Genomic DNA, 110,823 nt, shown 5'->3' with positions numbered 1-110,823 from the left:
AGTCACAAGCACTGCTCACGCACATCGAACTTGCCCACTGCCGCTTGCTACCACGCACACAGCTTCAGCCCATGCTCAGGATCCAGCTCGCACGGGACGCCACCATGGCACAGACCGCCGCCACCGCTGTTGAGACGAGTCAGCGGCATGGCCATACCGTTGTACTCATCACGGGAGCCGAACATGCACGTCGCGACAGAGGGCTTACGACACACTTGCCAGACAGTCTGAGCCCGCAGACGCACGTGGTGCTGATGCAGTCAGGCCCGGAAGAAATACCCCCTGCACTTGCCGACACTTTCTGGCGCACACCAGCACTCGACCGTGAAGACCCTTGCGTGGAGATGCGACGGACCTTTGGCAAACCTCGCTGAGAGAATGCTTCCGCCTAGCGGGAGACCGAAGCGTAGATCACCAGCGCGATGATGGCTGCCAGCACGGCCAGCGCCACCTTGACCCAGCTGATCGGGTGCTCCCCGGCCACTTTCCCCGTCACACCGTTGACGACCACCTGATAGTCCTTGCGGCCATAGTCGTAGCCCACCAGCCAGATGGGCAGCAAGATGTGCTTGAAGGTCTGCCCGCTAAAGCTGTCATCCATGCGCAATCCTCTCTGCAAGGGGTTGCCAATGTCTTGCGAGCACAGCTGCCGCAAGCCTTCTCGCATGCGTTGGCGCCCGCGCTCGGCCGACGCCACAAGATCGAGCTGATAACGCTCCACGGTCCATCCACTGAGGTATCCGGCGTCGTAGCTCTTGAGCTTGTCCGTGGTCGGAAACGGCTCGACAGCCTGTACCAGACGCGGATGCACGCCACGCGAGCCACAGACCAGCGTGTCGTCGAAGAAGTGCTCCACGTATCCGCTGACCGGGTACCAGCGTACGCGGCGCTTGCCCTCACTGTCCTGGTAGGGTTCCCCCGCTTCTGCGGTGTAGCTCGCACTCGCCTGGGCGTCGAACGTCCAGTAGGGAAGGTAGACCCCTTTGAGCGTATCGGTGAGAGCACGCTTGCTCAGATTGTTGGGTGCCCACCACCGCGAGCCATACCACTGACGAACCAGGTCGCGCGCACGGGACTCGGACACATCAAACGGAAGCAAGGCCTGTGGCCGAATGATGTCGTCCGTCTCTTCAAAAGGCACGAGCGCGCTCGAGCCACAGAAATCGCAACGGCTGCCTTGTTGCTCGGCACTGAAAACACTGATGGCATCACAGTGCTGGCACTTGACGGCACGCCGCTCTGCTTCCCAGCCGCGCGCGCTCGAAGGCACCTCACGCAAGGCGGTGACGAGATCATGCTCGACAATTTCACCTTCCTCGACGAGCTCATAGGGCGACTCGGTGCCGCAGTACGCGCAGATCAGGGCTTTCTTGGCCGGGTTCCAGTGCGCCTCGCCACCACAGGCAGGGCAGGACAGCTTTTCCTTGGCCGCCAGTTCCTCTTCACGCATGTGCGATCGACTCAGCCCGCCAGAAACTCATCCACAGACTTGCGGGGAACGCGCCACTGAGACCCGATCTTCTTGCCTTTGAGGTTGCCATTCTCCAGCTCGACCAGCACATCGGCCGGGGATACGCTGAGCATTTCCGCCACCTGCTCAGGCGTCAGCACGGTCACTGCCGCGGCGGCTTGTGCTCCTCCAGCGACGGCAGCGCCGCCCATGGCGCCCGGAACGAAGCCCGGCATGCCCGGCACGGCAGCACCGCCGCCTCCGCCCAGCCCCTGCAGCATGGATTGCCCCATCGCCAGGCCTGTGGCCAGCTCCGCACCCATGCCGGCCACCCCGGCCTTGCCGTCGGCCAGGGCGTTGCCCATGTTGTATTTGACGTAATCGTTGAGATTGCCGATCGCAGTCATGGCGCCGCGCTTGTCGATGGCCTCTTCCACCTCTTTGGGCACCGAGACGTTCTCGACAACGAATGCCGTCATCTCGATACCGTACTTCTCACGCATGACCAGGTTCACGGGCTCGAGCAGCGCATCGCCCAGCTCTGAGTACCGAGTGGCCACATCCAGGACTGGCACCTTGGCCGACGCCAGTGTGTCGCTGAATACGCTGACAATCCGCGAGCGCATGACATCATGGAACTCGTCCAGGCGGAAATGGTGGTCGGTCCCTGCCACCTCCCTCAGGAACAGGGCCGGATCAACGATCTTGAAGTCGAAAGTGCCGAACGCCCGGATACGCACAGCGCCAAAATCGGCGTCGCGCATCATCACCGGGTTGGACGTGCCCCACTTGTTGCCCGTGAAGGTGCGGGTGATGACGTAGTAAACGTCTGCCTTGAAGGGCGACTCGAACTTGTATTTCCAGCCCAGCAAATCGCTGAGAATGGGAATGTTCTCCGTGGTGAGCGTGTGCTTTCCGGGCTGAAGCGTGTCGGCATACTTGCCCAGATACACAAACTGCGCCACCTGGCTCTCACGAACAATCAGCTGGGCGCCGTTCTTGATTTCCTTGTCGTCGTCCGGCCAGCGGTAGGACAGCGTATCCCGAGAGTCATCGAGCCACTCGATGATGTCGATCCACTGCTTGTTGATGAAATCCATCAGTGCCATCGTTTCCTCCTCATTGGCGTTGTGTTGGTGGTTTCAGGCGGGCATTGCGCTCAGGCTTGCGCCTTGATGGCATCCGCCAGCACATTGACCATGGTATCAATGTGCGATGACTCCACGATGTAGGGCGGCGCAAATACCAGGTTGTCGCCTGCACTGCGGACCAGCACACCACGCTGGAACGCATGCAGAAATGCGTCGTAAGCCCTTTTGCCTGGCGCTCCTGGCGCAGATGCCAGCTCCACCGCCGCGGCCAAACCGTAACTTCGGATGCTGACCACATTGGGCAGCCCCTTGCAGGCCGAATGCACGGCATCCCCCAGCTGCTGGCCCATCTGACCGGCGCGTTCGAACAAGTTCTCCGACTGCAGCAGGTCAATCGTGGCGGACGCTGCGGCGCAAGCCACAGGGTGGCCTGAATAGGTATAGCCATGGAAGAACTCGATGGCATGGTCGGGTGCGCTGCCGTGCGCGCCCATCATGTCGTCGTAGATGTGCTGCCGGCAAATCACCCCGCCCATCGGAATGACGCCATTGGTCACGCACTTGGCAAAATTCAGCATATCGGGCACGACGCCGTAGTGGTCGGCGGCGAAAGGCGTTCCCAGGCGTCCAAAGCCCGTGATGACCTCGTCAAAAATCAGCAGTATGCCGTGCTTGTCGCAGATCTCGCGCAAGCGCTGCAGGTAGCCTTTGGGGGGGATGTACCAGCCTGCACTGCCGGCGATGGGCTCGACGATGATGGCCGCCACATTGCTCGGATCGTGCAGCGGCAGAATGCGCTGCTCGAGCTCCAGCAGCGGATCTTCCGCCCACACAGGCTGCTGGTTGTTGATGTAGGCGTGATTGACCGGGTCGTGGATGAATCGCAGGTGATCCACTCGCGGCAGCAGGGACGTACCGTAGACCTTGCGGTTGGCCGGGATACCACCGACGCTCATGCCGCCGAAATTCACACCGTGATAGCCGCGCTCACGGCCGATGAAGATGTTTCGGTGGCCCTCGCCACGGGCTCGATGGTAGGCCAGCGCCACCTTCAACGATGTATCGGCTGCTTCGCTGCCCGAGTTGCAGAACAGCACCTTGTTGAGGTCGCCAGGGGCCAGCGCAGCAATCTTCTCCGCAGCCACAAAGGCCTGATCGTTGCTGATATTGAAGGCTGTGGCGTAGTCCAGCGTATCGACCTGGCGCTTGATGGCGTCATTGATGGGCGCACGGTTGTGCCCTGCCCCCACGCACCAGAGGCTGGAAATACCATCGATGACCTGACGGCCATCATGGGTGGTGAACATCATGCCGTCGGCCTTGACGAAGACCCGGGGGTCTTTGCCGAACGTGCGGTTGGGGGTGAATGGCAACCACTGGTTGTCCATGCGCAGGTCGTTGAATGCCATGGGGTTCTCCGGCAAGTATGGCGATGAAACTCGACACCATTGTGGCACCGGCGCCAAGCCTGTGGAACCGTTCCGGGCAAAGCCGGGCAGTTCCTGCGAAAATGCCGGAGTCATGAAAAACAGTTACGTTCTCACCCTCTCCTGCCCGGACCGCCGCGGCATCGTCCATGCTGTCTCCGGCTTCTTGCTGGACAGAGGAGGCAATATTGAAGAAGCGGCCCAGTTCAACGACCACGACACCGGCCTGTTCTTCATGCGGGTGCAGTTCACTTGCCCGGACCTGGCGCCCCAGGACCTCCGCGACCAGCTCAACGCTTTCGCCAGCGGCTTTGAGATGAGGTGGAGCCTCAACCCCCTGGCCGAGCCCATGAAGACAGTGATTTTCGTGAGCAAGGAAGGCCACTGCCTCAATGATCTGCTGTTCCGCTGGAAAAGCGGGCTTCTGCGCCTGGATGTGCGGGCTATCGTGAGCAACCACCGGGACTTCTACCAGTTGGCGGCCAGCTACAACATCCCGTTCCACCACATCCCGGTCACGGCGGCCACCAAAGAGCAGGCCGAAGCCAGGCAGCTCGACATCATTGAGCAGGAAGGCGCCGAACTGGTGGTCCTGGCCCGGTACATGCAGATCCTGAGTGACAACATGTGCCAGAAGCTGGCCGGTCGCGCCATCAACATTCACCACAGCTTCCTGCCCAGTTTCAAGGGGGCCAAGCCGTACTACCAGGCCCATGACCGCGGCGTCAAACTCATCGGCGCCACCGCCCACTACGTGACGGCAGACCTGGATGAGGGCCCGATCATCGAGCAGGACGTGGCCCGGGTGGATCACACTTACGAAGTCGAAGACCTCACGGCAACCGGCCGCGACACCGAGAGCCAGGTACTGGCGCGCGCAGTGAAATGGCACAGCGACCACCGCGTGCTGCTCAACGGCCACAAGACGGTTGTTTTCCAGTGAGCACACGCATCCCGCCCATCCAGTGCCTGCTGACGTTTGAAGCACTGGCGCGCCTGCGCAGCGTGACGCAGGCAAGCGAGGAATTGTGTGTCACACCCAGCGCGGTCAGTCACCGCATCCGGCAGCTGGAGCAATTGCTGGGTGTCAAACTGTTTGGCCGGGCCGATTTTTCGCTCACCACGGAAGGCAGCGAATACCTGGCCAATGTGCGTGAAGGCCTGTCTACCCTGCAGCGTTTCCCTGGTGCTGGCACCAGCCCCGGGCGCCGCAAGCTCAAGCTGGCCGTCACGCCTACGTTTTCCCGTTCCATTCTGCTGCCCAAACTGCGACAGTTCTGCGACGCCTACCCCGAGATTGACCTGACCCTGCAGGTCAGCATTCCTTTGCTGGACGTGGTGGCGGAAGACGCCGACCTGACCATTCGCTACGGCACTGGGCGGTATGCCGATGTGGAGCACATCTGTCTGCTCAAGGACGAAGTCACGCCCTTGGCCTCTCCCGCCTTTGCCCGGGAACATGGCCCGTTCCAGAGCGTGAATGACCTCGAAGGGGTACCGCTGCTGCGCAGCCCCCTGGAGCCCTGGAGAACCTGGTTTGCCGCCCACGACCTCGATTGGCCCGAACCCACCGACGGATCACAGTTCAACGATGTCGGTCTCATGTGCGACGCGGCGTCTGCCGGCATGGGCGTGGGACTGCTGCGCCTGAAGCTGGCAGCCCCATGGCTGGAGAGCGGAACCCTCGTTCCCCTGTTTGATCGGCATGTCCCCAGCCCTCATGCGCACTACCTGTGCTGGCGTACCGGCACCATGGACCGCTGGGAGTGTGCCGCCTTCGCCGAGTGGCTGAAGAAGACGGTGTCCTGAAGCCCCCGGCAGCCAGGCACCGGCAGGGCAGCCAGGCCTAAGCCGGGCTACCTGCGAAAAGAACCAGGACGGCCAAGAAGGCCTGAAAGCTCACTCCACCGTCAGACGCTGGCCCGGCTTGTTGACCTTCTTGGGCAGCGTCAGGACGAGCACGCCGTTTTCATACCGGGCCCTGGCAGCCTCATTGTCAATCTCCACGGGCAACTGGAAGCTGCGCGCAACAGAGCCGTAGTAGCGTTCGCTGCGGAGCACCTTCTCGCCTTTCGTTTCGGTATCGGTCTGCCTGACTTCGGCACTCAGTGACACGACGTTCCCGTCAATGTTGACGTGTATGTCCTCTTTGCTCACCCCAGGCACTTCAGCCATGACGGTGTAGTTGGCATCAGTCTCCTTGACGTCGATTTTCATTTGCGATGGCGCAGGCAGTGGGTCGCCATGCAGAGGCTTGACGAAAAAGCCAGGGGCCACGTCCTTGAAAAAGTCATCGAGCAGACCTGAACGGGTCATCAGTGTGTGCGTGTTCATGTTTCACAACTCCTTGCTGCAGAACAAATACGAGGAAAAAATGGCATTGGTCAGACCCCTCCAGTGGGTCACCCTGCCTTGATCTCGCAATTGATGTTTGGCCGCTTGGTTTTCAAGAGCCCGTCTCCACTCGACGGCTGGTTTAGAGCGCAAACCCCAATCAGCGGAAGGTTTGACCAGTTTCAAGGCGTGCTGAAAGAACTTTCACCCCCGACAGAACATCTGCCTCTAAACTGCCAGATCCGTGCTCGACCTTTACCGAACCTGCACCAGCATGTCAGCCTCAGCCACTCAAGCCCCCTCCACTGTCCAACGCCAGGCCCGCCAGTCACAGGTGGCCCGCCGTTTGCTCGAAGTCCTTCCAGCCCATGCGGTGCTGTGGCACCAGGAAGACACGACGCCCTATGAGTGTGACGGACTGACGGCGTATCGGGAGCGCCCCATGGTGGTCGCACTGCCCGAGAATGAGGAGCAGGTCGCTGCGGTGCTCAAGGCTTGCCATGCGCTGGAGGTTCCGGTCGTGGCACGCGGTGCAGGCACTGGCCTGTCCGGCGGCGCACTGCCTCACCCTGAAGGGGTGACCCTCTCGCTGGCCAAGTTCAACCAGATCATCCGGATCGACCCGGTGGCCCGCACGGCCGTGGTTCAGGCGGGGGTGCGCAACCTGGCCATCAGCGAGGCCGCAGCCCCATACGGTCTGTACTACGCACCAGACCCCAGCAGCCAGATCGCTTGCACGATTGGAGGCAATGTGGCTGAGAACTCCGGCGGTGTTCACTGCCTGAAGTACGGGCTCACGATTCACAACGTGCTGGAGGTCCGGGGTTTCACCATCGAGGGCGAACCCATCACCTTTGGCGGTGAAGCACTGGATGCGCCAGGATTGGATTTGTTGCCCCTGGTCATCGGCTCGGAAGGCATGCTGGCCGTCACCACCGAAGTCACCGTGAAGCTGGTGCCCAAACCTCAGCTCGCCCGCTGCATCATGGCCAGTTTCCCGGATGTGGAAAGCGCCGGCGAGGCTGTCGCAGAAGTCATTGCCGCTGGCATCATCCCGGCCGGCCTGGAAATGATGGACAAGCCCATGACAGCCGCCGTGGAAGACTTCGTCCACGCAGGTTATGACCTCGAGGCAGCTGCCATTCTTTTGTGCGAGAGCGACGGCACCCCCGAAGAGGTGGCGGAAGAAATCGAGCGCATGAGCGAAGTCCTGCGCCGCGCAGGTGCCAATGCCATTGCGGTCAGTCAGGACGAGGCCGAGCGCTTGCGATTTTGGAGCGGCCGCAAGAACGCCTTTCCGGCGTCTGGCCGCATCAGCCCCGACTACATGTGCATGGACTCCACCATTCCGCGCAAACGACTGGCCGACATTCTCCGGGCCATCGAGGAAATGGAGGGCAAATACGGGCTTCGATGTGCCAACGTCTTCCATGCAGGAGATGGCAATTTGCACCCGTTGATCCTGTTTGATGCCAACGATCCGGACCAATTGCACCGTGCAGAGTTGTTTGGAGCCGACATTCTGGAAACCAGCGTCGCGATGGGCGGGACCGTCACTGGCGAGCATGGCGTTGGCGTGGAAAAGCTCAACAGCATGTGTGTGCAGTTTTCCCCCGAGGAAAATGCCCTCATGCGTGAAATCAAACACGCGTTTGATGCTAAAGAGTTACTCAATCCTGGCAAGGTCGTGCCCACTTTGCAACGCTGCGCCGAGTACGGAAAAATGCTGGTCCGTGGCGGGCGAATACCTTTTCCTGAATTGAGCCGTTTCTGACTGTCAATTCTCACAGGTCACTTTTTGTGAGCTCAGGTAAAGTCGGATGCGATGAGTGCCTACTCGCGTAGACTTCCGCGCCTGCCTGACGGATACACCGAAGGAGAAGCCGCGACGAGCCGGGAAGCACAGTTGCTTGAACGAATCGAGCAACTTGAAGCGGACAACCGGCGTCTGCGGCAGGACGTTCCCGCCGAAGCGAAGGTGCGCGCGCTGCCCATTGCTCAGCCACCCATGCAGCCGGTGTCGAGCGAGTCCACGAGCCACTTCAACCCGGTCGACGACGCGGCTTACCGTGAGCTGTTCTCGGCCATGTCGGCCGTGTTCCCCATTGGGGTCTTCCGGGTCAATCGCCGCTGTGCGATCACGCACGTGGACGACAGCCTGTGTCAGATATTTGGCTTAAATGCCGAGGACTTTCACGACTGGGCATGGCAGGAACAGGTGCATCCGGCCGATATAGACCGGATTCGCTCAGTTTGGTCCCCAGATGCAGAACCCTTGCAGGATCGGCTGGAAGTGGAGTTCCGCATGCGAAAGGCCGGTGGGGAAACTGCCCACCTCCTCGCCAGAACCATTCCCACACGCGATGAAACAGGCGATCTGATCGGCCATCTCGGATTTGTTCAGGACCTCAGCCGTTTGCGGACACTCGAGCATGACGCCCGCATCAAAGAAGAGCTCAACCGGCAGATCATCGCCAACAGCCCCGACGCCACACAGGTCATCGACCTGCAAGGCCATGTGCTCGAAATCACTGCGCAGGCATGCCACCTGATGGGCCTGCAGGATCCCGAAGCGATCCGGCATTCGGACTGGCGACAGTGGTGGGATGAAGACGGGCAGCGACTCGCCCGCAACGCCGTCGAGCAAGGCGCGCTCGGGGTCACCTCCCGGTTTGTCGCACGTTGCGACCGCTGTGAACGGCAACAAGGCTGGTGGGACACAGTGGTGTCACCCATCACGGATGCGATCGGCACTGTTCAGATGTTGCTGGTGGTCAGCCGTGACATCACCGAACAGCACCGGCAGGAGCAGGAAATACAGCGCCTGAACACCCGGCTGGAGACTCGGGTCAGCGAACGGACGAAAGCACTGCATCAAGCCCTGCAGGAGCGGGAAGCGCTGTACAACCAGGCGCCGTGCGGGTATCACTCGATCGATGCGACCGGCCTGATCGTTTCCGCCAACGAAACTGCACTGCAATGGCTTGGCCGAAGCCGGGAAGAAGTGGTGGGCAAGAAGTACAGCTTTGACTTTGTCCCCCCAGCCATGCGCGAAACCACCAAACGTCGCCTGCAGAAGCTGATCGACGGCAACGAAGTCGAACCGTTCGAATACAAGATCACCCGCAAGGACGGGTCTCCGTTCTGGATCCACATGTCGACCTCGGCCGTTTTCGACGAGGCAGGCCAGTTCATCCAGAGCAATTCGACCATGGTCGACATCACCCAGCGAAAGCTGGCCGAAAAGGCACTGCTCGAGCATCAGCGGTTCCTGCGTACCATCACCGACCATGTCCCCGGCCTGCTGTCCTATTTCGATACGGACCAGCGCGTCAAGTTTGCCAACGCCGAGTACGAACGAATGTTCAGCCTGACCCCCGAGGAAATGCTGGGCAAGCCGATCGGAGAGCTCATGCCGCACGACGTCTGGCTCTCGGTCAAACCACATCTTGAAGCGGCTTTGCAGGGACGCGAGCAGCGATTCGAGCAATGGCGAACACGTCCTGACGGCAAACGCATCTATGTCAGTGCCCGTTACCTGCCCGACATGGAAGATGGCGAAATCCGGGGCGTGTATGCACAGGTCCTCGACATCACGGCGCAAAAGGAAGTCGAGCAGCGCGTAGCCAACCTCAACGAAGAGCTGGAACAGCGCATCCAGGACCGATCGGCCGAACTGCTCGCCAGCGAGCAGCGCTTCCGCCTCATGGTCGACAACCTGCGCGATTACGCCGTTTACTTCCTGGACACCGAAGGGCAGATCTACGACTGGACGGACAGTGCCCAGCGCATGATGGGCTACACCGCGGTAGACGTGCTGGGGCGACACGTGCGGATGCTCTTCCCCGAAGATGACATGGAAGAAGGCCAGCCAACGCCGGAGCAGATGCTGCGGCATGCCGCCGCCCGTGGGCAGCACGAGGCGCAGGGCTGGCATGCTCGCAAGGACGGCTCCCGCTACTGGGCGCAGTCGGTCCTGATTGCACTGCGCAGTGACGATGGAGAGCTGCAGGGCTTTGCCGGCATCAGTCGCGACATGAGCGACAGCAAGCGCATCTCCGAGCTGATGTACAACCTCAACGTGGAGTTGGAGAACCGCGTCAACGAACGCACAGAACAACTCCAGGAGGCCAACAAGGACCTGGAGTCATTCTCCTATTCGGTGTCCCACGATCTTCGATCTCCCCTGCGCCACATCTCCAGCTTTGTCAGCCTGCTCGAAGAGCACCTCTCCAGCAGGATGGACGACACGACTGAGAAGTACCTGAGCACCATCGCCGGCTCATCGCGTCACATGAGTCAGCTCATCGATGGCCTGCTGGCGTTTTCCCGCATGGGCAGGGCAGCCCTCAATGCCGCCCCGGTGGAATTCGACATGCTGGTCGAGGCGGTGGTTGCCCAGGTCGGCCACGAAACAGGCAACCGAAAAGTCGAGTGGGTCATCGCCAAGGACCTGCCTATCGTTCCGTGCGACGCCATCCTGATGCGCGAGGTCTGGACAAACCTGTTGGGGAATGCCTACAAGTACAGCCGGAAAAACGAAACAGCGCGTATCGAAGTGGGCTGGCGCACGGAAGGCCCCAATGGGTACACTTTCTATGTACGTGACAACGGCGTCGGATTCGATACAAAATATGCAGACAAGCTGTTCGGTGTGTTCCAGCGGCTCCACCGGGCCTCAGATTTTGAGGGAACCGGAATCGGTCTGGCGTTGACCAAACGAATTGTTCAGCGCCACGGTGGGCAGATCTGGGCTGAAAGCCGGGTGGGAGAAGGCAGCACTTTCTATTTTTCCATGCCGTTCCACACGCCCGAAGGCTCCGATATGGCTCCGCCGAGCAACCTAGCACCCATGGATAAATGAACTCAAACGCAGCACCCATTCTCCTGGTTGAAGACAACCCTGACGACGCAGAGCTGACCCGGCTGGCACTGGCCCGTCATGGCTTGCAGGACCGTGTGGTGCACGTGTCCGACGGGATGCAGGCGCTTGACTACCTCTACCGGCGCGACCGATTCGCCGACCGCCCGCCAGCCAATCCTTCACTGGTCCTGCTGGACCTGAAGATGCCTTTGCTTGACGGCATCGGTGTACTGCGCGAAGTCAAAAGCACGGATCACCTGCGAAGCATCCCGATCGTGGTGCTGACCTCCTCCACGGAGCCAAGCGACCTGCAACGAGCTTACGAAGCAGGGACCAACGCCTACATTGCCAAGCCGACCGAGTTTGCCGAGTTCCTCAGCGCCATGAAGCACGTGTGCGAGTTCTGGGTCAACATCAATCAAACGGCTCCGCAGTCGGCAGGTGCGGGCATGCGATCGACCACTTTTGGCGAGCTCAACTGAACGCGACAGGGTTCACCAGGTATCCACAAAACGGCCGCTCCTCTCGAGCGGCTTTGTTTTGGCCGTTTGCAATCCGCGGGCCAGCCACGCGCGGGTGTCGGCAGGATCAATCACGGCATCGATCTCCAGCAAGGAGGCCATCTGGATGGCCGCACCTCGCTCGTACTGTTTGGCTACCAGCGCGTTGAACAAGGCATCACGCTCCGGCCCTTGCGCCACCGCTTCCAGCTCCTTGCGATAGCCCAGGCGGACCGCACCTTCCAGCCCCATGCCACCAAACTCCCCTGTGGGCCATGCCACGGTGAATACCGGCGCATGGAAACTGCCCGCCGCCATGCCCATGGCGCCCAGGCCATAGCCTTTGCGCAGCACAACGGAGAAGAATGGCACCCGCAGTTTTGCCGCTGCGACGAACAGGCGGCTGACGTGGCGCACCTGAGCCTGCGCCTCAATGTCGGGCCCGACCATGAAGCCAGGGGTGTCGATGAGACTGAGCATGGGAATGCCATGCACGTTGCACAGCTGCATGAAACGGGCGGCTTTGTCGGCAGCATCGGCATCGATCGCTCCGCCGAGGTGCTGCGGGTTGTTGGCCATCACCCCGACTGGGCGCCCGTCCACCCGGACCAAAGCGGTGTGGATGCCCGCGCCAAAGCCGGTGCGAAGATGCAGCACACTGCCCTTGTCAGCAAGACCTTCGATCACGGTTCTCACGTCGTACGCACGCACCCTGTTCTCGGGCACGGACTGTCGAAGAGCCGTCTGATCCGGAGCGATCCAGTCCTTCACACGCCCCTGGAAGAAGGAGAGGTAGTGCCGCGCTGCCTGCACAGCCTCCGCTTCGTCCTTGACCAGGATGTCGATCACGCCGTTGCCGTGCTGCACACCGGACGGTCCGATGGCCTCTGGCGGGTACACGCCCAGCCCCCCTCCTTCGATCATGGCCGGTCCACCCATGCCGATGTTGCTGTCTTCGGTGGCGATGATGACGTCGCTGCACCCGAGCAGAGCAGCATTGCCGGCAAAGCACCGCCCTGCGGCAATACCCACCACCGGCACCTGACCGGACAGAGACGCATAGGCCGCAAAGGTATGCAGGTGCAGCCCGGCCACGATGGACATGTCGGTATCCCCTGGCCGGCCGCCACCGCCTTCGGCAAACAGCACGACAGGCAACTGATTGTCCAGCGCCACACCCAGCACTCGGTCGGTCTTCTGGTGGTTGCGCAAGCCTTGCGTGCCCGCCAACACGGTGGCATCGTAAGCCATGACGGCCGTACCGGTCTGATCGGGACCGAAGATGTGCGCATTGACGGTACCGATCCCGGTAACCATGCCATCGGCTGGCGTATTGGCAATCAGGTCTTCCTCACTGCGGCGGGAGCGTTGGGCAGCCACGGCCAGCGCACCGTACTCGATGAAGCTGCCGTCATCGCACAGGTCGGCAATGTTCTCACGCGCGGTGCGCATGCCTTTGTCATGCCGCTTGGCCACGGCTTGCGGGCGCGCTGCATCGAGTGTGAACTGCGTGCGCTCATGCCAGCGCTGCCAGTCGGCGCGAGATGACGCACCGCTCGCAGGACCTGACTCGCCAACCAACGCACTGGCTTCGTCCGTTGCGTTGGCCGCAGTAGGGGTGGGCGCAGCAACGCCTTCGCCAGACACAACAGCCGCGAGGGACAGAAGAGCCTGTCCCTCCTCCGCCGTTTCACCGGCCTCGAAAAAACACTCTTGCACACGACCGCCTTGCGGCGCCCGTATCTCGTGCTCCATCTTCATGGCCTCGAGAATCACCAGCAGATCGCCTTGCGCAACCGTATCACCGGGCTGGACCTGCCACTCCATTACATTCGCCTGCATGGGCGCGCACACTTGTTGGTTCATACCACCATTCTTGCCCCGCCTCCCATGGGGCAAGGTCAAGCCGGCGACAGACGGCAATCCTTGCGCTTGGCTGCACGGCTGAACGCGTCATCAGATCCACATTCCCTCCGGCCGCCGCCGTGTTGACCGTGACCGTCTGCTCGGCACAGAAGCGCAACAGGTAGTGCGGGCCACCGGCTTTCGGCCCTGTACCGCTCATGCCTTCACCGCCGAAGGGCTGGTTGCCCACCACGGCGCCGATCATGTTGCGGTTGACGTACACGTTGCCAATCCGGGCCGCGGCGGCCATCGCCGCCGCACGGCTGTCGATGCGGGTCTGGATGCCCAACGTCAAGCCATATCCCAGGGCATTGATCTGGTCGATGAGGGACAGCGGATCACCCGACCAGCGCACCACCTGCAACACCGGGCCGAAGATCTCCTCTTTTACCGACGAAACGGATGAAACCTCCACCACCTGCGGCGGCACTTCACAAGCCACCGGTGAGGTGGCCGTTTCGGTCCAGTGTTTCACCGCACGGCCACGCAAGTCGGTCAACTGTGATTGCACCCGGTCAAAGGCCTCCTGGTCGATCAGACGGGTGACGTCCGTGTCCCAGTGCTCGGCAGCCCCGAGCTTGAGTTCTTTGGCGGCCCCCGTGATCATGGTGATCACTGCATCGGCCACCGACTCGTGGACACACAACAGGCGCAGTGCCGAACAACGCTGCCCCGCACTGCGGAACGCGCTTTGCACCACGGCATCGCACACCTGCTCGGGCAAGGCCGTGCTGTCGACGACCATGGCGTTGATGCCACCGGTTTCGGCGATCAGCGGCAGGATCGGCCCGTGGCGCTGCGCCAGCGAGAGGTTGATCCGCTTGGCCACCGGCGTCGAACCTGTGAACACCACGCCGGCGATGCCTTCACTGCCCACCAGTTGTGCCCCTACGGTTTCGCCGGCACCATGCAGAAGCTGCAGCACGTCGCCCGGCACGCCGGCTTCGTGCAGCAGTTGCACCATGGCTTTGGCCACGCCTGGCGTCTGTTCGGCGGGCTTGGCGAGCACCGTGTTGCCGGTGACCAGCGCCGCTGCGATCTGCCCGGTGAAGATGGCCAGCGGGAAGTTCCACGGGCTGATGCACACCCACGCTCCGCGCCCCTTCGTGCGCAACTGGTTGCGCTCGCCGGTCACGCCGTCCCCACCTGCCGGCAGGGTCTGCACCGCCATCAGCGTTTGGGCCTGCGCCGCGTAGTAGCGCAGGAAGTCGATGGCCTCTCGCACCTCCGAAATGGCGTCCGACCAGTTGCGGTGCGCTTCCTTGACGATCAGGGCTGAAAACCGCGGCAGCGAAGCCTGGAGCCCGCCGGCCGCCGCCCTCAGAATGGCGGCCCTGTCCTCGACGGATCGGGCATCCCAGGAGACGAATGCCTGGCGGGCACGGTCCACGGCCGACACCACTTCGTCGGGGGTGGCTTCGGTCACGACCGGCAGCAAGGCGCTGCCCCAGGCCGCCATCAGCAGACGGCGCGTGTCCGACTCGGCCACATCGAGCCCCTGGCTGTTGGGGAAGCCGGGGCCGTACAGCGCGGCCACGGCCGGCAATGCAGCGGTGGGCGTGACGTGCAGCGGAGATGCCAGCACTTCATTCACCGGCACATCCGGATCCGCCAGCTGGTGAACAAAGGAGCTGTTGGCGCCGTTTTCGAGCAGGCGCCGCACAAGATAGGCCAGCAGGTCGCGGTGCGCGCCCACTGGCGCGTAAATGCGGCAATGCAGATCATCGGCGCCCAGCACCTCGCGGTACACGCCCTCGCCCATGCCGTGCAGGCGCTGCAACTCGAACAGCGGAGCATCAGCGGTATGCCCCAGCTGTGTCAGCGAAGCGGTCAGCTGCAGCAAGGCGGCGATCGTGCCGGCGTTGTGGGTGGCAAACTGCGGGTAGATGACGTCGGTGGCGGCAATCATCGCCCGCGCACAGGCCAGGTAGCTGATGTCGGTATGGTGTTTGTGGGTGAACACCGGGTAGTGGGGCAGGCCAAGCTCCTGCGCCCGCTTGATCTCGGCGTCCCAGTAGGCCCCCTTCACCAGACGGCACATCAGGCGGACCTGGTGGCGGCGTGCCATGGCGATCACCAACTGGATGAGCTCCAGAGACCGCGTCTGATACGCCTGGAGCGCCAGCCCCAGGCCCTGCCACTGCGGGAACTGTTCGGCCACTTTGGACAGCAGGGCATCGAACAGCACCAGCGACAATTCCAGACGGTCCACCTCTTCCGCGTCGATGGTGAGATTGAGGCCAGCCGTGGCCGCGGCCTCGCACAGCGGCCAGAGCCGGGGCAGCAACTCCTCCATCACGCGCTCGTGGTGACCGTGTTCATAGCGCGGATGCAAGGCGCTGAGCTTGATGGAAATGCCGTCCTGCAAACCCGGGTGACGCGTGGGGTCCGACTGCGCGGCAATGGCTTCGATGGCCTGGGCGTAGCTTTGAAGGTAGCGCAGGGCATCGGCATCCGTGCGGGCACCTTCGCCCAGCATGTCAAAGCTGAAGTGCAGGTGCGGCTGCTTCTTGCGTGCCGAGGCTGCCTCGCCCAGAGCGGCGCCAATAGACTCGCCCAGCACGAACTGACGACCCAGCAATTGCACAGTCCGCACCGTCGCGGCCACCACCGTTCTGCCTCCCAGCCGCTTGACCAGTGAACCGCCTTCCAGCCATTGGCGCGAATAGGACACGACGGAGGCCGAGAGCCGGCCGAGCGGGGAATGGTCAGCCGGATCGAACGGGGCACTGCCGAGCTGGTCGGCTGTCAGAGCCAGAGCGGTCTCACCGTCTGGCACCCTGAGCAGCGCTTCGGCCAGCCGCATGAGAGCACGCCCCTCGGCCCGGGAAATGGGGTATTCCTGGAGCAGTCGCTCCATGGCCCAGAAAGACGGGGGGTGCTCTCGCACGGCCGTCACCCATTGGCCCGAGTGGGCCTGGACTTTGGCCCAGTCAATGGCGGGGGAAACTTGGTCCAGACAGGCCTGAACGATAGAGGCTTCGGGTCGGTACGGGCTTGGCAGCCGGTCGGTCATGTCTCGCATCACGCTTGCCCTCACATGGTCAATATGGGTAGCATCACGGAAATCAGTTTGAATTTTTCTCTATAGATTTGGATTGTTTCAGTGAAATCATCCGATTCCGACCTGAAAAGCCTGGACCGAACCGACTTGAAGATTCTTCAAGCCCTGCAAGACGATGGCCGAATTTCCAACCTCAAGCTGGCAGAGAGGGTTGCTCTGTCCCCGACCGCCGTGCTGGCCCGAACCCAGCGCCTGCAAAGAGAGGGCTACATCCTCGGCTACGAAGCCCGGTTGAACCCGTTGAAGCTGGGCAGAGGCATGCTGGTGTTCGTGGAGGTGCTGCTTGATCGCACCACCGCCAACGTGTTTGACGAGTTCAAGGCGGCCGTGCAGACCCACGAGGAAATTCAGGAATGCCACATGGTGGCCGGCGGTTTTGACTACCTGCTCAAGACACGCACTGCCGACATGGAGAGCTACCGCGCCTTTGCCGGCCGCGTGTTGTGGGAGTTGCCTGGCGTGCGCCAAACCCACACCTACGCGGTCATGGAAGAGGTGAAGCACAGCACCCATATCCCTCTTTGAGGGGGGCGCGCAACCGACCACCCGAATGGGGGGTACCCAGGCCGAACCTTTGGGTCACAATCGACACCAACAAGATCGACATCCTGATCGACCTATTTTTCGCACGACGACTTCGAAGAGAGAGAAAGAGAGAACACGACATGCGCATCAAGTCAATTGCCATCACCGCCGCCGCTTTCCTGGCGATCTCAGCCCAGGCCCAGGCACTCAAGCCCGGCCTGTGGGAGACGGAAGCCACCATGGGCGGAGACCCCAAACTCGAAGCGCAAATGAAGAAGATGCAGGAGCAGCTGGCTTCCATGCCGCCTGCTCAGCGCAAGATGATGGAGCAGATGCTCGCCAGCCAGGGCGTGAGCATCGGTGGAGGCGGTGCCATCAAGGTCAAGATCTGCATCACACCGGAACAGGCCAAGAAGCAGGATGTGCCCATGCCGACCAAGGGTGATTGCACGACCGAGATCAAATCCAAGACCAAGACATCGATGAAGATGCACTTTGAGTGCACCAATCCTGCCAGCAGCGGTGATGCCGAGTACAGTTTTCCCAATGACAAGTCCTACAAGGGCGTGATCACCACCACCCAGCAGCTCGAGGGCCAGGCGCGCAACACGCGCATCGACTCCAGCGGGCAGTGGCTGGGAGAAAGCTGCGAAGGCGTGGCAGCGTTCAAGATGCCCGCCCAGAAGTAAGAAGCTGGGGCAAAACCCCGATTGGTCGCAGACAGCTGACGCCCAGCCCTACGGGGCGTCAGTTTTTGCGTGGGCGATGGCCAAACACCGCCCGCCCCACTCGGACCATGGTGGAGCCCGCCGCGATGGCAGCCTCCAGGTCATCGCTCATGCCCATGGACAGGGTATCCAGTCCGTAGCCCCGATCATTGAGGCTATCAAACAACACTTTTGTCCGCAGAAACAGATTGCGCTGCCCCTCAAAATCGGGGGCCGGTTCCGGGATGCTCATCAACCCCCTCAAGCTCAGTCGTGGCATGGCGTGCACGGCTTCGGCCAACTCAAAAACTTCATTGGGGCTGGCGCCAGACTTGTTGTTTCCCCCGTCAATATTGACCTGCAAGCACACCTGCAGCGGTGGCAGATTCTCGGGTCGTTGATCGCTCAGCCGCTGTGCAATCTTGATACGGTCAACAGACTGAACCCATTGGAAATGCGCGGCTACCAGACGGGTCTTGTTGCTCTGCACAGGACCAATGCAATGCCACTCGACACCAGCATCGTGTCCTGCTGACCGGACCATGTCCTCCAGCGCCAGAACCTTCTCGACCCCTTCCTGAATGTAGTTCTCGCCAAAGGCCTTCTGACCCGCCTGAACCGCCTCAAGAACGGCATCAACATCGAAGGTCTTGGAGACAGCCAAAAGTGTGACGGCGTTCACATCCCGACCAGCGCGATCACATGCGGCCGCAATTCGGGCGCGGACATGCTGGAGATTGGCTTCAATCGTGGTCATAATCAGTCTGGAGTATCAACCCAACAACGGGATCCGACCGAATGGACATTACCCAACTGCTGGCTTTCAGCGTCAAGAACAAGGCCTCTGACCTGCACCTGTCGGCTGGCTTGCCGCCCATGATACGTGTGCATGGTGACGTGCGCCGGATCAACGTCGAACCGCTGGACCACAAGCAGGTCCACAGCATGGTGTACGACATCATGAACGACGCACAGCGCAAGCACTATGAAGAGTTTCTGGAGGTCGATTTCTCGTTTGAAATCGAGGGATTGTCGCGTTTTCGCGTCAATGCATTCAACCAGAATCGGGGCGCTGGCGCCGTCTTCCGGACCATTCCCAGCAAGATCCTGACCCTGGAGCAACTCAACTGCCCTCGCATCTTTGGCGATCTCTCCCTGCGCCCGCGCGGCCTGGTACTCGTGACCGGCCCGACCGGCTCCGGCAAGTCCACCACGCTGGCAGCGATGATCAACCACCTCAATGAGTCCGAGTACGGACACATCCTGACCGTGGAAGATCCGGTGGAATTCGTGCACGACTCCAAAAAGTGTCTGGTCAACCAGCGTGAAGTTGGTCCTCACACACTGTCTTTTGCAAACGCACTGCGGGCAGCGCTCCGTGAAGATCCGGATGCCATTCTGGTCGGCGAGATGCGCGACCTGGAAACGATCCGCCTGGCCATGACAGCGGCCGAGACGGGTCACCTGGTGTTCGGCACACTGCACACATCCAGTGCCGCCAAGACCATTGACCGGATCATCGACGTGTTCCCGGCGGAAGAAAAGGACATGGTCCGCGCCATGTTGTCCGAATCGCTGGTGGCCGTGATTTCGCAAACGCTGTGCAAGGTCAAGGACGGCAGCGGCCGCGTGGCGGCACACGAGATCATGATCGGCACCAGTGCCATCCGCAACCTGATCCGTGAAGCCAAAGTGGCGCAGATGTATTCGGCCATCCAGACCGGTAGCAATTTCGGCATGCAGACCCTGGATCAGAACCTGTCTGACCTGGTCAAGCGCAATGTGATCAGCCCGGCCGAAGCACGCGCCAAGGCCAAGATTCCGGAGAACTTCCCGGGATGAAAACATTGGCCCCCACGCTCCACCGCTTCGCGGGTCGCTGCCCCCCTAGGGGGCTGACTCGCCTTGGGGCGGCCCTGCGGCGAGTCGGTTTGGCCCCCACGCTCCACCGCTTCGCGGGTCGCTGCCCCCCTAGGGGGCTGACTCGCCTTGGGGCGGCCCTGCGGCGAGTCGGTTTGGCCCCCACGCTCCGCCGCTTCGCATGTGCCCGCGCCTTGCAGGCCGCGCCACGGCCAGAGGCCATGGCTCTTCGGTCTGTCCAAGCCTGCGCAGGCAGGCTTGGAGCCGCAGACCTCAGCCCCCCGAGGGGGCTGGCCTTGCTTGGGGCGGCCCCCACGCTCCGCCGCAGCTACTGACAACAAGGGATTGAAAACATGGAACGCGATCAGGCTTCGAAATTCATCAATGACCTGCTCAAGCTGATGCTGAGCCGCAACGGCAGTGACTTGTTCATCACCGCCGAGTTTCCGCCAGCCATCAAGGTCGATGGCAAGGTGGTCAAGGTATCGCCACAGCCGCTGTCTGCCACGCACACACTGGCGCTGGCACGGGCCATCATGAATGACAAGCAGGCCGCCGAGTTCGAGCGCTCCAAGGAGTGCAATTTCGCCATCTCTCCCGGTGGCATCGGTCGCTTCCGTGTCAGTGCGTTTGTTCAGCAAGGCTCCATCGGGATGGTGCTGCGTACCATTCCGGCCACCCTGCCATCGGTAGATGCACTGGGCCTGCCGCAAGTGCTCAAGGACATCGTCATGAGCAAGCGCGGCCTCTGCATCCTGGTGGGCGCCACAGGCTCAGGCAAGTCGACCACGCTCGCGGCCATGGTGGACTGGCGCAACCAGAACACCCAGGGTCACATCATCACGATTGAAGACCCAGTGGAATTCGTGCACCCGCACAAAAATTGCGTGGTCACTCAGCGCGAAGTGGGTCTGGACACGGACAGCTGGGAAGCGGCTCTGAAGAACACGCTTCGCCAGGCCCCGGACGTGATTCTGATGGGCGAGATCCGTGATCGCGAAACCATGGACCATGCCGTGGCCTTCGCCGAAACCGGTCACTTGTGTCTGGCCACGTTGCACGCCAACAGTGCCAACCAGGCTCTGGACCGGATCATCAACTTTTTCCCGGAAGAGCGTCGCGCACAGTTGCTGATGGACTTGTCGCTCAACCTGAAGGCACTCGTTTCGCAGCGCCTGGTACCCAAGCAGGATAACAAAGGTCGCTACGCCGCTGTGGAAGTGATGCTCAACTCGCCGCTGATCGCAGATCTGATCTTCAAGGGCGAAGTCTCCGAGATCAAGGAGATCATGAAGAAGAGCACCAACCTGGGCATGCAGACCTTCGACCAGGCACTGTTCAACGCTTTCGAGGACAACATCATCTCCCTCGAAGACGCATTGCGAAACGCCGACTCCCTCAACGACTTGCGCCTGCAGATCAAACTCAACAGTCAGCGCGCCAAGACGCGTGACCTGGCAGCCGGCACAGAACACCTCACCATCGTCTGATGTCTGCGGCCGGCCAGGCCCTGAAACGCACGCATCCCGTACAAATGAATTTCCTCACCCGAAAGGCCCGGACCGCCGCGGCCATGGCCCTGCTTTGGGCGGCCACCGCAGTGGCAGCTGCCCCATTGCCATCGACCACCAGCGTAGCCGGCACCAAGCTCAGTCTCAACGGCGAAGGCACCCGCTACAAGGCCATCTTTCAGGTCTATGACCTTGGCTTGTACTTGCCCAAGCCGGCCAGAACATCGGCTGAGCTGCTCAGAATCGATGGCCCCATGAAGCTGGCCTTCGTGGCCAAACGCGACCTGCCCGGCACAGACCTGGGCGTGGCGTTCATGAAGGGGCTGGCGGCCAACAACGAGAAGGCGTTGGTGAGCAAGCACCTGACATCCACCAACCGGTTGATCGAAGTGTTTTCAGGCCGCGCCAAGCTCGTCGAAGACGACACCTTTGCAATGGAGTACTTGCCCGGCAAAGGCACACAGTTCTATATTGCCGGTGAGCCTCAGGGCGCGCCCATTGGTGACCTGGAGTTCTTTCGCATGGTGCTCAATATCTGGGTAGGCCCTTCGCCCGCCGACTTCCGGCTCAAGGAAAAGCTGCTCAGCGGAAACGGCGCTGCGCCAGCATCCCCGGAACCTCAACAACAACCCAAGGCGATTTACTGATGAGTGATATCCCGGTCGCACCACACAAGGTGGCATTCCTGGGTCTGGGCGTCATGGGGTACCCCATGGCAGGCCATCTGGCCAAGGCAGGCCATCAGGTCGTTGTCTACAACCGTACCGCAGCCAAGGCCGAGCAATGGTGCACCCAGCATGGTGGCACCATGGCGGCCACACCAGGAGACGCGGCAAAAGACGCCGACATCGTGTTTGCCTGCGTCGGCAATGACGACGACCTGCGGTCAATCACCTTGGGTGAGGCAGGTGCGTTTGCCGGCATGAAGCCTGGCGCCATCTTTGTCGACCACACCACCGCTTCCGCCAACGTGGCACGCGAGCTGTACGCCAAAGCACGAGAGCTCGACCTGCATTTCGTGGACGCCCCCGTCTCTGGCGGGCAGGCGGGTGCAGAAAACGGTGTGCTCACGGTGATGTGTGGTGGCGACGAAGCCCCGTTCGACAGTGCCAGGCCGGTGGCCATGGCGTTCGCTCGCGCCTTTACCCGCATGGGTGAGACAGGGGCCGGACAATTGACCAAGATGGTCAACCAGATCTGCATCGGTGGCTTGCTCCAGGGCCTGTCAGAGGCGATCGCCTTTGGTCAGAAGGCTGGGCTGGACATGGAGCGGGTGCTCGATGTGATCGGCAAAGGGGCGGCACAGAGCTGGCAGATGGACAATCGCGGCAAGACCATGGCGAAAGATGAGTTCGACTTTGGTTTCGCGGTGGACTGGATGCGAAAAGACCTGGGCCTGGTGCTCGAAGAAGCCAAACGCAATGGCGCCCGCCTGCCCGTCACGGCACTGGTTGACCAGTTCTACGCCGACGTCCAGGCATTGGGAGGCCGCCGACAGGACACCTCCAGCCTGATTCGCCGGCTACGTTGACCGCACTGGCGACGCTTCAAGCTCCCCCACCCCCCGAAAAAAAAGCCTGCCGTGGATTCATGGCAGGCTTTCCTGAATCGGCAGCGCGTGCTGCGATCAACGCGCGTGCGAAGGTGGCTCTGGCGGCTCCTTGGCCTGCAGCTTGAGCGCGGTTTCATTGTTCACGATTTCGAACAGACGGACAACGCGCTGCACGCCCTGAACATTGCGCGTCACCTCGGTCGCCCGCTCAGCTTCCGCATTCGTGACCAGGCCCATCAGGTAGACCGTGCTGCGCTCTGTCACCACCTTGAACGCAGCGGCATTGATATCGCGGGCATCCACAATCGCTGCCTTGACCTTGCCGGTGAGCAGCGCGTCGTTGGCCCGCTCCTTGAAGGCTGGCGTGCTCATGACCGCCAGCTCGTTGAAAATCCGGCGCACATTGGGTACACCCGCCACGACAGCCTCGACTTTCTCCTTGTCTCGCTGGCTGGCCACCTCACCGACAAGCAGCACGTGCCGGTTGTAGCTGACCACGTCCACACGCGCCCGCGTGCCCACTTCATCGCGAATGGCGTTGCCTGCACGAAGCTCAATGCCCTGATCGTCCAGCTGGGCCCCGGAGGTGCGCCGATCGGTGGCCACCAAAGCAGCGGTGGTGGCCGCGCCACCCACCACCAAAGGGGTGCAGGCCGTCATCACGGCTCCCGCGGCCGCGGCCCCCAGTGCCAGTGCGCCAAGGCGCTGAACAGTACGCAGACGAATCATGTCGAGCTCTCCACTTCGTTGGTCAAATCATCTTCGGGCAGGCCCATGAGCTGGGCATCAACGCCGTCACAAATGCAATGCAGCACCATATGGTGCACTTCCTGGATTCTGGGTGAGGCATCGTGCGGTACGCACACATGCACGTCGGTGTCACGCAACACGCTGGCCAGCTGCCCGCCTTTGGCGCCTGTGAGCGCAATGACCGTCATCTCACGCTCGTGGGCCGCCTCCACCGCCGATATGACGTTGGCGGAGTTGCCACTGGTCGACAGTACCAGCAGGGCATCTTCCGCATGGCCCAGCGCGCGCACCTGGCGGGCAAAGACACTGCGAGAGTCCCAATCGGTTGAGACAGCCGTCATGACAGCACCGTCCGCGGTCAGGGCCAGCGCAGCCAGCTCGGGCCTGTCGCGCTCGTACCGGCCAACAAAACTGGCAGCAAAGTGCTGGGCCGACGCCGCAGAAGCACCGTTGCCACAGGCCAGCACCTTGCCGCCACCCGTCACGCAGGCCAGAATGGCCGCAATGGCAGCCTCAACGGTCGGCGCCAGACTCTGTGCGCACTGGTATTTCAGATCGGCGCTGTCTATGAATTGTTGTTGGATGCGTTGCAAGAGCATGGTTCCGATCATAGCCGCGCTGCGGCGGCTTCAAAACGTTGCAGGTGCTTCAAAAGCCCCTTGTATCCATTGTGGCACCTGTTCACTGTCGCGGCCGATCAGTACCACATCAAACCGACATGCAGGTTCAGACCCCAGCTGCCATAAAAAGTGCCGCGCGGCCAGAACAATGCGTTTCTGTTTGTGAACCGTGATGCTGCCACCCGCGCCGCCATGGGCAAGACCGGCTCGCTGGCGCACCTCCACAAACACCAGGGTGCCATCTGCCTCACGCATAATGAGATCCACCTCGCCACCACCGCGTCCGGGCGTGCGAAAGTTCCGGCTGACCAGTTCAAGACCTTTGCGCTGCAAATGCGCCAACGCCTGGTCCTCCGCCGCATCGCCACGTGCCTTCGTGGTCTTGCCCGATAACGGGGCAGACTGGGCTGCCCCCTGTTTATGAAGTTTCCACATTGACTGTCCGATCCCTCTCCCTGTCGGAAGCCGCCCGTGACGCGGCCGCCCACCAGCATTATCCGCAGTCGACGCTGTACATGGTGGCCACGCCGATCGGCAATCTGGCCGATATCAGCCTGAGGGCAGTGCACGTCCTCCATCTGGTGGACGTGGTGGCCTGCGAAGACACACGACATACCGGCGCCCTGCTCCAGAGCCTGGGCCTGCACAAGCCATTGCTGGCTTTGCACGAACACAACGAACTGGAGGCGTCAGCCAGTGTCGTGGCACGCTTGCAAGCCGGCGAACGGGTTGCCTACGTCAGCGACGCCGGTACTCCAGGCGTGAGCGATCCTGGCGCGCGGCTGGTGGAAACGGCTCAAGCAGCTGGACTGAGGTGCATTCCAGTGCCCGGAGCAAGTGCCGTGACTGCCCTGCTCAGCGTCTCTGGCCTGGTCTCGAGCGACCCGCGCCAGCCGGCCGGCCGATTTGTATTTATGGGTTTTCTGCCGGCCAAAGGGGCCGAGCGCAAGCGGGAGATTCAGGCCCTGGCGGCGGAGCCCCGGACCATCGTGCTGCTTGAGGCGCCACACAGAATGGCAGCACTGACCAAGGAGCTGGCGGAGTCTCTGGGTGAGCGAGTGATCACTGTGGGCCGCGAACTGACCAAGCAGTTCGAGGAAATCGAGCCCATTCAGGCAGCGAATTTGCCTCAGTGGCTGACCGCCAATGCGCAGCGAAGCCGCGGCGAATACGCCTTGGTGATTCACCCGGCAGAAGGCAGCGCGGATGAAGACGACCAAGAAGCCACCGTCAGTGCAAGCGCCGGCAGAACCCTGTCACTATTGCTGGAGCAGTTGCCACTGAAGTCGGCGGTGAAGCTGTGTGCCGAGATCACTGGCGAGTCGAAAAACGCTTTGTATGACGCAGCGCTGGCCCTCAAGGCTCAGGACTGAGGCTCTCCAGTGAGCGAAGACAGCCGGCGAGTCGGCTCGTTCAGCGCAGCGGCGTCTCACGATCCTTGCGAACGGCAGACTCTTCCACTTCAATGACCTCGACATCGACCACATCGGCGTTCTGTCCGGACGCAGGATCGCGTCCGTTGGCTGCACCACCCTGACCCCACTGCCCCTGTCCGAAACGCTGCGAACGCGCCTTGAACTGCTCGAACATCATGACGGGTGCAGGCTTTTTTCCGGCCAGGAGCGACCACAGCGACACGGCCACCACCACGATCAGGGCTGCGGCCAGAAAGCTCAGGACGAAAATCCCGGAAGCCACCACCAACACCAGTCGCAAGACACCGCGAAACAGGGAGTTGAGGACTTCGGAGAAACTGGACATGGCAATCGTGGACATGGAATTCCTGGGAATGTGGGCATTCGAACAGGAAAAAGATGGGGTCAGCATGGCTTTTTGCAAGAGCCAGCGGCCGCAAACGCACCCGGCACCATGTTTTTGGCGCGGACCTCCATGTTAACCGCCGCTTGCTGATATGCTGCATCACAGCATGCGAATCCGGATTTTCTGTTCATGAAGCACATCTACCGCTACTTTTTCCGGGGCTTGATCTCCTTCTTGCCCCTGGCGCTGACCGTCTATGTGCTGGTCATGTTTGTTTCCTGGATCGAAGGCCTGACCATGCGTCTGGTGCAGCCGATCGTCGGTGAGTATTACCTGCCCGGTCTGGGCATCGCCCTGGGCGCCATCGGCATTCTGGCGCTGGGCTACCTTGTCTCGCAGCCGTTCACCGCCAGGCTGGTATCGCTGGTGGAGCTGCCGTTTACCAACTTGCCGCTGGTCAAGAGCATCTATTCCTCCCTCAAGAACTTTGCCGACTATTTCGCGCCGCACGAAGACAACGTCCAGCAGGTGGTCAAGCTGCAGATCCCCGGCCAGGAATTGCATATGGTCGGCCTCGTGACACGCCAGAACCTCAAGGGGCTGCCGGGCGTCCTGGGCGAGAGTGACAACGTGGCGGTGTATCTGCCCATGGGTTACATGATTGGCGGCTATACGGTTTTCGTCCCGCGGACCTGGGTCACGCCGGTGAAGATGCCAGTCGAAGAGGCGATGCGCATGGCCCTCATTGCCTTCATGTCAGCCGGGCCAGCTGTCGACCGCAAGCGAGCGGAATCGCCCGCGCCCCCCTCAGCCGACGCGGCGGCCCCGTCCACACCGGAAGGCCGCGACGGCTGACACAGATTTGACGCACAGCCGCCCGACACTTGGACACCATGAGTACCCGACATCTCGACCTGCTCTTCTCCCCTCAGTCCATTGTCGTGCTGGGCGCCTCTGCCCGTCATGGCAGCGTCGGCGGCACCGTCTGGCGCAACCTGTCTGGCGGTCTTTTTCAGGGAAGGCTTTACCCGGTCAACCCCAAGCACACCTCGCTCAGCGGGCTCAAGTGCTATGCCAACGTCGACAAGCTGCCTGAGGCGCCTGACCTTGCCGTTATCTGCACGCCACCGAAAACCGTTCCCGGCCTGATCGCCGACTTGGGCAAGCGAGGCACCAAGGCTGCCATTGTGGTCAGTGCAGGCCTGGACAAGCAGCAAAAACAGGCCATGCTGGACGAGGCCCGCCAGCACACCTTGCGCATCCTCGGCCCCAACTGCATTGGCATGCTGGCTCCGCATCACGGGGTGAACGCCAGCTTTGCCCACATCGGCGCCAAGCCGGGTTCGCTGGCTTTTGTGTCCCAGTCGGGTGCGCTGGTGACCGCCATGCTGGACTGGGCAGCATCCCGGGGCATAGGTTTTTCGCACTTTGTTTCCCTGGGGGAACGGGCAGATGTCGACTTCGGAGACATGCTCGACTATCTGGCCCATGACCCCAAGACGCGGGCGGTGCTCCTGTACATCGAGAGCATTGAAGAGTCGCGCAAGTTCATGTCAGCCGCCAGAGCGGCAGCTCGCAACAAGCCGGTCATCGTGGTCAAGGCCGGACGGTCCGCTGCGGGCCAGCATGCAGCGGCATCGCATACCGGCGCCCTCGCGGGCGCCGACGACGTGTTCGATGCCGCCATTGCCCGCGCAGGCATGTTGCGGGTGGACACCTTGCACGACCTGTTTCTCGCCGCTGAGACGCTCTCGCGATTCCGGGATGGCCCATCCGACGGGTTGCTGGTGCTGACCAATGGCGGCGGTGCGGGTGTCATGGCGGCAGACGCCGCCTCTGCGGCCGGCGTGCCTTTGCCCGATCTTGACGACGACCTGCTCAAGCAACTGGACGCCGTGCTGCCACCGAACTGGTCGCGCGCCAACCCGATCGACATCATTGGCGATGCGCCTGCCCAACGCTATTGCGATGCCATGGCGGCCTTGCAGTCGAGCACCGAGCATGCCGTGCTGTTCATCCATGCCCCCACGGCCATTGTCCCCAGCCCGGACATTGCGCGGGCGCTGTTGCCAGCGGTGGCGTCTCCCGAGCCTTCAACAGATGCCGGTCCATGGCGGCCGATACCGGACAACAAGAGCACGCCATCAGCGCCCCCCATCGCAAGCGACATACCCACACAGCGCGGCCCCATGGGCGGCAGGGTACTCGGGTGCTGGCTGGGTGACCGTGCCGTCCAGTCCGCCCGCGAACTGTTTCGCGCCGGCGGTGTCGCAGACTTCGACACGCCAGAAGAAGCGGTGCGCGCCTTTGCGTTCCTGCGCACCTACAGGCTGCACCAGGAAGAGCTGCTCCAAACCCCCGCTACCCAGCACGCGACCAAGCCCGTCGACAAAGACCGGATCCGGTCGCTGATACAGGGCGCACTCAAGGACAAGCGGCGCTGGCTGACCGAGGCCGAAGCCAAGCAGTTGCTGGAAGCGGCCGGCTTGCCTGTGGTCCCCACCCGGGTGGTGGGCACAGATGCCGAAGAAGCTGTGAACGCCGCCGAGGCGATGCACTACCCCGTCGCCCTGAAGATCCTCTCCCCGGAGATCACACACAAATCCGACGTCGGTGGCGTGAAGCTGCACATCGGCAACGCACAGGAACTGGAGCAAGCCTGCAAGGCCATGCTCGAGCGCGTGAAGCAGGAGCGACCGGATGCCACCATCGAAGGATTCACCGTCCAGCCCATGGTGCAGATGAAGCATGCGCACGAGCTGATCGTTGGCACCAGCGTCGACCCGGTGTTTGGCCCTGTGATTCTGTTTGGCGCGGGTGGCACCGCCGTGGAGGTGCTGGCGGACAGAGCTCTGGCATTGCCACCGCTCAACCATGTGCTGGCACGTGCGCAGATTGAGCGGACCCGCATCGCCAAACTGCTCAAGGGCTACCGCGACGAGCCTGCCGCCGACATGGCCGGCATCGAGCAAGTACTGGTGAGCATTTCCCAGCTGATGGCTGACGTGCCGGAAGTGGCCGAGCTCGACATCAATCCGCTGCTGGTCAACCATGAAGGCGTGGTGGCGCTCGATGCGCGCGTTCGGGTCAGCGCCGACTGCCCGGGCGGAGCTGGACACTTCGCCATCAAGCCTTATCCGCAGTCGCTTGTGGAGGCCTGGGAGCACAATGGCGCGACCTATGTGCTGCGCCCCATCCGGCCTGAGGATGAGGCACAACATCGCGTATTTCTGGAGCAAATGGACCCGGAAGACATCCGGATGCGAATCTTCTACAGTCGCCGCACCATCGAACACACTGAGCTGGCGCAACTCACACAGATCGACTACGCCCGCGAGATGGCGTTTGTTCTGACGCGGCCCACCGCGGACGGCAAGGCCGAAGAGACGCTCGGCGCAGTGCGCGCCAGGGTCGACGCGGACAACCACACTGCCGAGTTTGGCGTGCTGGTGCGCTCCGACCTGAAAGGCCAGGGCTTTGGGCACAAGCTGATGCAAAAGCTCATCGAATATCTGCGCGGGCAAGGAACACAGGAGCTGGCCGGCACGGTGTTGCGGGAGAACCGGGGCATGCTGGCGTTGGCGCGTTCACTCGGCTTTGCCATCAGCTCCCCGTCCAGCGGACAGTCCTCCGAGCACGAAGACGCGCGCGAGGTCGTCTTGCGCCTGCAGGCCGACTGAGCCGCCGCACATCTGCATGCAGATGCAATAGCCCCCGATCCGGAGGGCTCTCTTCGCCAACGAGGGCGTGACTTTCGACGACGCCAGATAAGCTAGGGTCATGGATTCACTCACCCAGATCGCCCTGGGCTCCGCTGTCAGCGTGGCCGTGATGGGCCGGCGTACCGCCGTGTGGAAGGCCGCACTGTGGGGTGCCATTGGCGGCACCTTGCCCGACCTTGACGCATTCATCGACCATGGCAGCCCGCTGCTGAACATGGTGCGCCACCGGGCCGAGACACATTCGCTCTTCTATCTGACGCTGTTCGCACCGTTGCTGGCTGCGCTGGTCGCATGGTGGCACGGCGAGCGAGTCCTCTTCAAACGATGGTGGCTGGCTTTGTGGCTGGTGCTCGTGACTCACCCGTTGCTGGACAACATGACGGTCTACGGCACTCAGTTGTTGCAGCCGTTCACTGCCCACCCCTACGGACTGGACAGCATGTTCATCATCGATCCTCTCTATACGGTTCCGCTTCTCATTGGCGTTGTCGTGGCCATGCGTGGCAGAGGAGATGCTCGCGGGCTGAGGTGGAATGCAGGCGGGCTGATGATCAGCACAAGCTACCTGGCCTGGAGCCTGACGGCGCAAGCCCATGTGCGGGAGGTGGCCCTGGCCTCCATGCAGGAGCAGGGCATCGGGGCCGACAAGGTTCTGGTGACGCCCGCGCCCTTCAATACCGTGCTGTGGCGGGTGGTGGCTGTATCGCCCACCCACTATTTCGAAGGCTACCATTCGCTGATCGACAAGGACCGCACCATGCGGTGGACCAGCCACGAGCGAGGTGCAGCACTCATCGACCGCTACGCCTCACACACGCCTGCCAGCCATCTGGCCAACTTCTCCAAGGGCTTCTACAAGATGTCGACCAGCGCGGAAACCGGCAACGTATTGATCACGGACTTGCGCATGGGCGTCGAGCCGTCCTATACCTTCACCTTTGACCTGGGATCACCATCGCAGGTGTTGCTGTCCGATGCCCCTCGTCATGTCGGCCAGCGAGGCAATGTGGGGCTGGCACTTCAGTGGGTGTGGAAGCGCGCGCTGACCGAGACCAGAGAGCCCTTGTCGATCGTGCTTGAGCGTGGCGCCTTGTGAGCTTGGCCTTGCATGACACTCAACCGCAACATAAGACACGCTGATGAAGCCCTTGTGACAGCTCTGCAAGCGTTGCGAACAGCGCAAACGTGAGCAGGTGTCACAGACCTTTCAAACACGAACGCTCCAATAGCGACTGACGTGGTGGCAACGACAAGTCTCGCCACGCATTCATCAGTCAAGTTTGGAGTTATTCAATGAACAAGCACGCGATGGCCGCAGCCGCTCTGGCGCTGATCGGCTCGATGGCTCATGCCGAGTCTTCCGTCACCCTCTACGGCCGAATCGATCTCGGCGTAGGCAACCTCAAGGAGCTCGGTGAGTCCGGCTCCACACAGATGTTCAACGGTGGCGATGCCGGCCTGACCACTTCGCGCATCGGCTTCAAGGGCTCGGAAGATCTTGGCGGCGGCACCAAAGCCATCTTCAAGCTGGAGCAGCGCATCAATGCTACCGATGGCTCCCTGCAAAGCCCCTCATTCAAAGGCGCTGCTTGGGTCGGCGTCAAGGGCGGCTTCGGTCAAGTGATCGCCGGTCGCATGAGCACCCAGCTCGACGATGTGCGCGCCGTTGGCAACAGCCAGATCGTGTTCGATTCTGCTTTCACGCCCGGCAGCAACGGTGTGTACAAATCCGGTGGCGACTACAGCAGCCGCTTCAACAACCAGCTGCAGTACCAGTCGCCATCCATGGGCGGCTTCTATGCTGGCCTGGGCTATGCGTTCGAGCAGACCACTGGTGAAGACGACAAGATGAACAGCCTGATCGTGGGCTACGAGAACGGCCCGCTGCACGTCGCTCTGGCCCGCCAGGACGAGAAGGGCAAGGACACCGACTACATCAGCCTCTCCGGCGCCTATGACTTCGGCGCTGCAGCCATCTCTGGCGGCTACAACCGCCGCAATGGCCCTGACGCCTCCGGCAAGGACAACGAGTTCACCATCGGTGCGACGGTCCCCATGGGCAACTTCAAGTTCTCAGCCGGTTATGCCGCGAGCAAGACCACCATCGGCGGCTCTACTGCCGGCAAGGCTTCCGGTTTCGCACTGGGCACCACTTACTCCCTGTCCAAGCGCACCCGTGTCTACGCCGGTTTCCGCAAGCACAACGTCAAGGATGCCGGCGGCAACAAGACGGCCGATACCCGCCTGTTTGCCATGGGCGTGCGTCACGATTTCTGACGCTTGGCTCCGAAAGGAGCACCAAGGTTGAGATTGGGCCGGGTCTTGTCTCCCCCGGCCTCATGCAGAGTTCGTGCACCCCTCACCGGGTGCACTTTTTTTTTGCGCCTCGGGCCCTGCTGCTGCTCTGGCGTTCAGACAATCACGTGATCAGGATGGCAACGCCAATGATGACAACACCCATGGCGAGGTTGAAGACCACCCAGCGCCGGATGGCGCCGAGCGCGTTTGCCCCGTCTGGCCAGTTGCCATCGTTGACGCTGCGGGACAGCTGCCTGAACAGCACAAAGCGCACATGGATGAACACCAGCATCATGAGCAGACCCAGCGCCGTCATGATGCTCCAGTCCATGGGCATGGGAAAGTCGAAACCCACGCTGCGGGAAGCGGAGAATGCCCAGTGCATCATGCCCATGCCTGAGGCCAGCACCACCACAACAGCCGGCACCATGGTGTTGAGAAACCGTCGCAGCGCTGCGTGCAGCAGGCGAATCCGCTCAGGCGGCTCGAGCTGCATCGTCGCCGGACGCAGAAAGAAATGAACAAAGGCCATGCCCCCGATCCACAGAACGATCGCGAGCACGTGAGACAGCTTCATCAGGGAGTAGACCATCGCACCAGTCTACTCCTGCGGCCAGCTCTCAATGACTGGGGGCGCGCCTCAGTATGCCGAAAGCGTCATCCCTCTGGACATGGCCAGCTCCATCATGCGACGTGAAGTCCGCGCCTGAAGCAATGCCGGCAGCGGCGAGAACCCGGTGCCATGGATCATCTTGTCGCCCTGGGTGAAAGCCCAGTAGAAAAACTGCAAGGCATCGCGACTGCGCAGTGCACCTTCGCCCAGGCGGTCAAACAGTACAAAGGTGACCAGGCTGATGGGCCAGCTCAACGGGCCGGGCATGTCCAGCGTAGAGGCCGTGTCGTCGCCTTGCCTGTGAACATCGCTGGCCTGGACAGCTGCCTGCACGGCATTCTCGCTCGGCACCACCCAGGCGCCGCTGCGGTTGTGCAAGGAGGCAAACTGCAGTTCGTCGCGTCGGACCCGATCCAGCCCGGTAAAGCTCAGGCCACCTTGCGTTTGCGCGAGCAGCTTGACGACGCCAGAGCTACCGGCGGCTGCAAGTACTTCTCCCGGCCATCTGGGCAATTTGCTCACACCGGCCTCCCGGGCAAAAGCGGGACTCGAGAGGGCCAGGTATTGCGCGAACGCATGTGTGGACCCCGACTTGTCTGACCGCACCACGCGGCGTACCGCGAGAGCGGGCAATCGCAACCCAGGGTTGAGTGCAGCGATGCGGCGATCGTTCCATTGGGTGACGCGCCCCATGAACAGATCGGCCAGCAGCTCGCCCGTCAGCTTCAGATCGCCCGCCTTGACTCCCGGCAGGTTGAACACCGGCACCACGGCACCGGCCATGGTGGGAATCTGCAGCAAACCATGCTTGTCGAGGTCAGCCGTCGACAAGGGCACATCCGTGCCGCCAAAGAGCACTTTCCGGTGACTGATCTTGTCAACGCCGTCGCCCGATCCTGTCGGGTCATATTCGACGCTTACAGGTCGCGAGCTGCCATAGGCCTCCGCCCATTTTTCATACACACGTGCAGGAAACGTGGCACCGGCACCCACAACCTTCTTCGACTGCGCCCACACGGGTAGCACACTGCCCGCCATGCCGCACAAAAGTACACGACGCGACATTGACACGACTACTTTGGAATTCATCATTTCTCACTTCACAAACGGCACAGGGTCCCCGCAGGGACCCTGTGCAAGTACAAAGACGGCGCCGACTATAGATGAAGCAAATCACATCCCTGTGACAAACCTGTATGAAGCTGCAAAGGAAAAAAATGCCACGGGCACCTCGAGGCGACAAGGCTGTGCTTCAGGCGTCGCTCAGCACGCCATTGGTCCGGCTCTGCAAGCGATACGGCGGCAGCCCCTTGAGCATGCGACGGCCGTACGACTGGCGCAGCAGGCGTGGGTCGTAACAGACCACAACCGCTTCGTCGTCTTCGGCCCGCAGGGCGCGCCCGGTCCACTGCAGCAAGCGCGCGCCAGTGGCCGGCACCACCAGCTCGGAGAACGCATCACGGCCCTGCGCCTTGAGCCAGTCGGAGCGGGCCTGCCCCACCGGGTCGCTGGGCGAGGCAAACGGCAGCTTGGTGATGAACACCCACTCGCACAAGGCACCGGGAAGATCCAGCCCCTCGCCGAATGACTGCATGCCGAACAGGATGGACGCATCACCACGCGCGATGGCGTTGCCGTGCCGGGTCAGCAGCTGTGTGCGGGATGCTTCGCCCTGCACCATGACGCGATCGCGCAAATCACGGAACTCACCGCGCTCGAGCAAGTCTGTCGCACGACGCATCTGGGCCTTGGATGTGAACAGCACCAGGGCACCTCGTTCCACTTCGCGCAAGTCGTCCATCAGCATGGCCAGCATTTCGCTGGTGTAACTCTCCACGTCTCGAGGATCGGCCTGCGTCTGCACCACCACGAGCCGCCCTTGCTCTGCATGTCTGAACGGGCTTTGCACTTCCCTGGTCGATACTGCGTCGTCGTATGCCAGACCGGTTTCGTGCAGAAAGTGATCGAAATTGCCGCATGTCATGAGTGACGCAGACGTGGCCACCGCTGCCTTCACCTGTGGCCACAAGTGGTTGCGCAGCAAGCTTCCAGGCTGCAGCGGACACGCATGCGCCGTCAGGGTCACCATGCCGTTGCGCACACCTGCTTCAAACCACTTGGCCAGTGGCATCTGTGCCTTGTCCTGCGGTCCGGGTGGTGGCAACAGCCATAGCTGGGAAGTGGCCTGCACGTGCTGCAATCGCGGCGCCAAGGCGCCGAGACGGCTGTAGAGCTGCGCGCATCGAGGCCCTTGCGAAGGATCTTCACGCGCGGTCGTGCGCAACTCTGCCGCCAGCGACTCGAACACCTTGAGCAGTGCACTGGATCGGCTCTGTACGGATTCGAGCACGGTTTCCCACTCACCCCCTTCGGGCAGATGACCGCCTTCCAGCCGGTCGGTCAGGGTCGGCGTGACGCCACCACCGTCGTCCGAGAGGGCGCGGGCTCGACCGCGCGCCACGGTGTCTGCCCACCCGCTCTGTGATGTCACGCGTCCCATGCCCAGTCGCGCCCAGTCACCAAGAGCGGCCTTGAGCTCACGCGAGAGCGCTGGCACCTCCACGCCGGTGGAGACCATCATGGCACCGGCGACTTCTTCGACCGCACGTGGCAACTTGTCGAGCCAGGCCGAGTGCATGAGATCGACCGACTCCGTGAACTGACCTTGCGCCACCTGCCCCAGATGATGCGCCTCGTCGAGCACCAGGTAACAATCCTTGGGCGCAGGCAACGCGTGCAAGCCCAGCGTCGACAGCAAGAGGTCGTGATTGACCACAATCACCTGCGCCTGTGCCAGACGCTGCCGCGCGCGATAGTAACTGCAACTGTTGTAGCTCGGGCAATGCTTGGCGGTGCAGGTGTGGCGCTCGGCCGCCACCGCAGACCACAGACCGGCCTCCGGCGGATCGTCCAGCCGGTCGCGGTCGCCATCCCATCGGCCGTCATCAAGCATCGTCGCCCACTCGTTGTACTGGCTGGCGCGTTCGTGCCAGGTCTCGGCACTGGTGGCGTTGGCTGCGCCCCCTTGCCCGGATTCACTCTCGTCGAGCCCAAAGAGATCTGTCGCGCCTTGCTCATCTCCACCGGCCAGCTGGTCCAGCTTGAGTCTGCACACATAGCGACCCCGCCCCTTGGCCAGGGCATAGGCAAAAGGTTGCGGCAGCACGGATGCAAGGGCAGGCAAGTCCTTGCTCATGAGCTGCTCCTGCAGCGCCACCGTGGCGGTCGAGATCATGACGCGCTTCTGCTGGGCCAGTGCCAGCGGAATCACGGTGGCAGCATACGCAGCAGATTTGCCCACGCCCGTTCCGGCCTGCACCACAGCAATAGCGCGGCTTGTGTCCTCCGTTGATACACCGGCAGCGGCTCCGCCGTCGCCCCCCTCTGCTTCTGCCCAAGCAACGGAGCTGAGGGTTCTGGCGATGTGCTCGGCCATCTCGTGCTGCCCCTGGCGAAGGCGAAACCCGGGCAGGCGCTTGACCACATGCTCAAACGAGCCCAGGGCCAGCGCCTCGCGCGCGATGGCGCCGGAAGCGGCTGATCCGCTGCCGTCTGCGCCAGATTCATCAGTTTGTAGTCCGTCCGCTTGGGGATGCTCAGCATTCATGTTGACAACATTGTCGCCGACAGCCGGGTTTGGCCTGCTGCTTGCATACACAATTGAAGGGCCACCAGCATTCAGCCCCCCGTTGAGACCATCAGTCCACACCACGGAGATCAACCATGGCCACCAGCAAGAATCCACACTCCCGTACCCGCCGCACAACCGGCTCGCGCAGAAGTGACAAGCACCAGCTGGACCTGGCGCTGCAAGGCGGCGGCTCGCATGGCGCCTTTACCTGGGGCGTGCTCGAACGCCTGCTCGATGAAGAATGGCTGGAGATAGCCGGCATCAGCGGCACCAGCGCCGGCGCCATGAATGCGGTCACCATGGCCGCAGGGCTGATGGAAGACGGCCGGGACGGAGCCAAACGAAAGCTGGAGCAATTCTGGACCAGTGTGGCCACCAAGTCCCCGTTTGACATGTCCACCATGTCCCACCCGGCCTGGGAAGCTGCCTTGCCCTGGTGGAATGCATGGATGACACCTCTGCAGCAGTACATGAGCTTCGTGGGGTCACACCTGTCGCCCTACCAGTTCAACCCTCTCAATCTCAACCCCTTGCGCAAGATCCTCGAAGACACGGTCAATTTTGAATGGGTCCGGTCCTGCGACAAATCCAGCCTGTACATCGCAGCCACCCACGTCACCACGGGCGAGCTCAAAGTCTTCAAGCAGTCCGAACTCACCGTGGACATGGTGCTGGCCTCCGCCTGCCTGCCCATGCTCTTCCAGGCGGTGGAGGTCGAGGGCCAGGCGTACTGGGATGGTGGCTACGCCGGCAATCCGACGCTGTTGCCTCTGGTGGCCAAGACCCGGGCAGACGACTTGCTCCTGGTACAGATCAACCCCACCGAACGTATCGAGCTCCCGACCAAGGCGATGGACATCATGGACAGGACCGACGAGGTGACCTTCAATACGTCTTTGCTCAAGGAGCTCAAGGCACTGGCGCTGGTCAAAACCCTGATCGGGCATTCCGGATGTCCCAAGGGGCGCAGCGACGAAGCCGAGTTCTATCAGCGGGTCGACCGCTTGCGCCTGCACCGACTCACCGGCGATGAAGCACTGACCCACCTGGGGGCATCCACCAAGCTCAAGACCGACTGGCCGTTCATTTCAGGCCTTCGTCAAGCCGGCCGGGAGGCGGCAACCCACTGGCTGGAGGCCCACGCCAAGGATCTTGGCAAGCGATCCAGCTACGCCTTGCCCGACGTCATGGCCGCCATCCGGGAAGCATGACCAGGCCCAAGCATGGCCATGACCGATCTGTCAGCAAAGACAGGCTTCAATACCGGTAGGATGCGCGGACCATGAAGATTTTTGATGCTCAAGCCACCCGCGACGCCCTGCCATTTGACCGGCTGATCCAGCAGCTGCGTGAACGCTTTATCGCCGGGTGTGAGGTGCCGCCCAGGCAAGTCCTCGAACTGCCAGCCGCGAACGGGCCCGGAGAAGGCAGCAAACTGACATCGCTGATCATGCCGGCCTGGACCACCGGTCAGTACTATGGCGTGAAAATTGTGAACATCGCGCCCGGCAATTCAGCTCTGGGCTTGCCCGGGCTGCACAGCCAGTACCTCTTGTTCGATGCCAGGACAGGCGCTCCGCTGGCGCAGCTCGATGGCGATGAAATCACCGCCCGGCGCACCGCTGCTGCCTCTGCGCTGGCTGCGTCCTATCTGGCGCGCAAGGACAGTCAGCATTTGCTGGTCGTGGGCGCTGGCAAGGTAGCCCGCCTGCTTCCCCAGGCATACGAAGCGGCTGTGCCCAGCGTGGCACGGGTGAGCATATGGAGCCGGCGGCACGAGGCCGCCAGTGCCATGGCCAGGGACTGGTCAGAGCAGGCAGGCATCAACGCGCTGGCGACTGCAGACCTGGAGAAAGCCTGTGGCGAAGCGGACATCGTCTCCTGCGCCACCATGGCTTCCTCGCCTCTGGTGCGCGGGCACTGGCTGGCCGCAGGAAGTCACCTGGACTTGATTGGTGGCTTCACGCCAGCCATGCGAGAAGCCGACGATGCATGTTTTGAACATGCCCGCGTCTTCGTAGACACAGAGGAAGCACTGCAAAAAAGCGGCGACCTTCTGAGCCCGATGTCGAGAGACATTTTCTCAGCCGACGATGTGCGCGGTACGCTCACCACGCTGTGCAAGGGGGTGGCGGTGGGTCGCCGCTCAGTGCAGGACCGCACCGTTTTCAAGTCGGTCGGGACCGCCCTGGAAGACCTGGCCGCGGCAACGCTGGTGTACGAATCCGCCACCTGATTTGCAGCCCGGCGCCCCTGCTCAGGCCGCTTTGGCGGGGTCCTCCGTCAATTTGGACAGCTGCGCTGCCAGATCCAGCAGACGCATCTTGCTGCTGTAGTAGCGATCCAGGCGCCACTCTTTGAGTATGTCCACTGCCAGCTCGAAGTTCCTGAAGTTCAGGCTGTAGAGCTTGGGCACAGCTATCTGCCCCTCGGTTTCCAGTGCCATCACCAGTTCGGACAGGGCTTTGGCGTCCGCGTCCTTCGGGTGGCTTTCGATGTATTTCCTCGCAGCTTTGATCGCGATCATGATGGATGTCAATTCTCTGTTTCAAGACGAGCAGAAGGGCAAAACGCCTCCCCACACACTTGTGGTCATGTACCTAGCATAACCAGCCAGTGTGCCTCCATTCATGACAAGCCGATGACCAAACAATGACAGGCGGCGAACTGCCGCCCGCTCAGCCGATTGCTTGTTGTCTACGTCAACTGCGAAGCGTGGTGCCGCAAGTGGTCGTCCACGAAAGTCGTGATGAAGTAATAGCCATGATCGTAGCCTTCGTGGCGACGCAGATTCAACGGTTGGCCCACTTTGCTGCAAGCCGCCTCGAAGGCATCCGGGTACAACTGCTCGGCCAGGAACTGGTCAGCCATGCCCTGGTCAATCAGAATGCCGCCAGGATACGGCGCCGCGCTTTGCTTGGCCATCAGCTCCGTGGCGTCGTGCGCCGCCCAGGCATCTTTGTTGTCCATGCCCAGATAGCCAGTGAAGGCCTTGTGTCCCCACGGGCACTGGCTGGGGGCGCAAATGGGCGCAAAAGCGGAGACGCTCTGGAAGCGACCGGGGTTGCGCAGCGCCAAGGTAAGCGCACCGTGCCCGCCCATGGAGTGGCCGGTGATTCCGAGCTTGTCGGCTTTGAGGTTGAACTCGGCCACGACGCCGGGCACCAGCTCCTTGATCAGGTAGCTCTCCATGCACCAGTGTCCCGCCCAGGGGTGCTCCGTGGCATCCAGGTAGAACCCGGCACCCACGCCAAAGTCCCAATGATGGTCTTCGCCTTCGATACCCGTATGGCGCGGGCTCGTGTCTGGCATCAGCAATGCCAAACCCAGCTCGGACGCCAGACGCTGCATGCCCGCCTTCATGGTGCCGGTTTCTTCGGTGCAGGTCAAACCTGCCAGATAGGTCAGCAACGAGACCTGCTGGCCAGCGACGGCTTGTGGCGGCAGGTACAGAGCGAACCGCATCGGCAAACCGATTTCATCGGACATGTGCTTGTAGAAGCGTTGCACGCCGTTGTAGCAGCCGTGTTCGGAGAGGAGTTCGAGACGATTGAGGTTGTTTTCTTCAGACATGAAATGGTTGTTCTTTCATTGATCGAATGAAACGAGGTTCTGAGGGAGCTTACTGCGCTCGGCATCGACTTTCCAGTTCAGCCGAGTGGGCGCAAACTTCCTTGTTGCTCTTGGAACTTTTTCTCTTTCCATCTTTCCTTTTCTCCCCCCCTATCCCCCCCGCCCCTTTCCACCCCCGCCGGGGCGATAGATAGAAGCACCCCCGCCGCGCTTTGCGCGTCCCCCTCAAGGGGGCGGCGCGATGCGGACCGGGAAACCCGGACCCGCCGCACCCTCGGATTGACCGCGCCGCCTCACTCAAGGCGACTCTCGGCAAACGTCTTTGCCGTGGGGGCCTCGCCTGCTCATGGTGCGCCCACGGCAGGCAACTGGCATTGCCGCTGCGCGGCTCGCCGGTGGACTGCGAGCGAGACACTTCGAGCCAACGAGGCTGGCACGCGCGAGGCACGCGCCCATCTGACAAGCCGCAAAGCGGCAAAGTCAGCTGGGCGCCGTGCGCGCGAAGATCAAGCCCGAGGTACCTACGACAGTCTCAGAGAAATCGCTGTACCCCAGGCCACGTCGGCGACGCCCCGAGCCGTAGAAGCCCAGCCAGAAACCAGAAGCCAAATGAGAACTCCCCCTTTCCGCCCGGCGGGGAGGAAAGGGGGTTGGGGGGATAGGGGGGAAAGAAAAGGAAGACCGATTGAAGGAGGGTTAAGTCGAGAAGTGATTCTGGATAGAAGAAAGAGCCTGTTCGCTCAAAGAACAAACAGACCCTTCCGTCGCCCCCGAAGGGGCAACCCCAACATCAAAACTCGATCACCGACCGAATCGACTCACCCTTCTTCATCAAGTCAAACCCTTCATTGATGTCCTCAAGCTTGAGCTTGTGGGTAATCAGGTCATCAATGTTGATCTTGCCGTCCATGTACCAGTCGACAATCTTGGGCACGTCGGTTCGGCCGCGTGCGCCGCCAAAAGCCGAGCCTTCCCACTTGCGGCCGGTCACCAGCTGGAATGGGCGGGTGCTGATTTCTGCACCGGCTTCGGCCACGCCAATGATGATGCTACGGCCCCACCCCTTGTGGGTGCACTCCAGTGCCTGGCGCATCACGTTCGTGTTGCCAATGCATTCAAAGCTGAAGTCCGCGCCCCCATCGGTCAGCTGAACAATCGCGTCAACAATGTTCTCGTGGTCTTTGGGGTTGAGGAAGTGGGTCATGCCGAACTTGCGGGCCATGGCCTCGCGCTCGGGGTTCAGGTCGATGCCGATGATCTTGTCGGCCCCCACCATCTTGGCGCCCTGGATCACGTTCAAGCCAATACCGCCCAGGCCGAACACCACCACATTGGCGCCGGCTTCCACCTTGGCGGTGAACACGACGGCACCGATACCGGTGGTCACGCCGCAGCCGATGTAGCAAACCTTGTCAAAAGGCGCGTCCTCGCGGATCTTGGCCAGTGCAATTTCGGGCACCACGGTGTAGTTGCTGAAGGTGCTGGTGCCCATGTAGTGAAGAATGGGCTTGCCGTCCAGACTGAAGCGGCTGGACTTGTCAGGCATCAGGCCCTGGCCCTGTGTGCCACGGATGAGCTGACACAGGTTGGTTTTGCGGCTCAGGCAGAACTTGCACTGGCGGCATTCGGGCGTATAGAGCGGAATGACGTGGTCGCCCTTCTTCAGGCTGGTCACGCCAGGGCCGACATCCACCACCACGCCAGCGCCCTCATGGCCCAGGATGGCCGGGAACAGGCCTTCAGGGTCGGCACCCGAGAGGGTGTAGTAGTCGGTGTGGCAAATGCCGGTGGCTTTGATCTCCACCAGAACTTCACCCAGTTTGGGTCCGTCCAGGTCGACGGTTTCGATGGTCAGGGGGTCCCCTGCCTTCCAGGCAACGGCTGCGCGGGTCTTCATCCAGAGTTCTCCTCATTGCGGAATTTTTGGCGGCGGCCCCTGCAGTCGTTGCATGGAAGAAGGAGCCGACGGCAGCACAACAGGTCAGTCATGTGCCCCTTGATCATAAGCCGATCGTGCTACTTGTCTGTCAACCAGCTTGCATCAATACCGCAAACGTATGGACGCGCCGGTCCAAAAGGTATTGGACGGTATGACTGGCCGATTTCTAGAATGAATTTGATCCTCTGGTAACCCCTGAGGAAGTACCGCCTTCCGCACACACTGGAACACAAGACCAAGAAAGCCATGGAGACCAAGCTGCACTTCATTGACGGCCAATTCGTGCCGTCTGCCGACGGCGCCACCTTCGAAAAGCGCTCGCCGCTCGACAACCAGCCGCTCTACAACATCGCCAAAGGTGGCAAAGCCGAGATCGAGCGCGCCACCCGGGCCGCGCGCGAGGCGCTGCGTGGCGAGTGGGGCAAGATGCCTCAGGCCAAGCGTTCCGAGATGCTGCATGCCGTGGCTGACGCCATCACCCGCCGCTTTGACGAATTCGTCGCTGCCGAGGAAGCCGATACCGGTCAGCCGCGCCACGTGATCTCCCACGCCTTTGTGCCACGCGGCGCTGCGAACTTCAAGGTGTTTGCCGACGTGGTCAAGAACGTGCCCACCGAGAGCTTCCGCATGGACACGCTGGACAGCCGTGGCGCCGTCAACTACGCTGTGCGCAAGCCCAAGGGCGTGATCGGCGTCATCAGCCCCTGGAACGCCCCCTTCCTGCTCATGACATGGAAAGTGGCGCCGGCCCTGGCCTGCGGCAACACCGTCGTGGTCAAGCCGTCGGAAGAGACGCCTGCCACCGCCATGCTGCTGGGCGAGATCATGAACGAAGTGGGCATTCCACCTGGCGTATACAACGTGGTCAACGGCTTCGGCCCCGATTCCGCTGGCGAATACCTCACCCGCGATGACAACGTCGACGCCATCACCTTCACCGGCGAAACCGGCACTGGTGCGGCCATCATGAAAGCCGCTGCCGACGGCATCCGCGACGTGTCTTTCGAGCTCGGCGGCAAGAACGCCGGCATCGTGTTTGCCGACGCCACCTTTGACGACGCCGTGGAAGGCATCTTCCGTTCGGCTTTCATGAACACCGGACAGGTCTGCCTGGGCACCGAGCGCGTTTACGTGGAGCGCCCCATCTTCGACAAGTTCGTTGAAGCGCTCAAGGCCAAGTGCGAAGCCGTGAAGTACGGCCGCCCCGGCGATGCAGGCGCCAACTACGGCCCGCTGATCAGCCAGGAGCACAAGACCAAGGTCATGTCTTACTACCAAAAGGCTGTCGAGGAAGGTGCCACTGTCGTCACCGGTGGCGGTGTACCCGAGATGGAAGCCGCACTCAAGGACGGCGCCTGGGTGCAACCCACCATCTGGACCAACCTGCCCGAGACCGCAACGGTGGTGCGCGAGGAAATTTTTGGCCCTTGCTGCCACATCCGCCCCTTCGACGAAGAAGACGAAGTGATCACGCTGGCCAACGCCAACCGCTATGGCTTGTCCACCACGGTGTGGACCAACGACCTGGCCCGCGCTCACCGCGTGGCGGACGAGATTGAGGTGGGCATCACCTGGATCAACAGCTGGTTCCTGCGTGACCTGCGCACCGCTTTTGGTGGCTCCAAGCAGTCGGGCATTGGCCGTGAAGGTGGCGTGCACTCGCTGGAGTTCTACAGCGAACTGCGCAACGTTTGCATCAAGCTCTGATTGCTCAGATTCATCAAGGGTCAGAAAAACATGCAAGCCAACACCATCAGCCAGGTCGGCGACTCGCTGTACCAGGCTTGGCGCTCGCGCAGCGTCATGCCGGCCCTGCGCGAGACCTACACGGACATCACCGTCGAAGACGCTTACGCCATCCAGAAGCGCTTCATTGACAACCGCGTGCAGGCAGGCGAGTCGATCATTGGCAAGAAGATCGGCGTGACCAGCAAACCGGTGCAGGACTTTCTGGGCGTGTTCGAGCCGGACTTCGGCCAGCTCACCTCCAGCATGCTCTGCACCGAAAAAGACGGCGTGAACCTCAACGAGCTGATCCAGCCCAAGGCCGAGGCCGAACTGGCCTTTGTGCTGGAGCGGGACCTGGAAGGCCCGGGCATCACCGCCGCCGACGTGATCCGCGCGACGGCCTACGTCAGCCCCTGCTTCGAGATCGTGGATTCGCGCATCAAGGACTGGAACATCAAGATCCAGGACACCGTGGCCGACAACGCCTCCTGCGGCGTGTTCCTCCTGGGCGAAGCGAAGGGCGACCCGCGCAAGATCGACATCACGATGGCGGGCATGGTGCTGCACAAGAACGGCGACCAGCTGGCCACCAGCATGGGCGCTGCTGTGCAGGCATCCCCCATCAATGCCGTGGTCTGGCTGGCCAACACTTTGGGCCGCCTGGGGCTGCCGTTCCGCGCCGGCGAAATCATCTTGTCGGGCTCGCAGTCTCAACTCGTGCCCGTGGTGGACGGCGATGTGCTGCGCTGCGAAGTGGGTGGTCTGGGTGTTTGCGAAACCCGTTTCCATGGAAGGAGCGCGGCATGAGCGACTCAAACGCCATCACCCTGACCCCTGCCAACATCGCCGAATTGTGCGAGCGCGTCGATCATGCCCAGCGCACCGCCACCGCCATGCCCAAGCTCACGGACGATTTTCCGTCCATGACGCTGGCCGACGGCTATGCCGTGCAGCAGGCCCTTCGCCACAAGCACCTGGCCACAGGCGCACGCCAGGCCGGCTGGAAAGCGGGCCTCACGTCCAAGGCCAAGATGGAGCAAATGGGGGTGCATGTGCCATCCATCGGTTTCCTGATGGCCGACATGAGCCGCCCCGAAGGCTCCACCGTGCGCACCGATGATCTGGTACACCCACGCGTGGAATGCGAGGTGGCCTTTGTCACCAAGGCCGATCTGTCCGGCAGCGATGTGACGCGTGAAGATGTGCTGGCTGCCACGCACTTCGTGATGCCCGCCATCGAAATCATCGACTCGCGTTTCTCCGGCTTCAAGTTCGACCTGCCCAGCGTCGTGGCAGACAACTGCTCTTCCGCCCGCTACGTGCTCGGCGGTCGCCCGCGCTACGCCGAAGACATCGACCTGAGCACGCTCGGCGTCGTCATGGAGAAGAACGGTCAGCCCATCGCCATGGGCGCATCAGCGGCCGTCATGGGCCACCCGGCGGAAGCCGTGGCCTTGCTTGTCAAGGTGCTCGACGAGCTGGGCGAGAAGCTGCCCGCCGGCAGCCTTGTGCTCAGCGGTGGCATCACCGAAGCGATTGCCGTTCAGGACGGTGACCATGTCATCGCCCGCTATCAGGAGCTGGGCACTGTCGCCGTCAACTTCGGCAACTGAGGCCGATCCACCCCATCACTGCTGAACACACCCTATGCCCATTATCGAAATGCACCTGATGACCGGCAGGCCCAGCGAGAAGAAGCGCAAGGCCATGGCCGCCGTGGCCAGGGCGGCCGCTGATGCTCTGGAATGCCCGCTGGAGACCGTGCGCATCCTCATCACCGAACACCAGCCCGACGAGTTTTCCGTCGCAGGCGTCTCCATGGCCGAGAAAAAGGAACAGGCAGTGGCTGAAGGCGCCGCTGTCGCTCAACAGGACATCATCAAATGACCACCCCCAAGAAAATCAAATGCGCGCTGATCGGTTCCGGCAACATCGGCACCGACCTCATCTACAAGATCCAACGAAGCCCCGTGCTCGAGCCCGTCTGGATGGTCGGCATCGACCCTGAATCCGAAGGTCTCAAGCGCGCCCGCGACATGGGCCTGAAGACCACCGCCGAAGGCGTCGACGGCCTGCTGCCTCACGTCAAGGAAGACGGCATCCAGATCGCGTTCGACGCCACCAGCGCCTACGTCCACGCTGAGAACAGCCGCAAGCTCAACGAGCTGGGCGTGCTGATGATCGACCTCACGCCTGCCGCCATCGGCCCCCTGTGCGTGCCTCCGGTCAATCTGCAAGCTTACGCGGACGCGCTTTCGCAGGGCCGCTCCCTAGAAAGCGCAGCCCCCTCGGGGGGCAGCGCACCTCGCGAAGCGGGGGAGCGTGGGGGCGACATGTCTCAGATGAATGTGAACATGATCTCCTGTGCTGGCCAAGCGACGATTCCAATCGTCAATGCCGTGACGCGCGTGCAAGCTGTCGGCTACGCCGAAATCGTGGCCAGCCTGGCATCCAAGTCCATTGGCCCAGGCACCCGTGCCAACCTGGACGAGTTCACCTTCACCACGTCCAACGCCATTGAGAAGGTCGGTGGCGCCCGCAAAGGCAAGGCGCTCGCCATCATCAACCCGGCCGAGCCACCCATGATCATGCGCAACACCATCCAGTGCCTGTGCGACGACGAGCCCGATCAGGACAAGATCACCGACTCCATCCTCGACATGATCGAGCAGGTGCAGAAATACGTGCCGGGCTACAAGCTGGTCAACGGCCCGCTGTTCGACGGCAAGCGCGTGGCGGTGTTCATGGAAGTTGCCGGTCTCGGCGACTACCTGCCTACCTACGCCGGCAACCTCGACATCATGACCGCGGCAGCTTGCCGCACCGCTGAAATGTTCGCCCAGGAAATCCTGGACGGCAAGATCACCCTCAAACCGACGGCCCTGGCCGCCGCCACCGCCTGAGCGGCCAGAGACCAGGAGAGACACCATGACAGTTGAACTCAAGGGACGCAAAGTCCTGCTGCACGACATGTGCCTGCGCGATGGCATGCACGCCAAGCGCGAACAGATTTCCGTTGAACAGATGGTCAAAGTGGCCACAGCCCTCGACGACACCGGCATTCCGCTCATTCAGGTCACGCACGGCGCGGGCATGGGTGGCAACTCGCTGCAGCACGGCTTTGCCATGGCCAGCAACGAGGAGTACCTGGAAGCCGTCTGCCCCAAGATGAAGCAAGCCAAGATTTCCGTGCTGCTGATTCCCGGTCTGGGTACCATGCGCGAGCTGGAGTCGGCCTACAAGTGTGGCGCCCGCAGCGTCCACGTGGCCACACACTGCACTGAGGCCGACACCTCGCCACAGCACATCGCCTTCGCGCGCAAGCTGGGCATGGACACCACCGGTTTCCTGATGATGTCGCACCTCAATGACCCCAAGGGCCTGGCCGAACAAGGCAAGCTCATGGAGAGCTACGGTGCGCAAACCGTCTACATCACCGACTCCGCCGGCTACATGCTGCCCGAGGACGTGAAGCAACGCGTGGCCGCACTGCGCGACGTGCTCAAGCCCGAAACCGAAATCGGTTTCCATGGCCACCACAACCTCGGCCTGGGCATCTGGAACTCCATCGCCGCCATCGAAGCTGGCGCCACCCGCATCGACGGCTCCGTCGCTGGCCTGGGTGCTGGAGCGGGCAACACGCCACTGGAAGCATTCCTGGCCGTGGCCGAACGCCTGGGCATCGACACCGGCGTGGACCTGTTCAAGCTGATGGACGTGGCTGAAGACGTGATCGTGCCCATGATGGACCACATGGTCCGCGTCGACCGCGACTCCCTCACCCTGGGCTTCGCCGGCGTCTACTCCACCTTCCTGCTGCACGCCAAACGCGCTGCTGACCGTTTCGGCGTGCCAGCACGCGACATCCTGGTCGAGCTGGGCCGCAAGAAAATGATCGGTGGTCAGGAAGACATGATTGAAGACACGGCCATGACCATGGCCAAGGCGCGCGGCCTGCTCAAGGACGTGACCCGCAGCGGCGGCAAAAGCACCGCAAAGGAAAAGCAAGCGGCATGAGCAACAGAGGTTCGGGCGACAAAGACATCGCCATCATCGTCGGCAGCACCGGCGCCATGGGACAGGTCATCACCCAGCGCCTGGCCGATGCTGGCCTGCAAGTGGTGGCCATTGCGCGCAGCGCCGATTCGCTCAGCGAGCTGGTCAAACAGGTACCGGGCATCCGCGCCTGCGCAGCCGACATTTCCAACGACTCGTCCATCGCCGCCATCCAGAGCGTGCTGGGCGAACTCGGCGGCAAGGTCCGCATGGTGGTTCAAGGCGCTGGCGTGGCCACGGCCGGTGGCGTGCTCGACGCCCCCACCGAAGCCATCTCGGATGCAGTGAACATCAAGGTGGGTGGTTTCCTGCGTTTGATCCGTGCGGCGGACAAGCAACTGGTCAAAGGTTCACGCCTGGTGGCCATCGGCGGCCACTATGGTTTTGAGCCCAGCGCCTACGCCGCCACCGCCGGCGTGGCCAACGCAGCCCTGGCCAACGTGGTGCGTCAGCTCTCATGGGCCTATGGCGACCGCGGCGTGACCGCCCACCTGGTGGCACCCGGCCCGGCAGACACCGAGCGCTTGCGCCGGGTCGCCACCGCACGCGGCGAGCGCGACGGCATCAGCACCGAAGCCGTGCTCGACCAGATGAAGGCTGAATCCGCTATCGGCGCCTTCACCACGGTGGAGCAAATCGCCTGGGGCATTGCCATGCTGCTGGACCCGAACGCCGACGCGCTCGCCGGCAGCACCTTGTTCATGGACGCAGGCCGCCGCAAAGGGATTCCGTAAGGCCTGGAGCAATATGAAACGTGGCGCCCTGGCGCCACGTTTGCATTGCGAACAAGAAGCAAAACAAGAACGAAGAAAACAACAACGCTGGAGACAAGCCACCATGCCCGTTCTGGAAATTCACCTGATTGAAGACCAGCAAAGTGACGCACAGGTCGAGTCACTCTTGCTGGCGGCCAGCCAGGCCTACGCCGACGTGCTGGAAAGCCCGGTCGAGCGCGTTCGCGTGTACGTGACAATGCATGCTGCTGGGCACACCGCAGTGGGCGGTAAGCTGGTCAGTCAGGGCGGACCTTCGGCCCCCTACTTCCATTTCCTGGTACTCGAAGGCCGCCCCATCGAGCAGTCGCAAAAGCTCATCACCGTCTTCACCGACCTGATCGAGAAGCATTTGGGCGCGGAACGCAAACTCATCCGCGGCGGTTGTTGGCCGATCCCCCCACACCACTGGGGGATTGCCGGCACACCGGCCAGCGCCATGCGCTCTGCCGAGATCGACGCTCGCGCACAGGCCGCCGCAGCAGCATCCGCCACGCCCCCCGTGACAAATCAGGGCGCATGATGGCCGATGGGCCGTGCATTTATGCTCGAACCATTCACCGCATGCAGAGCTTCCCCCATAGCGCAAAGTCCTGAGTCCACGTAGGCTCCGAGGCTCCGACCACACCTGATGCCATGACGCTTGAAGCCAAACCCGCCCTGCCGCCCGGCGACATCGAGCCGGCCAACGAGCTCGTCTCGAGCTTGCGCTTTGATGCCAAGGAAGGCCGCATCTGGCTCAACGACCAGCGCATGGTGTTGATCCACAACTCGGCCATGGGCGTGTTCCGCCAAGAACTGATCGAAACACTGGGCGCCGACAAGGCACGCGGTTTGATCACCCGCATGGGTTACAACTGCGGTGCGCACGATGCCGATATCGCGCACCGGTTTCAAGGCATCGAAAAAGCTGAGGAAGGCGTGTTCATCGGTCCGCAATTGCACATGCTCGAAGGCGTGGCGCGTGTGGAGGCCGTGCACCTTGAGCTGGATGTGGAAGCGGGCCACTTCCTGGGTGAATTCAACTGGCACGGATCGGCTGAAGCCGAAGCCCACACCCGCTTCTATGGTGTCGGTACCGACCCCGCCTGCTGGCAGCAAGTGGGCTATGCCAGCGGCTTCGTCAGCCGCTTCATGGGCAAGCCGGTGGTTTTTCGCGAGGTGCAGTGCTGCGCCCAGGGTGCACCGCATTGCGTCATTGTCGGCAAGCCTGCCGACGCCTGGGACGATGACGAAGAAGCCGGCGCCGACATGCTGCACCTGCGGGCAGACGCCCTGAGCAGCGGGGTGAGCGCCCGAACGGGCGATGCGGGCCCAGCAGGCACATCGCTGTTGGGCGACACGGAAGTGGTGGGCGTGAGCGCAGGCTTCAACGCGGTTTGCCACATGGTGCGCCGCGCAGCACAAACACATGCCACGGTTTTGTTCCTCGGCGAAAGCGGCGTCGGCAAAGAAGTGCTGGCGCAGGCTTTGCACCGCATCAGCCCTCGCGCTTCACAGCCTTTTGTCGCCATCAACTGCGCCGCCATTCCGGAAGACCTGATCGAGTCCGAACTCTTCGGCGTGGAAAAAGGTGGCTTCACAGGCGCCCAAAGCAGCCGTGCTGGCCGCTTCGAGCGGGCCAATGGTGGCACGCTGTTTTTGGACGAGATCGGCATTCTGGGTTGGACCGCGCAAGGCAAACTGCTGCGCGCATTGCAAGAGCGCGAGATTGAACGCGTGGGCAGCACGGCCACCACGCAAGTGGATGTGCGCGTCATTGCCGCCACCAACCTCGACCTGAAGAAAGAAGTGGAAGCCGGCCGCTTTCGCGAAGACCTTTACTTCCGGCTGAACGTGTTGCCAGTCCGGGTGCCCCCGCTGCGCGAACGCCGCGAAGACATCCCCGTCTTCATGAACCATTTCCTGCGCAAGTTCAACCAGCGCGACGGCCGTTCGGTCACCGGATTCACTGCGCGCGCCATCGACGCCATGCTGGCCTACGAATGGCCAGGCAACATCCGCGAACTGGAAAACCTGGTGGAACGCGGTGTGGTGTTGGCCAGCGACGGCGGTGCCATCGACATCACCCACTTGTTCCTGGGCGATGAGCGCCTGGACGGAGAATGGCTGGCCCTGCGTCACGATGGCAAGCTGGGCAGTTGCCATGCGGCGGAAGTGAGCGGTGATGGCCGCGATGGTGATGCTTCCGCGAGCAATGGCCAGTCAACAAACGCCACCCTCAATTCCCCACTGGGCGAGCGGGTTCAGGCCCTGCTCAATGGACAGCCTTTGAGTGACGACGACGAACAATACCAACAAGCCGCACTCTCTCTCGATCAACTCGAAGCCGAGCTCGTGCGCAGCGCCGTCCGCATGACCGACGGTAACCAGTCGGCCGCTGCCCGCCTACTGGGCATCACGCGCTCGCAACTGATTTATCGACTCAAAGGTCTGAACGGCAAGGCATGACGTCGCGCACAGGGTAAGGCGGGAAGGACTGCCCTACAGCCGTTCCACAATCGTCACGTTGGCCATGCCACCACCTTCGCACATGGTCTGGAGTCCGTAGCGGCCTCCGCGCTGTTGCAGCACATGAATCAAGGTGGTCATCAGTTTGGTGCCGGATGCCCCCAATGGATGACCCAACGCAATGGCGCCGCCATTGACATTGAGCCTTTCGGGATCTGCTCCCAGTGCCTTCAGCCAAGCCAGTGGTACCGGCGCAAACGCCTCGTTCACTTCATAAGCGTCGATATCTTCCAGCCGCATGCCCGCCTTCTTCAGCGCAGCCTGCGTGGCCGGAATCGGAGCCTCCAGCATGATCACCGGGTCGTGGCCGATCACTGAGAGGTGGTGCACTCTTACCAGCGGCGTCAGTCCAAAAGTCTTCAGTGCCTGCTCGCTCACCACCATGACGCCGGTAGCGCCGTCTGCAATCTGGCTGGCATTGGCAGCCGTGACCACGCCGCCTTCTTTCAGCAGCTTGACACTGCCAATCGACTCCAGCGTGGCATCGAAGCGGATGCCTTCGTCCACCGTGTGAAGATCCCCGCTGGTCACACCGTCGGCGCCACGGACTTCGAGCGCGAGAATTTCGTCGGCAAACCGCCCTGCTTGCGTTGCAGCGATCGCCCGCTGATGGCTTTGCAAGGCGTAGCGGTCAAGATCGTCTTTGCTCAGACCATATTTTTCCGCCATCATTTCCGCGCCGGTGAACTGGCTGAACACCACGTCAGGGTATTGCTGCGCCATGCCCGGGCTCATGTAGACCCCCATGTCCGCTTTGCGCGCCAGCTCGCTCGGCGAGAACATCGGCACACGTGACATGCTCTCCACACCGCACGCGATCACACAATCGGCGGTGCCCGACATCACAGCCTGGGCGGCAAAATGTAGCGCTTGCTGAGACGACCCGCACTGCCGGTCGATTGAACTGGCCGGCACAGATTCCGGAAGGCTGGATGCCAGCACGGCGTTGCGTGCGACGTTGAACGACTGTTCACCCACCTGGCTGACGCAGCCCATGAGCACATCGTCCACCGCAGCCGGATCGATGCCGGTTTCGTCCACCAAGGCGTCGAGTACGGCTGCGGCCATGTCCACCGGGTGCCAACCAGACAAACGGCCATTGCGCCGGCCCGCGGCCGTGCGCTTGGCCGCAACGATGAAAGCTTCTCCTGCCATGGTGTGTCTCCTTCTGAGCTTGGCCCCGCGCCCGCGCCTGCGTTCGAGCAAAGGTGCCAAACATCCATGTTACCCACACTGCGTCAGAAACGGCGACAAGTTTCGCCGACGAGCGAAGGTACGCAGCGCGAAGAGCGAGCCGTCAGGCCGAGACCGCCACAGCCCACCTCAGGCCGCAAGGCAAGTCAGGAGGCCCAAACAAAAAGTGCAACACACGCCGCAGGCCTTTGCCGGTGGATTTTGAAGACGCATGCAGCAGCAGTGGCTTCATCACCAGCACCCCGCCTTTGGGCACCGTGCACACTACGTGCCCAACGCTCCGCCGAACCACAATGGCCTCATTGGGCGATAGAACGCCCCGGGCGTGACTTCCCGGCACCACACGCAGCGGACCATCCATTTCGCCACAGTCGTCCAGGTGCAGCCGAATCGCCACCAACTGGTTCAGCACCGACACTGGTGCCTGCACAAAGTACTGCCCACCCTTGACCGACCATCCCGACAGAGCCGGGTGTTCCACCCGTTCAGCAACCGGGATGCTCAAGTCCTGGTGAACGGGCACCAACCAGTTCTGGTTAGCCGACTTCTCGAAGTAAGTGCATTGCACGGCAACGGAGGAGGCCGCCAGCGTGGGCGAAACTGCTGAATGCGCTCGCAGACTGCGCGATAGCGCTGCACACCATGGTTCCATCAACAAGTCACGGCAACCGGGTCGGGCGCCTTCTTGCCCTTGGGCGGGCAGCAATGGCAGCATGTCCTCGCATGCCTGTACCGGCAGAACAGATTCCACAAGCTTGAAACCCTGCGCAGCGAAGGACGAGAACGATGGGTCGATCATGAATCGTAGTGGTGCAAGCTTGGCGACACGGGCGCTTGCAATAGGTTGAACAAGCGATCAAGATGTGCGGCCTAGTCTATGCCCTTTCTTGAAGCCTTCACCCCCACCCAGCTCGCGACTCTGGCCTCGGCCTATTTCATTGCCGCCTTGGTCAAAGGCATCACGGGCGTGGGCTACTCGTCGACTTGCCTGCCCATTCTCACGCTGGCCTTCGGCCTGAAAGACGCATTGCCGATGGTGTTGATTCCCTCCATGGCCTCCAACGTGGTAGTGATGGCCAGTACCGGGGGCTTTGTGGACAGTGCCCGGCGATTCTGGCCCATGCTGGCTTCAGCCGCGGTCTTCGTGTTCGTTGGCTTGTGGACGTTATCGGCCATGCAGGGCGAAACCGCCGCTGCGGTCTTGGGGGTGGTGCTGGTTCTGTATGTCGGCTTTGCGCTTTCATCTTCCCGGGCACGCCTGCACTTCAGGGAAAGCCACTCTCGGCGGTTTGAGCCCTTGGTGGGTGCTGCCACCGGTTTCATCAATGGGTTGACGGGGTCCCAGGTGATGCCCGTGGTGCCCTACCTGCTCTCCATCAATGACCTGCCGCGCGAGCGATTTGTCCAGGCAAGCAACCAGTCTTTCACTTTGTCGAGCGTCATGATGTTCATCGGACTGGGCACGCACGGCATGGTGTCGGTGCCCGTGGTCGTGGCCTCCGTGCTGGGTCTGGTCTTGGTGACCCTTGGCGTTCGCATCGGGCAGCGCATCAGCCGCTTCCTGGCACCGCAGGCATTTCGCACGGCAGTGCTGCTGGTCCTGGCCACCCTCGGCCTGGGGCTGGTGGTTCGCGCCATCATCTGAGCGCCACGGGGCTCAGCAACGGCGAAGCTCCGCAGGCGTCTCGCCCACATGCTGCGCGAACAGGCGCGAGAAGCTGGGAACTTTGGTGCAGCCCACAGATTCCAGCTTACGCCAAGGGCAGATTCGTGCTCAAGGCGCGGCAAGCTTGATCATGCATCCGAACCACCTGCGCCACATCGACATGAATCGATTCCTTGCCGTAAGTGCCGAGGAAGCGGCAGGCAGCGTAGGCTTTTGCCTTCTCTTCGTATTCCTCTACCCAGGCCTTCCGACGCGCGAGCTTCTCTGTATCCGTGACCGGCCAGGTGGCGCGGCGCGGAACAATGTGGCGCTCCATACCGATTCGCCAAGGCTTCGGACTCAAACGCGCCCGGAAGCAACGCTGGTTCCGGCACATGCGCACATACAGTTCGTCTGCCCCCAGGGACGAGAAGAAACCCTGAACCTCGCCCTCGTCTGGAGCAAAGGTTCGGTGCGTCACCAGCATCCGCAAGCCCTTGGGCGTTCGGTAAGCGCGAACGCCCCATGACGGGTGGAGAGACAGAAAGGAACTGAGCTGGGTCAATGCCATGTCTTCGGGCGTGCGCCCTGCACCCCCCATCAGCCCCTTCAACACCCGGGCGAGTGGTTTGGCCGCAAAGGCAGAAACGAAGATCAAGACCAAAGCCGCCAGAGCCCCCCTGAGAGCGATGCTCACCAACACGGACAGCACGACGAGAACAGCAAACACGGCCCAAGAAAACCAGCTTGGTGGATCTTCGTTCAGGTCCACATCGGCAAACAACACGCTGGGTGTATTCAGGCAGTGGGCGCCGTAGCTGTTCCGGGTGATGACCACTTCATCGACCTCACCCTCACGGCCGAACCGGGACAACACCTCTTCCCGAATCGGCAGACCATCGGCTCCGTTGTAGGCCACCCGTCGCTCGAATCGCTCCAAGGGCTCACCCGCCAGAATTTCCTGGAACGCTTGTTCCACGCGCTGCTCCGCCATGGCTTGCGCATCGGCCTGCGACGCATTGGACCAGCCAAAACGCAGCACGGTGACCTGCGTGTCTTCCCTGCCCCCGCGCGGTTTGTGTCGGGTGGCTTCAGCCCAGAAACTGGGTACCAGCATGGTGTTCCTCCTGATTTGAATTGTTTTCTGCTCTCAGCCGTTGGTCCCCATCGCCAACGAGGGCATTCTATCGATCCATGCCAGCGACCGATTCACTCAGCCTGCGTGCTTTTTCTTCAGCCGGTACTCCACCGCTCCCCGGCGCATTTGCAACATGCGGGCCGTGGCAGAGATGTTGCCGCCGCAGCGCTTGACCGCACGGTCAAACACCCACTGCTCAATGGTGTCGAAAGACACGCCTTCGTCCAGCAAATAGTCGAGCATGTCGTCCGGCACTCGAGAAAGGCCTTTGGGCTTGGTGGCTGCAGCTTCCTTTCTTGAAGGAATAGCTGCTTTGGGCGCAGACGGCGATGTGAAGCGCGCAAGCGCGCCGTCACGGTCGACACCCATCAAGTCGCCGCTGGCCTGCTCTCCATCGGTGAACAGGTGGTGCACATCCATGGACTCTTCACCCGCACCGCTGAGAATGATGCCGCGTTCAATGATGTTTTCCAGCTCACGCACGTTGCCCGGCCAGTCGTAGTCTTCCAGTGCGCTGATCGCTTGCGGAGTGATGTCGAGGACATTGCCGTTCGCATGGAGCGCGTTGCCTGACCGTTTGCCTTGCAGGCGCTGAGCACTTTGTTCTGCGAAATGTGCGATGAGCTCGGGCAGGTCACTGCGTCGCTCACGCAGCGGCGGAATGTGCACGGGAAACACATTGAGGCGGTAGAACAAGTCCTCGCGGAACTGCCCTGCCTCCACCGCCTCGCGCAAGTCGACATTGGCAGCCGCCACAATGCGAACATCCACTGGCAAAGGCTTGGTGCCCCCCACGCGCTCCACTTCTCGCTCCTGAAGGACGCGCAGCAACTTGCTTTGTGCGGACAAGCTGAGGCTGGCTACCTCGTCCAGAAACAAGGTGCCGCCGTGCGCGCGCTCAAACCGGCCAGGCCGGGTTTTGTCTGCACCGGTGAATGCACCACGCTCCACGCCAAACAGTTCGGATTCCACCAGTTCGTTCGGGATGGCGGCGCAGTTCACGGCCACCCACGGCCCTTCGGCGCGTCCACTGAGCTGGTGGAGCACCCGGGCAAAGCGCTCTTTGCCCACGCCGCTCTCCCCTTTGAACAAGACAGTGCAATCGGTAGCGCCCACCTTCTCCACCTGGCGACACACTTGTGTCAAAGCAGCGGAGCGTCCGACCACACCGGCGGCCTCAAAACGTTTGGCCAGTGCATCGTCACGAGCATGACCGCTGGCCAACGCAGCACCCGAATGCGCTGACCAGAGTTTGCGTTCACCCCCTGACGCAGCGCCGCCTGCGCCACGTTCCAATGCATCGAGTTGCGCCCACTCACTGGCAGGCCGTCCGATGACACGGCAACAGGCATGGCCCATGCCCACGCATTCCACCTCGCGCCAAAGCACGGAAGTGTCCGACACGGCGCGGGAAAAACCATCGGCGTAGCCAGTCATCGACCAGCACACCGGCCGATCGGCCACCCCACAGTGCGCCAGATGGGCCTGCGCCTCCCAGCTCTCGCGCCACAGGTAGTCGCCCCAGAACTCGCCGCTGTCCTCGTCCGAATGCATGGCCTGCACCGGCTGGTTGAGCACAAAGCCCTCCATCTCCCGCAAACGGGGGCCAAGGACCAAGGCCGCCTCCAGAACTTTGTCGACTTTCTTCCCCACCAGATGCCGCACTCGCAGGCCGTCTTCATATCCCTGCTGATCGCCCCATCGAGAGAGCAGCGATTTGGCGGCATCCCAACCCAGCGACTCCAGCATGTCAGCGCGCAAGCGGGCAAACGAGTTGGCATGCACAAGCAGCATTCGCTGATCGAACAGCTGGATATGACCTTGGTCTGGCGAGAAGTGCAAATGCGAGGCCAGGCTGTCGGTGAGTGCCCGGATGTCGGCGGCTTGGCTCATGCGTGTTTGTCTCCGTTCAGGTGCCCAAAAATGGAAATGCGCCAGGCCATGCCGGTTTCCGCAAATGCGGAAACCCCTGCCGGACATCTCTTCCGCAAATCATGAAACGGATCTTTGACGCGGACCATCCCGACTTTCGAGCATGTCTGGAAATCCACAGTGCTGACGCCCACTTGCACGCGTGTGCAATGCAACACAAACCACCGGTCACGCCATGGCACACCGGTTGCAAAGAGAAGCAGGTCCGGTGAGCACTGATTGAACACCGGCCAGCCACAACACACAGGAGACAAGAGAAATGACGAAGAACCCCACCACTGGCGCACAGCCCATTACCTTTCACCCCAGTGGCAACGCTGTCGGCAAACCAGGCACCCCCTACCTGACGAACTGCTGGTATGCGGCAGCCCTCTCACGCGAAGTGCAAGGCGAAGACATGCTGGCGCGACAGCTGCTGGACACCTCCGTGCTGCTCTACCGCAAAGCCGACGGCGAACCCGTGGCCCTGCACGACCGGTGCCCTCATCGCTTCGTGCCGTTGAGCAAAGGCAAGCGCGATGGCGACGACGTGGTTTGCGCCTACCACGCCTTGCGCTTCGACTGCACCGGCCAATGCACGCACAACCCTCACGGCAAGCAAGTGATTCCGGCTGCAGCCAAAGTACGGAGCTTCCCCCTTCTGGAAAAGTGGGGCTTCATCTGGATCTGGATGGGCAACGAACCCGCAGACGCGTCCAAGCTGCCAGACTTTGGCGAGCTGGACAACGGCCCGGCCAGCGGTATCGGTCACACCTACATGCCCATGAAGGCCAACTTCGAGCTCATCATCGACAACGTGATGGATCTGTCTCACGTCGATCATGTCCACGGCGAGATCATCTCCACCCGCGGCCAGCTCACGCCACAAATTCCGCCCGTCAAGGAAGAGAACAAAACCGTGAACGTGCGCTGGGAATGGGCGCAGACGCCGCCCATGGGCATCTTCGCGCCCTTCATGCAAAAGCCGGAAGAATCGGCGCGCCACTTTGTGAGCGTGACCTGGTACGCCCCGGCCACCATCCAGCTGACCATTGGCGCGACCCAGGACGACAGTGCAGGCCTGACCCTCGACCAGACCGTGGGCCAGTACGACCTGCACACCTGCACCCCGGCCAATGCCAACGAGACCCACTACTGGTTTGCCACCCGCCGCAACCACAACGTGGACGACGAAGGCTTCAACCAGTTCAAGATTGACGCCATGCACAACGCTTTCGTTGATGAGGACGGCCCCATCATCGAAGCCGTGCAGCGCGAGATGAACACCAGCGATTTCTTCTCGCTCAACCCCGTGCTCATCACCAGTGATGCGGCGCCCGTGCGCGTGCGCAGGCTGCTCAAGCAGATGATCGAGAAGGAAGCAGAAAAGCTCGCTTCAGGAGGCTGAACGGTCTCGGGGCCTTCCAGCCCAAGGCCGACTGATAAATGCTGCATCGCAAAGCCTGGCTGCAGCATTTTCAACACCATGCGCACCTTTGCCCGGCAGGGGTGCGCATTTTTCCACATGGCACTGCCGCCATTCGCCATGCCATGGGTCCCCAGCCCGAGAAGAACAGCATCCAGGTGTTCAAAGCGTCGGGGTTTTCCCTCGAAAACGCAGACATGGCACGCCCCTCGCAATTCATCCAGCGAGGCCGCCGCATTGCAGAAGTTTCAACAACGACAGGCGGCCCACTGGAGACAACGCTGTGACCGTGCATGAATTGCCAGGCGCCAAGCCCGATCCCGACCAGGTGTATTGGGTGCGCGTCACCCACCGTCGACCCGACGGTTTTGTTGAGTTCGACTTTGCCATCGGTGACCCCGAGCTGTCGGTCGACCTCATCCTGCCCACGCCTGCTTTCGTTGAGTTCTGCCGCACGTACGGCGTTCGGCACCTGAGCGAAGAGCAAGGCCGCGCGCTCGACTATGAGCAAGCGAAATGGCGCTACGGGCAGCCCGGCATCGTCGAGTAGACCCGACCCAGCACCACACAGCGCAACCCCCGGTTCCCCACAAAACACCCCCGTTTCACAACAGAGGAGACACGCCACCATGACGGTCGATATTCGTGTGCAGAGCGTCAAGCCCGTGCGCAACACATTCCAGCACATCGCTGAGCGCTTTGGCGACAAGCCCGCCTCCCGCTACCAGGAGGGCACCTACCACCTCCAGGCCGAGGTGAACTACCACTACAAGCCGCTGTGGGATCCGGACGGCGACCTGTATGACCAGAGCCGCACTGCCATCAAGATGAAGGACTGGTACGCTGCCAAGGATCCGCGCCAGTACTACTACGGCAGCTACACCATCGCCCGCGCCAAGCAGCAGGAAGCCGCTGACCGCCAGATGGAAATGGCCGACAAACGCGGCCTGCTGGCCGACCTCCCTCAGGAAGACCGCGAGCTGCTGGTTCGCCTGCTGCTGCCCATGCGCCACTATGAGTGGGGCGGCAACACCAACATGAGCATGGTCGCTGCCTACGGGTGGGGCACCGCCGTGACCCAGGCCGCGGCCATGGGCATGATGGACCGCCTGGGCATGGCCCAGCACTTCTCACGCATCGGCCTCATGCTCGACGGCAACACCGGCGCCTCGCTGGTTCAGGCCAAGAAGCACTGGGTGGAAGACGAGGTGTGGCAGCCGCTGCGCCGTGAAACCGAGAACAGCTTTGTCGTGCGCGACTGGTTCGAGACGCTGGTGGCACAAGCCCTGGTCGCCGACAGCCTGGTCTACCCACTGCTGCTCGACCTGTTCGAGAAGCACTACGCCAAGCGCCAGGGCCACGCACTGGCCACCGTACTGGACTTCCCGCTGCGCTGGAACGAAGAGTTCACCCGCTGGGTCGATGCCGTCATCAAGACATGCGCTGCAGAGAGCGAAGAAAACCGGGCTCAGATCGAAGCCTGGGCCAACAAGTGGATCGCAGCATATAGCGAAGCGCTCAAACCACTGGCCACGCTGGCCATGGGCGAGGCCGACGGCGCTGCGGCGCTGGAGCAGGTCAAGGCCGCGCTGCAGCAACGCCTGGTCAAGGCCAAGGTCGTCAAGGCCTGAGCCCATCCCACGCATTCGCCACCCGCGACACACAAGACATCGATACGGAGTTCATTCATGAGCCAGACCACCGCAACCGACGTGAAACGTCAACCGGTCTTCATCGCCTTCCAGGCCAACAACGACACCCGCCCCATCATCGACGCCATCCAGGCTGACAACCCTGAGGCAGAAGTCGACGAGATGCCCGGCATGGTCAAAATCAACGCCCCCGGCCGTTTGGTCGTCAAGCGCGAAACCATTGAAGAAGAAGTGGGCCGCGAGTTCGACATGCGCGAACTGCACATCAACCTGATCTCGCTTTCAGGTGAAGTGGACGAAGGCCTCGACGAATTCATTCTGGAGTGGAAGACCGCCTGAGCGCTTCCTCCAACGAAACCCATACGGAGACATTCACTATGAACGCCCCAACCAATGCCGCCAACCTGGCGCCTGCTGCCAAGAAGCTCAGCCTCAAGGAAAACTACGCGATGCTCACGCGTGACCTGGGCTGGGAGCCAAGCTACCAGTCGTCCGAGGACATCTTCCGCAACGTCAATTTCGAAGGCATCAAAATCCACGACTGGGACAAGTGGGAAGACCCCTTCCGCCTGACCATGGACGCGTACTGGAAATACCAGGGTGAAAAAGAGCGCAAGCTCTACGCCATCCTCGACGCCTTCCAGCAGAACAACGCGCAATTCAACGTCACCGACGTGCGCTACATCCAGGCGCTCAAGCTGTTCATCAACGCCGTCGTCGGCATGGAGTACGCCTCACACCGCGGCTTCAACATCATTGGCCGCGAGTTTCCGGGCACCGCCGCGCGCATCGCCGCGCAAATGCAGGCGATTGACGAGCTGCGCCACGCCCAGACGCAGACCCACGCTCTCTCGCACTACAACAAGTACTTCACCGGGATGAGCAACTTCCCGTACCAGTACGACCGCACCTGGTACCTGTCCATCCCCAAGTCCTTCTTCGAAGACGCCGTCTCTGCCGGCCCATTCGAGTTTGTCGTGGGCATCTGCTTCGCCTTCGAATACGTGCTGACCAACCTGGTGTTCATGCCATGGATGTCCGGCGCGGCCTACAACGGCGACATGGGCACCGTGAGCTTCGGCTTCTCCGCACAGAGTGACGAAGCTCGCCACATGACACTGGGCATCGAGGTGATCAAGTTCCTGCTGGAGCAAGACCCTGCCAACGTGCCCATCGTTCAAGGCTGGATCGACAAGTGGTTCTGGCGCGGCTACCGCCTGCTGTCGCTGGTGGCGGCCATGATGGACTACATGCTGCCCAAGCGCGTGATGAGCTGGGCCGAAGCCTGGGAGATCTACTACGAGCAAAACGGCGGCGCCCTCTTTGCCGATCTGGCGCGTTACGGCATCCGCCCACCCAAGCACGCCGACGTCACCGTCAAGGAAAAGCACCACGTTGGTCACCAGCTGTGGAGCACCTTCTACCAGTTCCGTCATGCCGCCGGTTTCCCCGTGTGGCTGCCGAAGGAAGAAGAGATGGAATGGCTCTCTGCCAAGTACCCCGAGACCTTCGACACGTACTACCGTCCCCGCTTCGAGATGTGGGCCGAGATGGAGAAGAACGGCACGCCGTTTGCCAACCCCACCCTGCCGCAACTGTGCCAGACCTGCCAGTGGCCGCTGCTCTTCACTGAAGCCGACGACCCGACGCAGATTTGCCACCGCGAATCCGACTACCTGGGCAACAAGTTCCACTTCTGCTCGGACGGCTGCAAGGACATCTTCGACAAAGAGCCAGAAAAGTACGTGCACGCCCACTTGCCGGTGCACCAGATCTACCAGGGCAGCTACTTCCTGCCGGACGTGAACCCGACCTCGCCAGACTTCAACCCGTTGGTGGAAGCACTGCGCTACATGGGCATCACCTTCGGCGTGGACGGTGGCGACTTCGACACCCACACCGACGCCAAGAACTGGACCGAATGGACCAAGAGACCCGCCAACTTCAACGCCCAGCCAGCGCCTGCCGCTGCCGCTGACGAAGAAGCCAAGCGCGCCTGACCCCGTTCAGTTCACGACTTGAAGTCAAAAGGAAAACACACATGAGCACACAAGCGATTCGCCCTGGCTACCACGGCGACATGAAAGACACGCAGGACAAGTTCAACGGCAACCAGATCATCAACATCAGCTGGGACAAGCACTTGATGTATGCCACGCCGATGTGCATTCCTGTGCCTATTGCCATGCCGTTTGGCGCACTGGTGGAGCAAGTGCTGCCAGGCCTGTTCGGGCAGCACCCGCAGTTCGGCCAGATCGACTGGACCCAGACCAAATGGTTGCGCTCGGACGAGCCGTTCGAGCCTGCCATGGACAAAAGCCTGGAAGAAAACGGCCTGGGCCACAAAGCCTTCATCCGTTTCCAGACGCCTGACCAACCCGGCCTGGCCGGCGCAGGCATCTGAAGCCAACCCCTCAGCCAGCTCATTGAGCTGAGCTGATCTTCAGCGGCGGCGGTCTCAGCCGGGCCCGTCGCCGCTTTTCGTTTCAAGTCAGAAGAACAAGAATCCAGAGAAGAAGCCGCAGCACAAGACCGACAACAACGACCAGAGCGGCCATCGAACCTCACTTTCTCATTCCAGATTTTTCGCACGCCATGAGCTACACCCTCACCATCGAACCCATCGCCCAAACCCTTGAAGTCGAAGACGACCAGACCATTCTGGATGCCTGCCTGCGCGCCGGCATCTGGCTGCCACACGCGTGCTGCCATGGTTTGTGTGCCACCTGCAAGGTGCGGGTGACCGATGGCGAGATCGAGCACGGCGATGCCTCCCCCTTCGCGCTGATGGACTTCGAGCGCGAAGAAGGCAAGACGCTGGCGTGTTGCGCCACCTTGCAAAGCGATGTCACCATCGAGGCCGACATCGATGACGAACCGGACGCCATCGTCATCCCCGTGAGCGACTTCAAGGCCGAGGTCATCAGCATCGATGAAGTTTCACCCACGGTCAAAATCTTCCGCCTCAAGCTCGACCGCGCCATGACCTTCCAGGCCGGCCAGTATGTGAACGTCGAGATTCCCTCTCTGGGCGAACGCCGCGCATTCTCCATTGCCAACCCGCCGTCACGCCCCGACGAAGTCGAGTTGCAGATCCGCATGGTGCCCGGTGGCGCCGGCACCACCTACCTGCACCAGCAACTGGCAGTGGGTGACACGCTGGACCTTGCGGGCCCCTATGGCCGCTTCTTTGTCCGCAAATCGGCGCATCAGAACAACGGCGGGTTACCCATGATCTTCATGGCGGGCGGATCGGGCTTGTCCAGCCCCCTCGCCATGATCGAGGACCTGCTGGGTGAAGGCTGCACCTTGCCCATCACACTCGTCTACGGCCAGCGCAATCAGGCCGAGCTGTACTGTCACGACCGGCTGACCGAGCTGGCAACCCAGCACCCGAACCTGCGCTATGTGCCTGCGCTGTCAAACGAGCCCGAAGGCAGCGGCTGGAGCGGCGCGCGCGGCTTCGTGCACGACGTGGCCAAGGAACTGTTCGACAACGACTTCAGTGGCCACAAAGCCTATTTGTGTGGGCCGCCCGCCATGATCGACGCCTGCTTGTCGACCCTGATGCAAGGGCGCTTGTTCGAGCGCGACATCTACACCGAGAAGTTCCTCTCGGCTGCTGATGCGCAACGCACCCGAAGCCCTTTGTTCCGCTCGGTGTGACGCGACTGCTGCCTCAGCGCTCAGGGCACCTGGCCCTGGAGACAAGCCACTCAGGCGCTGGGTGGCTGTTTGGCAGCATGCCGCGCGCGGTACTCGCGCACCACTTCCAGAAACGAGTGCAGCAGCGGCGAACGATCGGAAGCGCGGTAGAAGCAGCTCAGATCCACGCCCGTGCCGTCGGCCAGCGGGCGGTAGGTGGTGCCCTCAATGGCCACCGTCTTCGCCGCCGACGCCGGTATCAAGGTGATGCCAAAGCCGCGCGCCACCAGCACCGCACCGGTGATGGCATCGCCCACTTCCTGGCTCACCTGCGCCTCGAAGCCGTGCTTGTTGCACATCTCGATGACGCGGTCTGCAAAGTTGGGGCGCCCCACATTCGGGAACAACACCAGGGGCTCGCCCGCCAGCGCCTTGACCGGCACCGATTCCAGGCGCGTCAGGCGGTGATGCTTGGGCAGCACCACAAACAAGGGCTCGGTCACCACCAGCTCGCGCCCGATGTCTGGCGCGGGCTGCAAGATGCGGTTGAAGGCCACCGTGATACGGCGCTGACGCAAGGCTTCGAGCTGCTCGCTCTTGTTCATGGTGTGCAGCACCACGCTCACACCCGGCAGACGCTCCCGGAACGTCTGCAACAGGCTCGGGATCACTTCATAGACGGCCGATCCGAATATCCCCACATCCAGCCGGCCCAGCTTGCCTTCGCCTGCACGCTGCACACGGTCGACCGCCGCCTCGACCAGCATGCGGATGTTGTTGGAGTCTTCGCGAAACATCTCGCCGGCTTGCGTCAGTTCCACGCCGCGAGCGGAGCGGTGAAACAGCTTTACACCCAGCTCTTCTTCCAGCGCCTTGATGTTGCGCGTGAGTGGCGGCTGGGAAATGTGCAGGCGCTCGGCAGCTCGCGAGATGTTGAGCTCCTCGGCGACTGCCAGAAAATATTTGAGTTGACGCAAGTCCATGCTTGTTGCAGCCCCGGGCGTACCGCCCAAAGCCATGTATGCGGGTTGATTCAATGCCCCTGCAGTGGCTGGGCCCGGCGACCAACGATGCCGCCGCCGGCACCATGCCGCACCGGGTTTCATGATGCCACAGCGAACGCCTCTCAAAGGCCGATAGACACAGCGTCCCCGAGGACATCTCCATGACTGCCATACCTAGCTTTGCCGCGCTGGCTGCCAAGGGCAGCACTTCTTCCAGAATCCATCAGATCCATATCGACGACACGCAGGAAGTCTACCCCTGCAGCGAGAAAGACAATGCACTCAATGCGCTCGCTCGCAGTGGCCGAAAAGGTATTCCCGTTGGGTGCCGTGGTGGTGGCTGTGGTGTGTGCAAGGTCGCTGTGCTCGCAGGGAGTTTCCGGTCCCGTGTGATGAGCCGCAGCCATGTCTCGGCAGACGAGGAAGCCAACGGCGTCGTGCTCGCCTGCTGTATCCAACCCACCAGCGATCTCACGCTCAGCGTCATCGGCAAGCTGCGCAAGGCAGTCACCCGCCCACGCAGCTGAACCAACCACTTCACCGCCCCGGCTGCGCACCACCTTCGACGCACCTTCGAACCCATCAAGAAGAAAAGAAGGGCAAGAGAAAAAGAAAAGGCCCCGCACCACCAGAGTAGAGGAGAACGGGGCCATAAGAGCCGGCTCGACAGGCAGTCATCGCCACCGCCTGTCTGAAAAACGTTGTTTGTATTCTGTGTGTTTCCTTGTGCTGGGCGTGCGACTGATCAGGTCACCACGGCCAGGAAGGTGTCGTGCAGCTTGCGGGCTGCCACGTCGAGGCCACCGCCTTCGCCCAGGCCTTCCCAGGTCCAACCGATCGGCGGCTGGTCAGGGTAGGCATAGTTGCCACCGGCAAAGGTCTCAAAACGGTTGCCCGACGGGTCCCACGCGTAAATCGTACCTCCGCGGGTGATGCCGTGGCGGGTGGGGCCAATGTCAACCTTCACGTCGTTGGCAGCCATGATGTCGGCAGCGCGGAAGACACGCTCGAGCGACTCCATGAGGAATGACACGTGGTGAAACTTGTTGGGCTCGGGGTGAATCACGAACGCAATGTCGTGGGCCTTGTTCGAACAGGCCAGCCACAGTGCGCCTTTGACATCTGTCTCGGGCAAGTTCACGTATTCGGCCAGGTGAAAGCCCAGAACGTTGGTGAACAGGTCGAGCACCTTGTCGACGTCCGGCCCATACAGCAGGGCATGGTCGAAGCTGCGGGGCGCAATACCGGTATCCATCTGCTTGCTGTAGTGCGAAGGGTCCATCTCGCCGCGGTCGACGCCGACAAAAGTCTTCTCGGCGTACAGCTCGATGGAGTGGCCGCTCGGGATCACGAAGCGAACGCGCTCGCCTGTCTCCAGCAGGTCACCCGCTGGAATCCGCTCCGTCTTGAGGCCCCAGTTCTGAACATCCTTCTCCAGCTTGTCCAGGGTCGCAGTGCTGTCCACCTTGAAGCCAAAGAAGTCCATGCCTGCACTGTCTGCCTTGCTCAGGATGATGCTGTGGTGGTCGCGTTCGTCCCAGCAGCGCAGATACACGCGGCCCTGGGCGTCGCGCCCCATTTCCTGCAGACCCATCACATCACGGTAGTGCTTGACGCCCTCGTCAAGGTCCATCACCCGGATCTGGATGTGTCCGGGGCGCAGTACGCCTGTCAATGCCATTTTGTTTGTCTCCTGATCGAATTGGAAAGCGGTTGAACTCAGTGGGTATCAGTTGCAATGCCGACATCGGGTGTCTGCACACCGGTATCCATCGCACAGGCCAAACGATAGTCAAGCCCCAGACATGAATCCAATACTATCCCTGTCGCACACCCATACCGCAGCGGTATGCAATCAGACCCCAACCCCGCCAAACCCCAGCAAACATGCGGTTTTCGTGATGCATGACCCCGTCAACCCTCAGCCGAGTGCAAAGGCCTTCCCCGGGGTTTCCCCTTAGGCAGAGCCGCCATCTTTCGCGGGTTTGCTGCCAGACGAGTCGGCCACCCCAGCCATCAGCGTACGGGCATCCGGAGCATGCTCGGCAATGCCATCCATGGGCTTGCGCACGAACTGACACGTTCGAATCCGCTTTACCTTGAGGGCCAGCCGCAAGGCTCCACCGGAGAAGGAGCGACAAGAAGCCAACCTGTGATCGGCGAGAAGGTGTGACCGTCAACTGCGTTATATTGGCCGCAAGCTTACTGGCTCTGCCAGCCAACAACCCACGAGTCCACTCCACATGCCTGACGCCAAGATTCTCTCGCTGCCTCGCCTCTTGCTTGCCCTGAGCGCCGCCTCAGTGCTTGCTGCCTGCGTCCACACGCCGCTGCACCCGGGCGAGCCGCGTGCCAACAAGCCGGCAGAGTATGACGGCCGGGTGATGCCGGTGACCGACCCTGTCAGCGGGCAGGCAGTGCATGAGCTGGTGCTGGACCAGCCGGTGCCGCTTGATGACCAGAGCACTTGTGGCGCCAAGACCGTCAAGCGCATGGTGGTGGATGCGCATGCGCTGGACGCGCTGGATGGTCAGCATGTTCGCGTGCGCGCCACGGCATTCTGCAAGGTCAACGGAGTCGCCGACTACCGGCTGCGCAATATCTCGGTGATCCGCTCACGCCCTTGACGGACCGAGCTTCATGCATCTGCTGCTGCGTAGCCCTGGCTGCGCTTCACAGTGTGTGCTTCATGTGTGTTTCCTCCCTTGACCGCGCGCAAAGCTTGCGCGGCGGCTTCGCCTGTGTGTGACATGTTGTTCTGTATGGAGCAAGGCATCCGGCCGGCACTGCGTGGTGCCAGCTTCTGTCCCTGACCTCACTCCTCGCAAGACCATTGTGCCGCGACCATCCACTGCCCATGCGGCTCACCGCCGCAGCGCATCCTCAAAACGGAGTGCTCTATCCATGCCGCACGGCTGCTCATGCGCAATGGATTGCCGCTTCAGCCTCAGGCTCAGGCTCAGCTGGCGGCAATGGTCGGGTCGGCCTTGAGCTTGCGGTAGAGCGTCGCTCGGCTGATGCCAAGCACGCGCGCAGCCGCTGTGACGTTGCCATTGCAGCACGCCAGTGCTTCGCCAATGGCTCGACGTTCGGTCATTTCCAGGCTCGCGCTTGCGCTCTTGCCTTCAGCACCACCATGTACAAACCCTTGCCCGGGTCTGACCTGGTCTGAAGCGGCAGGACCAGCGATGCCATCGGTTCTGAAGTCGTCAATGCTGAGCCGGGCCTCGTCGGGTGTGAGCGCAAAGGCGAGCTGCAAGGCATGTTGCAACTGTCTCACGTTGCCCGGCCATGGCAGCTGCCGCAACTGCGCTCGCAGCGGCAGGCCGATTCGGCGCGCGTCGTGTTTGAGCCTGGCGCACAGCTGTTCCAGCACCGCATCGAAATCGCTCCGGTCCTTCAGGCAGGGCACTCGCAGCTGGCAACCGGACAGGCGGAAATAGAGGTCTTCGCGAAAGGCGCCTTCGGCAACCAGTTGCCGAAGATCACGGTGGGTGGCACACAGGAAGCGCACTTCCACCTGTGTGGAACGGCTGGCCCCGACGGGCAATACTTCCCCGCTGTCGAGCACGCGCAGCAGGGCCACCTGCAATGACAAGGGCATGTCGCCAATCTCGTCGAGCAAGACCGTTCCTCCGTTGGCGGCCACGATCTTTCCAGCGCTCCCGCCCTTGGCCGCACCGGTGTAGGCCCCCTCGACATGACCAAAGAGTTCGGAAGCGATCAGCTCTGGCGATATGGCGCCGCAGTTGATGGCCTGAAATGGTGCGCCCGAACGGGAGCTGCCGTCATGCAATGCGCGAGCCGCGACCTCCTTGCCCACGCCGGTCGCGCCTGTGACCATGATCGGCAAGCCCGCTTCAAACGCACGTGAGGCAATCAGAAAGTCTCGCCGGTACACGGCATCATCTGGCAACGATGGCGAAGCTGTGGCGGACATTGGGCTTTTTCCGGGAGCGACATGCTGGACGGAAACCGGTCGAACATGCAATGAGGATGCAGCCATCAGCCGGCCGGTGGCGACATCAAGCGATTGCACCGGCAGGCGAATGCCGCCGTGCAAGGCCAGTGCAGCAGCCTCTACACCCGCCTGCGTGGCCCGCGACGCCCAGGCATCAAAACGACCTTCAAACAAATCCTCGAATGCAAACCGCCCACCGATGGCGGGCAGATCGATCAGGCGCCGCGCGCCAACGCTGGCCGCCAGCACCTGGCCGTCGCGGTCGAACGCCAGCATGGCGCCCTCTTCGCCCACCAGGTTGACATGCAGAAACGCAGGCATGGCGTGAAAGAGGCGCGCCTCAATGCGCGCGGCGCAGTTGCGAACCAGGCCCATGACGCCTGGCATGACGTGTGGCACATCGCGCGTGACGTCTACTGTTCCAACGAGTTTTCCTTGAGGGTCGAACACAGGTGCGGCGCAGCAATGCAGCAGCTGGTTGTCGCTGAGGTAGTGCTCGGCCCCCAGCACCTTGGCCGCCCGCCCTTCAGCGATCGCCATGGCCATGGCACTTGTGCCTATCGCAGCTTCAGACGCATCAATGCCTGGACGGAAGGCTTTGCGCATGTGGTCGCTTCGCTGCTTGAGGTCACCCGCGACAGCCAGCACCTGTCCGCGTGCGTCGGTGAGCAGCACGGCGTAGCCTGCACTGGAGACTGCTGCGGCCAGCGCATCCAGCTCAGCCTTGGCTGCCTGCATCAGGCCCTGCTCACGCTCGAGCAGCAGCGAGAGGTGGCTACGCTCCACCGGATCAAACGCGGCGCGTTCTTGTGGCTCAAGACCTGCGCGCTGGCAGCGCTCCCAGGAGCGGATGAGGGTTTGATCCAGATCCGCCGGGTGCTCGCCTTCATCGAAATAGCGCTGACGCGCTTGCCAGATGCGCTCCGGCCAATAGCGGGAATCGGTAGTGGTGTGGTCAGGGTGGCCCATGAAGCGCGTCTCATGCCGTCTCAGATTGAGACGCCTGTGTCTCGTGTTGATGTATTCGTCTCAGCCAGAGATGACGATTCCATCGCGAATATGCAATTTAGTTCATGAGCCCCCTCGTTCTATCAGTAGTAACCCCGAACAAACACCACCATCCGGAAGTTGCGTGCATGTTTGGCATGCGGGTTGCACTGAGACCGTTCGAGACTCGGCAAATTCGGATGGCAACTCCGGCGCACACAGGTGCAGGCGACCAGATTCACAACGCTTGATATGCCGGGTCGCACCCACGAAGACAGGAGACAACACGCAAATGGCCACCTACGACCCCACCTCTCTTGACCGTGCGCTCGGCGTCATCGGACGCATGCAGCGACGCGACTTTTTGGCCTTCACAGGCGCAGCGGCTGCCACACTGGGCGCAGGCGCAGCAGCGGCAGGCTCAACGATTGCTGTACCCCAGCTCAAATCCATCAACGAAGCCGAGACCCGCATCTTCCTGCGCGTGGCCGAAGTGGTGCTGCCCGTGGAAGGCACACCGCTGACGCCCTGGAAGCCGGCCGAGCTGCTGGGCACGCTCGACGGCGCCTTGCTCGGCACCATGGAGCCGCACATTCTCGCTGGCCTCAAGGGTGGCCTGGCTTACTTCAATGACGGGCCCAAAGCGCAACACGGCAAGACGTTTATCGAACTCGATGACGCGACTGCCGCCGCGTTTCTCGATGCCTGGGGCAACTCGGACCAACCGCCGCACCGCGGTTTGTCCATGGGTTTGAAGAAGCTGGTGCAGCTCTCGTACTGGGCCAACCCTGCCTCCTGGGCCCCTACCGGCTACGACGGACCCATCTCCAAGAAGAACGGGCTGGTGTCGTTGGGCAATGCGCCCTTGCCGACGCGTTGAAGCCAGGCGTTCGACGCCACAGCTCTTCAGCCGTCAGTTCAAAGAACCGAGATCCGAGAACCCCCACGATTCCGATGCCCAAAGCCATGTGCTGAGAAAGCCGGAATGGAGACAAGCGAATGACCAAGAATCACACCCCTATCAAAGTGAAAGTGGCCAAGCAAGGCCTGGCCGTGACGCAAGCGGCCGACATCCAGCAGGACAAGCTCCACCTCAAGGCCGATGCCGTGGTGATCGGCTCGGGCGCAGGCGGCGCCATCGCGGCCTACGAGTTGGCCAAGGCTGGCAAGAAAGTCATCGTGCTTGAGGCCGGACCTTATGTGCCTTCCGAGAAATTTCCGGAAATGCTGGCGGTGGCCATGGGCATGATGTACCAGGACCATGGTGGCCAGGCCAACACCACCGGCGACATCACCGTGCTGCAAGGCGCTTGCGTCGGTGGCTCCACCGTTGTCAACGCAGCCCTGTGCTTCCGCACGCCGGATTACTACCTCAAGCTCTGGGCCAAAGAGTTTGGTCTGAGCAACCTCACCCCGCAGGTGATGACCCCCATCTTTGAAAAGGTGGAGCGCAATCTGCACATCCGTACCGTCAAACCCAACGAAACCAGCCCGGGTGCCGAGCTGATTGGCGAGGGCATGCAGAAGCTGGACTTCCCGCTGGGAAAGGCCAAGCGCAACATCAAGGACTGCGCCATCACGGGGTTCTGCTTTGCCGGCTGCGTTTCAGACCGCAAGCAATCCATGCTGGTGACCTACCTGCCATGGGCGGTGGCCCACGGCGCGACCATCCACTCCGACACCCGCGTGACGCAGGTGCTGTCAAAAGACGGCAAGGCCACCGGCGTGAAGGCGGAAGTCATCGACCCGGCCACCGGCGCCAAGAAGGCCGACATGCAGATCGACGCACCCACCGTGGTGATGGCGGCCGGCCCGATTCAAACGCCATTGCTACTGCTCAAAAGCGGCCTGGCCAACAGCAGCGGGCAAGTCGGCAAGAACTTCGCTTGCCACCCCAGCCTGTCGGTGACAGCCGAGTTCCCACATGAGGTCAATGACTTCCACGGCGCCACGCACTCCTTGTACATGGACCGCGACACACTGCCAGAGAACGGCGGCTACATCCTGCTCAACGCCATTCAGGAGCCGGTGGAAGCCAGCTTCCAGGCCGAGCCTGGCACCGGCAAGGCCTACATGGCCTACATGAGCGGCTACAAGAACACCATCCGTCTGATCAGCCTGATCCACGACAAGAACGTGGGCGAGGTGCGCTGGAAGGATGGCCACAAGGAGATCAACTACACCGTGGACGATGAAGACTTCGAGTCCATGAAGAAGGGCTTGATCTCCACCGCCAAAATCCTGTTTGCGGCGGGCGCCAAGCGTCTGTACCTGCCCACCTCCAACATCTCGTCCATCGACAGCGTGGATGATGTGGAGAAGGTGATCAACGCGCTGAAGAACGAGCCGGCCCGCTACAAATACACCTCCTTCCACCCGCAAGGCACCTGTCGCATGGGTCGCGACCCGAAGACCACCGTGGTCAACCCCTATGGCGAAACCCACGACGTGAAGAACCTGTACGTGGTGGACGCCAGCTTGCTGCCCACCTCCATTGGCTACAACCCTTCTGAAACCGTGTATGCGTTGGCCCACTATGTGAGCGAGCAGATGCTGAAGAAAAAACGCTGAAATTAGGCCTTCTGATGTCTTTCTGACCGACGTACGCAAAGGGTGGGCCTCATTGCTCACCCTTTCTTTTGACATCACGCCGGTTCGAGTTTCCCCGCTCCTCCTGCCAGACCTCGTCAACGCACGCCAAGACCAAGAACTCCTGACTGGCGGGCCGGTCGGTATGCGTGCCGAAGGCCCAAGTTTCTGCGCGAACTGCCGATAACGAGGCAGTCCGGAGAGCACCGTCTCGGTGCTTTCCTCCGCTTTTCTCAAGCACCCAGCCAGGTGCTCCGCGCAATGAACAAGGTCTACCGGTCAGTCTGGAATGAGGCGGTCGGCACGTATGTGGCCGCGGCCGAAACCGCCACAACGGGACCGCGCAGTACCAAATCAAGCCAAACAAGGACGAGGCAGCCAGAACGGTTATCCCAAGCTCCGTTCGCGCTGGAGCCACGCATTGTCTTTGATGCCGCCATGGGCGGCACCGTGGCAGAAGCCCAGTCGTTGAACGACGCACCTGTGGACGAAACGCCGGAGACGCCTGATGCATTGGGCGGCGTGTTCGGCTTGGAGGACAAGCCCGCTTCGGAAAGCCTCGGACCGCTATCGGGAGCACCTGATGGCGCCATGGGCTTTGCCGAAGGCACCCCCACCAGCGCAGCTGACGATACGTCAGTTTTCATGCCTATGCCTGATGCAGACGGCGTGGGCGGGTTCATCGATGATGCGGACACGTCCATCGCCAGCACCGAGCGGGTCGAGGTGGTATTCATTGATGGCAGCGTGAGTGACATCGAGCCCTACCTGCAAGACACCCGCCTGGAAGTCCACATCCTCGACGAAAGCGGCAATGGCGTGACCCAGATGGCCAGTCTGCTCGAAGGGCGCTCAGACATCGACGCCATTCACATCGTCAGCCACGGCGCCATTGGCCAGGTGGCGCTGGGAAACGCCGTGCTCAATATGCGCACTGTGTCCGGCGAGTACGCAGATGAGCTGGCTGCCATCGGCTCTGCATTGAGTGCATCAGGCGACATCCTCCTCTACGGCTGCGATGTGGCGGCCGATGCCAACGGTGTCTCCATGGTCGACGCGCTGGCACAGGCCACCGGTGCCGACGTCGCCGCCTCCGACGACAGCACAGGCATCACGGGAGACTGGGCGCTGGAGTACCGTTCTGGCACTGCCGTAGACACTGCAGCCATCGACGCCACCGGATGGAACGGAACATTGGTCGCGGGAGACTTTGACAACGATGGCGTCATTGACTCCGCCGATATCGATGACGACAACGACGGCATCATCGATGCCAACGAAGGCGCCATCCCCGAGATCACCATGGTCACGCCCACTGAGGCCGAAGCCAACCTGCTCGAGACTTCACCCTACACGCACACGTTCGCAGTAGATCCGGCAGGCCCCGCCACGCTACCCGCTGGCGGCATATCGGTCACGGTACTGGCCGGTGATGTTGTTGGCGGCGACCAGTGGCGGGTGTTCCAGCCACCCCAGGCCAACATGGACGTCAATTTCTACGGCGCGGACGTTTCCATTCCCACACTCTATCTTGACGTGATTGGCTCCATACCCCGGGACATCAATGTCGACTGGGGCGCCACCGCAGAAAGCCTCGACACCGGCGGCTACGAATACCACTACATCATCGGCGTGGCTGGTCTGGCGACCGAATACGGTGGCACCGCCTTTACCACCATCACTTCCAGCGAAGTGCTCACGGTACTGGACAATGCAGACGTGTTCGGCTCAGGCACATACTCGTTGCTCGATGGCGTGGAGTCCAACACCGTTGGCCAGACCGGTACGGTCATCAGCACCAACCTCGACACCACGGGCAACGGCTACACCTTCTACGAGATTCCGCGCACAGCATCCGACGTGGTGCTCAGCTATACCGGCAATGACCCGCATGGTTTCATTTTTGGGGTGGTCGCAGTCCCTGTGGGAACGACGCAGGACATTGATGCCGACAACGACGGCATCACCGACAATGTGGAAGCTCAGGGCACCGCCAGCTACATCGCACCCTCTGGCATCGACAGCGACGGCAACGGCCTTGATGACGCCTACGAAAGCAGTCCTGGCGCTGGCGAAGGCCTGACGCCCGTCGACACGGATGGCGATGGCACGGCCGACTTTCTCGATGCCGACAGCGACAACGATGGCATGGGTGATGTGGCCGAGCGAGGTGACGGCCAAGCCACTTCCATCATCAGCACCACCGACACCGACGGCGATGGACTGCTCGACATCTTTGAGGGCAGCAACGTCAACGACGGCCCTGTCCCCAACGATGAAAACGTCATTGGCGGCAATTTCAATCTGGCCGGTGTGCCCGCGCTGAATCCTGACGGTTCCAACGCATCACCGCCCACGGTGGACTTGCAGTTCCGGGACGTGAACGACGCACCGGTGGCGGTAGACGACACCGCCGCCGCCACGGAAGACACGCCATTCACATCCAGCGTCGAGCTTGACGCCAATGACACCGATGCCGACGGCGACTCGCTCACCGTGGTCGCTGGCACCTTCGCTACCACACAAGGCGGCAGCATCACCATCGCTTCAGATGGCAGCTACACCTACACACCCCCCACCAATTTCAATGGCACGGACACCGTCAGCTATACCGTCACCGACGGGATCGCATCCGACACCGGCACCTTGACGCTCAACGTCGCTGCCGTCAATGACGCTCCGGTGGCGGTGGACGACACTGTTGCCACCACGGAAGATACGCCATTCATATCCAGCGTCGAGCTTGACGCCAACGACACCGACGTCGACGGCGACACGCTCACCGTGGTCGCTGGCACCTTCGCCACCACACAAGGCGGCAGCGTCACCATCGCTTCAGATGGCAGCTACACCTACATACCCCCCACCAATTTCAATGGCACGGACGCCGTCAGCTTTACCGTCACTGACGGGATCGCGTCCGACACCGGCACCTTGACGCTCAACGTCGCTGCCGTCAATGACGCCCCGGTGGCGGTGGACGACACCGCCGCCACCACGGAAGACACATTGTTCACTTCCACGGTCGACCTTGACGCCAACGACACCGACGTCGACGGCGACACGCTCACCGTGGTCGCGGGCACCTTCGCGACCACACAAGGCGGCAGCATCACCATCGCCTCCGACGGCAGCTACACCTACACGCCGCCCAGCAATTTCAACGGCACGGACACCGTCAGCTATACCGTCACCGACGGGATCGCGTCCGACACCGGCACCTTGACGCTCAACGTCGCTGCCGTCAATGACGCCCCGGTGGCGGTGGACGACACTGTTGCCACCACGGAAGATACGCCATTCATATCCAGCGTCGAGCTTGACGCCAACGACACCGACATCGATGGCGACACGCTCACCGTGGTCGCGGGCACCTTCGCGACCACACAAGGCGGCAGCATCACCATCGCCACCGACGGCAGCTACTCCTACACACCGCCACCCGATTTCAATGGGGTGGACTCGGTGGACTATGTGGTCACCGATGGCAGCGCGTCCGATACCGGCACCCTGACCATCAACGTTGCCGCGGCCAATGACGCCCCCATCGCAGTGAACGACACTGCCACCACCAACGAGGATGTACCGCTGAGCTCCAGCGTGCCTCTGGTGTCCAACGACGTGGATGTCGATGGCGACGCGCTCACCGCCGTGGCGGGCACGTTCGCCACCACACAGGGTGGCACCATTGTCATCGCCAGCAACGGCCACTTCACCTACACGCCCGCCGCCAACTTCAACGGCACCGACACGGTGGACTACTTCGTCACCGACGGCAACGCATCCGACACCGGCACGCTCACCATCACAGTTGGCGCTGTCAACGATGCCCCCGTCGCGACAGACGACACCATCAGCGTCGTCGAAGACCAAGTGTTCACCTCCACCGTCGACCTGGACGCCAACGACACCGATGCAGACGGCGACCTACTCACTGTGGTGGCAGGCACCTTCGCCACGGCACAAGGGGGCAGCATCACCATTGCTTCCGACGGCAGCTACACCTACACGCCGCCGACCAACTTCAACGGCACCGACTCGGTCAGCTACACCGTCACCGATGGCACCGACAGCGACACCGGCACCCTGACCATCAGCGTCGGTCCGGCCAATGATCCACCCAATGCGCTGGACGACACCGCCGCCACCGACGAAGACACGCCGCTGAGCTCCACCATCTCCCTCCTGGCCAACGACACTGACGTTGACGGCGATGGTCTCACTGCCGTGGCAGGCACCTTCGCCACCGCACAAGGCGGCAGCATCACCATCACCAACGACGGGCACTACACCTACACACCGCCACCGGATTTCAACGGTATCGATACCGTCGACTACACCGTCACCGACAGCGCTGCGTCAGACACCGGAACACTCACCATCACGGTTGGTGCCGTCAACGATGCGCCTGTCGCGGTCAACGACACTGCCACCACCAGCGAAGACGCGCCATTGACCTCCACCATGAATTTGGTCTCCAACGACACCGATGTTGATGGTGACCTGCTCACCGCTGTGGCCGGCACCTTCACCACCGCGCAAGGCGGCAGCATCACCATTGCGTCGGACGGCAGCTACACCTACACACCGCCCACCGACTTCAACGGCACCGACACCGTCAGCTACACCGTTACCGACGGGGCAGCGTCCGACACCGGCACGCTCAGCATCACCGTCACACCTGTCAATGACGCCCCCGTCGCCGTGGACGACAGCGCCAACGCGCACGAAAACACACGCCTCTCTGGCAGCGTGTCCCTCCTGGCCAATGACACCGACCTCGACGGCGACACACTCACTGCAGTGACGGGTACATTCGCCACCACACAGGGCGGCCGAATAACCATTGCCGCTGACGGCAGCTACACATACACACCGCCGGCCAACTTCAGTGGCACCGACACGGTGGACTACACCGTCACCGACGGCATGGCTTCCGACATTGGCACGCTCACCGTCCGCGTTGCCGCGGCGCCGCCACCACCGCCAGCACCCGCGCCCTCACCGGCACCTGTCGAAGCGCCAGCCCCGGCGCCGGCACCCGTAGAAGCACCACCGCCACAGGCAGCAGAAGGCAGCGTGACGCCGGCCGAGACGCTCGCGTACGACAGCTTCCCCACCAGCACATACAACACCCCACCCGAGTTGCATGTGCTGCGCGCAGTAGGCAGTGCTTCGGCAGAAAGCCAGCTCTGGACGTCCGGTCTCACGCCGGGCGCCATTGGCACCCTCCTGCTGGCAGAAGCCATGGCCCAGGCACCGGATGATCTGCTGCTCTCCGAGTCACAGACCATGCCGATCTTCGGCACAGCCCCCGTCATGTCCACGGGCGGCGCACTCACCATGCACCCGGTCGTGCACGTTCAACATGCTGTCAGGCACGAGCCCGTCACCAGCGAGCACGGTATCTATGTGCAGAAAGCCGTTCGTTCGTCTCAAATGCACGCTGTACTTCAGCAGAGCGTGGCTACGCATCTCGCGCTGAGCGATGGTCTGACCGGCCCGGACGACACCTCCAGCGCCCCCACCGCGCCCCCAGTCCGCAGCATCCTGGGCATTGGCGGGGAAGGCACGCCCATGAAGGTCGAGCCGCTGCAAGAGAGACCAGCGCGGTCGCCTGCCCCCGAGCGCGTCATGGAGCCAGAGAGTCACCTGGACTCCAGGCCTTCAGACAGCAAGCCCCCTGCTGATCCGGCAGAGGTAGAGGCACCCTCGCCCGCCAGTCCTGAAGGCGGACCCGGCTTCCGGGCACCCACCATGCCGATTGATCCTGCCGAACTGGTTCGCGCCGCACCGGGGTTCAAGGCTCAATTGGCGGCAGCCGTCGCCTGGCGAAGTGGCACCACAGGCCAATGATGCGCCTGCGCTTGCGACTACCGCACCCCCAGCTCCATGCTCCAGTTGGTCCGGCCGCCGCTTTGCATTCGACATGCCACGCCCAGATCCTGAAAACGCGGCGTCATGATGGCCTTGCAATGGCCTGAGCTCGAGAGCCAGCCGCTCATCACCTGATTCACCGAACCATAGCCAGCGGCAATGTTCTCGGCAATGGCGCTGTAGCGATAACCTGCGTCGATCGCGCGAGAGCCCACGCTGCTGCCGTCGGTTCCCGTGTGCGAAAACCAGTTGTTCGCGGCCATGTCAGAGGCATGGCGTATCGCCGCATTCTCCAGCGCCTTGCTCCAGGAGACCGCCCCCGTTGCGGCCATGGCGGTACTGCCGCATGAGCGCGCTGAAGCACGGGCAGCATTCACGGCAGCCAGCATTTCAGCCTGCATGGCGCCACCGCAAGCAACAACGCTTGGAGCCGGAGCAGGTGGCGGCACCGGAGAAGGCGAAGGTGAAGGAGAAGGTGCTGCAGGCGCAGCCGGGCTTGATGCCGCCGGTGTCGCGCCCGTGGCGGGCGCTGGCGTCGAAGACGTGCCAGCAGTCGCTCCACCTGACGCGGCAGGGGCATCGCTGGCGCCCTGTTCTTGAACACCGGTCGAGGAAGCCTGCGGATCGCTCACGCTGTCATCGTCGGCACCGCCTCCACCTCCACACGCACTCAGAGCCAGCACCGCGACGATGCTCACCAGGCCGGGGCGCCATGGGCGCATCTCACGACGCTGGAGAGCCAGACCATCCGGCGTTCTGCTGTATTCGGGGTTCATCATGTTGTTCGCCTTTCGCTCCCACCTCAGACAAGGCAAAAAGACAAGGCCCGGCCACAGTTGAACAACTGAACAATTGAACAAGAAAAATCAACCGTTGGCAGGCGAGGCCTGTATGCAGCTCCCCGGCTGCAGCGGGTCTGTTCGCCCGCTTGGAAGGAAGTTCCGGCTTTCACACACAGCGGAGGGCTACACCCGACCGCCTTCATCCGTCTACCAGTATCTTTTTGCCTGCGCAGCATAGTCCGAGCCAGGCCTGGACGGGCGTTGCAGCCGCTCGGCGGCGGTGCTGGAGGGCTCGAATGCAGCCCAGGTCCCCCGGAGCCAGCTCAGGCCCAAAGCAAGACAGCGAAATGCGTGGAGAAGTCGATGCTCAGCGCGCCTTCATCGAGGCAACGGCCTGACCTGACAAGAAGGCTGGCCCGCAACGGCTGGCGTGACACGCAACAGGTGCCACCATGCGAAAAATCTGGCGCGGCTGGCGGGGATCGAACCCACGACCCTTGGCTTCGGAGGCCAATACTCTATCCACTGAGCTACAGCCGCGCAGACCACAGATTCTAGCAGGCGTAGGCCCAACTGCCCCTACGCGATATAATCTCAGGCTGTTCGCCGCTGCCAGCCAGCGGTCAAATTCCAACGGTTTCAAACGCGAGAACACACACCATGAGCGCCCACGACTCTCATACCGGCCCTGTCAAAACCCCTGCCCAGCTGGCCTGGCTGTCGTTTTTCTCCTTCGTGATTCCGGTGTTTGTCATCATCGGACTGGTGAACTTTGTCGTCCGCAGCGACAAGCCTGCGGTCGATACCGTGGACGCCGAGCTGGCCAAGGCCGAGCGCATCCAGAAAGTGGGCTCGGTGCGCCTCTACGACCCGGCCAACCCGCCTGCCGACGAGCCGGCTGCCGCCGCACCTGTGGTCGCTGCTGCTGCGCCAGCGGCTCAGACAGCTGAAGGCCTGTACAACAGCGCATGTGCCGCCTGCCACGCGGCTGGCGTTGCCGGCGCACCCAAGTTCGGTGACGCAGCAGCCTGGAGCGCACGCATTGCCACGGGCATCGACACCTTGGTCGCCAGCGTTGTCAATGGCAAGGGCGCCATGCCGCCCAAAGGTGGCTCTGCTGCCTCTGAAGAAGAGATCAAGGCTACCGTCCAGTACATGGTCGACGCTGCCAAATAAGCCAGAGAAGCACAAGCACAAAGGCCAGAACAATCTGGCCGCTTCTCCCGCGAGGCATCCGCAAAATGCCACGCCCGCAAAGAAAAAGCCGGTCACAACTGACCGGCTTTTTCTTTGGCGGTGACCAGGTCCCAAGCCTGGAGTGTGCCTACTGACCGCTACTGCAGGCGGTAGGCCGCATGGCAGGCCACGCATGTTTGCGTGAGCCTGGCAAACGAAGCGAGGCTGGGTTTCCAGTCCCCTGTTGCGCCCGTGTTGCGCAGCTCAACGGCCAGCTGGCTGGCCGATCGGTGCATGGCCGTTCCCGCCGCGCGCATGCCCTCTGGCATGAAGCCCGCCAGGTCGTGAGCACCATGCGCCTCCAGCGACGACATGCCCAGGCGTTGCTCGGCAATGCGGGCAGCCAGATCAAGGTCTTCTTTGGACATGGCTGCCTGGATGTCACCCATGGCTTTCAGGTGATCACGCATGTTGCTCAAGGTATGCGCGCGCATGGGTGCCGGAAACGCCACCAGCTCTCGCCCGTCCTGCATGTCGGCATGGCCTGCTCCATGCCCGGGCACATGTCCGTGGTGCGAGGCGTCGTGTTGTGCCAGCGCGGAAGCGATGAAAGCCGATGAGCCGATCAGCGCCACAAGAAGCGAAACAGGTTTCATGTCAGAACCTCGGAGCCCTTTTGCCCATGTCGCACGGTTTGTGCAGGTGATCAGCCGTGCGCCACGGCAGCCTGGCGAGCTGCGGGGCTGCGCACATACTGTCCACGCTCGACCAGGGCAGCGACCGTGGTCTCTTCAGGCTTCCACCGCCCAGACTCCACCGCTTCTGCAGCCTGATGCATGTCAGCCGTGTGCACGACCCCCATGCCCAGATCGGTTTCCAGATACAGGCGGCCTCTCTCATCAAGCCAGCAGGCACCCACTTTCCCTGCCGGTTTGCCGGTGTGGGACGTGATCTCGCCATTGAGCTGAATACGCCACACCCAGGGCGTGACCTCCAGCTCGACGTACACCCTTTGGGGCCCGTTCTGGAAGAACCATTGCCCCTGTTCGTCGCTTTCATAGTTCCGACCGATGAAATCGATCAGCTTGTCATGGCGCAGCAGCGATCCCTTGGCCGCCGGGCTGGTCGCCGGCTCTCCCCGCAGCACAGCAAACGGTCCTGCCGCCTGTGCCTTGTCGTCCCGCATGTACCACTGGCCTCGGCCGTCCAGCCCCAGCCAACCATAACAATCGGGGACGTTGGGCCACTTGGCCAGCGCTGCTTTGACGATGTCATCCATCCGCTCGGTTTCTCCTGGTTTGTCCTCTCAGACCTGTCGATGGTTTCTTCAGGCTACCCGCGCGCGCACCCTGCGTGCGCCAGCAGCCACTGTCCTACAGCCTCCGGCATGCTCCGGACATGTCCCGGCACTCCCCATGGCGGCAAGCTGCCCGGGAAGCCCACATGGCCCCCTCGCCGAGGTTGCCACAAGCTGACGTGTTTGCCCACCTCGCCTTCCCGGGGAAGGCTGGCAGCAGGCACAAACGGATCATTGCGGGCGTTCAGTGCCAGCGCCGGTATCCGGATATCGGCCAGCACCGGCTTCGCCGACGCACGGCTCCAATAGTCTTCCGTGTTTTCAAAGCCGTGCAAAGGGGCTGTGAAAACATTGTCGAACGCATACAAATCCTTGGCAGACAGCAGGGCATCACGGTCAAACAGGCCGGGGTGCTGCGCCCATTTGTCCAGCGCCTTGGGCACCATGGTGTTGAGAAACATGCGCGTGTAGACCAGCCGATTGAAACCCTGGCCGATGGCATGTCCACCGGACGCAAGATCAAGCGGTGAGCAGATGGCGGCAACGGCTTTTACCCGGGTCGCCGCTGCTTCTCCCATTTCGCCCGCCCAGCGCAGCAGGGCATTGCCGCCCAGCGACACACCGGCCGCCACCATCGTGCGATGTGGATGCTGGCGGCGAAAACGCGTCAGAATCCAGTCGACTTCCGCGAAGTCTCCGGAATGGTAGGCCCGAGGCGCGACATTGAGCTCACCCGAACACCCACGAAAGTGAGGCACGGCCATCGCCACGCCGTGGGTCTGCGCGAAGTCGGCAAAGGCGACCGCATACTGGCTGGACGATGAGCCTTCCAGTCCGTGAAAAAGCACCAGCAATGGCCGGTCATCGGTCTCGCTGCTGCTGTTGTTGTTTGTGGTGGTGGAGCCATCATCGAACACATCCACGTCGATGAAGTCCTGGTCGGGTGTGTCCCAGCGTTGTCGTTGCCACCGGGGTTTGGCGCCAAAATGCCGGCGCGCGCCGATGGCGGACCAGATGGTTTGCAGGTTGCCACCGGGAAGCCACCAGGGCGTCACAGCGTCCAGGCCCCGAGCGGCGTCTGCAGGATCGGCCACCACCGCCTCAGCCCATCGGGCCAGGCGCGCCGTCGCAGCACCGTCGACAGTGGCTTGCGTTCGATCAAACACGCGCTGATTCAGTGTCGGTGTCAGTGTCAGTGTGCAGGCTCAGTGCAAGGTCGTGTCGGCGGCCACCCAGGAGCCTGTCACACTCTCCTGCATGCCCGGGCTGGCATGGTGGGCCACCAGCCGCCAGCCATGTGCTGTCTTCACATAGACGCTGGTCACAAACAGCCACAAATCCTCAGGCCTGTCTGCAGCCCCCATGCTGACATGCACCAGAGCACTGTGAATCGTCGACGATGCCGTCTCTGTCTTGTGCAGATTCTCCACCACGACCCGGATGCTTCCGTTCGTCATCAGTGCTTCAAAGGCTGCGCGGATCTGCGCATGTCCGATCAGCCGGTGGGTGCCGGGGAGGACGCAGACGATGTCATCCTCATCCGACCAGCATGCCATCAGTTGCTCCAGATCGGCATGAAGCAACGCGTCGTAGTAGGCCGCCTCGGTGTCGTCGGGCGTGCTCAGTGGCAACAGGGTCTTGGGCATGGGAGGTTCCGGGGCGCGCAGCACAGGCGTGGCGACCAGCGCAGCAGTCATTACAACGCACTATGATAGAAGAATCGCTTAATGGAGGGCAATGCTCATGTCTCGATTGTTTCTTGTTGTTTGGGCGCTGGCCGCAAGTCTGCTGCTCGGCGGCTGCGGCTACAACGACTTTCAGCGACTCGACGAGCAGACCAAATCGGCCTGGGCCGAGGTGCTGAATCAGTACCAGCGTCGCGCTGACCTGATCCCCAACTTGCAGGCCATTGTTGAAGGAGAAGCTGACTTCGAGCAGGAGACCCTCACCAAGGTCATCGAGGCCCGCGCCAAGGCCACCTCTATTCAAGTCTCGCCCGACATGGTCAACAACCCGGCGGCCATGCAACAGTTCCAGGCAGCGCAGGGCGAGTTGGGTTCGGCACTGGCCCGACTGATGGTGGTGGTCGAACGCTATCCCCAGCTCAAGGCCAATCAGGCGTTCCGCGATTTCTCCGCAGAATACGCCGGCACTGAGAATCGCATTACCGTCGCGCGCAATGATTTCATTCAGGCCGTTCAGGAATACAACATTCTGCGCCGCAGCTTCCCGACCAATCTCACCGCCATGATTTTTGGCTATGAGACAAAGGCGAGCTTCACGGTGGAGAACGAAGCCGCGATCAGCACACCTCCCAAGATCGAATTTGGCTCCCAGAAGTGACGCAGTGCTGATGAGGCTGCCGACTCAGCACCTGCTCGCCGGGATCAGCCTTTTGGTGCTGGCTTGGCTGTGCCTGGCACTGCCCTTGGGTGCGCATGCCGCGAACCGCCTGCCGCTCCCTGCCATCACTGCCCACGTCACGGACCAGACAAGCACACTCAGCCCCTCACAAATAGCTCAACTCGAAGCCAAGCTCTCCGAGTTTGAGTCTCGCCGCGGCACGCAAATCATCGTGGTCATCGTGCCCACCACGCAGCCTGAGGATGTCTTCAGCTACACGCAGCGGCTGGCCCGAGCCACGGCCGTCGGGCGTGCCGAGGTCGGTGATGGGCTGGTGCTGGTGGTGGCCAAGAATGACCGGCGCATGCACATCGCCACTTCAAGAGCATTGGAGGGCGCCATACCCGACATGATTGCCAAGCGCATCATTGATCAGGTCCTGACCCCTGCATTCAGGCGCGGCGATTTTGCCGGCGGCATCAGCGCGGCCCTGGATCACCTCTTTGCCCGCGTTGAAGGCGAAGCACTGCCACTGCCGGCAGAGTCGGCCTCTTCGTCCTCTTCCTCCAGCGCCTCGTCTGAGCTCGATGGCGACACGCTGGAGAACCTGTTGTTGTTTGTCTTTCTTGGCTATCCGGTCATCCAGGCAGTGTTCCGCGGCATCTTCGGGCGCGTCTTTGGCGTCCTGGCATCGGGTGTGTTTGCCGGCGGCTTGGCCTGGTTTGTGTCCGGCGCACTCTACGTGGGCGTGGCCTTTTTCGTCATCGGCATCATCGTGGCCATCTTCTTCCAGGTGTTTGGCCTGTTCTCGGCAGCGAGCAAAGGTTCGGGCTCCCGCGGAGGTCGCTGGGGAGGCGGCTCGGGCGGCGGGTGGAGTTCGGGTGGCGGCGGTGGTGGATGGAGCTCCGGTGGTGGAGGCAGTTTCGGTGGCGGCGGTGCCAGCGGCGGCTGGTGAAGGGCTGAACACGTATGCGAACAGACGAACCCTGGCTCTTCAAACTTCTACGGCACCGCTGGAGAGACTTTTCCGACACCCGGCGCTGGGTACCGGACGACATGGCTGAGCGTCTTTCCGACCGCATCCAGGCGAGCGAAGCACGGCACACGGGAGAGGTACGGATCTGTGTAGAAGCGTCCCTGCCTTTGCACGACCTGTATCGACTGGGCAGAGATGCCACGCTCGCGACTGTCATCCGCGATCGCGCCTGGGACTGGTTTGGTGACTTGCGCGTATGGGATACCGAGCGCAACAACGGCGTCCTGATCTATCTGCTGCTGGCCGAACAGGCCATCGAGGTCGTTGCCGATCGGGCGCTCTCCCGGGCGATTGATCAACAGCAGTGGGAAGCCATCGTTGGCCGACTGGGCCAACGCCTGAAGAAGGGCGAGGTGGAGGACGGGCTGACGGCGGCGCTGGAAGAAGTGTCCGCGCTTCTGGTCGAGGCCTTTCCGCTCGGCGCTGGCGAAGTTCGTCCCGACGAGCTGCCCAATTTCGTCGTCCGGGCATAAGAGGCCCGGCGGATCCTGCCGTCAGAAGGTTGGCAAGTCCTTGCCATCCGGAGAGCTACCCGGTTTCACGTCCGACTTGAGCACGGTTCTTCCATGCAAGACCAGGTTCAGCTCTTCTTGCAAGGTCTTGTTCATCTGCGCAAAGGTGTTGAGTTTGCGAGTCGTCGCTCGCAAATGATCTGCCAGACGTTTGGACAGGGCCAGCAGAAAACGCGAGCCCACTTTGGGGTGATCGCGCAGCAAACGCATCAGCGCGGTACGGGTGAGAATGGCCACGACTGCATCGGTCGTGGCCGTGCACGTGGCTGACCGGGGTGCACCGTCGAGCACCCCCATCTCGCCAACAATCGAACCTGGCCCCATCACGCTGACGACCATGTTGTCCTTGTGACCAGCCATGGCCCGCTCCACGGAGACGTCACCTTCCATGACGAGCACCATGAAATCGTTCTTCTTGGCGTCACCCTCGGTAAACAACACGGTTCCGGCAGGCAAACGGCGTGGGCGCATGTAGCTGACGATGCGAAACCCGTCAGGAATGCTCAGGTCGTCCATGGCCGAGGCCGTCACCAGCAGACGAGCGGCGATTTCCTCAGCGGGCATCTCGGGGTTATCGGAGAACGGTGACATGGCCGTCAGCAGAAGAGAACTCGGAACGCAAAAATAGAACCAAAGGGTACCTGAACTTCGAGAACCATCATCGCACGAGGGTTCCTCATAATTCCATCGGCAAAAAAAAGACCAGCCAAAGGCTGGTCTCCTGCGAACTTCGACACGCTTGCTCAGCGCTTCTGTCGGTACTTTCGCAACGCAGCAATCTGTGCGGCCATGACGGCCAGCTCGGATTGCGCCTTGGCAATATCCAGTTCGCTGTTGGCGTTCTTCAGCGCCTCTTCGGCTTGCTTGCGGGCCTCTGTGGCCTTGGCTTCATCGAGGTCGTGTCCACGAATGGCGGTGTCGGAGAGGACGGTCACATGGTTTGGCTGCACTTCGAGAATGCCACCAGCCACGAACACAAACTCTTCATCGCCCTCGGCCTTCTCGATGCGCACGGCACCCGGCTTGATGCGGGTGATCAACGGGATGTGACCAGGCAGAATGCCCAGCTCACCCGCCTCGCCCGGCAGGGCCACGAACTTGGCCTCGCCCGAAAAGATGGACTCTTCGGCGCTGACCACATCGACGCGGATGGTGCTCATAGTTACTCCAGTTAGAAAAAGTCGAATGAAAGCAAGTAGTCGGGTGTCCGGCTAGGTGGTGCGCACATTGAGCACACCAACGACACCGGGCGCCCGAGTACGCCGCTTTAAGCGACTTTCTTGGCCTTCTCGATGGCTTCGTCGATGGTTCCAACCATGTAGAAAGCCTGCTCGGGCATGTGATCGCACTCACCATTGACGATCATCTTGAAGCCGCGGATGGTTTCGGCCAGCGAAACGTACTTGCCTGGCGAACCCGTGAACACTTCGGCCACGTGGAACGGCTGGGACAGGAAACGCTGCATCTTGCGAGCGCGGGCCACGGCCAGCTTGTCGTCCGGGGACAGTTCGTCCATGCCCAGAATCGCGATGATGTCGCGCAGTTCCTTGTAGCGCTGCAGGGTACCCTGAACAGCACGGGCCACTTCGTAGTGCTCCTGACCCACGACCAGCGGATCGAGCTGACGGCTGGTGGAGTCCAGGGGATCCACAGCGGGGTAGATACCCAGAGCAGCAATGTCACGGGACAACACGACGGTGGAGTCCAAGTGAGCGAAGGTGGTGGCTGGGGAAGGATCGGTCAAGTCGTCGGCTGGCACGTAAACGGCCTGGATCGACGTGATCGAGCCCACCTTGGTGGAAGTAATACGTTCCTGCAGACGGCCCATTTCTTCGGCCAGCGTAGGCTGGTAACCCACGGCGGAAGGCATACGACCGAGCAGAGCGGAGACTTCGGTACCGGCCAGGGTGTAACGGTAGATGTTGTCCACGAAGAACAGCACGTCACGGCCTTCGTCACGGAAAGCTTCAGCCATGGTCAGGCCGGTCAGCGCCACGCGCAGACGGTTGCCTGGAGGCTCGTTCATCTGACCGTAAACCATGGCCACTTTGGACTCGGCCAGGTTGTCGAGCTTGACGACCTCGGAGTCAGCCATCTCGTAGTAGAAGTCGTTACCTTCACGGGTACGCTCACCCACACCAGCGAACACGGACAGACCCGAGTGCGCCTTGGCGATGTTGTTGATGAGTTCCATCATGTTCACGGTCTTGCCCACACCGGCGCCACCGAACAGACCCACCTTACCGCCTTTGGCGAAGGGGCAGATCAGGTCGATCACCTTGATGCCGGTCTCGAGCAGTTCTTGCGAAGGGCTCAGCTCGTCATAGGCTGGTGGCTTGCGGTGGATGGAAGCGGTCAGTTCCTGGCTGACAGGGCCACGCTCGTCGATAGGCGTGCCCAGCACGTCCATGATGCGGCCCAGGGTGGCCTTGCCGACGGGAACCGTGATCGGGGCTTCGGTGTTGGACACCATCATGCCGCGACGCAGGCCGTCCGACGAACCCAGCGCAATCGTACGGACCACGCCGTCGCCGAGCTGCTGCTGCACTTCCAGGGTCAGTGCAGAACCTTCCATTTTCAGTGCGTCATACACGCGGGGCATCTGGTCGCGTGGAAACTCCACGTCCACCACAGCGCCGATACACTGAACAATCTTGCCTTGTACTTGAGACATGATGGGTACCTTTGTGTTTTCTCTAGATTCGTTTGTCCGCCGACCTTAAACGGCTGCGGCGCCGGCCACGATTTCCGACAGCTCTTTGGTAATACCAGCCTGTCGGGTCTTGTTGTAGACCAGCTTGAGTTCGTTGATGACGTTGCCGGCGTTGTCGGTGGCAGCCTTCATGGCCACCATGCGAGCGGACTGCTCGGAAGCCATGTTCTCAGCCACTGCCTGGTAGACCAGCGCTTCGATGTATCGCAGCAGCAAGTCATCGATCACAGCCTGTGCGTCCGGCTCGTAGACGTAGTCCCAGTCGCGACCGGATGCGCCCTCTTGCAGATCGCTGGCCGAGAGCGGCAGCAGCTGCTCAACGACCGTCTCCTGCTTCATCGTGTTGATGAACTTGGTGTAGCACAGGTACACGGCATTCAGGCGGCCTTCGGTGTATGCATCGAGCAGCACCTTGACCGGACCGATGAGCTTCTCCAAGTGAGGCGTGTCACCCAGACCCGTCACGGATGAGACGACCTGCGCGCCGATACGGTTCATGAAACCGATACCTTTGCTACCGATCGCCACGACTTCCGCCTTCTCACCCTTGCCCTTGAGCTCTTTGAGCTCATTGGTCACGGCGCGCAGCAGGTTGGTGTTCAAACCACCGCACAGGCCTTTGTCCGTGGTCACCACGACAAAGCCGGAGGCTTTGCCGTCGTTGGTTTCCATGAACGGATGGGTGTACTCCGGGTTGGCGCGGCTCAGATTGCCAGCAATCTGACGCACTTTCTCACTGTAAGGGCGAGCCGCATGCATGCGGTCCTGCGCCTTACGCATCTTCGAGGCCGCCACCATTTCCATGGCTTTGGTGATCTTCTTGGTGTTTTCCACCGATTTGATCTTGCCTCGTATTTCCTTACCTGCAGCCATTGCTACTCCTTGTTCAGGTCAATGGGCGGATCAGTACGTGCCGGTTTTCTTGAAGTCGGCGATGGCAGCCTTGAGCTCGGCCTCGGAATCCTTGTCCAGGGCCTTGTTGCTCTCCAGCTTCGACATCAGAGCTGCATGCTTGTCCTTGAGGTGAGCGTGCAGGCCGGATTCGAAGGCCAGAACCTGGGAGACTTCCAGATCGTCGAAGAAACCGTTGTTCACTGCGTACAGGGAAGCGGCCATCAGGCTGATGGACAGCGGGCTGTACTGAGCCTGCTTGAGCAGCTCGGTCACGCGGGCACCACGGTCCAGCTGCTTGCGGGTGGCTTCGTCCAGATCGGAAGCGAACTGCGCGAACGCAGCCAGTTCACGGTACTGTGCCAGGTCGGTACGGATACCGCCGGACAGGCTCTTGATGAGCTTGGTCTGGGCAGCACCACCGACGCGGGAGACGGAAATACCAGCGTTAATGGCAGGACGGATACCAGCGTTGAACAGGTTGGTTTCCAGGAAGATCTGACCGTCGGTAATCGAAATCACGTTGGTCGGAACGAAAGCGGAAACGTCACCAGCCTGGGTTTCGATGATCGGCAGTGCGGTCAGCGAGCCGGTCTGGCCTTTGACTTCACCCTTGGTGAAGGCTTCGACGTAGTCGGCGTTCACACGGGCTGCACGCTCGAGCAGGCGGCTGTGGAGATAGAACACGTCGCCAGGGAAAGCTTCACGGCCTGGAGGACGGCGCAGCAGCAGGGAAACCTGGCGGTAAGCCACAGCCTGCTTGGACAGATCGTCATAAACGATCAGAGCGTCTTCACCGCGATCGCGGAAGTACTCACCCATCGTGCAACCGGAGTAGGCAGACAGGTACTGCATGGCAGCCGAGTCAGAAGCGGTAGCGGCGACCACAATGGTGTACTCCATTGCGCCGGCTTGCTCCAGAGCGCGAACCACGTTCTTGATGGACGACGCCTTCTGGCCGATGGCGACGTACACGCAGGTCATGTTCTGACCTTTTTGGTTGATGATCGCGTCGATGGCGACAGCGGTCTTACCCGTCTGACGGTCACCAATGATCAGCTCACGCTGGCCACGGCCGATTGGCACCATGGAGTCGATCGACTTCAGACCGGTTTGCACTGGCTGGTCAACAGACTTACGGGCGATAACGCCAGGCGCAACCTTCTCGATCACGTCGGTCATCTTGGCGTTGATCGGGCCCTTGCCGTCGATCGGCTGACCCAGGGCGTTGACCACGCGGCCAACCAGCTCGGGGCCGACTGGCACTTCCAGAATGCGGCCCGTGCATTTGACGGTATCGCCTTCGGAGATGTGCTCGTATTCGCCCAGAATCACGGCACCGACGGAGTCGCGCTCCAGGTTCAGTGCCAGACCAAAGGAAGGCACGCCTTCGCTGTTGGCGGGGAATTCCAGCATTTCGCCCTGCATCACGTCCGAGAGGCCGTGCACGCGCACGATACCGTCGGTCACGGAAACGACCGTGCCTTGGTTGCGAACGTCGCTGGAGGTGTCGAGACCCTGGATGCGGGACTTGATCAGTTCAGAGATTTCTGCGGGATTGAGCTGCATGACTCTTTCCTTATTTCGTAAATGGGTATGCGGGCGAGGCCGATGTTTCGGCCATCAGGCCGTCAGCGCAACTTTCATTTGTTCCAGACGGGCTTTGACCGAGGTGTCGAGCACCTCGTCGCCCACCACCACACGAACGCCACCGATCAGCTCGGGCTGCACTTCAACCTTGAGGTTGAGCTTGCGGCCGAAGCGCTTTTCGAGCACGGCACCCAACTCACTCAGAGCAGAGGCATCAATGTCGAAGGCGCTGTAGACGATGGCATCAGACGTGCCCTGCTGTGCGTTCTTGAGCACCTGAAATTGCGCTGCAATTTCGGGCAACACGTTCACGCGACCGTTTTCGATCACGGTACGCAGGAAGTTCTGACCAGCAGCGGGCAGCTCTGTCTTGATGACGCCGGTGATCACGTCGAAGACCTGTTGATCGGACGTGTTCGGGTCGTCAGCAAACTGAAGCAGCTGCTCGTTGGCGGCAATCGCCGCGAGCGCTTCAACCCAGCCAGCCATACTGGCAGCATCGGCTCCGGCTGCTTTGAACAGCGCTTCGGCGTACGGGCGGGCGATGGTGGCAAGTTCAGCCATGTTCTACCTTCGAAATGCCTGTGCGGCTTTATTTCTAAGAGGGCGTTCGTTCGGTGCGGACGCGCTGGATCAGAGCTCGGCCTTGAGGCGACCAAGCATGTCAGCGTGCGCCTTGGCGTCCACTTCGCGCTGGAGGATCTGCTCGGCGCCTTTGACGGCCAGTGCAGCGACTTCCTCACGCAGCGATTCGCGGGCCTTGACGACCTGCTGATCAGCTTCCTGACGGGCAGCGTCCACGATCTTGGCAGCTTCGTCGCTCGCGCGAGCTTTGGCTTCCTCGATCATGGTCTGAGCCCGACGCTCGGCATCAGCCAGACGGGTGGCGGATTCGTTGCGCGACTTGCTCAACTCCTCTTCCACTCGCTTGTTGGCCACGGCCAGCTCGGACTTGGCCTTTTCGGCAGCAGCCAGACCATCGGTGATCTTTGCAGCACGCTCGTCGAGTGCCTTGGCGATCGGTGGCCAGATGAACTTCATCGTGAACCACACCAGAATCGCGAAGACGACGATCTGTGCAAAGAGGGTTGCATTGATATTCATCGCAACACCTTTCTGTGTGTAAACAAGAGTGGTGACACCATTGCTGTGGCGCCAGCAGCAAGCCGGCCGTGGTCACCCTTGAACGGGATTGTTTGAAGGTTCAAGGAGTGACCCCAACCCAGGCTGCCGCGCGCGGCAGCAACACCTATTACAGCGTGAAGGGGTTGGCGAAGGCGAACAGCAGAGCGATAGCCACACCGATCAGGAATGCAGCGTCGATCAGACCGGCCAGAATGAACATCTTGGTCTGCAGGTCATTCATCAGCTCAGGCTGACGTGCAGACGATTCGAGGAATTTGCCGCCCATGAGCGCAATACCGACAGAAGCGCCAATAGCACCCAGACCGACGATGAGACCGCAAGCCAGAGCGACAAGACCCAGAACGTTTTCCATGATGACTCCTTTAGATGAACGGAAAGTTGAGTTGGGGAAAGTAAGAAAGAGAAAAATCTCAGCTAACGGCCAGTGATGTCGGGATTGACAGTGATATCACCAGCCGTGTTGCATCAGTGTGCGTCGTGCGCCTGACCCAGGTAGATCAGCGCCAGCATCATGAAGATGAATGCCTGGAGCACGATCACCAGGATGTGGAACAGCGTCCAGATCGTGCCAGCAATGACGTGGCCGACGAAGAACAGACCGCCACCCAGGGACAGGGAAGCATAGGCGCCGAGCAGCGCAATCAGCATGAACACCAGTTCGCCAGCGAACATGTTGCCGAACAGTCGCATGCCGTGCGAAACCGTCTTGGCGACGAACTCGATCATTTGCATGAGGAAGTTGGTCACTCCCAGCAGCAGTGCCCAAACAGGGTTCTTGCTGGTGCCGAACGGTGCAGTCACGAGCTCGTGAGCCCAGCCGCCCAGGCCTTTGATCTTGATGTTGTAGACCAGGCAGAGCAGCAGAACGGACACCGACAGACCCAGGGTGGTGGACAAGTCAGCCGTTGGCACCACGCGCAGGTAGGCGTGGTGAGGGTCGTGACCAGCAGCCGCATAGGCGCCGGTCCACATTTGAGGCAGCAGGTCGACCGGAATCATGTCCATGAAGTTCATCATGAAGATCCAGCAGAAGACCGTCAGGGCAAGAGGTGCGATCAGCTTGCGGCTCTGGGCGTTGTGGATCACGCCTTTGGCCTGGTTGTCGACCATCTCGACCAGAATTTCCACGGCAGCCTGGAAACGACCAGGACGGCCAGCAGTGGCCTTGCGCGCAGCCAGCCACAGAACGAAGCAGGTCAGCGCACCCAGCAGGGAGCTGATGATGACCGAGTCGAGGTTGATCACCGAAAAATCGACGATGAAGCCCTGCTCGTGATTGGTCAGGTGGGTCAGGTGGTGGCGAATGTACTCGCCCGGGGTAAGTGAACCTTCTGCAGCCATGTTTTGTGCTTTCGCGCCAATCAATTCAACAAAAAACTATCGCTTCAGGGGTGAACGGGTCTGGAGCCACAGCCCCAGCCAATGCACCTTCAGCGTCAACACCAGCCCGACCAGCAGGCCGAGCCAGTTGAGGTCGGGGACCACCAGCGGCGCTGACCACAACATGGCCACCGCCAGCAAAACCTTGATCCCTTCCCACAGCAATAAACCTGCGAAGGCGGCGTTTGCCGCACTCCGCCACAGACGGGCCGTCGCGCTGGACGTCAAACCCCAGGCCATCACGGCCGAGGGCAGCGCCACCGCTGCGGAGCCATAGATCACAGACCAGGCCACAGATGCCGGCTGAACCAGCATCCAGGCCAACGCGGCTGTGATCAAGCCCGTTGCCGACTGCATCATCACCAGCTTCCAGATGGATGTCTCTGGTTGCCTGGCGCGCCACTGCTGCGCTTGTTCGCGCGTCAGCGGCTTGAAATCGGAGTCTTGCTCCCCATCTTCCCATTTGTCTGGCGCCGGACCGGGCGATGTCGTCATGATCTCGTCCTGCGTTCTCTGGCACCATTCGAGTGGAAAAGCCTTGATTTTTCAAGGTTTTTTCCGCCGACCAGCAGCCTGGTTACAAATGATTGCGGGTTTGCAAAGCCGCCCATTATACGTAGAAACCCGGTCATAAAGTCAAGCCTTGCGGAACGCTTTCGCATACACCGACGGGCGGCGGGATAATCCGTATACGGATCCAAGAGGCCCCTTCAAGACAGTTATTGGCCATGAACACCCCCCCAGACATTCCAGCCGACCAGTCCCTGATCGAGTACCCATGCCGCTTTCCCATCAAGGTGATGGGCGCGCACACTGAAGAATTCTTCAGCGCCATGGTCATCATCGCGCAGGGGTTTGAGCCCGAATTTGATGCCACCAGCGTCGAGCGCCGCCCCAGCAGAAAGGGCAACTATCTGGGTTTGACACTCTCGATTCATGTCACCAGTCGCGAGCAGCTCGACGAGGTCTATCGAACCTTGACCACGCACCCGCTGGTGAAATACGTGCTCTGACACCCTGCGTTACTTCAGGTATCGACCATGGTGGCCACGCCTTCCGACCCGCACATGATCACGCACTGGCTGGGCCGCACGCCCTACCAGGCGTGTTTCGACGCGATGGTGGATTTCACCCAGCGCCGGCAGCCCGATACCGACGACGAGCTGTGGATGTGCGAGCACCCACGCGTGTTCACCCAAGGCCTGGCCGGCAAGGCCGAGCATGTGCTCGATGCAGGCGGCATTGATGTGGTGCAGACCAATCGCGGCGGCCAGGTGACCTACCACGGGCCTGGTCAGGTCGTGGCCTATCCGCTGGTGGACCTCAAGCGAGCCGGCTATTTCGTCAAGGAATACGTCTACCGCCTGGAAGAAGCCGTTATTCGCACTTTGGATCACTTTGGCGTCACGGGCCACCGCGTGGCGGGTGCTCCCGGTATTTATGTGCGCCTGAATGACCCCGGCAACCACTCCCCTTTGCCCCAGCGGCCACAAAAAGGAGCGACTGGAGCGGGCGGCGCCGGGCCGGACTTTGACGGCCTGGGCAAGATCGCGGCGCTGGGCATCAAGGTCAGCCGCAACTGCACGTATCACGGCCTCTCGCTCAACGTCGACATGGACCTGGCGCCGTTTGAACGCATCAACCCTTGCGGTTACGCAGGTTTGCGCACCGTGGACCTTTCTACAATCGGGGTTCAGACCCGCTGGGATGACGCCGCGCAACTGCTGAGCCAAAAGCTCACTGCGCTGCTCGCCCCCTGAACGCAGCACACTGCCGTCAACCGTCGTTTACCGCCGTACACCGCGCCAAAAGCGCCGCCCTCCTCTTATGACTACCCGCAGCACCCCCACCACCGTTCACGAAGCGCAGCCGGCCGAGCAATACAACGCGAGCGCCAAGCAAAAGAGCCAGGCCAAGACGGCCCGCATCCCGATCAAGGTGGAAGCGGCACCGGTGCTCAAGAAGCCCGAGTGGATTCGCGTCCGTGCGGGCAGCCCCACCACGCGCTTCTATGAAATCAAGGACATCCTTCGCAGCAACAAGCTGGTAACGGTGTGCGAAGAAGCGAGCTGCCCCAACATCGGCGAGTGTTTTGGCAAGGGCACGGCCACCTTCATGATCATGGGTGACAAGTGCACCCGCCGCTGCCCCTTCTGCGATGTGGGCCATGGTCGCCCCGACCCGCTGGACGTCGACGAGCCGCAAAACCTGGCGAAGACGATCGCCGCACTCAAGCTGAAATACGTGGTGATCACCAGCGTGGACCGCGACGACTTGCGCGACGGCGGTGCAGGTCACTTCGTGGAGTGCATCCAGAAGACTCGCGAGCTTTCACCCGAGACGCAGATTGAAGTGCTGGTGCCCGATTTCCGTGGCCGCGACGACCGTGCGCTCGACATCCTCAAAGCTGCGCCACCCGACGTGATGAACCACAACCTGGAAACGGTGCCGCGCCTGTACAAGCAGGCCCGCCCCGGCAGCGACTACGCCTTCAGCCTGAACCTGCTCAAGAAGTTCAAGGCCTTGTTCCCGAACGTGCCAACCAAGAGCGGCATCATGGTCGGCCTGGGTGAAACCGACGAAGAGATTCTCGAGGTGATGCGCGACATGCGCGAGCACAACATCGAGATGCTGACCATTGGCCAGTATCTGGCGCCATCAGGCCACCACCTGCCGGTGCGCCGCTACGTGCACCCGGACACCTTCAAGATGTTCGAGGAAAAAGCCTACGAAATGGGCTTCACGCATGCAGCGGTCGGGGCGATGGTGCGTTCGAGCTACCACGCCGACCAGCAGGCGCATGGCGTGCTCAACGCCGACAAGGCAGGCTGAGCCGCCAGCGAAGAGGCCCCAACCGGCTCAGGCCTTGGGCTGCATCTTCTCCCAGGCCGTCATGGCTTCGGCCGCGTACATCAAGGCCGGACCACCGCCCATGTACACGCAGACCGAGAGCATCTCCTCGATCTCGGCACGCGTGGCCTGCAAGCGGTGCAGCGCCTTGACATGAAATCCGATGCAGCCGCTGCAGCGTTGCGTCACGCCAATGGCCAAGGCAATCAGTTCCTTTTGTTTGGCGCTGAGCGCACCATCGGTGATGGAGGCCTTGGCCAACTGTCCGAAACCAGCCATGGCATCGGGTTGCGATTTGCGAAACGGGGCCAGGCTCTGGTTGATGTCGGCAATCAGGCCGCTGTGATCAAAGGTGCTCATCGGATGTTTCCTCGGAGAAAATCAGTCAAAAGCGAAACCGCATGAAGCGAAAACGCACAAGGCGAAATGACACAGGCGGCACGCCACCCATGAATACTGAGGGCAGTATCCAATTCATCAACGATCACCGCTTTGCGATGGATCAAGCCAAGGCATTGGCGCCATGAAATCGACCGCCAATCTGTTGGCGCTGGGCGCCGTGGTGCTGTGGGCCTCCCTGGCGGCACTCGGCGTGGCCTTGTCGCATGTACCGCCGTTTCTGCTCACGGGGCTGGGCTTGCTGGTGGGCAGCCTCATTGCGCTGCCCTTGTCGCGCTTTGACCTGCGCACCTGGAAGGTGCCGCCCGCCACGCTGCTGATGGGCGTGTACGGCTTGTTCGGGTTTCACTTCCTGCTCTTCATTGCCCTGCGCCACGCGCCACCGGTGCAGGCCAACCTCGTCAACTACCTCTGGCCGCTCGGCATTGTGGTGATGGCGCCCTGGATACTGCCCGGCGTCAGCCTGACCCGCCGCCACGTGGCCGCCGCCCTGACCGGCTTTGCCGGCGCAGCTCTGGCCATCCTGGGGCGAGACAGTGGCGGTGCTTCGGTTGGCGACGGCGCGCCGCTCTGGGCTTGGGGCTATTTGCCAGCCATGGCATCTGCCTTCATCTGGTCGACCTACTCGCTGCTCACCAAGCGCGTGCGCCCATTCCCCACAGCAGCGATTGGCGGCTTCGCGCTGGTCTCTGGCGGGCTTTCACTCGCTTGCCACTGGGCGCTGGAACCGGCCGTGACTCTCAGCGCGCAAGACTGGGCCTTGATCGCCCTGCTGGGCCTGGGCCCTTTGGGTGGTGCCTTCTTTCTCTGGGACGCGGCACTCAAACGCGGCGATGCCCGGCAGATCGGCGTGATCAGCTTTCTCACGCCCTTGCTGTCCACCTTTGTGCTGCTGGCCCAGCAGGGACAGACGCCCAACGCGTCCATCGTGCTCGCTACGGTGTTGATCGTGGGGGCGGCGGTGGTGGCAACGCGGGCGCGCTGACAACGCCTCGCTGGCTCCCGACTTGATCAGTCGTCGATCAAGGCCGCCGGGTCTTCTGCGCTCAGCACGCTCTGTGCCCAGGCTTTGAGGCGCTCGGTGTCGCTGCGCAGGATTTGCTGTTTGATGGCCAGCACTTGCGATGGGTGCATGGAGAAGCTGCGCAGCCCCAGGCCGAGCAACAGACGGGTCATCTGCACGTCGCCGGCCATTTCGCCGCACACGCTCACGCTCTTGCCCTGGGCGTGGCACATGGCGATGGTGCTGGCCAGCAATTGCAGGATCGCCGGGTGGACCGGGTCAAACAAATGGGCCACGGATTCGTCGGCGCGGTCGATGGCCAGCGTGTACTGGATCAAGTCGTTGGTGCCGATGGACAGGTAATCGAAATAGCGCAGGAACAACGGCACCGTCAACGCAGCAGCAGGCACCTCGATCATCGCGCCGAGTTTGGCCGGGCCAAAGGGCACGCCTTCATCGGTCAACTGCTCCTTGGCTCGTTCGATCAGGGCGATGGTCTGCTTGATTTCCGATGCATGGGTGAGCATGGGCACCAGCAGGTTCACCGGGCCGTGCGCTGCCGCGCGCAAGATGGCTCGCAGCTGTGTAACGAACATGGCCGGTTCCGTGAGGCTCCAGCGTATGGCGCGCAACCCCATCGCGGGGTTGAGATGGTCTTCACGTGGTGCGGCATCCCGATCCAGTGGTTTGTCCGCACCGACATCGATGGTTCGGATCGTCACCGGCATGCCGCGCATGCCCTTGACCACGTTGCGATAGGCTCGGTATTGCTCGTCCTCATCCGGCAGCTTGCCTGCCCGTCCCATGAAGAGAAATTCGGTCCGGAATAGCCCGACGCCAACGGCGCCTGCCTTGAGCACGGCCTCGACGTCGCCAGGTTGTTCGATGTTGGCCAGCAGCTCAACCTTCTCACCATCGACTGTGACTGCTGGTGTGTTGCGCAAGCGCGAGAGGCGCTCACGCTCCTGGGAAACACGACGCTGACGCTCACCGTACTCGGCGAGCACAACAGGGGATGGATCAACCAGCACCACACCGGCATCGCCGTCAATGATGACCCAGTCGTCCTGCTTGATCAGGTGGCTGGCCGAACGCGCGCCCACCACCGCCGGAATGTCCATGCTGCGGGCCACGATGGCGGTGTGCCCTGTCTTGCCCCCGACATCGGTGACAAATCCGGCGAACGCGCTCTGCTTGAACTGCAGCATGTCCGCCGGTGAGAGGTCATGTGCGATCAGGACCAAGGGCGCCTCTGGCGCCACCGCTGTCGGGTGCGACGACAACAGTGTCGATTCCGGGAATGAAGAATCCGTGGCTTCGGCAGAGTCCACTGCCGAGCCATCGCCACGCATGGCACGCAACACACGCTCGACCACTTGCTCGAGATCTGCCTTGCGTTCGCGCAGATAGGGGTCGTCCATCTCCTCGAACTGGCGCGTGAGCACGTCCAGCTGCGCGGTCAATGCCCATTCGGCGTTGTAGTGCCGCTCCTCGATCCAGTTCTTGACAGCAGCGGTCATCTGCTCGTCCTGGAGCAGCATGACGTGCACGTCGAGCAACGCTGCGAGCTCCGGGTGCGCTTCAGCCGTCGACGAACCATGCATGGCCGCCTGAACACGCCCGATCTCGTCCACCACCGCGTTTCGCGCCACGCGCAGACGCTCGATCTCGTGCTCGACCTGCTCTGCCCCGATGAAGTAATGGGCCACGTCCAGGCGACTGGACGCCACGATGACCGCACGGCCAATCGCTATGCCCCGAGAAACCGCCAACCCGTGAACCGTGAAACTCATTTCAATCCACCCTTATCAACAACAACTCCGACGCACCAACTACTCAGGCCTGACCGGAGAGACAGCGATCCGGCGCAGGGTCGCCCCAAGCCGGATCAGCCCCCTCGGGGGGCAGCGACCCTCGTAGCGGCGGAGCGTGGGGGCCAACAGTTTCGCCGGCGGGCCGCCCCAAGGTGAAACGCGCGCCCCAGGGGGCAGCGACCCGCGTAAGCGGCGGAACGTGGGGGCCAAACCGATCCGGCGCAGGGCCGCCCCAAGCCGGATCAGCCCCCTCGGGGGGCAGCGACCCGCGTGAGCGGCGGAGCGTGGGGGCCACATTCATTCCCCTTCACCAAACTTGTCATTGATGAGCTCCACCAGCGCATCCATGGCCTGTTGTTCGTCTTCGCCGTTGGTTTCGATCTCGACATTGCTGCCAATGCCGGCGGCCAGCATCATGACGCCCATGATGCTCTTGGCATTGACGCGCCGGTCGGCTCGGGAAAGCCAGACTTCGCATTTGTGGCTGCCTGCCAGTTTGGTCAGCTTGGCCGAAGCGCGAGCGTGCAGTCCTAGCTTATTGCTGATGGTGACGGTGGTCTTGATCATGAGCGGCTCGTCTGGCCTGATTCTGGGGTGCGGTAACGGCCACGGGCACAACACCTTGCGTGCCGCCCATGACAGCGCGGGAGACGAGCGCTTCCAGGGGTTCGTGGCGGTATGAGACAGTGCGCAGCAGCATGGGCAGGTTGACGCCGGCAACGAGACGCGCACGCACGCCGTCAACCAGCTTCTGCGCTACGTTGCAGGGCGTCGCGCCGAACACGTCAGCGGCGACCAGCACCCCCTGGGTGTCAAGCTGTGCCATGAGTGCCCGAGCCTGCGCCAGAGTCTCCTCGGGCGGCATGTTGGGCTGCACATCCAGCGCAGCGACAGCGCTTGCACTGTCTGGGAAGACGTGCATCACACACTGCCGCATGGCGGAAGCCAGCGGTGCATGCGCAATGATGAGAATGCCGTTCATACCCAGAGTTTAGCCCTGCTCACTGACCTTCCACCGTGCAAGGCCAATGCGAAACACCAGATAAGCACACATACTGCATAAAAGGAACACCAGCATGGCCGCCCGAAATGCATTGATCTCGGCCAGGCCAAGGAGCGTAAAGCCGTCAATCGCCAGGCCAATGGCCCATTGCATGCAGAAAATGCCGGCAAACAGGACAAGGTTGAACGACGACAGCGCCCGTCCGGCAGCCCGTTCAGGCATGGCCATGGCAATGGCCGGCTGGGCGAGCGACCCCGGCGTACAGGCCACGCAAAAGGCAGCCCACCAGGGCCAGCCGGCCTCTGGCCCCAACCAGACCACGCAGGCCAGCACCCCATAGCTCAGTGGCAGCCCATACGCCATCAACCGGTCCGCCGGCCAGCCGCGCCCCGACAAGTGAGGGTTCACCAACCCCCATAGCCAGAAGGCCAGGAGCATGGACAGATTGATGGCAAACAGCCCACCAGCAACGGCCGATGGTGATGCGCCCACCACTCGGTGCAGCCATGGGCCGGCCCACAGGGTCTGGATGGCGATCATGCCGCCATACTGGACAAAGCCGATCGGCGCCATGAGCCGGAAGTAGGGGTGACGCCAGATGTCGGCCAGGCGCCAGTCCTGCGCCGCAGGCACACCCTCAGCGGCTTCGCTGGAGGGCCGCCAGGCCGGTACCGCGAAGCGAAGCAACAGGATCGACAACACCAGGGCAGCCGCCAGCAACCAGAACAGCCCTCGCCAACCCACTGCCGGCAACAGCCACTGCACTGGCAAGGTGGACGCCAGCATGCCCAGCGAGCCCGTCATCAGCATCCAGGAGTTGGCACGCAGCTGCATGCCCGGCGTCAACCAGCGACGATAGCCGGTCAAGGGGGCCATCAGGCAGGCACTCAGCCCCATACCCAGGACCACTCGTGCCAGCAGCAGCCCGGCAAAACCGTCGACCAGCGCGAAAGCGGCGCTGCCTGCAACGGCCACGACCAGAAATCCCATTTCGACGCGCCGGGGTCCATGCCGATCCAGCCATGCGCCAAGTGGCAGCTGGGTCAACGCGAATCCCAGAAAGTAGCCGCCGGCGAGCAGGCCCAGTTCGTGCGCTTGCAAGCTCAGCTCATCGGTGAGCACCGGCGAAAGCGTGGCAGTGACCGCCCTGATCAGGGTTGAAATGAAATACGCAAACGCGAACGCACCAAACAGGACCATGACCTGCCTGGCCGAGGGGCGGCGAGATGATGCCGTCATGGCAACAGCTGGATGCCAGAGAAGAACGGTTCGACAGCCTCTTGAGGCAGTTGTTGGCCATACACCGCTGCCTGGTAGACCTTTTGCCCGGAAGAGAAGTAGGCCACCTGTGCCTGCAGGTCGTGGCCCTGGTGGTCTTTTCCGGCTGTGCGCACGGTGATCAGCATCGAGTGACCTTTGAGTGCAAAGGGCCAGGGACTGACAGCCCCTTCTCCCTCGCTCCCCTGCAGTGACTTCTGTGATGCCTGCTGCCAGGCGGCCAGTGCCTCCTGGGCAACGGCACCTTCGGGCAGGTTCGCCCAGGCCAGGGCATAGGTTTGATCGCTCGCCTTGCAGCTGTACATGTGCAAGGTGGTGGGTTGACCCGTGAGTGGAACCTCTCTGTCCGCCTGGTCTGGCTTGCATGGCAGTGTGGCCACCAGCGCTGCGCCATCGGGCCTGAGTTCGCGCCAGTTGTAGGTGGGGCTGCAGGCCGACGACAGCGCGGCAGCAACCAGGGCGGCCATCACTGGAAGCCGGCTCGGGCGAGAAGAAAGAGATGACGGTGACGGTGACAAGGGACGACGGGTCATGACAGGCGATGACGAACGGAAGCCAGGAGCACTCGATTGTCGCCGGCGGGGACATGTCCATGCCTCCAACTGGCGCACAATGTGCGGATGAACGCTCTGGATGGTATCCGTATTCTCGATTGCTCCCGCGTACTGGCGGGCCCCTGGTGTACCCAGACCCTGGCCGATCTGGGCGCTGACGTCGTCAAGATCGAACGCCCTACCGGTCCTCGACATCCCGGTGGGGACGACACCCGCGGCTGGGGCCCTCCCTTTCTTCAGGGGCGAGACGGGCAGGACACCGCGGAAGCCGCCTACTATCTGGGCGCCAACCGCAACAAACGCTCGGTCACCTGCGATATCTCCCAACCGGAAGGACAGGCGCTCATCCGCGAGATGGCTGCAAAGGCCCATGTCTTCATTGAAAACTACAAGGTCGGGGACATGGCCCGCTACGGGCTCGACTATGAACGCCTCAAAGCCATCAATCCTGCCCTGGTGTATTGCTCGATCACGGGCTTTGGCCAGAATGGCCCCTACAAGGACCGCCCGGGCTATGACTATGCCATTCAAGGCATGGGTGGGTTGATGAGCATCACCGGGGAGCGCGACGACCTGCCCGGAGGCGGCCCCCAGAAAGTGGGTGTGGCGGTGGCTGACCTGTTCACGGGCATGTACGCCACCGTGGCCATTCAGGCGGCGCTGCGACATGCAGAGCGAACCGGCGAGGGGCAGTACATCGACATGGCACTCCTGGACACCCAGGTGGCCATGCTCGCCAATCTCGGGGCCAACTATCTGGTGCGTGGCCAGTCCGAAGGCAAGGTACCGGGGCGCGCTGGCAATGCGCACGCCAATATCGTGCCGTATCAGGTCTTCGAAGTGGCGCCGGGCGAGGACGGCAGCGCACAGTTCATCATTCTTGCCGTGGGCAATGACAACCAGTTCGCCAAGTTCTGTGAAGTCGCAGGTCGACCAGAGTTGAGTCAGGACGAACGATTTGCCCGCAACCCCGATCGGGTTCGACATCGGGCTGTTCTGGTACCGATGCTCGAAGCGGTCATGAAACAGCGGAGCAAGGCCACCTGGCTGAATCAGCTCGAGGCCGCGAAAGTGCCTTGTGGACCGATCAACAATCTGGCGGAGGTTTTTGCCGACCCTCAGGTGCTGGCCCGGGGCATGGTCACCCAATGGCAGCACCCTATGGCAGACAGGCTCTCGCTGGTGGCCAGTCCCATGAAGCTCAGCGCCACCCCGGTGCGCGCAGACATGCCACCGCCGCTGCTGGGTCAGCACACGCAGGAGGCGTTGTCCGATTGGATTGACCTTCCGTCTGAGCGCTTGGCGGAACTGCGAGAGAAGGGTATTGTCTGAGATGCATCCGACCGTCTTTGCCCTTCATTGACGCGCAAACCGGTTATTCCCGTAGGAGCCAATGGAGCAAGTCATGGACACCGAGACCGCCGCCCGCCCGGACACAGCCGCCCGCGCGCCGCATCGCGGCGCTGGCAAGCTGCCGTCTGCCCAGTCGCTGCGTGGCGCCGCGCAAGCCGCGGCCGCCAAGGGCGAGCCACTGGTGGTGATGACCACGCTCAAAGGGTGCCCGTTCTGCGATGTGGTTCGTGACAACTACCTGGGGCCGATGCGCCAGGCCGGACAGGTTCATGCTGTTCAGGTAGATATCCTGGACCGGCAATCCGTGGTGCAGGGGTTTGACGGGCAAAGTACCTCGCCCTCTGATCTGGCCCGTCGCTGGAACGCCAAATTCGCCCCGACGGTGCTGTTTTTCGGCCCTGAAGGCAAAGAGCTGGCCGAACGCCTGCAAGGTGTCGCCGTCCAGGACTTCTATGGCGAGTACCTGGAGCAAAGGCTGGCGACCGCGCGCAAGGCGCTCAAACCCGCTTGAATATGCACGGATTGACCGGTCGGCATGTGTTTGCCATTTGTGAGGCGGAACCTTTGGCGGCAAAATAGGGTCTGTCTCATGTCTTCCACATGATCCCTGTCTGCCTGCGCCATGTCCTTGTCCCGTCTTTCTGCTCCTCTCCTCCTTGCCCGTCGCACCCTGATCGCGGCGATGCTGGGCGCTGCTTTGGCGCTGGTGTCGGGCTGCGGGGCACGTGATGCAGCGCCTCAGTCCGAGTTCGTGCTGCTCGATGGCTCCAAGACCGACACGGCGGCACTGAAGGGCAAGGTCGTTCTCGTCAACTTCTGGGCCACCACTTGCGTCAGTTGCGTCAAGGAAATGCCAGAGCTGGTCCACACCTTCGACAAGTACAAGGATCGCGGATTCGATACGGTAGCGGTCGCCATGTCTTACGACCCACCAGCCTGGGTCGTCAACTTTGCCCAGTCGCGCCAGCTGCCATTCAAGGTTGCGATCGACAACACCGGCGAAGTGGCAACCGCCTGGGGAGACGTACAGCTGACTCCCACCACCTATCTGCTGGACAAGAAGGGACAGGTCGTCAAACGCTTCGTCGGCGCCCCTGACTTTGATGCCTTGCACCAGCTGATCGAAAGCCTGCTGGCAGAAACCTGAGTTCGAGTCAACGAGGCTGGGGTATGCCCAGATGGTCGCGCTGCCTGGTCTCGCTTATAGTCGGATGCTTCATCACCACACGTGCATGACGCATGCCTGAGCCTGAATCCCCTGTAGACATAGAGCTTCGCTCTGAGCTGGGAGAGCCCGAATTCCAGCTTGTCCGTGAGCTGTTTGTCGACTACCAGACCGACATCGGTATCGACCTCTCGTTTCAGCAGTTCGACGATGAACTGGAATGCCTGCCTGGCGACTACGCCGAACCCGGTGGCGCCCTGCTGCTGGCTCTGGTGGACGGCGTGCCGGCAGGATGCGTGGCATTCAGGCCCATGCCCAACAGTGACTACCCCAACGCTTGCGAGATGAAGCGGCTGTTTGTTCGCCGAGCTTTCCGCGGTTTCGGCCTCGGAAAGATGCTGGTGGATGACATCATGACCCGGGCCATGCAGTCAGGCTATTCGACCATGTTGCTCGATACACTGCGCGACATGGAAAGCGCCCGCGCGCTCTATCAGGAGGTCGGTTTCGTGGAGGTGCCACCCTACTACCACAACCCGTTGGCAGGCGCCCACTACCTCAAGGTCGACCTCGCTCAGGTGATTTGACAAAGGTGGGCCGGAGCCCACCTTTGATTCAGGCCTTGAGTGCTTTGGCTTGTGCAAGCAGAGTGGCAGCGTCGCTCACCTCGAACTTGCCCGGGCCTTCCACGTTCAACGTCTTGACGACGCCGTCCTTGACCAGCATGGAATAGCGGTTGCTGCGCAGGCCCATGCCTTTGGTGGTCAGGTCCAGCGTCAGGCCGGTTTTCTTGGCGAAGTCGGCGCTGCCGTCGCCCATCATGCGGACCTTGCCAGCGGTGTTCTGATCACTCCCCCAGGCGCCCATGACGAAGGCGTCGTTGACGCTCACGCACCAGATTTCATCGACGCCAGCGGCCTTGAACTCGTCGTTCATTTGCACGTAGCCCGGCACGTGCTGTGCTGAGCAGGTGGGCGTGAATGCACCTGGCAGCGCGAACAGGGCAATCGTCTTGCCTGCCACCGCGTCAGCGACGTTCACTGGTGCCGGGCCAATGCTGCAGCCCTCACCTTCGACCTGAACAAACTCCATCAAAGTGGTGGAGGGCAGCTTGTCGCCAACTTGAATCGTCATGGGTTCTCTCCTAGAGACAGGGGGAAAGCCCTCCGACCGATTCGGGGGGCCAAAAACAAAAAAGCGACCGACATTGTCGGTCGCTTTTTCTTGTCGTGCAGGCGGGCTGCACAAACAGGCTTACACGATGGCGGCTTTTTGCACCAGACGTGTGGCTACCCAGCTCTTGGTCTTGGACAAGGGGCGGCACTCGGAGATCTCAATCAGATCACCCATCTTGTACTCGCTGTTCTCATCGTGAGCGTGGTACTTGCTCGACTTGATCACAATCTTGCCGTAGATGGGGTGCATCACGCGACGCTCGACCATGACGGTCACGGTCTTGGCGCGCTTGTCGCTCACCACCTTACCAACCAGGGTGCGCTTGAGGGCTTGTTTTTCCGTCATTTCGTCACTCCTTATTTGGCAGCGCGCTGCTTCTCGGCCAGGATGGTCTTGGCACGAGCAATGGCGCGGCGGGTATCACCCAGCGTGGCGGTGTTGTTGAGTTGTTGAGTGGCCTTTTGCATACGCAGATTGAAGTGGGCCTTTTGCAGGGACTTCACTTCATCTTTCAGACCAGCCTCGTCCTTCTGGCGCAGATCAGCAGTATTCATTTCGATTTCTCCTGATGTCTCATTGACCCAGCATGCGCGTCACGAACGTGGTGCGCAGGGGCAGCTTGCGAGCAGCCAGTTGGAAAGCTTCGCGGGCGAGTTCTTCAGACACACCCACGATCTCGTAAATCACCTTACCGGGCTTGATTTCGGCAACGTAGTATTCGACGTTACCTTTACCGTTACCCATACGCACCTCAGCGGGCTTGTTGGAGATCGGCTTGTCCGGGAAGACACGGATCCAGATACGACCACCACGCTTGACGTGACGGGAAATGGCACGGCGGCCAGCTTCGATCTGGCGAGCCGTCAGGCGACCGCGATCGGTAGACTTCAGACCGAAGTCACCGAAGGCCACGGAAGCACCGCTGGTAGCGGGGCCCGTGTTGCGGCCTTTGTGTTCCTTACGGAACTTGCGACGAGCAGGTTGCAACATGCTTATTCTCCTTTACCGTCCGCAGCTGCAGATGCGGGCGCGTCTTTGCGAACGCGCTTAACGGCGGGTTTGGAATCGGTGGCCTCGGCAGGTTTGTCGCTGCCATCGGATGGAGCGGCGTTGGTTCCACGACGGGCACCGGCGCCACGAGCGGGACGCTCACGGCGAGGACCGCGCGGACGGCGCTCTTCTTCACGTGGCTCAACGACAGGTGCGTCGTTACGGCCGAGGTTGTCGCCCTTGTACACCCAGACCTTGACACCGATGATGCCGTAGGTGGTCTTGGCTTCAGACGTGCCATAGTCGATATCGGAGCGCAGGGTGTGCAGAGGCACACGACCTTCGCGATACCACTCGGTACGAGCGATTTCGATACCGTTGAGGCGACCAGCAGACATGATCTTGATGCCCTGGGCACCCAGACGCATGGCGTTCTGCATGGCGCGCTTCATGGCGCGACGGAACATGATGCGCTTCTCGAGCTGCTGCGTGATGCTGTCGGCGATCAGCTTGGCATCGATCTCAGGCTTGCGCACTTCTTCGATGTTCACTGCGACAGGCACGCCCAGCTTGACGGCCAGTTCCTTCTTCAGGCGTTCGATGTCCTCGCCTTTCTTGCCGATCACCACACCAGGACGAGCCGAGTAGATGGTGATGCGTGCGTTCTTGGCAGGACGCTCGATCACGACGCGGGAAACCGCGGCGTTCTTGAGCTTGGTCTTCAGGTACTCGCGAACCTTGATGTCTTCGGCCAGCATGCCGGCGAAGTCACGGTTGTTTGCGTACCAACGGCTTGCCCAGTTGCGCGAAACTGCGAGGCGGAAACCGGTCGGGTTGATTTTCTGTCCCATATTCCTCTGGTCCTCTTCAGTTGCCAACCGTCACATAGATGTGACACGTGGGTTTGCTGATGCGATTGCCGCGGCCTTTGGCGCGAGCGGTGAAACGCTTGAGCGTGGTGCCTTGCTCGACGTGGATCGCTTTGACGCGAAGTTCGTCGATGTCGGCGCCGTCGTTGTGCTCGGCGTTGGCGATAGCGGAGAGCAGGGCCTTCTTGATGATGCCGGCAGCCTTCTTCTGGGTGAACTCGAGTGTGTTCAGCGCCTGGTCGACTTTCTTGCCGCGAATCAGGTCAGCAACCAGTCGGCCCTTGTCAACCGACAGGCGCACGCCGCGAACGATAGAGCGGGTTTCCATGGTTAGTCCTTACTTCTTGGCTTTCTTGTCGCCCGGGTGACCCTTGTAGGTACGGGTCAGGGAGAACTCGCCGAGTTTGTGGCCGACCATCTGGTCGGTGATGTACACGGGCACGTGCTGCTTGCCGTTGTGAACGGCGATGGTCAGACCGATGAATTCGGGCAGGATCATGGAGCGACGCGACCAAGTCTTGATTGGTTTTTTGTCCGAACCGGACACGGCCTTTTCAACCTTGCCCATCAGGTGATGGTCAACGAAGGGGCCTTTCTTGAGCGAACGAGTCATGATGTCAGCCCTTTATTTCTTGCTCTTGCGACGCGAAACAATCATGTTCTGCGTGCGGCGGTTGTTGCGGGTACGGTAGCCCTTGGCCAGGTTGCCCCATGGATCCACAGGTGCGCGACCTTCGCCGGTCTTGCCTTCACCACCACCGTGCGGGTGGTCGATCGGGTTCATGGCCGTGCCGCGAACCGTTGGGCGGATACCCATGTGGCGCTTGACACCAGCTTTACCCAGCTGACGCAGGCTGTGCTCCTGGTTGGAGACTTCACCGATGGTGGCGCGGCAATCCACGTGGATCTTGCGCACTTCACCGGAACGCATGCGAACCTGTGCGTAGATGCCTTCACGTGCCAGCAGCACGGCGGAAGCACCAGCGGAGCGGGCGATCTGGGCGCCTTTGCCCACTTGCAACTCGATGCAGTGGATGGTCGAACCCACCGGGATGTTGCGGATAGGCAGGGTGTTGCCAGCGCGGATAGGCGACTCGGAGCCGGACATCAGGGTTGCGCCCACTTCAACGCCACGGGGGGCGATGATGTAGCGACGCTCGCCGTCGGCGTAGCACAGCAGCGCGATGTGCGCGGTGCGGTTCGGGTCGTATTCGATACGCTCGACCTTGGCCGGGATGTTGTCCTTGGTGCGACGGAAGTCGACCACACGGTAGTGGTGCTTGTGACCACCGCCCTTGTGACGGACGGTGATGTGGCCGTTGTTGTTGCGGCCCGACTTCTGGTGCTGCTTCTCGAGCAACGGAGCGAAACCAGAACCTTTGTGGAGCTGGTCACGCGTGACTTTCACCATGCCGCGACGGCCTGGCGAAGTCGGTTTCATCTTCATGACTGCCATGATTTAAGCCTCCCCACCGAAGTTGAGCTCTTGACCTGCTTCCAGCGTCACGTAAGCCTTGCGCACGTGGTCGCGACGGCCGACGGTCTTGCCAAAACGCTTGGTCTTGCCCTTCTGGTTGAGAACGGAGACGCCCTTGACTTCAACTTTGAACATCAGTTCAACGGCGGCCTTGATTTCTTGCTTGGTTGCGCTGCGCAGTACCTTGAACAGAACGGTGTTGTTCTGCTCGGCGACCATGGTGGCCTTCTCGGACACGATCGGTGCCACGAGGACCTGCATCAGACGACCTTCGTCAAATTGCTTGGTGGTGCTCATGCGAACATCTCCTTGAGCTTGTCGATAGCGCCCTTGGTGACGATCACTTTCTTGGAGCGGACCAGCGACACTGGGTCGGCGTAGCGCGGCTCAACGATCAGCACGTTGGGCAGGTTGCGCGAAGCCAGGTACAGGTTCTCGTCGACTTCCTCGGCGATCACCAGAACGGAGTTCAGGTTCATGGCCTTGAGCTTGGCAGCGAGCTGCTTGGTCTTGGGCGAATCAACCTTGATGGACTCGACGGCAGCCAGGCGGCCTTCGCGCACCAGCTGGGAGAAGATGGAGGCCATACCGGCGCGGTACATCTTCTTGTTCAGCTTCTGGGTGAAGTTCTCGTCAGGGCTGTTCGGGAAGGTGCGACCACCTCCACGCCACAGTGGCGAGGAAGTCATACCGGCGCGAGCGCGGCCGGTGCCCTTCTGGCGGAACGGCTTCTTGGTCGAGTGCTTGACCATTTCACGGTCTTTTTGGGCACGCGTACCTTGGCGGGCGTTGGCCTGATAAGCCACCACGAGCTGGTGGATCAGGGCCTCGTTGTAGTCACGACCGAAAATGGTCTCAGGCACATCCACGTTGGATGCTGGCTGGCCCTGGTCGTTCAGGAGTTCAACTTGCATCAGTCAGCTCCTTTGCTGGGTTGGGCCTTGACAGCGGGACGAATGGTCACGAAGCCGCCTTTGGCGCCAGGAACGGCACCGCGGATCATGAGCAGCTGGCGCTCTTCGTCAACGCGGAACAGGTCGAGGTTCTGGACCGTCTTGGTCACATCACCGAGGTGACCCGACATCTTCTTGCCAGGGAACACACGGCCTGGATCCTGGGCCATACCGATGGAACCAGGTGCCTTGTGAGAAATGGAGTTACCGTGCGAAGCGCGCTGGGAACCGAAGTTGTGGCGCTTGATCGTGCCTGCGTAGCCCTTACCGATCGAGGTGCCTTGCACATCGACCTTCTGGCCAGCGGCGAACACGGCATTGGCTGCAACAGCGGTGCCCGGCTGGTACTGGGCAGCCACGTCTGCGGCAACGCGGAATTCCTTGATGATTTCGCCTGCTTCGACACCGGCCTTGGCCAGGTGGCCTGCCATGGGCTTGGTCACGCGAGAGGCGCGACGCTTGCCAAAGGTGACCTGCAGCGCATCGTAGCCATCGTTGGCTTGGGTTTTGACTTGTGTCACACGGTTGTTGGACACATCGACCACCGTGACAGGCACTGCATCGCCGTCATCGGTGAACAGACGCATCATGCCCACCTTGCGACCCAACAACCCGAGGGAGTTGCTAAGACTCATTGTTTTCTCCGTTCCCGACTTCAATTGGCCGGGGCTGATAGGGCTTCGATACCCGAAGGCATCTCGGCTGAAATGGGCTTTGGCACCGTTTCGGCAGCACTGATCAGATAGATCTGCACGGCCTGGCGGCAAATTCCTCGCCCGGTTCATGGTTCGGGGCTTCTTGTTTCCTCAAAGCCACGACAAAAACTCCAGCCAAAGACTGGAAAGCCCGCCAGTATACCCGGCGGGCTTTTTTTACGCAAGACCCCGGTCTGCAGGCCCAGGCGAATCCGACGAGTGGTCGTTTCGCTCAGACCTCAGACCGGTCGGGCTGCATTACTGCAGCTTGATCTCGACGTCCACGCCTGCAGGCAGGTCCAGCTTCATCAGGGCGTCAACCGTCTTGTCGGTCGGGTCGACGATGTCCATCAGACGCTGGTGCGTGCGGATTTCGAGCTGGTCGCGGCTGGACTTGTTGACGTGCGGCGAGCGCAGGATGTCAAAACGCTTCATGCGGGTCGGCAGTGGCACTGGGCCCTTGACGATCGCGCCGGTGCGCTTGGCGGTGTCAACGATTTCAGCAGCGGAGGTGTCGATCAGCTTGTAATCGAACGCCTTCAGGCGGATACGGATCTTTTGCTTGTTGGACATGTTCCGCTCCC

110 protein-coding genes, 1 tRNA gene and 1 pseudogene (1 of these 112 only partly in view) are annotated in these 110,823 nt (G+C 61.8%); 54 read left to right on the top strand and 58 right to left on the bottom strand.

The window, feature by feature from the left end:
- Nucleotides 1-374, top strand: the 3' portion of a protein-coding gene (locus tag ABWV89_RS13865) for a ChaN family lipoprotein (protein ID WP_353397854.1). It extends 535 nt beyond the left edge of the window; only the last 374 of its 909 coding nucleotides appear in the window; its start codon lies beyond the left edge, outside the window; it ends in the stop codon at nt 372-374.
- A gap of 14 nt (nt 375-388) precedes the next feature.
- On the opposite strand, the gene ABWV89_RS13860 is transcribed toward ABWV89_RS13865, so the two are convergent.
- The 3 genes from ABWV89_RS13860 to aptA are packed head-to-tail and all read right to left on the bottom strand — an operon-like array spanning nt 389 to nt 3,950.
- Nucleotides 389-1,450, bottom strand: a complete 1,062-nt coding sequence (locus ABWV89_RS13860) for a zinc ribbon domain-containing protein (protein ID WP_353397851.1) — start codon at nt 1,448-1,450, stop codon at nt 389-391.
- 11 nt (nt 1,451-1,461) lie between these two features.
- Nucleotides 1,462-2,559: an SPFH domain-containing protein gene (locus tag ABWV89_RS13855; protein WP_353397848.1), complete on the bottom strand. Its 1,098-nt coding sequence runs from the start codon at nt 2,557-2,559 to the stop codon at nt 1,462-1,464.
- 50 nt (nt 2,560-2,609) lie between these two features.
- Nucleotides 2,610-3,950, bottom strand: a complete 1,341-nt coding sequence (aptA, locus tag ABWV89_RS13850) for an omega-aminotransferase AptA (RefSeq protein WP_353397846.1) — start codon at nt 3,948-3,950, stop codon at nt 2,610-2,612.
- A 112-nt stretch (nt 3,951-4,062) separates the two neighbouring features.
- Between aptA and purU the strand changes: the two genes are divergently transcribed.
- The gene (gene purU / locus ABWV89_RS13845) at nt 4,063-4,911 is read left to right on the top strand and encodes a formyltetrahydrofolate deformylase (protein WP_353397843.1); all 849 of its coding nucleotides are present in this window, start codon (nt 4,063-4,065) and stop codon (nt 4,909-4,911) included.
- A complete protein-coding gene (locus ABWV89_RS13840; protein ID WP_353397840.1) occupies nt 4,908-5,777 on the top strand; it encodes a LysR substrate-binding domain-containing protein in 870 nt (289 codons plus the stop codon). The genes purU and ABWV89_RS13840 overlap by 4 nt, the downstream gene beginning before the upstream one ends.
- Nucleotides 5,778-5,867: 90 nt before the next feature.
- On the opposite strand, the gene ABWV89_RS13835 is transcribed toward ABWV89_RS13840, so the two are convergent.
- Nucleotides 5,868-6,302, bottom strand: a complete 435-nt coding sequence (locus tag ABWV89_RS13835; protein WP_353397837.1) for an Hsp20/alpha crystallin family protein — start codon at nt 6,300-6,302, stop codon at nt 5,868-5,870.
- Nucleotides 6,303-6,576: 274 nt separating this feature from the next.
- On the opposite strand from ABWV89_RS13835, the gene ABWV89_RS13830 reads away from it, so the two are divergent.
- The 3 genes from ABWV89_RS13830 to ABWV89_RS13820 are packed head-to-tail and all read left to right on the top strand — an operon-like array spanning nt 6,577 to nt 11,648.
- On the top strand, nt 6,577-8,076 hold the full coding sequence (locus tag ABWV89_RS13830) for an FAD-linked oxidase C-terminal domain-containing protein (protein WP_353397834.1): 1,500 nt from the start codon (nt 6,577-6,579) through the stop codon (nt 8,074-8,076).
- Nucleotides 8,077-8,127: 51 nt separating this feature from the next.
- Entirely contained in the window at nt 8,128-11,166 is a 3,039-nt protein-coding gene (locus ABWV89_RS13825; RefSeq protein ID WP_353397832.1) for a PAS domain-containing sensor histidine kinase, read from the top strand.
- Nucleotides 11,163-11,648 carry a response regulator gene (locus ABWV89_RS13820; RefSeq protein ID WP_353397829.1) on the top strand — a complete coding sequence of 162 codons (486 nt, stop codon included), beginning with the start codon at nt 11,163-11,165 and terminating at the stop codon, nt 11,646-11,648. The genes ABWV89_RS13825 and ABWV89_RS13820 overlap by 4 nt, the downstream gene beginning before the upstream one ends.
- A 12-nt stretch (nt 11,649-11,660) precedes the next feature.
- Here the strand turns inward: ABWV89_RS13820 and ABWV89_RS13815 are convergent.
- Together ABWV89_RS13815 and ABWV89_RS13810 are read right to left on the bottom strand one after the other, a co-directional pair.
- Nucleotides 11,661-13,514: pseudogene (locus ABWV89_RS13815) on the bottom strand (carboxyl transferase domain-containing protein); the annotation flags it as partial.
- Complete coding sequence (locus ABWV89_RS13810; protein WP_353397826.1) at nt 13,468-16,587, bottom strand: L-glutamate gamma-semialdehyde dehydrogenase; 3,120 nt, start codon at nt 16,585-16,587, stop codon at nt 13,468-13,470. The gene ABWV89_RS13810 and the pseudogene ABWV89_RS13815, both read right to left, overlap by 47 nt.
- 90 nt (nt 16,588-16,677) lie before the next feature.
- Here ABWV89_RS13810 and ABWV89_RS13805 point away from each other — a divergent pair, with 90 nt between their 5' ends.
- Both ABWV89_RS13805 and ABWV89_RS13800 read left to right on the top strand, forming a co-directional pair.
- Complete coding sequence (locus ABWV89_RS13805) at nt 16,678-17,160, top strand: Lrp/AsnC ligand binding domain-containing protein (RefSeq protein WP_353397823.1); 483 nt, start codon at nt 16,678-16,680, stop codon at nt 17,158-17,160.
- A gap of 140 nt (nt 17,161-17,300) precedes the next feature.
- A complete protein-coding gene (locus tag ABWV89_RS13800; RefSeq protein WP_353397820.1) occupies nt 17,301-17,849 on the top strand; it encodes a DUF3617 domain-containing protein in 549 nt (182 codons plus the stop codon).
- Between the two features lie 58 nt (nt 17,850-17,907).
- On the opposite strand, the gene ABWV89_RS13795 is transcribed toward ABWV89_RS13800, so the two are convergent.
- Entirely contained in the window at nt 17,908-18,624 is a 717-nt protein-coding gene (locus ABWV89_RS13795; protein WP_353397817.1) for a YggS family pyridoxal phosphate-dependent enzyme, read from the bottom strand.
- A gap of 41 nt (nt 18,625-18,665) precedes the next feature.
- On the opposite strand from ABWV89_RS13795, the gene ABWV89_RS13790 reads away from it, so the two are divergent.
- The 4 genes from ABWV89_RS13790 (at nt 18,666) to ABWV89_RS13775 (ending at nt 22,769) form a co-directional block, all read left to right on the top strand.
- Nucleotides 18,666-19,709: a type IV pilus twitching motility protein PilT gene (locus ABWV89_RS13790; RefSeq protein WP_353397815.1), complete on the top strand. Its 1,044-nt coding sequence runs from the start codon at nt 18,666-18,668 to the stop codon at nt 19,707-19,709.
- A 371-nt stretch (nt 19,710-20,080) separates the two neighbouring features.
- Nucleotides 20,081-21,217 (top strand): PilT/PilU family type 4a pilus ATPase, encoded by a 1,137-nt coding sequence (locus tag ABWV89_RS13785; RefSeq protein WP_353397812.1) that lies wholly within the window; start codon nt 20,081-20,083, stop codon nt 21,215-21,217.
- 44 nt (nt 21,218-21,261) lie between these two features.
- A complete protein-coding gene (locus tag ABWV89_RS13780; RefSeq protein WP_353397809.1) occupies nt 21,262-21,885 on the top strand; it encodes a chalcone isomerase family protein in 624 nt (207 codons plus the stop codon).
- A complete protein-coding gene (locus ABWV89_RS13775; RefSeq protein WP_353397806.1) occupies nt 21,885-22,769 on the top strand; it encodes an NAD(P)-dependent oxidoreductase in 885 nt (294 codons plus the stop codon). The genes ABWV89_RS13780 and ABWV89_RS13775 overlap by 1 nt, the downstream gene beginning before the upstream one ends.
- A gap of 96 nt (nt 22,770-22,865) precedes the next feature.
- Here the strand turns inward: ABWV89_RS13775 and ABWV89_RS13770 are convergent, their stop codons facing one another.
- The 3 genes from ABWV89_RS13770 to ABWV89_RS13760 are packed head-to-tail and all read right to left on the bottom strand — an operon-like array spanning nt 22,866 to nt 24,595.
- Nucleotides 22,866-23,519: a BON domain-containing protein gene (locus ABWV89_RS13770; RefSeq protein ID WP_353397803.1), complete on the bottom strand. Its 654-nt coding sequence runs from the start codon at nt 23,517-23,519 to the stop codon at nt 22,866-22,868.
- Complete coding sequence (locus ABWV89_RS13765) at nt 23,516-24,139, bottom strand: SIS domain-containing protein (protein ID WP_353397800.1); 624 nt, start codon at nt 24,137-24,139, stop codon at nt 23,516-23,518. The genes ABWV89_RS13770 and ABWV89_RS13765 overlap by 4 nt, the downstream gene beginning before the upstream one ends.
- A gap of 30 nt (nt 24,140-24,169) precedes the next feature.
- Entirely contained in the window at nt 24,170-24,595 is a 426-nt protein-coding gene (locus ABWV89_RS13760; protein WP_353397797.1) for a YraN family protein, read from the bottom strand.
- Here ABWV89_RS13760 and rsmI point away from each other — a divergent pair.
- Entirely contained in the window at nt 24,595-25,533 is a 939-nt protein-coding gene (gene rsmI / locus ABWV89_RS13755; RefSeq protein ID WP_502903216.1) for a 16S rRNA (cytidine(1402)-2'-O)-methyltransferase, read from the top strand. The two genes, ABWV89_RS13760 and rsmI, sit on opposite strands and share 1 nt — an antisense overlap.
- A 40-nt stretch (nt 25,534-25,573) precedes the next feature.
- Here the strand turns inward: rsmI and ABWV89_RS13750 are convergent, their stop codons facing one another.
- On the bottom strand, nt 25,574-25,936 hold the full coding sequence (locus ABWV89_RS13750; RefSeq protein WP_353397794.1) for a hypothetical protein: 363 nt from the start codon (nt 25,934-25,936) through the stop codon (nt 25,574-25,576).
- Nucleotides 25,937-26,110: 174 nt separating this feature from the next.
- Here ABWV89_RS13750 and ABWV89_RS13745 point away from each other — a divergent pair, with 174 nt between their 5' ends.
- From ABWV89_RS13745 to ABWV89_RS13730, 4 genes are all read left to right on the top strand, one after another.
- Complete coding sequence (locus tag ABWV89_RS13745; protein WP_353397791.1) at nt 26,111-26,776, top strand: DUF502 domain-containing protein; 666 nt, start codon at nt 26,111-26,113, stop codon at nt 26,774-26,776.
- Between the two features lie 38 nt (nt 26,777-26,814).
- Nucleotides 26,815-29,601 carry a bifunctional acetate--CoA ligase family protein/GNAT family N-acetyltransferase gene (locus ABWV89_RS13740; RefSeq protein WP_353397789.1) on the top strand — a complete coding sequence of 929 codons (2,787 nt, stop codon included), beginning with the start codon at nt 26,815-26,817 and terminating at the stop codon, nt 29,599-29,601.
- Between the two features lie 100 nt (nt 29,602-29,701).
- Entirely contained in the window at nt 29,702-30,739 is a 1,038-nt protein-coding gene (locus tag ABWV89_RS13735) for a metal-dependent hydrolase (RefSeq protein ID WP_353397787.1), read from the top strand.
- Nucleotides 30,740-30,936: 197 nt separating this feature from the next.
- Complete coding sequence (locus tag ABWV89_RS13730) at nt 30,937-31,920, top strand: porin (protein WP_353397784.1); 984 nt, start codon at nt 30,937-30,939, stop codon at nt 31,918-31,920.
- A 142-nt stretch (nt 31,921-32,062) separates the two neighbouring features.
- Here the strand turns inward: ABWV89_RS13730 and ABWV89_RS13725 are convergent, their stop codons facing one another.
- The 3 genes from ABWV89_RS13725 to dinG form a co-directional block, all read right to left on the bottom strand.
- A complete protein-coding gene (locus tag ABWV89_RS13725; RefSeq protein WP_353397781.1) occupies nt 32,063-32,533 on the bottom strand; it encodes a CopD family protein in 471 nt (156 codons plus the stop codon).
- Nucleotides 32,534-32,581: 48 nt separating this feature from the next.
- Nucleotides 32,582-33,619 carry a phosphate ABC transporter substrate-binding protein PstS gene (pstS, locus tag ABWV89_RS13720; RefSeq protein ID WP_353397779.1) on the bottom strand — a complete coding sequence of 346 codons (1,038 nt, stop codon included), beginning with the start codon at nt 33,617-33,619 and terminating at the stop codon, nt 32,582-32,584.
- Between the two features lie 187 nt (nt 33,620-33,806).
- Nucleotides 33,807-36,161, bottom strand: a complete 2,355-nt coding sequence (dinG, locus tag ABWV89_RS13715) for an ATP-dependent DNA helicase DinG (RefSeq protein ID WP_353397776.1) — start codon at nt 36,159-36,161, stop codon at nt 33,807-33,809.
- Nucleotides 36,162-36,277: 116 nt separating this feature from the next.
- Between dinG and ABWV89_RS13710 the strand changes: the two genes are divergently transcribed.
- Nucleotides 36,278-37,396 carry a patatin-like phospholipase family protein gene (locus ABWV89_RS13710; protein WP_353397773.1) on the top strand — a complete coding sequence of 373 codons (1,119 nt, stop codon included), beginning with the start codon at nt 36,278-36,280 and terminating at the stop codon, nt 37,394-37,396.
- Between the two features lie 71 nt (nt 37,397-37,467).
- Nucleotides 37,468-38,421 (top strand): bifunctional Delta(1)-pyrroline-2-carboxylate/Delta(1)-piperideine-2-carboxylate reductase, encoded by a 954-nt coding sequence (gene lhpI, locus ABWV89_RS13705; protein ID WP_353397771.1) that lies wholly within the window; start codon nt 37,468-37,470, stop codon nt 38,419-38,421.
- A 21-nt stretch (nt 38,422-38,442) separates the two neighbouring features.
- Here lhpI and ABWV89_RS13700 read toward each other — a convergent pair whose 3' ends face one another.
- From ABWV89_RS13700 to ABWV89_RS13690, 3 genes are all read right to left on the bottom strand, one after another.
- A complete protein-coding gene (locus ABWV89_RS13700; RefSeq protein WP_353397768.1) occupies nt 38,443-38,712 on the bottom strand; it encodes a hypothetical protein in 270 nt (89 codons plus the stop codon).
- A 170-nt stretch (nt 38,713-38,882) separates the two neighbouring features.
- Entirely contained in the window at nt 38,883-39,758 is an 876-nt protein-coding gene (fghA, locus tag ABWV89_RS13695) for an S-formylglutathione hydrolase (RefSeq protein WP_353397766.1), read from the bottom strand.
- 790 nt (nt 39,759-40,548) lie between these two features.
- Nucleotides 40,549-41,655 carry an S-(hydroxymethyl)glutathione dehydrogenase/class III alcohol dehydrogenase gene (locus ABWV89_RS13690; RefSeq protein WP_353397763.1) on the bottom strand — a complete coding sequence of 369 codons (1,107 nt, stop codon included), beginning with the start codon at nt 41,653-41,655 and terminating at the stop codon, nt 40,549-40,551.
- Between the two features lie 288 nt (nt 41,656-41,943).
- Between ABWV89_RS13690 and ABWV89_RS13685 the strand changes: the two genes are divergently transcribed.
- The 9 genes from ABWV89_RS13685 to ABWV89_RS13645 all read left to right on the top strand — a co-directional run bounded on the left by ABWV89_RS13685 (nt 41,944) and on the right by ABWV89_RS13645 (nt 50,705).
- On the top strand, nt 41,944-43,404 hold the full coding sequence (locus tag ABWV89_RS13685) for a 2-hydroxymuconic semialdehyde dehydrogenase (protein ID WP_353397760.1): 1,461 nt from the start codon (nt 41,944-41,946) through the stop codon (nt 43,402-43,404).
- Between the two features lie 30 nt (nt 43,405-43,434).
- On the top strand, nt 43,435-44,232 hold the full coding sequence (locus ABWV89_RS13680) for a fumarylacetoacetate hydrolase family protein (protein ID WP_353397757.1): 798 nt from the start codon (nt 43,435-43,437) through the stop codon (nt 44,230-44,232).
- The gene (gene dmpH, locus ABWV89_RS13675; RefSeq protein WP_353397755.1) at nt 44,229-45,038 is read left to right on the top strand and encodes a 2-oxo-3-hexenedioate decarboxylase; all 810 of its coding nucleotides are present in this window, start codon (nt 44,229-44,231) and stop codon (nt 45,036-45,038) included. Before ABWV89_RS13680 ends, dmpH begins: the two co-directional genes overlap by 4 nt.
- 34 nt (nt 45,039-45,072) lie before the next feature.
- Nucleotides 45,073-45,312: a tautomerase family protein gene (locus ABWV89_RS13670; RefSeq protein ID WP_353397752.1), complete on the top strand. Its 240-nt coding sequence runs from the start codon at nt 45,073-45,075 to the stop codon at nt 45,310-45,312.
- Nucleotides 45,309-46,328: an acetaldehyde dehydrogenase (acetylating) gene (locus ABWV89_RS13665; RefSeq protein ID WP_353397751.1), complete on the top strand. Its 1,020-nt coding sequence runs from the start codon at nt 45,309-45,311 to the stop codon at nt 46,326-46,328. The genes ABWV89_RS13670 and ABWV89_RS13665 overlap by 4 nt, the downstream gene beginning before the upstream one ends.
- A 25-nt stretch (nt 46,329-46,353) precedes the next feature.
- The gene (dmpG, locus tag ABWV89_RS13660; RefSeq protein WP_353397748.1) at nt 46,354-47,442 is read left to right on the top strand and encodes a 4-hydroxy-2-oxovalerate aldolase; all 1,089 of its coding nucleotides are present in this window, start codon (nt 46,354-46,356) and stop codon (nt 47,440-47,442) included.
- Entirely contained in the window at nt 47,439-48,215 is a 777-nt protein-coding gene (locus ABWV89_RS13655) for an SDR family oxidoreductase (protein ID WP_353397746.1), read from the top strand. The genes dmpG and ABWV89_RS13655 overlap by 4 nt, the downstream gene beginning before the upstream one ends.
- A 103-nt stretch (nt 48,216-48,318) precedes the next feature.
- On the top strand, nt 48,319-48,777 hold the full coding sequence (locus ABWV89_RS13650) for a tautomerase family protein (protein ID WP_353397744.1): 459 nt from the start codon (nt 48,319-48,321) through the stop codon (nt 48,775-48,777).
- A gap of 113 nt (nt 48,778-48,890) precedes the next feature.
- Nucleotides 48,891-50,705 (top strand): sigma 54-interacting transcriptional regulator, encoded by a 1,815-nt coding sequence (locus tag ABWV89_RS13645; RefSeq protein WP_353397741.1) that lies wholly within the window; start codon nt 48,891-48,893, stop codon nt 50,703-50,705.
- 33 nt (nt 50,706-50,738) lie between these two features.
- Here the strand turns inward: ABWV89_RS13645 and ABWV89_RS13640 are convergent, their stop codons facing one another.
- Together ABWV89_RS13640 and ABWV89_RS13635 are read right to left on the bottom strand one after the other, a co-directional pair.
- Nucleotides 50,739-51,920, bottom strand: coding sequence for an acetyl-CoA C-acetyltransferase (locus tag ABWV89_RS13640; protein ID WP_353397738.1), 1,182 nt, complete (start codon nt 51,918-51,920; stop codon nt 50,739-50,741).
- A 142-nt stretch (nt 51,921-52,062) separates the two neighbouring features.
- On the bottom strand, nt 52,063-52,758 hold the full coding sequence (locus ABWV89_RS13635; RefSeq protein WP_353397735.1) for a phytanoyl-CoA dioxygenase family protein: 696 nt from the start codon (nt 52,756-52,758) through the stop codon (nt 52,063-52,065).
- Nucleotides 52,759-52,836: 78 nt separating this feature from the next.
- Here ABWV89_RS13635 and ABWV89_RS13630 point away from each other — a divergent pair, with 78 nt between their 5' ends.
- On the top strand, nt 52,837-53,604 hold the full coding sequence (locus tag ABWV89_RS13630; RefSeq protein ID WP_353397733.1) for a sulfite exporter TauE/SafE family protein: 768 nt from the start codon (nt 52,837-52,839) through the stop codon (nt 53,602-53,604).
- Between the two features lie 106 nt (nt 53,605-53,710).
- Here the strand turns inward: ABWV89_RS13630 and ABWV89_RS13625 are convergent, their stop codons facing one another.
- Together ABWV89_RS13625 and ABWV89_RS13620 are read right to left on the bottom strand one after the other, a co-directional pair.
- Nucleotides 53,711-54,721, bottom strand: coding sequence for a hypothetical protein (locus tag ABWV89_RS13625; protein WP_353397730.1), 1,011 nt, complete (start codon nt 54,719-54,721; stop codon nt 53,711-53,713).
- Nucleotides 54,722-54,817: 96 nt separating this feature from the next.
- Nucleotides 54,818-56,635 carry a sigma 54-interacting transcriptional regulator gene (locus tag ABWV89_RS13620; protein ID WP_353397727.1) on the bottom strand — a complete coding sequence of 606 codons (1,818 nt, stop codon included), beginning with the start codon at nt 56,633-56,635 and terminating at the stop codon, nt 54,818-54,820.
- A gap of 298 nt (nt 56,636-56,933) precedes the next feature.
- Between ABWV89_RS13620 and ABWV89_RS13615 the strand changes: the two genes are divergently transcribed.
- The 8 genes from ABWV89_RS13615 to ABWV89_RS13580 all read left to right on the top strand — a co-directional run bounded on the left by ABWV89_RS13615 (nt 56,934) and on the right by ABWV89_RS13580 (nt 63,397).
- The gene (locus ABWV89_RS13615) at nt 56,934-58,061 is read left to right on the top strand and encodes a Rieske 2Fe-2S domain-containing protein (RefSeq protein WP_353397724.1); all 1,128 of its coding nucleotides are present in this window, start codon (nt 56,934-56,936) and stop codon (nt 58,059-58,061) included.
- 38 nt (nt 58,062-58,099) lie between these two features.
- Nucleotides 58,100-58,366, top strand: a complete 267-nt coding sequence (locus ABWV89_RS13610; RefSeq protein WP_353397721.1) for a hypothetical protein — start codon at nt 58,100-58,102, stop codon at nt 58,364-58,366.
- The gene (locus ABWV89_RS13605) at nt 58,363-58,629 is read left to right on the top strand and encodes a phenol hydroxylase subunit (protein ID WP_353397718.1); all 267 of its coding nucleotides are present in this window, start codon (nt 58,363-58,365) and stop codon (nt 58,627-58,629) included. Before ABWV89_RS13610 ends, ABWV89_RS13605 begins: the two co-directional genes overlap by 4 nt.
- A gap of 79 nt (nt 58,630-58,708) precedes the next feature.
- Nucleotides 58,709-59,710, top strand: coding sequence for an aromatic/alkene monooxygenase hydroxylase subunit beta (locus ABWV89_RS13600; protein WP_353397715.1), 1,002 nt, complete (start codon nt 58,709-58,711; stop codon nt 59,708-59,710).
- 57 nt (nt 59,711-59,767) lie between these two features.
- Entirely contained in the window at nt 59,768-60,070 is a 303-nt protein-coding gene (locus tag ABWV89_RS13595) for an MmoB/DmpM family protein (protein ID WP_353397712.1), read from the top strand.
- A 38-nt stretch (nt 60,071-60,108) separates the two neighbouring features.
- Complete coding sequence (locus tag ABWV89_RS13590) at nt 60,109-61,731, top strand: YHS domain-containing protein (protein ID WP_353397709.1); 1,623 nt, start codon at nt 60,109-60,111, stop codon at nt 61,729-61,731.
- Between the two features lie 41 nt (nt 61,732-61,772).
- The gene (locus ABWV89_RS13585) at nt 61,773-62,135 is read left to right on the top strand and encodes a phenol hydroxylase subunit P4 (protein WP_353397706.1); all 363 of its coding nucleotides are present in this window, start codon (nt 61,773-61,775) and stop codon (nt 62,133-62,135) included.
- Nucleotides 62,136-62,326: 191 nt separating this feature from the next.
- Entirely contained in the window at nt 62,327-63,397 is a 1,071-nt protein-coding gene (locus ABWV89_RS13580; RefSeq protein WP_353397703.1) for an NADH:ubiquinone reductase (Na(+)-transporting) subunit F, read from the top strand.
- Between the two features lie 50 nt (nt 63,398-63,447).
- Here the strand turns inward: ABWV89_RS13580 and ABWV89_RS13575 are convergent, their stop codons facing one another.
- Entirely contained in the window at nt 63,448-64,359 is a 912-nt protein-coding gene (locus ABWV89_RS13575; RefSeq protein ID WP_353397700.1) for a LysR family transcriptional regulator, read from the bottom strand.
- 182 nt (nt 64,360-64,541) lie between these two features.
- Here ABWV89_RS13575 and ABWV89_RS13570 point away from each other — a divergent pair, with 182 nt between their 5' ends.
- On the top strand, nt 64,542-64,907 hold the full coding sequence (locus tag ABWV89_RS13570; protein WP_353397697.1) for a 2Fe-2S iron-sulfur cluster-binding protein: 366 nt from the start codon (nt 64,542-64,544) through the stop codon (nt 64,905-64,907).
- A 218-nt stretch (nt 64,908-65,125) separates the two neighbouring features.
- Here the strand turns inward: ABWV89_RS13570 and ABWV89_RS13565 are convergent, their stop codons facing one another.
- Nucleotides 65,126-66,061, bottom strand: a complete 936-nt coding sequence (locus ABWV89_RS13565) for a catechol 2,3-dioxygenase (protein ID WP_353397694.1) — start codon at nt 66,059-66,061, stop codon at nt 65,126-65,128.
- 562 nt (nt 66,062-66,623) lie between these two features.
- Between ABWV89_RS13565 and ABWV89_RS13560 the strand changes: the two genes are divergently transcribed.
- Nucleotides 66,624-67,007, top strand: a complete 384-nt coding sequence (locus ABWV89_RS13560; RefSeq protein WP_353397691.1) for a hypothetical protein — start codon at nt 66,624-66,626, stop codon at nt 67,005-67,007.
- 332 nt (nt 67,008-67,339) lie between these two features.
- On the opposite strand, the gene ABWV89_RS13555 is transcribed toward ABWV89_RS13560, so the two are convergent.
- Entirely contained in the window at nt 67,340-69,310 is a 1,971-nt protein-coding gene (locus ABWV89_RS13555; RefSeq protein WP_353397688.1) for a sigma-54-dependent Fis family transcriptional regulator, read from the bottom strand.
- 310 nt (nt 69,311-69,620) lie between these two features.
- On the opposite strand from ABWV89_RS13555, the gene ABWV89_RS13550 reads away from it, so the two are divergent.
- The 3 genes from ABWV89_RS13550 to ABWV89_RS13540 all read left to right on the top strand — a co-directional run bounded on the left by ABWV89_RS13550 (nt 69,621) and on the right by ABWV89_RS13540 (nt 77,773).
- Nucleotides 69,621-70,208, top strand: coding sequence for a gluconate 2-dehydrogenase subunit 3 family protein (locus ABWV89_RS13550; protein WP_353397685.1), 588 nt, complete (start codon nt 69,621-69,623; stop codon nt 70,206-70,208).
- A 119-nt stretch (nt 70,209-70,327) separates the two neighbouring features.
- Nucleotides 70,328-71,899: an FAD-dependent oxidoreductase gene (locus ABWV89_RS13545; protein ID WP_353397682.1), complete on the top strand. Its 1,572-nt coding sequence runs from the start codon at nt 70,328-70,330 to the stop codon at nt 71,897-71,899.
- A 279-nt stretch (nt 71,900-72,178) separates the two neighbouring features.
- Nucleotides 72,179-77,773 carry a cadherin-like domain-containing protein gene (locus tag ABWV89_RS13540; protein ID WP_353397679.1) on the top strand — a complete coding sequence of 1,865 codons (5,595 nt, stop codon included), beginning with the start codon at nt 72,179-72,181 and terminating at the stop codon, nt 77,771-77,773.
- 17 nt (nt 77,774-77,790) lie between these two features.
- Here ABWV89_RS13540 and ABWV89_RS13535 read toward each other — a convergent pair whose 3' ends face one another.
- Both ABWV89_RS13535 and ABWV89_RS13530 read right to left on the bottom strand, forming a co-directional pair.
- Nucleotides 77,791-78,573 carry a CAP domain-containing protein gene (locus ABWV89_RS13535; RefSeq protein WP_353397677.1) on the bottom strand — a complete coding sequence of 261 codons (783 nt, stop codon included), beginning with the start codon at nt 78,571-78,573 and terminating at the stop codon, nt 77,791-77,793.
- Between the two features lie 467 nt (nt 78,574-79,040).
- Nucleotides 79,041-79,116 (bottom strand) — tRNA-Arg (locus ABWV89_RS13530).
- Nucleotides 79,117-79,236: 120 nt separating this feature from the next.
- Here ABWV89_RS13530 and ABWV89_RS13525 point away from each other — a divergent pair.
- Complete coding sequence (locus tag ABWV89_RS13525) at nt 79,237-79,752, top strand: c-type cytochrome (RefSeq protein WP_353397675.1); 516 nt, start codon at nt 79,237-79,239, stop codon at nt 79,750-79,752.
- Between the two features lie 158 nt (nt 79,753-79,910).
- Here ABWV89_RS13525 and ABWV89_RS13520 read toward each other — a convergent pair whose 3' ends face one another.
- From ABWV89_RS13520 to ABWV89_RS13505, 4 genes are all read right to left on the bottom strand, one after another.
- On the bottom strand, nt 79,911-80,408 hold the full coding sequence (locus tag ABWV89_RS13520) for a hypothetical protein (RefSeq protein WP_353397672.1): 498 nt from the start codon (nt 80,406-80,408) through the stop codon (nt 79,911-79,913).
- A 50-nt stretch (nt 80,409-80,458) separates the two neighbouring features.
- Nucleotides 80,459-81,031: a DUF2946 family protein gene (locus ABWV89_RS13515; protein ID WP_353397669.1), complete on the bottom strand. Its 573-nt coding sequence runs from the start codon at nt 81,029-81,031 to the stop codon at nt 80,459-80,461.
- A gap of 53 nt (nt 81,032-81,084) precedes the next feature.
- Entirely contained in the window at nt 81,085-82,113 is a 1,029-nt protein-coding gene (locus ABWV89_RS13510; protein WP_353399251.1) for a YheT family hydrolase, read from the bottom strand.
- Nucleotides 82,114-82,254: 141 nt separating this feature from the next.
- Nucleotides 82,255-82,746 (bottom strand): YybH family protein, encoded by a 492-nt coding sequence (locus tag ABWV89_RS13505; protein WP_353397666.1) that lies wholly within the window; start codon nt 82,744-82,746, stop codon nt 82,255-82,257.
- A 46-nt stretch (nt 82,747-82,792) separates the two neighbouring features.
- Between ABWV89_RS13505 and ABWV89_RS13500 the strand changes: the two genes are divergently transcribed.
- The 3 genes from ABWV89_RS13500 (at nt 82,793) to ABWV89_RS13490 (ending at nt 84,901) form a co-directional block, all read left to right on the top strand.
- A complete protein-coding gene (locus ABWV89_RS13500) occupies nt 82,793-83,392 on the top strand; it encodes a LemA family protein (protein ID WP_502903214.1) in 600 nt (199 codons plus the stop codon).
- Between the two features lie 10 nt (nt 83,393-83,402).
- Nucleotides 83,403-84,347 carry a TPM domain-containing protein gene (locus ABWV89_RS13495; RefSeq protein WP_353397660.1) on the top strand — a complete coding sequence of 315 codons (945 nt, stop codon included), beginning with the start codon at nt 83,403-83,405 and terminating at the stop codon, nt 84,345-84,347.
- 101 nt (nt 84,348-84,448) lie between these two features.
- The gene (locus tag ABWV89_RS13490; protein WP_353397657.1) at nt 84,449-84,901 is read left to right on the top strand and encodes a TPM domain-containing protein; all 453 of its coding nucleotides are present in this window, start codon (nt 84,449-84,451) and stop codon (nt 84,899-84,901) included.
- 21 nt (nt 84,902-84,922) lie between these two features.
- Here ABWV89_RS13490 and ABWV89_RS13485 read toward each other — a convergent pair whose 3' ends face one another.
- From ABWV89_RS13485 to ABWV89_RS13440, 10 genes are all read right to left on the bottom strand, one after another.
- Entirely contained in the window at nt 84,923-85,531 is a 609-nt protein-coding gene (locus ABWV89_RS13485) for a cyclic nucleotide-binding domain-containing protein (RefSeq protein ID WP_353397654.1), read from the bottom strand.
- A gap of 152 nt (nt 85,532-85,683) precedes the next feature.
- Nucleotides 85,684-86,100 carry a F0F1 ATP synthase subunit epsilon gene (locus ABWV89_RS13480; RefSeq protein ID WP_353397651.1) on the bottom strand — a complete coding sequence of 139 codons (417 nt, stop codon included), beginning with the start codon at nt 86,098-86,100 and terminating at the stop codon, nt 85,684-85,686.
- Between the two features lie 107 nt (nt 86,101-86,207).
- Nucleotides 86,208-87,614: a F0F1 ATP synthase subunit beta gene (atpD, locus tag ABWV89_RS13475; protein WP_353397648.1), complete on the bottom strand. Its 1,407-nt coding sequence runs from the start codon at nt 87,612-87,614 to the stop codon at nt 86,208-86,210.
- Between the two features lie 45 nt (nt 87,615-87,659).
- Nucleotides 87,660-88,526, bottom strand: a complete 867-nt coding sequence (gene atpG, locus ABWV89_RS13470; protein WP_353397645.1) for a F0F1 ATP synthase subunit gamma — start codon at nt 88,524-88,526, stop codon at nt 87,660-87,662.
- Nucleotides 88,527-88,556: 30 nt separating this feature from the next.
- On the bottom strand, nt 88,557-90,113 hold the full coding sequence (gene atpA / locus ABWV89_RS13465) for a F0F1 ATP synthase subunit alpha (protein ID WP_353397642.1): 1,557 nt from the start codon (nt 90,111-90,113) through the stop codon (nt 88,557-88,559).
- 54 nt (nt 90,114-90,167) lie between these two features.
- Nucleotides 90,168-90,698 carry a F0F1 ATP synthase subunit delta gene (locus ABWV89_RS13460; RefSeq protein ID WP_353397639.1) on the bottom strand — a complete coding sequence of 177 codons (531 nt, stop codon included), beginning with the start codon at nt 90,696-90,698 and terminating at the stop codon, nt 90,168-90,170.
- 69 nt (nt 90,699-90,767) lie between these two features.
- The gene (locus tag ABWV89_RS13455; protein WP_353397636.1) at nt 90,768-91,238 is read right to left on the bottom strand and encodes a F0F1 ATP synthase subunit B; all 471 of its coding nucleotides are present in this window, start codon (nt 91,236-91,238) and stop codon (nt 90,768-90,770) included.
- Between the two features lie 148 nt (nt 91,239-91,386).
- Nucleotides 91,387-91,632 carry a F0F1 ATP synthase subunit C gene (gene atpE / locus ABWV89_RS13450; RefSeq protein ID WP_353397633.1) on the bottom strand — a complete coding sequence of 82 codons (246 nt, stop codon included), beginning with the start codon at nt 91,630-91,632 and terminating at the stop codon, nt 91,387-91,389.
- Nucleotides 91,633-91,745: 113 nt separating this feature from the next.
- Complete coding sequence (gene atpB / locus ABWV89_RS13445) at nt 91,746-92,621, bottom strand: F0F1 ATP synthase subunit A (RefSeq protein ID WP_353397630.1); 876 nt, start codon at nt 92,619-92,621, stop codon at nt 91,746-91,748.
- Nucleotides 92,622-92,657: 36 nt separating this feature from the next.
- The gene (locus ABWV89_RS13440; protein WP_353397628.1) at nt 92,658-93,155 is read right to left on the bottom strand and encodes an ATP synthase subunit I; all 498 of its coding nucleotides are present in this window, start codon (nt 93,153-93,155) and stop codon (nt 92,658-92,660) included.
- A gap of 233 nt (nt 93,156-93,388) precedes the next feature.
- Here ABWV89_RS13440 and ABWV89_RS13435 point away from each other — a divergent pair, with 233 nt between their 5' ends.
- The 3 genes from ABWV89_RS13435 (at nt 93,389) to lipA (ending at nt 95,492) form a co-directional block, all read left to right on the top strand.
- Nucleotides 93,389-93,673: an HP0495 family protein gene (locus ABWV89_RS13435; protein ID WP_353397625.1), complete on the top strand. Its 285-nt coding sequence runs from the start codon at nt 93,389-93,391 to the stop codon at nt 93,671-93,673.
- Between the two features lie 27 nt (nt 93,674-93,700).
- Nucleotides 93,701-94,420: a lipoyl(octanoyl) transferase LipB gene (gene lipB / locus ABWV89_RS13430; RefSeq protein ID WP_502903211.1), complete on the top strand. Its 720-nt coding sequence runs from the start codon at nt 93,701-93,703 to the stop codon at nt 94,418-94,420.
- A 67-nt stretch (nt 94,421-94,487) separates the two neighbouring features.
- Nucleotides 94,488-95,492 carry a lipoyl synthase gene (lipA, locus tag ABWV89_RS13425; protein WP_353397622.1) on the top strand — a complete coding sequence of 335 codons (1,005 nt, stop codon included), beginning with the start codon at nt 94,488-94,490 and terminating at the stop codon, nt 95,490-95,492.
- A gap of 27 nt (nt 95,493-95,519) precedes the next feature.
- Here lipA and ABWV89_RS13420 read toward each other — a convergent pair whose 3' ends face one another.
- The gene (locus tag ABWV89_RS13420) at nt 95,520-95,870 is read right to left on the bottom strand and encodes a carboxymuconolactone decarboxylase family protein (RefSeq protein WP_353397620.1); all 351 of its coding nucleotides are present in this window, start codon (nt 95,868-95,870) and stop codon (nt 95,520-95,522) included.
- Between the two features lie 163 nt (nt 95,871-96,033).
- On the opposite strand from ABWV89_RS13420, the gene ABWV89_RS13415 reads away from it, so the two are divergent.
- Nucleotides 96,034-96,894, top strand: a complete 861-nt coding sequence (locus tag ABWV89_RS13415) for a DMT family transporter (protein WP_353397617.1) — start codon at nt 96,034-96,036, stop codon at nt 96,892-96,894.
- Nucleotides 96,895-96,920: 26 nt separating this feature from the next.
- On the opposite strand, the gene ptsP is transcribed toward ABWV89_RS13415, so the two are convergent.
- The 5 genes from ptsP to ABWV89_RS13390 all read right to left on the bottom strand — a co-directional run bounded on the left by ptsP (nt 96,921) and on the right by ABWV89_RS13390 (nt 101,474).
- The gene (ptsP, locus tag ABWV89_RS13410) at nt 96,921-98,705 is read right to left on the bottom strand and encodes a phosphoenolpyruvate--protein phosphotransferase (protein ID WP_353397614.1); all 1,785 of its coding nucleotides are present in this window, start codon (nt 98,703-98,705) and stop codon (nt 96,921-96,923) included.
- A 318-nt stretch (nt 98,706-99,023) separates the two neighbouring features.
- A complete protein-coding gene (locus tag ABWV89_RS13405) occupies nt 99,024-99,293 on the bottom strand; it encodes an HPr family phosphocarrier protein (RefSeq protein ID WP_353397611.1) in 270 nt (89 codons plus the stop codon).
- Nucleotides 99,262-99,708, bottom strand: coding sequence for a PTS sugar transporter subunit IIA (locus tag ABWV89_RS13400; RefSeq protein WP_353397608.1), 447 nt, complete (start codon nt 99,706-99,708; stop codon nt 99,262-99,264). The genes ABWV89_RS13405 and ABWV89_RS13400 overlap by 32 nt, the downstream gene beginning before the upstream one ends.
- A 9-nt stretch (nt 99,709-99,717) precedes the next feature.
- On the bottom strand, nt 99,718-100,968 hold the full coding sequence (locus tag ABWV89_RS13395) for an MFS transporter (protein ID WP_353397605.1): 1,251 nt from the start codon (nt 100,966-100,968) through the stop codon (nt 99,718-99,720).
- Nucleotides 100,965-101,474 (bottom strand): hypothetical protein, encoded by a 510-nt coding sequence (locus tag ABWV89_RS13390; protein ID WP_353397602.1) that lies wholly within the window; start codon nt 101,472-101,474, stop codon nt 100,965-100,967. The genes ABWV89_RS13395 and ABWV89_RS13390 overlap by 4 nt, the downstream gene beginning before the upstream one ends.
- A 153-nt stretch (nt 101,475-101,627) precedes the next feature.
- Here ABWV89_RS13390 and ABWV89_RS13385 point away from each other — a divergent pair, with 153 nt between their 5' ends.
- From ABWV89_RS13385 to ABWV89_RS13370, 4 genes are all read left to right on the top strand, one after another.
- Nucleotides 101,628-102,893, top strand: a complete 1,266-nt coding sequence (locus ABWV89_RS13385; protein ID WP_353397599.1) for a CaiB/BaiF CoA transferase family protein — start codon at nt 101,628-101,630, stop codon at nt 102,891-102,893.
- A 73-nt stretch (nt 102,894-102,966) separates the two neighbouring features.
- Complete coding sequence (locus ABWV89_RS13380) at nt 102,967-103,425, top strand: thioredoxin fold domain-containing protein (protein ID WP_353397596.1); 459 nt, start codon at nt 102,967-102,969, stop codon at nt 103,423-103,425.
- A 171-nt stretch (nt 103,426-103,596) separates the two neighbouring features.
- Nucleotides 103,597-104,061 carry a TlpA family protein disulfide reductase gene (locus ABWV89_RS13375; protein WP_353399245.1) on the top strand — a complete coding sequence of 155 codons (465 nt, stop codon included), beginning with the start codon at nt 103,597-103,599 and terminating at the stop codon, nt 104,059-104,061.
- 92 nt (nt 104,062-104,153) lie between these two features.
- Complete coding sequence (locus ABWV89_RS13370) at nt 104,154-104,666, top strand: GNAT family N-acetyltransferase (protein WP_353397593.1); 513 nt, start codon at nt 104,154-104,156, stop codon at nt 104,664-104,666.
- 28 nt (nt 104,667-104,694) lie between these two features.
- Here the strand turns inward: ABWV89_RS13370 and ABWV89_RS13365 are convergent, their stop codons facing one another.
- The 12 genes from ABWV89_RS13365 to rpsJ all read right to left on the bottom strand — a co-directional run bounded on the left by ABWV89_RS13365 (nt 104,695) and on the right by rpsJ (nt 110,812).
- On the bottom strand, nt 104,695-105,213 hold the full coding sequence (locus tag ABWV89_RS13365; RefSeq protein ID WP_353397590.1) for a peroxiredoxin: 519 nt from the start codon (nt 105,211-105,213) through the stop codon (nt 104,695-104,697).
- A 120-nt stretch (nt 105,214-105,333) separates the two neighbouring features.
- On the bottom strand, nt 105,334-105,600 hold the full coding sequence (rpsQ, locus tag ABWV89_RS13360) for a 30S ribosomal protein S17 (RefSeq protein ID WP_353397587.1): 267 nt from the start codon (nt 105,598-105,600) through the stop codon (nt 105,334-105,336).
- Nucleotides 105,601-105,611: 11 nt separating this feature from the next.
- Complete coding sequence (gene rpmC, locus ABWV89_RS13355; protein ID WP_353397584.1) at nt 105,612-105,809, bottom strand: 50S ribosomal protein L29; 198 nt, start codon at nt 105,807-105,809, stop codon at nt 105,612-105,614.
- Nucleotides 105,810-105,828: 19 nt separating this feature from the next.
- Nucleotides 105,829-106,245 carry a 50S ribosomal protein L16 gene (gene rplP / locus ABWV89_RS13350; protein ID WP_353397581.1) on the bottom strand — a complete coding sequence of 139 codons (417 nt, stop codon included), beginning with the start codon at nt 106,243-106,245 and terminating at the stop codon, nt 105,829-105,831.
- A gap of 2 nt (nt 106,246-106,247) precedes the next feature.
- Nucleotides 106,248-107,096, bottom strand: a complete 849-nt coding sequence (gene rpsC / locus ABWV89_RS13345) for a 30S ribosomal protein S3 (protein ID WP_353397578.1) — start codon at nt 107,094-107,096, stop codon at nt 106,248-106,250.
- Between the two features lie 16 nt (nt 107,097-107,112).
- Entirely contained in the window at nt 107,113-107,442 is a 330-nt protein-coding gene (gene rplV / locus ABWV89_RS13340) for a 50S ribosomal protein L22 (RefSeq protein WP_353397575.1), read from the bottom strand.
- Between the two features lie 9 nt (nt 107,443-107,451).
- A complete protein-coding gene (gene rpsS, locus ABWV89_RS13335; protein ID WP_353397572.1) occupies nt 107,452-107,727 on the bottom strand; it encodes a 30S ribosomal protein S19 in 276 nt (91 codons plus the stop codon).
- 12 nt (nt 107,728-107,739) lie between these two features.
- Complete coding sequence (rplB, locus tag ABWV89_RS13330) at nt 107,740-108,570, bottom strand: 50S ribosomal protein L2 (RefSeq protein WP_353397569.1); 831 nt, start codon at nt 108,568-108,570, stop codon at nt 107,740-107,742.
- A gap of 3 nt (nt 108,571-108,573) precedes the next feature.
- Nucleotides 108,574-108,888, bottom strand: coding sequence for a 50S ribosomal protein L23 (rplW, locus tag ABWV89_RS13325; RefSeq protein ID WP_353397566.1), 315 nt, complete (start codon nt 108,886-108,888; stop codon nt 108,574-108,576).
- Nucleotides 108,885-109,505, bottom strand: coding sequence for a 50S ribosomal protein L4 (rplD, locus tag ABWV89_RS13320; protein ID WP_353397563.1), 621 nt, complete (start codon nt 109,503-109,505; stop codon nt 108,885-108,887). The genes rplW and rplD overlap by 4 nt, the downstream gene beginning before the upstream one ends.
- Nucleotides 109,505-110,179 carry a 50S ribosomal protein L3 gene (gene rplC / locus ABWV89_RS13315; protein ID WP_353397560.1) on the bottom strand — a complete coding sequence of 225 codons (675 nt, stop codon included), beginning with the start codon at nt 110,177-110,179 and terminating at the stop codon, nt 109,505-109,507. Before rplC ends, rplD begins: the two co-directional genes overlap by 1 nt.
- A gap of 318 nt (nt 110,180-110,497) precedes the next feature.
- Nucleotides 110,498-110,812: a 30S ribosomal protein S10 gene (rpsJ, locus tag ABWV89_RS13310; protein WP_353399242.1), complete on the bottom strand. Its 315-nt coding sequence runs from the start codon at nt 110,810-110,812 to the stop codon at nt 110,498-110,500.
- Nucleotides 110,813-110,823 lie beyond the last annotated feature (11 nt).

Source organism: Hydrogenophaga sp. 5NK40-0174 (genome assembly GCF_040372165.1).
Lineage (GTDB): Bacteria > Pseudomonadota > Gammaproteobacteria > Burkholderiales > Burkholderiaceae_C > Hydrogenophaga.
Note: the sequence above shows the minus strand (reverse complement) of the source record. Positions and strands in the feature narration are given on the sequence as shown.

What these genes read in the sequence shown, in the direction of transcription:
- ABWV89_RS13685 (WP_353397760.1), top strand. Translation starts at nt 41,944, where the DNA reads ATGGAGACCAAGCTGCACTTCATTGACGGCCAATTCGTGCCGTCTGCC.
- ABWV89_RS13395 (WP_353397605.1), bottom strand. Translation starts at nt 100,968, where the DNA reads ATGACGGCATCATCTCGCCGCCCCTCGGCCAGGCAGGTCATGGTCCTG.
- ABWV89_RS13625 (WP_353397730.1), bottom strand. Translation starts at nt 54,721, where the DNA reads ATGCTGGTACCCAGTTTCTGGGCTGAAGCCACCCGACACAAACCGCGC.
- ABWV89_RS13735 (WP_353397787.1), top strand. Translation starts at nt 29,702, where the DNA reads ATGGATTCACTCACCCAGATCGCCCTGGGCTCCGCTGTCAGCGTGGCC.
- ABWV89_RS13785 (WP_353397812.1), top strand. Translation starts at nt 20,081, where the DNA reads ATGGAACGCGATCAGGCTTCGAAATTCATCAATGACCTGCTCAAGCTG.
- ABWV89_RS13535 (WP_353397677.1), bottom strand. Translation starts at nt 78,573, where the DNA reads ATGATGAACCCCGAATACAGCAGAACGCCGGATGGTCTGGCTCTCCAG.
- ABWV89_RS13820 (WP_353397829.1), top strand. Translation starts at nt 11,163, where the DNA reads ATGAACTCAAACGCAGCACCCATTCTCCTGGTTGAAGACAACCCTGAC.
- ABWV89_RS13405 (WP_353397611.1), bottom strand. Translation starts at nt 99,293, where the DNA reads ATGATCAAGACCACCGTCACCATCAGCAATAAGCTAGGACTGCACGCT.
- ABWV89_RS13545 (WP_353397682.1), top strand. Translation starts at nt 70,328, where the DNA reads ATGACCAAGAATCACACCCCTATCAAAGTGAAAGTGGCCAAGCAAGGC.
- ABWV89_RS13595 (WP_353397712.1), top strand. Translation starts at nt 59,768, where the DNA reads ATGAGCCAGACCACCGCAACCGACGTGAAACGTCAACCGGTCTTCATC.
- ABWV89_RS13665 (WP_353397751.1), top strand. Translation starts at nt 45,309, where the DNA reads ATGACCACCCCCAAGAAAATCAAATGCGCGCTGATCGGTTCCGGCAAC.
- ABWV89_RS13500 (WP_502903214.1), top strand. Translation starts at nt 82,793, where the DNA reads ATGTCTCGATTGTTTCTTGTTGTTTGGGCGCTGGCCGCAAGTCTGCTG.
- ABWV89_RS13835 (WP_353397837.1), bottom strand. Translation starts at nt 6,302, where the DNA reads ATGAACACGCACACACTGATGACCCGTTCAGGTCTGCTCGATGACTTT.
- atpB (WP_353397630.1), bottom strand. Translation starts at nt 92,621, where the DNA reads ATGGCTGCAGAAGGTTCACTTACCCCGGGCGAGTACATTCGCCACCAC.
- ptsP (WP_353397614.1), bottom strand. Translation starts at nt 98,705, where the DNA reads ATGAGTTTCACGGTTCACGGGTTGGCGGTTTCTCGGGGCATAGCGATT.
- purU (WP_353397843.1), top strand. Translation starts at nt 4,063, where the DNA reads ATGAAAAACAGTTACGTTCTCACCCTCTCCTGCCCGGACCGCCGCGGC.
- ABWV89_RS13635 (WP_353397735.1), bottom strand. Translation starts at nt 52,758, where the DNA reads ATGATCGACCCATCGTTCTCGTCCTTCGCTGCGCAGGGTTTCAAGCTT.
- ABWV89_RS13730 (WP_353397784.1), top strand. Translation starts at nt 30,937, where the DNA reads ATGAACAAGCACGCGATGGCCGCAGCCGCTCTGGCGCTGATCGGCTCG.
- ABWV89_RS13385 (WP_353397599.1), top strand. Translation starts at nt 101,628, where the DNA reads ATGAACGCTCTGGATGGTATCCGTATTCTCGATTGCTCCCGCGTACTG.
- rplD (WP_353397563.1), bottom strand. Translation starts at nt 109,505, where the DNA reads ATGCAAGTTGAACTCCTGAACGACCAGGGCCAGCCAGCATCCAACGTG.
- ABWV89_RS13775 (WP_353397806.1), top strand. Translation starts at nt 21,885, where the DNA reads ATGAGTGATATCCCGGTCGCACCACACAAGGTGGCATTCCTGGGTCTG.
- ABWV89_RS13800 (WP_353397820.1), top strand. Translation starts at nt 17,301, where the DNA reads ATGCGCATCAAGTCAATTGCCATCACCGCCGCCGCTTTCCTGGCGATC.
- ABWV89_RS13700 (WP_353397768.1), bottom strand. Translation starts at nt 38,712, where the DNA reads ATGATCGCGATCAAAGCTGCGAGGAAATACATCGAAAGCCACCCGAAG.
- ABWV89_RS13440 (WP_353397628.1), bottom strand. Translation starts at nt 93,155, where the DNA reads ATGACGACATCGCCCGGTCCGGCGCCAGACAAATGGGAAGATGGGGAG.
- ABWV89_RS13480 (WP_353397651.1), bottom strand. Translation starts at nt 86,100, where the DNA reads ATGAGCACCATCCGCGTCGATGTGGTCAGCGCCGAAGAGTCCATCTTT.
- ABWV89_RS13420 (WP_353397620.1), bottom strand. Translation starts at nt 95,870, where the DNA reads ATGAGCACCTTTGATCACAGCGGCCTGATTGCCGACATCAACCAGAGC.
- ABWV89_RS13680 (WP_353397757.1), top strand. Translation starts at nt 43,435, where the DNA reads ATGCAAGCCAACACCATCAGCCAGGTCGGCGACTCGCTGTACCAGGCT.
- ABWV89_RS13390 (WP_353397602.1), bottom strand. Translation starts at nt 101,474, where the DNA reads ATGGCCGCCCTGGTTGCTGCCGCGCTGTCGTCGGCCTGCAGCCCCACC.
- ABWV89_RS13645 (WP_353397741.1), top strand. Translation starts at nt 48,891, where the DNA reads ATGACGCTTGAAGCCAAACCCGCCCTGCCGCCCGGCGACATCGAGCCG.
- ABWV89_RS13455 (WP_353397636.1), bottom strand. Translation starts at nt 91,238, where the DNA reads ATGAATATCAATGCAACCCTCTTTGCACAGATCGTCGTCTTCGCGATT.
- lhpI (WP_353397771.1), top strand. Translation starts at nt 37,468, where the DNA reads ATGAAGATTTTTGATGCTCAAGCCACCCGCGACGCCCTGCCATTTGAC.
- ABWV89_RS13400 (WP_353397608.1), bottom strand. Translation starts at nt 99,708, where the DNA reads ATGAACGGCATTCTCATCATTGCGCATGCACCGCTGGCTTCCGCCATG.
- ABWV89_RS13550 (WP_353397685.1), top strand. Translation starts at nt 69,621, where the DNA reads ATGGCCACCTACGACCCCACCTCTCTTGACCGTGCGCTCGGCGTCATC.
- rpsC (WP_353397578.1), bottom strand. Translation starts at nt 107,096, where the DNA reads ATGGGACAGAAAATCAACCCGACCGGTTTCCGCCTCGCAGTTTCGCGC.
- ABWV89_RS13580 (WP_353397703.1), top strand. Translation starts at nt 62,327, where the DNA reads ATGAGCTACACCCTCACCATCGAACCCATCGCCCAAACCCTTGAAGTC.
- atpD (WP_353397648.1), bottom strand. Translation starts at nt 87,614, where the DNA reads ATGTCTCAAGTACAAGGCAAGATTGTTCAGTGTATCGGCGCTGTGGTG.
- ABWV89_RS13575 (WP_353397700.1), bottom strand. Translation starts at nt 64,359, where the DNA reads ATGGACTTGCGTCAACTCAAATATTTTCTGGCAGTCGCCGAGGAGCTC.
- dinG (WP_353397776.1), bottom strand. Translation starts at nt 36,161, where the DNA reads ATGAATGCTGAGCATCCCCAAGCGGACGGACTACAAACTGATGAATCT.
- ABWV89_RS13495 (WP_353397660.1), top strand. Translation starts at nt 83,403, where the DNA reads ATGAGGCTGCCGACTCAGCACCTGCTCGCCGGGATCAGCCTTTTGGTG.
- rplW (WP_353397566.1), bottom strand. Translation starts at nt 108,888, where the DNA reads ATGAGCACCACCAAGCAATTTGACGAAGGTCGTCTGATGCAGGTCCTC.
- ABWV89_RS13600 (WP_353397715.1), top strand. Translation starts at nt 58,709, where the DNA reads ATGACGGTCGATATTCGTGTGCAGAGCGTCAAGCCCGTGCGCAACACA.
- ABWV89_RS13655 (WP_353397746.1), top strand. Translation starts at nt 47,439, where the DNA reads ATGAGCAACAGAGGTTCGGGCGACAAAGACATCGCCATCATCGTCGGC.
- ABWV89_RS13830 (WP_353397834.1), top strand. Translation starts at nt 6,577, where the DNA reads ATGTCAGCCTCAGCCACTCAAGCCCCCTCCACTGTCCAACGCCAGGCC.
- ABWV89_RS13745 (WP_353397791.1), top strand. Translation starts at nt 26,111, where the DNA reads ATGAAGCACATCTACCGCTACTTTTTCCGGGGCTTGATCTCCTTCTTG.
- rpsS (WP_353397572.1), bottom strand. Translation starts at nt 107,727, where the DNA reads ATGACTCGTTCGCTCAAGAAAGGCCCCTTCGTTGACCATCACCTGATG.
- ABWV89_RS13620 (WP_353397727.1), bottom strand. Translation starts at nt 56,635, where the DNA reads ATGAGCCAAGCCGCCGACATCCGGGCACTCACCGACAGCCTGGCCTCG.
- ABWV89_RS13825 (WP_353397832.1), top strand. Translation starts at nt 8,128, where the DNA reads ATGAGTGCCTACTCGCGTAGACTTCCGCGCCTGCCTGACGGATACACC.
- ABWV89_RS13640 (WP_353397738.1), bottom strand. Translation starts at nt 51,920, where the DNA reads ATGGCAGGAGAAGCTTTCATCGTTGCGGCCAAGCGCACGGCCGCGGGC.
- ABWV89_RS13760 (WP_353397797.1), bottom strand. Translation starts at nt 24,595, where the DNA reads ATGTGGAAACTTCATAAACAGGGGGCAGCCCAGTCTGCCCCGTTATCG.
- ABWV89_RS13630 (WP_353397733.1), top strand. Translation starts at nt 52,837, where the DNA reads ATGCCCTTTCTTGAAGCCTTCACCCCCACCCAGCTCGCGACTCTGGCC.
- ABWV89_RS13615 (WP_353397724.1), top strand. Translation starts at nt 56,934, where the DNA reads ATGACGAAGAACCCCACCACTGGCGCACAGCCCATTACCTTTCACCCC.
- ABWV89_RS13710 (WP_353397773.1), top strand. Translation starts at nt 36,278, where the DNA reads ATGGCCACCAGCAAGAATCCACACTCCCGTACCCGCCGCACAACCGGC.
- fghA (WP_353397766.1), bottom strand. Translation starts at nt 39,758, where the DNA reads ATGTCTGAAGAAAACAACCTCAATCGTCTCGAACTCCTCTCCGAACAC.
- rplC (WP_353397560.1), bottom strand. Translation starts at nt 110,179, where the DNA reads ATGAGTCTTAGCAACTCCCTCGGGTTGTTGGGTCGCAAGGTGGGCATG.
- ABWV89_RS13555 (WP_353397688.1), bottom strand. Translation starts at nt 69,310, where the DNA reads ATGGGCCACCCTGACCACACCACTACCGATTCCCGCTATTGGCCGGAG.
- ABWV89_RS13795 (WP_353397817.1), bottom strand. Translation starts at nt 18,624, where the DNA reads ATGACCACGATTGAAGCCAATCTCCAGCATGTCCGCGCCCGAATTGCG.
- ABWV89_RS13725 (WP_353397781.1), bottom strand. Translation starts at nt 32,533, where the DNA reads ATGGTCTACTCCCTGATGAAGCTGTCTCACGTGCTCGCGATCGTTCTG.
- ABWV89_RS13460 (WP_353397639.1), bottom strand. Translation starts at nt 90,698, where the DNA reads ATGGCTGAACTTGCCACCATCGCCCGCCCGTACGCCGAAGCGCTGTTC.
- pstS (WP_353397779.1), bottom strand. Translation starts at nt 33,619, where the DNA reads ATGTCGCGTCGTGTACTTTTGTGCGGCATGGCGGGCAGTGTGCTACCC.
- ABWV89_RS13485 (WP_353397654.1), bottom strand. Translation starts at nt 85,531, where the DNA reads ATGTCACCGTTCTCCGATAACCCCGAGATGCCCGCTGAGGAAATCGCC.
- rpmC (WP_353397584.1), bottom strand. Translation starts at nt 105,809, where the DNA reads ATGAATACTGCTGATCTGCGCCAGAAGGACGAGGCTGGTCTGAAAGAT.
- ABWV89_RS13505 (WP_353397666.1), bottom strand. Translation starts at nt 82,746, where the DNA reads ATGACTGCTGCGCTGGTCGCCACGCCTGTGCTGCGCGCCCCGGAACCT.
- rpsQ (WP_353397587.1), bottom strand. Translation starts at nt 105,600, where the DNA reads ATGACGGAAAAACAAGCCCTCAAGCGCACCCTGGTTGGTAAGGTGGTG.
- ABWV89_RS13540 (WP_353397679.1), top strand. Translation starts at nt 72,179, where the DNA reads ATGAACAAGGTCTACCGGTCAGTCTGGAATGAGGCGGTCGGCACGTAT.
- ABWV89_RS13415 (WP_353397617.1), top strand. Translation starts at nt 96,034, where the DNA reads ATGAAATCGACCGCCAATCTGTTGGCGCTGGGCGCCGTGGTGCTGTGG.
- ABWV89_RS13765 (WP_353397800.1), bottom strand. Translation starts at nt 24,139, where the DNA reads ATGCTCTTGCAACGCATCCAACAACAATTCATAGACAGCGCCGATCTG.
- atpG (WP_353397645.1), bottom strand. Translation starts at nt 88,526, where the DNA reads ATGGCTGCAGGTAAGGAAATACGAGGCAAGATCAAATCGGTGGAAAAC.
- dmpH (WP_353397755.1), top strand. Translation starts at nt 44,229, where the DNA reads ATGAGCGACTCAAACGCCATCACCCTGACCCCTGCCAACATCGCCGAA.
- rplV (WP_353397575.1), bottom strand. Translation starts at nt 107,442, where the DNA reads ATGGAAACCCGCTCTATCGTTCGCGGCGTGCGCCTGTCGGTTGACAAG.
- ABWV89_RS13650 (WP_353397744.1), top strand. Translation starts at nt 48,319, where the DNA reads ATGCCCGTTCTGGAAATTCACCTGATTGAAGACCAGCAAAGTGACGCA.
- ABWV89_RS13560 (WP_353397691.1), top strand. Translation starts at nt 66,624, where the DNA reads ATGCCTGACGCCAAGATTCTCTCGCTGCCTCGCCTCTTGCTTGCCCTG.
- rplP (WP_353397581.1), bottom strand. Translation starts at nt 106,245, where the DNA reads ATGTTGCAACCTGCTCGTCGCAAGTTCCGTAAGGAACACAAAGGCCGC.
- aptA (WP_353397846.1), bottom strand. Translation starts at nt 3,950, where the DNA reads ATGGCATTCAACGACCTGCGCATGGACAACCAGTGGTTGCCATTCACC.
- ABWV89_RS13610 (WP_353397721.1), top strand. Translation starts at nt 58,100, where the DNA reads ATGCTGCATCGCAAAGCCTGGCTGCAGCATTTTCAACACCATGCGCAC.
- rpsJ (WP_353399242.1), bottom strand. Translation starts at nt 110,812, where the DNA reads ATGTCCAACAAGCAAAAGATCCGTATCCGCCTGAAGGCGTTCGATTAC.
- ABWV89_RS13750 (WP_353397794.1), bottom strand. Translation starts at nt 25,936, where the DNA reads ATGTCCACGATTGCCATGTCCAGTTTCTCCGAAGTCCTCAACTCCCTG.
- ABWV89_RS13525 (WP_353397675.1), top strand. Translation starts at nt 79,237, where the DNA reads ATGAGCGCCCACGACTCTCATACCGGCCCTGTCAAAACCCCTGCCCAG.
- ABWV89_RS13565 (WP_353397694.1), bottom strand. Translation starts at nt 66,061, where the DNA reads ATGGCATTGACAGGCGTACTGCGCCCCGGACACATCCAGATCCGGGTG.
- ABWV89_RS13670 (WP_353397752.1), top strand. Translation starts at nt 45,073, where the DNA reads ATGCCCATTATCGAAATGCACCTGATGACCGGCAGGCCCAGCGAGAAG.
- ABWV89_RS13855 (WP_353397848.1), bottom strand. Translation starts at nt 2,559, where the DNA reads ATGGCACTGATGGATTTCATCAACAAGCAGTGGATCGACATCATCGAG.
- lipA (WP_353397622.1), top strand. Translation starts at nt 94,488, where the DNA reads ATGACTACCCGCAGCACCCCCACCACCGTTCACGAAGCGCAGCCGGCC.
- ABWV89_RS13810 (WP_353397826.1), bottom strand. Translation starts at nt 16,587, where the DNA reads ATGACCGACCGGCTGCCAAGCCCGTACCGACCCGAAGCCTCTATCGTT.
- ABWV89_RS13740 (WP_353397789.1), top strand. Translation starts at nt 26,815, where the DNA reads ATGAGTACCCGACATCTCGACCTGCTCTTCTCCCCTCAGTCCATTGTC.
- dmpG (WP_353397748.1), top strand. Translation starts at nt 46,354, where the DNA reads ATGACAGTTGAACTCAAGGGACGCAAAGTCCTGCTGCACGACATGTGC.
- ABWV89_RS13770 (WP_353397803.1), bottom strand. Translation starts at nt 23,519, where the DNA reads ATGATTCGTCTGCGTACTGTTCAGCGCCTTGGCGCACTGGCACTGGGG.
- ABWV89_RS13490 (WP_353397657.1), top strand. Translation starts at nt 84,449, where the DNA reads ATGGCTGAGCGTCTTTCCGACCGCATCCAGGCGAGCGAAGCACGGCAC.
- ABWV89_RS13590 (WP_353397709.1), top strand. Translation starts at nt 60,109, where the DNA reads ATGAACGCCCCAACCAATGCCGCCAACCTGGCGCCTGCTGCCAAGAAG.
- ABWV89_RS13370 (WP_353397593.1), top strand. Translation starts at nt 104,154, where the DNA reads ATGCCTGAGCCTGAATCCCCTGTAGACATAGAGCTTCGCTCTGAGCTG.
- lipB (WP_502903211.1), top strand. Translation starts at nt 93,701, where the DNA reads ATGGTGGCCACGCCTTCCGACCCGCACATGATCACGCACTGGCTGGGC.
- ABWV89_RS13365 (WP_353397590.1), bottom strand. Translation starts at nt 105,213, where the DNA reads ATGACGATTCAAGTTGGCGACAAGCTGCCCTCCACCACTTTGATGGAG.
- ABWV89_RS13690 (WP_353397763.1), bottom strand. Translation starts at nt 41,655, where the DNA reads ATGAAGACCCGCGCAGCCGTTGCCTGGAAGGCAGGGGACCCCCTGACC.
- ABWV89_RS13790 (WP_353397815.1), top strand. Translation starts at nt 18,666, where the DNA reads ATGGACATTACCCAACTGCTGGCTTTCAGCGTCAAGAACAAGGCCTCT.
- ABWV89_RS13570 (WP_353397697.1), top strand. Translation starts at nt 64,542, where the DNA reads ATGACTGCCATACCTAGCTTTGCCGCGCTGGCTGCCAAGGGCAGCACT.
- atpA (WP_353397642.1), bottom strand. Translation starts at nt 90,113, where the DNA reads ATGCAGCTCAATCCCGCAGAAATCTCTGAACTGATCAAGTCCCGCATC.
- ABWV89_RS13515 (WP_353397669.1), bottom strand. Translation starts at nt 81,031, where the DNA reads ATGGATGACATCGTCAAAGCAGCGCTGGCCAAGTGGCCCAACGTCCCC.
- ABWV89_RS13780 (WP_353397809.1), top strand. Translation starts at nt 21,262, where the DNA reads ATGAATTTCCTCACCCGAAAGGCCCGGACCGCCGCGGCCATGGCCCTG.
- ABWV89_RS13380 (WP_353397596.1), top strand. Translation starts at nt 102,967, where the DNA reads ATGGACACCGAGACCGCCGCCCGCCCGGACACAGCCGCCCGCGCGCCG.
- ABWV89_RS13585 (WP_353397706.1), top strand. Translation starts at nt 61,773, where the DNA reads ATGAGCACACAAGCGATTCGCCCTGGCTACCACGGCGACATGAAAGAC.
- ABWV89_RS13520 (WP_353397672.1), bottom strand. Translation starts at nt 80,408, where the DNA reads ATGAAACCTGTTTCGCTTCTTGTGGCGCTGATCGGCTCATCGGCTTTC.
- rplB (WP_353397569.1), bottom strand. Translation starts at nt 108,570, where the DNA reads ATGGCAGTCATGAAGATGAAACCGACTTCGCCAGGCCGTCGCGGCATG.
- ABWV89_RS13860 (WP_353397851.1), bottom strand. Translation starts at nt 1,450, where the DNA reads ATGCGTGAAGAGGAACTGGCGGCCAAGGAAAAGCTGTCCTGCCCTGCC.
- ABWV89_RS13435 (WP_353397625.1), top strand. Translation starts at nt 93,389, where the DNA reads ATGAACACCCCCCCAGACATTCCAGCCGACCAGTCCCTGATCGAGTAC.
- atpE (WP_353397633.1), bottom strand. Translation starts at nt 91,632, where the DNA reads ATGGAAAACGTTCTGGGTCTTGTCGCTCTGGCTTGCGGTCTCATCGTC.
- ABWV89_RS13375 (WP_353399245.1), top strand. Translation starts at nt 103,597, where the DNA reads ATGCTGGGCGCTGCTTTGGCGCTGGTGTCGGGCTGCGGGGCACGTGAT.